At 71.0% G+C, this 111,681-nt stretch carries 107 protein-coding genes, 1 pseudogene and 1 riboswitch (2 of these 109 running past the window's edge); of the genes and pseudogenes, 46 read left to right on the forward strand and 62 right to left on the reverse strand.

Going from position 1 to position 111,681, the window contains the following annotated elements; translation table 11 throughout:
* Window positions 1–1,553, reverse strand: partial view of an ATP-binding cassette domain-containing protein gene (locus H4W80_RS26840; protein WP_192787618.1) — the 5' portion only. 700 nt of this gene lie to the left of the window's left edge; 1,553 of the gene's 2,253 nt are visible here — the first part of the coding sequence; the start codon lies at window positions 1,551–1,553; its stop codon lies off the left edge, out of view.
* Between the two features lie 59 nt (window positions 1,554–1,612).
* On the opposite strand from H4W80_RS26840, the gene H4W80_RS26845 reads away from it, so the two are divergent.
* The 4 genes from H4W80_RS26845 to H4W80_RS64925 all read left to right on the forward strand — a co-directional run bounded on the left by H4W80_RS26845 (window position 1,613) and on the right by H4W80_RS64925 (window position 3,586).
* The gene (locus H4W80_RS26845) at window positions 1,613–2,590 is read left to right on the forward strand and encodes a helix-turn-helix transcriptional regulator (protein WP_192787619.1); all 978 of its coding nucleotides are present in this window, start codon (window positions 1,613–1,615) and stop codon (window positions 2,588–2,590) included.
* A gap of 37 nt (window positions 2,591–2,627) precedes the next feature.
* Entirely contained in the window at window positions 2,628–2,798 is a 171-nt protein-coding gene (locus H4W80_RS61115) for a S26 family signal peptidase (protein ID WP_225963679.1), read from the forward strand.
* A 155-nt stretch (window positions 2,799–2,953) separates the two neighbouring features.
* The gene (locus tag H4W80_RS61120) at window positions 2,954–3,082 is read left to right on the forward strand and encodes a S26 family signal peptidase (RefSeq protein ID WP_225963680.1); all 129 of its coding nucleotides are present in this window, start codon (window positions 2,954–2,956) and stop codon (window positions 3,080–3,082) included.
* Between the two features lie 84 nt (window positions 3,083–3,166).
* The gene (locus H4W80_RS64925; protein WP_465263716.1) at window positions 3,167–3,586 is read left to right on the forward strand and encodes a BTAD domain-containing putative transcriptional regulator; all 420 of its coding nucleotides are present in this window, start codon (window positions 3,167–3,169) and stop codon (window positions 3,584–3,586) included.
* Here H4W80_RS64925 and H4W80_RS64660 read toward each other — a convergent pair.
* From H4W80_RS64660 to H4W80_RS26870, 3 genes and pseudogenes are all read right to left on the reverse strand, one after another.
* Window positions 3,479–3,871, reverse strand: a pseudogene (locus H4W80_RS64660) (transposase); the annotation flags it as partial. The gene H4W80_RS64925 and the pseudogene H4W80_RS64660 overlap by 108 nt on opposite strands.
* A 364-nt stretch (window positions 3,872–4,235) precedes the next feature.
* On the reverse strand, window positions 4,236–5,813 hold the full coding sequence (gene cimA, locus H4W80_RS26865) for a citramalate synthase (RefSeq protein WP_192787620.1): 1,578 nt from the start codon (window positions 5,811–5,813) through the stop codon (window positions 4,236–4,238).
* A 193-nt stretch (window positions 5,814–6,006) separates the two neighbouring features.
* Entirely contained in the window at window positions 6,007–6,651 is a 645-nt protein-coding gene (locus H4W80_RS26870) for a DsbA family protein (protein WP_192787621.1), read from the reverse strand.
* Window positions 6,652–6,710: 59 nt separating this feature from the next.
* Here H4W80_RS26870 and H4W80_RS26875 point away from each other — a divergent pair, with 59 nt between their 5' ends.
* Window positions 6,711–7,355, forward strand: coding sequence for an O-methyltransferase (locus H4W80_RS26875; protein ID WP_192787622.1), 645 nt, complete (start codon window positions 6,711–6,713; stop codon window positions 7,353–7,355).
* Window positions 7,356–7,393: 38 nt separating this feature from the next.
* Here the strand turns inward: H4W80_RS26875 and H4W80_RS26880 are convergent, their stop codons facing one another.
* Together H4W80_RS26880 and H4W80_RS26885 are read right to left on the reverse strand one after the other, a co-directional pair.
* On the reverse strand, window positions 7,394–8,491 hold the full coding sequence (locus H4W80_RS26880; RefSeq protein ID WP_192787623.1) for a branched-chain amino acid aminotransferase: 1,098 nt from the start codon (window positions 8,489–8,491) through the stop codon (window positions 7,394–7,396).
* A gap of 214 nt (window positions 8,492–8,705) precedes the next feature.
* Entirely contained in the window at window positions 8,706–9,752 is a 1,047-nt protein-coding gene (locus H4W80_RS26885) for a 3-isopropylmalate dehydrogenase (RefSeq protein WP_192787624.1), read from the reverse strand.
* Window positions 9,753–9,851: 99 nt separating this feature from the next.
* Window positions 9,852–9,994: riboswitch (cyclic di-AMP (ydaO/yuaA leader) on the forward strand.
* Window positions 9,995–10,171: 177 nt separating this feature from the next.
* Here H4W80_RS26885 and H4W80_RS26890 point away from each other — a divergent pair.
* A complete protein-coding gene (locus H4W80_RS26890) occupies window positions 10,172–10,573 on the forward strand; it encodes a C40 family peptidase (RefSeq protein WP_192787625.1) in 402 nt (133 codons plus the stop codon).
* 33 nt (window positions 10,574–10,606) lie between these two features.
* Here H4W80_RS26890 and H4W80_RS26895 read toward each other — a convergent pair whose 3' ends face one another.
* Window positions 10,607–11,773, reverse strand: a complete 1,167-nt coding sequence (locus H4W80_RS26895) for an ROK family transcriptional regulator (RefSeq protein WP_225963681.1) — start codon at window positions 11,771–11,773, stop codon at window positions 10,607–10,609.
* A 101-nt stretch (window positions 11,774–11,874) separates the two neighbouring features.
* Here H4W80_RS26895 and H4W80_RS26900 point away from each other — a divergent pair, with 101 nt between their 5' ends.
* From H4W80_RS26900 to H4W80_RS26920, 5 genes are read left to right on the forward strand one after another with little or no spacing between them, the layout of a single operon-like run.
* Window positions 11,875–12,966, forward strand: coding sequence for a sugar ABC transporter substrate-binding protein (locus H4W80_RS26900; protein WP_192787626.1), 1,092 nt, complete (start codon window positions 11,875–11,877; stop codon window positions 12,964–12,966).
* Window positions 12,967–13,686 (forward strand): ATP-binding cassette domain-containing protein, encoded by a 720-nt coding sequence (locus H4W80_RS26905; protein ID WP_192787627.1) that lies wholly within the window; start codon window positions 12,967–12,969, stop codon window positions 13,684–13,686.
* Window positions 13,683–14,867 (forward strand): sugar ABC transporter permease, encoded by a 1,185-nt coding sequence (locus H4W80_RS26910; RefSeq protein WP_192787628.1) that lies wholly within the window; start codon window positions 13,683–13,685, stop codon window positions 14,865–14,867. The genes H4W80_RS26905 and H4W80_RS26910 overlap by 4 nt, the downstream gene beginning before the upstream one ends.
* The gene (locus tag H4W80_RS26915; protein WP_192787629.1) at window positions 14,864–15,793 is read left to right on the forward strand and encodes an ROK family protein; all 930 of its coding nucleotides are present in this window, start codon (window positions 14,864–14,866) and stop codon (window positions 15,791–15,793) included. Before H4W80_RS26910 ends, H4W80_RS26915 begins: the two co-directional genes overlap by 4 nt.
* A 4-nt stretch (window positions 15,794–15,797) precedes the next feature.
* Window positions 15,798–16,613: a class I SAM-dependent methyltransferase gene (locus H4W80_RS26920; protein WP_192787630.1), complete on the forward strand. Its 816-nt coding sequence runs from the start codon at window positions 15,798–15,800 to the stop codon at window positions 16,611–16,613.
* A gap of 354 nt (window positions 16,614–16,967) precedes the next feature.
* Here H4W80_RS26920 and serA read toward each other — a convergent pair whose 3' ends face one another.
* On the reverse strand, window positions 16,968–18,557 hold the full coding sequence (gene serA / locus H4W80_RS26925) for a phosphoglycerate dehydrogenase (RefSeq protein ID WP_192787631.1): 1,590 nt from the start codon (window positions 18,555–18,557) through the stop codon (window positions 16,968–16,970).
* A gap of 240 nt (window positions 18,558–18,797) precedes the next feature.
* Here serA and H4W80_RS26930 point away from each other — a divergent pair, with 240 nt between their 5' ends.
* Window positions 18,798–19,652, forward strand: a complete 855-nt coding sequence (locus tag H4W80_RS26930; RefSeq protein WP_192787632.1) for a hypothetical protein — start codon at window positions 18,798–18,800, stop codon at window positions 19,650–19,652.
* 97 nt (window positions 19,653–19,749) lie between these two features.
* Window positions 19,750–21,111 (forward strand): MFS transporter, encoded by a 1,362-nt coding sequence (locus H4W80_RS26935; protein ID WP_192787633.1) that lies wholly within the window; start codon window positions 19,750–19,752, stop codon window positions 21,109–21,111.
* Here the strand turns inward: H4W80_RS26935 and H4W80_RS26940 are convergent.
* Genes H4W80_RS26940 through H4W80_RS26950 form a run of 3 tightly spaced genes read right to left on the reverse strand, consistent with a single transcriptional unit; the run spans window position 21,071 to window position 24,821 of the window.
* Entirely contained in the window at window positions 21,071–23,626 is a 2,556-nt protein-coding gene (locus tag H4W80_RS26940) for an ABC transporter permease (RefSeq protein ID WP_192787634.1), read from the reverse strand. The genes H4W80_RS26935 and H4W80_RS26940 overlap by 41 nt on opposite strands.
* Window positions 23,623–24,303, reverse strand: coding sequence for an ABC transporter ATP-binding protein (locus H4W80_RS26945; RefSeq protein WP_192787635.1), 681 nt, complete (start codon window positions 24,301–24,303; stop codon window positions 23,623–23,625). The genes H4W80_RS26940 and H4W80_RS26945 overlap by 4 nt, the downstream gene beginning before the upstream one ends.
* The gene (locus H4W80_RS26950) at window positions 24,300–24,821 is read right to left on the reverse strand and encodes a PadR family transcriptional regulator (protein WP_192787636.1); all 522 of its coding nucleotides are present in this window, start codon (window positions 24,819–24,821) and stop codon (window positions 24,300–24,302) included. The genes H4W80_RS26945 and H4W80_RS26950 overlap by 4 nt, the downstream gene beginning before the upstream one ends.
* An 88-nt stretch (window positions 24,822–24,909) precedes the next feature.
* Here H4W80_RS26950 and H4W80_RS26955 point away from each other — a divergent pair, with 88 nt between their 5' ends.
* Both H4W80_RS26955 and dacB read left to right on the forward strand, forming a co-directional pair.
* Entirely contained in the window at window positions 24,910–25,461 is a 552-nt protein-coding gene (locus tag H4W80_RS26955) for a DUF1707 and FHA domain-containing protein (protein ID WP_192787637.1), read from the forward strand.
* A 106-nt stretch (window positions 25,462–25,567) separates the two neighbouring features.
* Complete coding sequence (dacB, locus tag H4W80_RS26960) at window positions 25,568–27,112, forward strand: D-alanyl-D-alanine carboxypeptidase/D-alanyl-D-alanine endopeptidase (RefSeq protein WP_192787638.1); 1,545 nt, start codon at window positions 25,568–25,570, stop codon at window positions 27,110–27,112.
* 286 nt (window positions 27,113–27,398) lie between these two features.
* On the opposite strand, the gene H4W80_RS26965 is transcribed toward dacB, so the two are convergent.
* Genes H4W80_RS26965 through H4W80_RS26980 form a run of 4 tightly spaced genes read right to left on the reverse strand, consistent with a single transcriptional unit; the run spans window position 27,399 to window position 30,716 of the window.
* Window positions 27,399–28,172 carry an ABC transporter permease gene (locus tag H4W80_RS26965; RefSeq protein WP_318787075.1) on the reverse strand — a complete coding sequence of 258 codons (774 nt, stop codon included), beginning with the start codon at window positions 28,170–28,172 and terminating at the stop codon, window positions 27,399–27,401.
* Window positions 28,169–28,918, reverse strand: a complete 750-nt coding sequence (locus tag H4W80_RS26970; protein WP_192787639.1) for an ABC transporter permease — start codon at window positions 28,916–28,918, stop codon at window positions 28,169–28,171. The genes H4W80_RS26965 and H4W80_RS26970 overlap by 4 nt, the downstream gene beginning before the upstream one ends.
* Complete coding sequence (locus H4W80_RS26975; RefSeq protein ID WP_192787640.1) at window positions 28,915–29,667, reverse strand: ABC transporter ATP-binding protein; 753 nt, start codon at window positions 29,665–29,667, stop codon at window positions 28,915–28,917. The genes H4W80_RS26970 and H4W80_RS26975 overlap by 4 nt, the downstream gene beginning before the upstream one ends.
* Window positions 29,664–30,716, reverse strand: a complete 1,053-nt coding sequence (locus H4W80_RS26980; protein ID WP_192787641.1) for an ABC transporter substrate-binding protein — start codon at window positions 30,714–30,716, stop codon at window positions 29,664–29,666. The genes H4W80_RS26975 and H4W80_RS26980 overlap by 4 nt, the downstream gene beginning before the upstream one ends.
* Window positions 30,717–30,936: 220 nt before the next feature.
* Here H4W80_RS26980 and H4W80_RS26985 point away from each other — a divergent pair, with 220 nt between their 5' ends.
* Window positions 30,937–32,130: a metal-dependent hydrolase family protein gene (locus H4W80_RS26985; protein WP_192787642.1), complete on the forward strand. Its 1,194-nt coding sequence runs from the start codon at window positions 30,937–30,939 to the stop codon at window positions 32,128–32,130.
* Here the strand turns inward: H4W80_RS26985 and H4W80_RS26990 are convergent.
* Window positions 32,086–33,243, reverse strand: coding sequence for a PucR family transcriptional regulator (locus tag H4W80_RS26990; protein ID WP_192787643.1), 1,158 nt, complete (start codon window positions 33,241–33,243; stop codon window positions 32,086–32,088). The two genes, H4W80_RS26985 and H4W80_RS26990, sit on opposite strands and share 45 nt — an antisense overlap.
* 176 nt (window positions 33,244–33,419) lie before the next feature.
* Here H4W80_RS26990 and H4W80_RS26995 point away from each other — a divergent pair, with 176 nt between their 5' ends.
* A complete protein-coding gene (locus H4W80_RS26995) occupies window positions 33,420–34,346 on the forward strand; it encodes an adenosine deaminase (protein ID WP_192787644.1) in 927 nt (308 codons plus the stop codon).
* 247 nt (window positions 34,347–34,593) lie between these two features.
* On the opposite strand, the gene H4W80_RS27000 is transcribed toward H4W80_RS26995, so the two are convergent.
* From H4W80_RS27000 to H4W80_RS27020, 5 genes are all read right to left on the reverse strand, one after another.
* Entirely contained in the window at window positions 34,594–34,857 is a 264-nt protein-coding gene (locus H4W80_RS27000; protein ID WP_192787645.1) for a hypothetical protein, read from the reverse strand.
* Window positions 34,858–35,058: 201 nt separating this feature from the next.
* Window positions 35,059–35,322, reverse strand: coding sequence for a hypothetical protein (locus tag H4W80_RS27005; RefSeq protein ID WP_192787646.1), 264 nt, complete (start codon window positions 35,320–35,322; stop codon window positions 35,059–35,061).
* A gap of 329 nt (window positions 35,323–35,651) precedes the next feature.
* Entirely contained in the window at window positions 35,652–36,419 is a 768-nt protein-coding gene (gene map / locus H4W80_RS27010; protein WP_192787647.1) for a type I methionyl aminopeptidase, read from the reverse strand.
* Between the two features lie 73 nt (window positions 36,420–36,492).
* On the reverse strand, window positions 36,493–37,215 hold the full coding sequence (locus H4W80_RS27015; protein WP_225963682.1) for a siderophore-interacting protein: 723 nt from the start codon (window positions 37,213–37,215) through the stop codon (window positions 36,493–36,495).
* Window positions 37,212–37,745 carry a PadR family transcriptional regulator gene (locus tag H4W80_RS27020; protein WP_192787649.1) on the reverse strand — a complete coding sequence of 178 codons (534 nt, stop codon included), beginning with the start codon at window positions 37,743–37,745 and terminating at the stop codon, window positions 37,212–37,214. The genes H4W80_RS27015 and H4W80_RS27020 overlap by 4 nt, the downstream gene beginning before the upstream one ends.
* Window positions 37,746–38,147: 402 nt before the next feature.
* Between H4W80_RS27020 and H4W80_RS27025 the strand changes: the two genes are divergently transcribed.
* A complete protein-coding gene (locus tag H4W80_RS27025) occupies window positions 38,148–38,612 on the forward strand; it encodes a hypothetical protein (RefSeq protein ID WP_192787650.1) in 465 nt (154 codons plus the stop codon).
* Between the two features lie 129 nt (window positions 38,613–38,741).
* Here H4W80_RS27025 and H4W80_RS27030 read toward each other — a convergent pair whose 3' ends face one another.
* The 4 genes from H4W80_RS27030 to H4W80_RS27045 are packed head-to-tail and all read right to left on the reverse strand — an operon-like array spanning window position 38,742 to window position 41,330.
* Complete coding sequence (locus tag H4W80_RS27030) at window positions 38,742–39,185, reverse strand: HIT family protein (RefSeq protein ID WP_192787651.1); 444 nt, start codon at window positions 39,183–39,185, stop codon at window positions 38,742–38,744.
* A gap of 42 nt (window positions 39,186–39,227) precedes the next feature.
* On the reverse strand, window positions 39,228–39,674 hold the full coding sequence (locus H4W80_RS27035; RefSeq protein ID WP_192787652.1) for an NUDIX hydrolase: 447 nt from the start codon (window positions 39,672–39,674) through the stop codon (window positions 39,228–39,230).
* A complete protein-coding gene (locus H4W80_RS27040) occupies window positions 39,667–40,314 on the reverse strand; it encodes a class I SAM-dependent methyltransferase (protein WP_192787653.1) in 648 nt (215 codons plus the stop codon). Before H4W80_RS27040 ends, H4W80_RS27035 begins: the two co-directional genes overlap by 8 nt.
* Before the next feature lie 38 nt (window positions 40,315–40,352).
* Window positions 40,353–41,330: an NAD(P)-dependent alcohol dehydrogenase gene (locus H4W80_RS27045; RefSeq protein ID WP_192787654.1), complete on the reverse strand. Its 978-nt coding sequence runs from the start codon at window positions 41,328–41,330 to the stop codon at window positions 40,353–40,355.
* Window positions 41,331–41,455: 125 nt separating this feature from the next.
* Here H4W80_RS27045 and H4W80_RS27050 point away from each other — a divergent pair, with 125 nt between their 5' ends.
* Together H4W80_RS27050 and H4W80_RS27055 are read left to right on the forward strand one after the other, a co-directional pair.
* A complete protein-coding gene (locus H4W80_RS27050; RefSeq protein ID WP_192787655.1) occupies window positions 41,456–41,794 on the forward strand; it encodes a hypothetical protein in 339 nt (112 codons plus the stop codon).
* Window positions 41,772–42,215, forward strand: a complete 444-nt coding sequence (locus H4W80_RS27055; RefSeq protein ID WP_225963683.1) for an acyl-CoA thioesterase — start codon at window positions 41,772–41,774, stop codon at window positions 42,213–42,215. Before H4W80_RS27050 ends, H4W80_RS27055 begins: the two co-directional genes overlap by 23 nt.
* Before the next feature lie 79 nt (window positions 42,216–42,294).
* Here H4W80_RS27055 and H4W80_RS27060 read toward each other — a convergent pair whose 3' ends face one another.
* From H4W80_RS27060 to H4W80_RS27090, 7 genes are all read right to left on the reverse strand, one after another.
* Window positions 42,295–42,693 (reverse strand): hypothetical protein, encoded by a 399-nt coding sequence (locus tag H4W80_RS27060; RefSeq protein ID WP_192787656.1) that lies wholly within the window; start codon window positions 42,691–42,693, stop codon window positions 42,295–42,297.
* On the reverse strand, window positions 42,690–42,965 hold the full coding sequence (locus tag H4W80_RS27065; protein ID WP_192787657.1) for a ribbon-helix-helix domain-containing protein: 276 nt from the start codon (window positions 42,963–42,965) through the stop codon (window positions 42,690–42,692). The genes H4W80_RS27060 and H4W80_RS27065 overlap by 4 nt, the downstream gene beginning before the upstream one ends.
* Window positions 42,966–43,431: 466 nt before the next feature.
* A complete protein-coding gene (ilvC, locus tag H4W80_RS27070; RefSeq protein WP_192793756.1) occupies window positions 43,432–44,415 on the reverse strand; it encodes a ketol-acid reductoisomerase in 984 nt (327 codons plus the stop codon).
* 22 nt (window positions 44,416–44,437) lie between these two features.
* Complete coding sequence (ilvN, locus tag H4W80_RS27075; RefSeq protein WP_192787658.1) at window positions 44,438–44,962, reverse strand: acetolactate synthase small subunit; 525 nt, start codon at window positions 44,960–44,962, stop codon at window positions 44,438–44,440.
* Window positions 44,955–46,694: an acetolactate synthase large subunit gene (locus tag H4W80_RS27080; RefSeq protein ID WP_192787659.1), complete on the reverse strand. Its 1,740-nt coding sequence runs from the start codon at window positions 46,692–46,694 to the stop codon at window positions 44,955–44,957. The genes ilvN and H4W80_RS27080 overlap by 8 nt, the downstream gene beginning before the upstream one ends.
* Before the next feature lie 205 nt (window positions 46,695–46,899).
* Window positions 46,900–49,527, reverse strand: a complete 2,628-nt coding sequence (locus tag H4W80_RS27085; RefSeq protein WP_318787076.1) for a putative bifunctional diguanylate cyclase/phosphodiesterase — start codon at window positions 49,525–49,527, stop codon at window positions 46,900–46,902.
* A 236-nt stretch (window positions 49,528–49,763) separates the two neighbouring features.
* Window positions 49,764–50,582 (reverse strand): 2-hydroxyacid dehydrogenase, encoded by an 819-nt coding sequence (locus H4W80_RS27090; RefSeq protein ID WP_225963684.1) that lies wholly within the window; start codon window positions 50,580–50,582, stop codon window positions 49,764–49,766.
* A 128-nt stretch (window positions 50,583–50,710) separates the two neighbouring features.
* On the opposite strand from H4W80_RS27090, the gene H4W80_RS27095 reads away from it, so the two are divergent.
* Complete coding sequence (locus H4W80_RS27095; protein ID WP_192787661.1) at window positions 50,711–51,769, forward strand: PQQ-dependent sugar dehydrogenase; 1,059 nt, start codon at window positions 50,711–50,713, stop codon at window positions 51,767–51,769.
* Window positions 51,770–51,871: 102 nt separating this feature from the next.
* On the opposite strand, the gene H4W80_RS27100 is transcribed toward H4W80_RS27095, so the two are convergent.
* From H4W80_RS27100 to H4W80_RS27110, 3 genes are all read right to left on the reverse strand, one after another.
* Window positions 51,872–53,857: a VanW family protein gene (locus H4W80_RS27100; RefSeq protein ID WP_192787662.1), complete on the reverse strand. Its 1,986-nt coding sequence runs from the start codon at window positions 53,855–53,857 to the stop codon at window positions 51,872–51,874.
* A gap of 92 nt (window positions 53,858–53,949) precedes the next feature.
* Window positions 53,950–54,612: a response regulator gene (locus H4W80_RS27105; RefSeq protein WP_192787663.1), complete on the reverse strand. Its 663-nt coding sequence runs from the start codon at window positions 54,610–54,612 to the stop codon at window positions 53,950–53,952.
* Window positions 54,609–56,198 (reverse strand): ATP-binding protein, encoded by a 1,590-nt coding sequence (locus tag H4W80_RS27110; RefSeq protein WP_192787664.1) that lies wholly within the window; start codon window positions 56,196–56,198, stop codon window positions 54,609–54,611. Before H4W80_RS27110 ends, H4W80_RS27105 begins: the two co-directional genes overlap by 4 nt.
* A 135-nt stretch (window positions 56,199–56,333) precedes the next feature.
* Here H4W80_RS27110 and H4W80_RS27115 point away from each other — a divergent pair, with 135 nt between their 5' ends.
* From H4W80_RS27115 to H4W80_RS27125, 3 genes are read left to right on the forward strand one after another with little or no spacing between them, the layout of a single operon-like run.
* A complete protein-coding gene (locus H4W80_RS27115) occupies window positions 56,334–57,305 on the forward strand; it encodes a Bug family tripartite tricarboxylate transporter substrate binding protein (RefSeq protein ID WP_192787665.1) in 972 nt (323 codons plus the stop codon).
* Entirely contained in the window at window positions 57,305–57,790 is a 486-nt protein-coding gene (locus tag H4W80_RS27120) for a tripartite tricarboxylate transporter TctB family protein (protein WP_192787666.1), read from the forward strand. The genes H4W80_RS27115 and H4W80_RS27120 overlap by 1 nt, the downstream gene beginning before the upstream one ends.
* Window positions 57,791–59,299, forward strand: a complete 1,509-nt coding sequence (locus tag H4W80_RS27125; protein WP_192787667.1) for a tripartite tricarboxylate transporter permease — start codon at window positions 57,791–57,793, stop codon at window positions 59,297–59,299.
* Here H4W80_RS27125 and H4W80_RS27130 read toward each other — a convergent pair.
* The 4 genes from H4W80_RS27130 to gatC all read right to left on the reverse strand — a co-directional run bounded on the left by H4W80_RS27130 (window position 59,283) and on the right by gatC (window position 64,074).
* On the reverse strand, window positions 59,283–60,659 hold the full coding sequence (locus H4W80_RS27130; protein ID WP_225963685.1) for an MFS transporter: 1,377 nt from the start codon (window positions 60,657–60,659) through the stop codon (window positions 59,283–59,285). The two genes, H4W80_RS27125 and H4W80_RS27130, sit on opposite strands and share 17 nt — an antisense overlap.
* A 138-nt stretch (window positions 60,660–60,797) precedes the next feature.
* Entirely contained in the window at window positions 60,798–62,285 is a 1,488-nt protein-coding gene (gene gatB, locus H4W80_RS27135; RefSeq protein ID WP_192793758.1) for an Asp-tRNA(Asn)/Glu-tRNA(Gln) amidotransferase subunit GatB, read from the reverse strand.
* 2 nt (window positions 62,286–62,287) lie between these two features.
* Complete coding sequence (gene gatA, locus H4W80_RS27140) at window positions 62,288–63,778, reverse strand: Asp-tRNA(Asn)/Glu-tRNA(Gln) amidotransferase subunit GatA (RefSeq protein WP_192787668.1); 1,491 nt, start codon at window positions 63,776–63,778, stop codon at window positions 62,288–62,290.
* Window positions 63,775–64,074, reverse strand: a complete 300-nt coding sequence (gene gatC / locus H4W80_RS27145; RefSeq protein WP_185068184.1) for an Asp-tRNA(Asn)/Glu-tRNA(Gln) amidotransferase subunit GatC — start codon at window positions 64,072–64,074, stop codon at window positions 63,775–63,777. The genes gatA and gatC overlap by 4 nt, the downstream gene beginning before the upstream one ends.
* A 146-nt stretch (window positions 64,075–64,220) precedes the next feature.
* Here gatC and H4W80_RS27150 point away from each other — a divergent pair, with 146 nt between their 5' ends.
* Window positions 64,221–64,676 (forward strand): hypothetical protein, encoded by a 456-nt coding sequence (locus tag H4W80_RS27150; RefSeq protein WP_192787669.1) that lies wholly within the window; start codon window positions 64,221–64,223, stop codon window positions 64,674–64,676.
* A gap of 105 nt (window positions 64,677–64,781) precedes the next feature.
* Here the strand turns inward: H4W80_RS27150 and H4W80_RS27155 are convergent, their stop codons facing one another.
* From H4W80_RS27155 to H4W80_RS27165, 3 genes are all read right to left on the reverse strand, one after another.
* The gene (locus tag H4W80_RS27155) at window positions 64,782–66,854 is read right to left on the reverse strand and encodes a putative bifunctional diguanylate cyclase/phosphodiesterase (RefSeq protein WP_192787670.1); all 2,073 of its coding nucleotides are present in this window, start codon (window positions 66,852–66,854) and stop codon (window positions 64,782–64,784) included.
* A 1,066-nt stretch (window positions 66,855–67,920) separates the two neighbouring features.
* Window positions 67,921–70,110: an NAD-dependent DNA ligase LigA gene (ligA, locus tag H4W80_RS27160; protein WP_192787671.1), complete on the reverse strand. Its 2,190-nt coding sequence runs from the start codon at window positions 70,108–70,110 to the stop codon at window positions 67,921–67,923.
* Window positions 70,111–70,239: 129 nt separating this feature from the next.
* Window positions 70,240–71,232, reverse strand: a complete 993-nt coding sequence (locus H4W80_RS27165; protein WP_192787672.1) for a methionine synthase — start codon at window positions 71,230–71,232, stop codon at window positions 70,240–70,242.
* A 24-nt stretch (window positions 71,233–71,256) separates the two neighbouring features.
* Between H4W80_RS27165 and H4W80_RS27170 the strand changes: the two genes are divergently transcribed.
* Window positions 71,257–71,889 (forward strand): MBL fold metallo-hydrolase, encoded by a 633-nt coding sequence (locus tag H4W80_RS27170; protein ID WP_192787673.1) that lies wholly within the window; start codon window positions 71,257–71,259, stop codon window positions 71,887–71,889.
* Here H4W80_RS27170 and mnmA read toward each other — a convergent pair.
* Window positions 71,882–72,940: a tRNA 2-thiouridine(34) synthase MnmA gene (gene mnmA, locus H4W80_RS27175; protein ID WP_192787674.1), complete on the reverse strand. Its 1,059-nt coding sequence runs from the start codon at window positions 72,938–72,940 to the stop codon at window positions 71,882–71,884. The two genes, H4W80_RS27170 and mnmA, sit on opposite strands and share 8 nt — an antisense overlap.
* 67 nt (window positions 72,941–73,007) lie before the next feature.
* Here mnmA and H4W80_RS27180 point away from each other — a divergent pair, with 67 nt between their 5' ends.
* Window positions 73,008–74,051, forward strand: coding sequence for a DUF695 domain-containing protein (locus H4W80_RS27180; protein ID WP_192787675.1), 1,044 nt, complete (start codon window positions 73,008–73,010; stop codon window positions 74,049–74,051).
* Window positions 74,052–74,129: 78 nt separating this feature from the next.
* Here H4W80_RS27180 and H4W80_RS27185 read toward each other — a convergent pair whose 3' ends face one another.
* Window positions 74,130–75,293 carry a cysteine desulfurase family protein gene (locus H4W80_RS27185; protein ID WP_318787077.1) on the reverse strand — a complete coding sequence of 388 codons (1,164 nt, stop codon included), beginning with the start codon at window positions 75,291–75,293 and terminating at the stop codon, window positions 74,130–74,132.
* 53 nt (window positions 75,294–75,346) lie between these two features.
* On the opposite strand from H4W80_RS27185, the gene H4W80_RS27190 reads away from it, so the two are divergent.
* From H4W80_RS27190 to H4W80_RS27225, 8 genes are all read left to right on the forward strand, one after another.
* Complete coding sequence (locus tag H4W80_RS27190) at window positions 75,347–75,859, forward strand: TetR/AcrR family transcriptional regulator (RefSeq protein WP_192787676.1); 513 nt, start codon at window positions 75,347–75,349, stop codon at window positions 75,857–75,859.
* A gap of 344 nt (window positions 75,860–76,203) precedes the next feature.
* Window positions 76,204–77,400, forward strand: a complete 1,197-nt coding sequence (locus H4W80_RS27195; RefSeq protein ID WP_192787677.1) for an MFS transporter — start codon at window positions 76,204–76,206, stop codon at window positions 77,398–77,400.
* A gap of 151 nt (window positions 77,401–77,551) precedes the next feature.
* Window positions 77,552–78,451 carry an ATP-binding cassette domain-containing protein gene (locus H4W80_RS27200; RefSeq protein WP_192787678.1) on the forward strand — a complete coding sequence of 300 codons (900 nt, stop codon included), beginning with the start codon at window positions 77,552–77,554 and terminating at the stop codon, window positions 78,449–78,451.
* Window positions 78,448–79,212: a hypothetical protein gene (locus H4W80_RS27205; RefSeq protein WP_192787679.1), complete on the forward strand. Its 765-nt coding sequence runs from the start codon at window positions 78,448–78,450 to the stop codon at window positions 79,210–79,212. Before H4W80_RS27200 ends, H4W80_RS27205 begins: the two co-directional genes overlap by 4 nt.
* A 27-nt stretch (window positions 79,213–79,239) precedes the next feature.
* Entirely contained in the window at window positions 79,240–79,941 is a 702-nt protein-coding gene (locus H4W80_RS27210) for a response regulator transcription factor (protein ID WP_192787680.1), read from the forward strand.
* Window positions 79,938–81,506 (forward strand): sensor histidine kinase, encoded by a 1,569-nt coding sequence (locus H4W80_RS27215; RefSeq protein WP_192787681.1) that lies wholly within the window; start codon window positions 79,938–79,940, stop codon window positions 81,504–81,506. Before H4W80_RS27210 ends, H4W80_RS27215 begins: the two co-directional genes overlap by 4 nt.
* A 34-nt stretch (window positions 81,507–81,540) precedes the next feature.
* A complete protein-coding gene (locus H4W80_RS27220) occupies window positions 81,541–82,362 on the forward strand; it encodes a helix-turn-helix domain-containing protein (protein WP_192787682.1) in 822 nt (273 codons plus the stop codon).
* 62 nt (window positions 82,363–82,424) lie between these two features.
* Window positions 82,425–82,784, forward strand: coding sequence for an antibiotic biosynthesis monooxygenase (locus tag H4W80_RS27225; RefSeq protein ID WP_192787683.1), 360 nt, complete (start codon window positions 82,425–82,427; stop codon window positions 82,782–82,784).
* Window positions 82,785–82,910: 126 nt separating this feature from the next.
* On the opposite strand, the gene H4W80_RS27230 is transcribed toward H4W80_RS27225, so the two are convergent.
* On the reverse strand, window positions 82,911–83,225 hold the full coding sequence (locus tag H4W80_RS27230; protein ID WP_225963686.1) for a hypothetical protein: 315 nt from the start codon (window positions 83,223–83,225) through the stop codon (window positions 82,911–82,913).
* 14 nt (window positions 83,226–83,239) lie between these two features.
* On the opposite strand from H4W80_RS27230, the gene H4W80_RS27235 reads away from it, so the two are divergent.
* Window positions 83,240–83,494, forward strand: a complete 255-nt coding sequence (locus H4W80_RS27235) for an antibiotic biosynthesis monooxygenase (protein ID WP_192787684.1) — start codon at window positions 83,240–83,242, stop codon at window positions 83,492–83,494.
* Window positions 83,495–83,620: 126 nt separating this feature from the next.
* Here the strand turns inward: H4W80_RS27235 and H4W80_RS27240 are convergent, their stop codons facing one another.
* The 13 genes from H4W80_RS27240 to H4W80_RS27300 all read right to left on the reverse strand — a co-directional run bounded on the left by H4W80_RS27240 (window position 83,621) and on the right by H4W80_RS27300 (window position 98,199).
* The gene (locus H4W80_RS27240; protein ID WP_225963687.1) at window positions 83,621–84,469 is read right to left on the reverse strand and encodes an RpnC/YadD family protein; all 849 of its coding nucleotides are present in this window, start codon (window positions 84,467–84,469) and stop codon (window positions 83,621–83,623) included.
* A gap of 401 nt (window positions 84,470–84,870) precedes the next feature.
* A complete protein-coding gene (locus H4W80_RS27245; protein ID WP_192787685.1) occupies window positions 84,871–85,824 on the reverse strand; it encodes an electron transfer flavoprotein subunit alpha/FixB family protein in 954 nt (317 codons plus the stop codon).
* 19 nt (window positions 85,825–85,843) lie between these two features.
* On the reverse strand, window positions 85,844–86,623 hold the full coding sequence (locus H4W80_RS27250; protein ID WP_192787686.1) for an electron transfer flavoprotein subunit beta/FixA family protein: 780 nt from the start codon (window positions 86,621–86,623) through the stop codon (window positions 85,844–85,846).
* A gap of 195 nt (window positions 86,624–86,818) precedes the next feature.
* Window positions 86,819–88,024, reverse strand: a complete 1,206-nt coding sequence (locus tag H4W80_RS27255) for a serine/threonine-protein kinase (RefSeq protein ID WP_192787687.1) — start codon at window positions 88,022–88,024, stop codon at window positions 86,819–86,821.
* A 35-nt stretch (window positions 88,025–88,059) separates the two neighbouring features.
* The gene (locus H4W80_RS27260) at window positions 88,060–89,886 is read right to left on the reverse strand and encodes a serine/threonine-protein kinase (protein WP_192787688.1); all 1,827 of its coding nucleotides are present in this window, start codon (window positions 89,884–89,886) and stop codon (window positions 88,060–88,062) included.
* Window positions 89,887–89,902: 16 nt separating this feature from the next.
* The gene (locus tag H4W80_RS27265; protein WP_192787689.1) at window positions 89,903–91,843 is read right to left on the reverse strand and encodes a serine/threonine-protein kinase; all 1,941 of its coding nucleotides are present in this window, start codon (window positions 91,841–91,843) and stop codon (window positions 89,903–89,905) included.
* A 132-nt stretch (window positions 91,844–91,975) separates the two neighbouring features.
* The gene (locus tag H4W80_RS27270; RefSeq protein ID WP_225963688.1) at window positions 91,976–92,494 is read right to left on the reverse strand and encodes a YbaK/EbsC family protein; all 519 of its coding nucleotides are present in this window, start codon (window positions 92,492–92,494) and stop codon (window positions 91,976–91,978) included.
* Between the two features lie 70 nt (window positions 92,495–92,564).
* A complete protein-coding gene (locus H4W80_RS27275) occupies window positions 92,565–94,115 on the reverse strand; it encodes a flavin monoamine oxidase family protein (RefSeq protein ID WP_318787078.1) in 1,551 nt (516 codons plus the stop codon).
* Window positions 94,116–94,214: 99 nt separating this feature from the next.
* The gene (locus H4W80_RS27280) at window positions 94,215–95,057 is read right to left on the reverse strand and encodes a M55 family metallopeptidase (RefSeq protein ID WP_192787691.1); all 843 of its coding nucleotides are present in this window, start codon (window positions 95,055–95,057) and stop codon (window positions 94,215–94,217) included.
* A gap of 16 nt (window positions 95,058–95,073) precedes the next feature.
* On the reverse strand, window positions 95,074–96,279 hold the full coding sequence (locus H4W80_RS27285) for a DUF6395 domain-containing protein (RefSeq protein WP_192787692.1): 1,206 nt from the start codon (window positions 96,277–96,279) through the stop codon (window positions 95,074–95,076).
* Window positions 96,270–96,644: a hypothetical protein gene (locus H4W80_RS27290; protein ID WP_192787693.1), complete on the reverse strand. Its 375-nt coding sequence runs from the start codon at window positions 96,642–96,644 to the stop codon at window positions 96,270–96,272. The genes H4W80_RS27285 and H4W80_RS27290 overlap by 10 nt, the downstream gene beginning before the upstream one ends.
* A gap of 69 nt (window positions 96,645–96,713) precedes the next feature.
* Window positions 96,714–97,487, reverse strand: coding sequence for an enoyl-CoA hydratase/isomerase family protein (locus H4W80_RS27295; RefSeq protein ID WP_192787694.1), 774 nt, complete (start codon window positions 97,485–97,487; stop codon window positions 96,714–96,716).
* A gap of 58 nt (window positions 97,488–97,545) precedes the next feature.
* Window positions 97,546–98,199 (reverse strand): hypothetical protein, encoded by a 654-nt coding sequence (locus H4W80_RS27300; protein WP_192787695.1) that lies wholly within the window; start codon window positions 98,197–98,199, stop codon window positions 97,546–97,548.
* Between the two features lie 94 nt (window positions 98,200–98,293).
* Between H4W80_RS27300 and H4W80_RS27305 the strand changes: the two genes are divergently transcribed.
* Complete coding sequence (locus H4W80_RS27305) at window positions 98,294–98,578, forward strand: hypothetical protein (RefSeq protein ID WP_192787696.1); 285 nt, start codon at window positions 98,294–98,296, stop codon at window positions 98,576–98,578.
* Window positions 98,579–98,584: 6 nt separating this feature from the next.
* On the opposite strand, the gene H4W80_RS27310 is transcribed toward H4W80_RS27305, so the two are convergent.
* Window positions 98,585–99,274: a rhodanese-like domain-containing protein gene (locus H4W80_RS27310; protein WP_192787697.1), complete on the reverse strand. Its 690-nt coding sequence runs from the start codon at window positions 99,272–99,274 to the stop codon at window positions 98,585–98,587.
* A gap of 68 nt (window positions 99,275–99,342) precedes the next feature.
* Between H4W80_RS27310 and H4W80_RS27315 the strand changes: the two genes are divergently transcribed.
* The 4 genes from H4W80_RS27315 to H4W80_RS27330 all read left to right on the forward strand — a co-directional run bounded on the left by H4W80_RS27315 (window position 99,343) and on the right by H4W80_RS27330 (window position 104,370).
* Window positions 99,343–101,349 carry a CehA/McbA family metallohydrolase gene (locus tag H4W80_RS27315; protein ID WP_192787698.1) on the forward strand — a complete coding sequence of 669 codons (2,007 nt, stop codon included), beginning with the start codon at window positions 99,343–99,345 and terminating at the stop codon, window positions 101,347–101,349.
* Between the two features lie 173 nt (window positions 101,350–101,522).
* Window positions 101,523–102,293: a hypothetical protein gene (locus tag H4W80_RS27320; RefSeq protein WP_192787699.1), complete on the forward strand. Its 771-nt coding sequence runs from the start codon at window positions 101,523–101,525 to the stop codon at window positions 102,291–102,293.
* A complete protein-coding gene (locus H4W80_RS63800) occupies window positions 102,286–103,428 on the forward strand; it encodes a helix-turn-helix domain-containing protein (protein ID WP_192787700.1) in 1,143 nt (380 codons plus the stop codon). The genes H4W80_RS27320 and H4W80_RS63800 overlap by 8 nt, the downstream gene beginning before the upstream one ends.
* Before the next feature lie 228 nt (window positions 103,429–103,656).
* On the forward strand, window positions 103,657–104,370 hold the full coding sequence (locus H4W80_RS27330) for a GbsR/MarR family transcriptional regulator (RefSeq protein ID WP_192793764.1): 714 nt from the start codon (window positions 103,657–103,659) through the stop codon (window positions 104,368–104,370).
* A 17-nt stretch (window positions 104,371–104,387) separates the two neighbouring features.
* Here H4W80_RS27330 and H4W80_RS27335 read toward each other — a convergent pair whose 3' ends face one another.
* Window positions 104,388–104,666, reverse strand: coding sequence for a hypothetical protein (locus tag H4W80_RS27335; protein ID WP_192787701.1), 279 nt, complete (start codon window positions 104,664–104,666; stop codon window positions 104,388–104,390).
* Window positions 104,667–104,762: 96 nt separating this feature from the next.
* Complete coding sequence (locus tag H4W80_RS27340) at window positions 104,763–105,011, reverse strand: acyl carrier protein (protein ID WP_318787079.1); 249 nt, start codon at window positions 105,009–105,011, stop codon at window positions 104,763–104,765.
* Window positions 105,012–105,188: 177 nt separating this feature from the next.
* Here H4W80_RS27340 and H4W80_RS27345 point away from each other — a divergent pair, with 177 nt between their 5' ends.
* The 3 genes from H4W80_RS27345 (at window position 105,189) to H4W80_RS27355 (ending at window position 108,698) form a co-directional block, all read left to right on the forward strand.
* Complete coding sequence (locus H4W80_RS27345; RefSeq protein ID WP_192787703.1) at window positions 105,189–106,217, forward strand: 3-oxoacyl-ACP synthase III family protein; 1,029 nt, start codon at window positions 105,189–105,191, stop codon at window positions 106,215–106,217.
* Window positions 106,218–106,323: 106 nt separating this feature from the next.
* Complete coding sequence (locus tag H4W80_RS27350; protein WP_192787704.1) at window positions 106,324–107,577, forward strand: beta-ketoacyl-[acyl-carrier-protein] synthase family protein; 1,254 nt, start codon at window positions 106,324–106,326, stop codon at window positions 107,575–107,577.
* 149 nt (window positions 107,578–107,726) lie between these two features.
* On the forward strand, window positions 107,727–108,698 hold the full coding sequence (locus H4W80_RS27355) for a zinc-binding dehydrogenase (protein ID WP_192787705.1): 972 nt from the start codon (window positions 107,727–107,729) through the stop codon (window positions 108,696–108,698).
* On the opposite strand, the gene H4W80_RS27360 is transcribed toward H4W80_RS27355, so the two are convergent.
* Window positions 108,688–109,455: a class I SAM-dependent methyltransferase gene (locus tag H4W80_RS27360; protein ID WP_192787706.1), complete on the reverse strand. Its 768-nt coding sequence runs from the start codon at window positions 109,453–109,455 to the stop codon at window positions 108,688–108,690. The two genes, H4W80_RS27355 and H4W80_RS27360, sit on opposite strands and share 11 nt — an antisense overlap.
* 55 nt (window positions 109,456–109,510) lie before the next feature.
* On the opposite strand from H4W80_RS27360, the gene H4W80_RS27365 reads away from it, so the two are divergent.
* Window positions 109,511–110,485, forward strand: a complete 975-nt coding sequence (locus tag H4W80_RS27365; RefSeq protein WP_192787707.1) for a S66 peptidase family protein — start codon at window positions 109,511–109,513, stop codon at window positions 110,483–110,485.
* Window positions 110,486–110,590: 105 nt separating this feature from the next.
* Window positions 110,591–111,681, forward strand: the 5' portion of a protein-coding gene (locus tag H4W80_RS27370) for an N-acetylmuramoyl-L-alanine amidase (RefSeq protein ID WP_192787708.1). Its footprint extends 829 nt past the window's final position; 1,091 of the gene's 1,920 nt are visible here — the first part of the coding sequence; its start codon is at window positions 110,591–110,593; the stop codon falls past the right edge of the window.

Here is a 111,681-nt window from a genome sequence, read left to right on the forward strand (position 1 = left end):
CGGCGGGACCCGCGGACCGCGGCCTGGTCGACGAGCACGGCGTCGGGACACGCCTCGGGCAGGAAGCCCCGGATGAGGGTGCTCTTGCCGGACCCCGCGACGCCGGTCACCACGGTCAGCGCCCCGACCGGGATGTCGACGTCGACGCCGTCCAGGTTGTGCCGGGTGGCACCGCGGATCTCGATGAACCCCGCCGGGCCGCGCGTGACCGCCTTCGGCCGCGGCCGGTGCCGGAGGTGCCGCCCCGTGGCCGAGCCGGACTCGGCCAGCCCGGCCACGTCGCCCTGGTAGACGATCTGGCCGCCGTCCAGGCCGGCTCCCGGCCCCAGGTCGATCACGTGGTCCGCCACCGCGATGACGTCGGGGTCGTGCTCGACGACGATGACCGTGTTCCCCTTGTCACGCAGCTCACGCAGGAGCGCGGTCAGCTGGGCCACGTCGTGCGGGTGCAGTCCGACGCTCGGCTCGTCGAAGAGGTACGTCATGTCGATGAGACTGCTGCCCAGGTGGCGTACCATCTTGACCCTTTGTGACTCACCGCCGGACAGCGTCGAGGTCGGCCGGTCCATGGTGAGGTAGCCGAGCCCGACCGAGATCAGGCGCTCCAGCTGGGTGATGACGGCGGCGGCCACCGGCCGCGCCTCCGGGGCGTCGAGTGCCCTGATCACCTCGACCAGCTCGCCGGCCTCCATGGCCGCGCACTCGGCGATGTTACGGCCGCCGACCCGGCTGGACAGCGCGGCCTCGGAGAGGCGGGCGCCGTGACAGGTGGGGCAGGGTCCCGCGGTGACCACCCGTTCGTAGGCCTCCCGGGTCCTGCCCCTGAGCGACTCGACGTCCTTGGGCAGCCAGATCCGCTCGAAGCGCGGCAGCAGCCCCTCGAAGTTGGCGGCCGGCCCGCTCCGGCCGCGCGGGCTCGCGGGCACGCCCTCGCCGTGCAGGAAGGCCTGCCACTCCCGCGGCGTGTAGCCGGACAGCGGCTTGTCGAGGTCGAACAGGCCGGATTCGGCGAACGTCCGCCACATCCAGCTTCCGACCTGGAAGGTGGGGAAGCGGATGGCGCCCTCGTTGAGCGACAGCCGGCGGTCGACGAGCCGGTCGACGTCGACGGTACGCGTCGTGCCCAGGCCCTCGCACCGCGGGCACATGCCTTGCGGATCGTTGAAGGAGAAGGCGTTCGAGTACCCGGCGAACGGGCGGCCCGCCCGCGACCAGAGCAGCCGCATGAGCGCGTAGATGTCGGTGATCGTGCCGACCGTCGAGCGGGCGTTGCCGCCGAGGCGCCGCTGGTCCACGACGATGGCGGCGGACAGGTTCTCGATCTCGTCCACGTCCGGCCGGCCGTAGCGGGGGAGCCGGTTGCGGACGAACGCGGTGAAGGTCTCGTTGAGCTGGCGCTGGGCCTCGGCCGCGATGGTGTCGAAGACCAGCGACGACTTGCCGGACCCGGAGACGCCGGTGACGACCGTGAGCCGACCCTTCGGAACGGCCACGGTGACGTCCTTCAGGTTGTGCTCCCGTGCTCCGGCGATGCGGATGTGATCGCGTGCCATGCGGTGAAGCTAGGCCGGGTTGTGGTCAGATCATGGCCACAATGTGCGAACCTGGCAGAATGCCCGATCCGAGCAAGCGGCTGCTGGAGCTCCTGTCGCTCCTGCGGGACGGCCGGGCCTGGCAGGCCGCCGAGCTAGCCGAGGCGCTGCGTACCTCTCCGCGTACGCTGCGGCGCGACATCGAGCGACTGCGCGACCTCGGCTATCCGGTCTCCTCGCTCCGAGGTCCGGGCGGCGGCTACCAGCTCCTGGCGGGCCGCGCCATGCCGCCGCTGGTGCTCACCGACGACGAGGCCGTGGCGACCGTGGTCGGACTGCGCTTCGCCGCGCTCTCCAGCGCCGACGGCGCCGTCGCCGCGGCGGACAGCGCGCTGCGCAAGCTCGGCCAGGCACTCCCGCCGCGGCTGCGCCATCGGATCGAGGCGCTGTCGGCCTCCACCGAGGCCGTGTCGCGGGTGGCCCGGCCGTTGGACCTGCGGACCGTGCAGCTGCTGGGCACCGCCGCGCACGCGCACCAGGACGTCCGTTTCCACTACACCAGCCGCGCCGGGCGCAGTACGGAACGCCGGGTCCAGCCGTACCGGCAGGTGCTGTTCGGCGGCCACTGGTACCTGCTCGGCTGGGACGCCGACCGCCAGGACTGGCGCACGTTCCGCCTCGACCGGATCGATCGCCTCGCCGTTCCCGGCACCACGTTCATTCCGCACGAGCCGCCCTCCGGCGAGGCCGTGGTCTTCCCGCAGGGCAGCCCCTGCCATGGCGTGGTGCGGTTCGCCGCCCCGCTGGCCCACGTCTCCGGACGGCTGATGGCCCAGGCCGGGTCGCTGGAGGCGATCGACGACGACACGTGCCGCTACGTCACCGCCGCCGACTCCTGGGAGTGGCTGGCCGTCATGCTGGCCGCGGTGGGCGTGCCGTACACGATCGAGGGGCCGCCCGAGCTGGTCGCGTGCTCGCGGCAGCTGGCCGAACGCATCGCCGCCGCCACGCGACAGAGCCCCGGTGTTGGCAGTTCGGAGAGTCGGCGGCGATCTTAACCACACGAAGATCAATAGGGCCGAGCGGAAGTGAGCGATGAAGCTGATCAGCCTGGGGTTGCTCGCCGGTGTTCTCGTGACGGTGACCGCCGCCCTGGTGGCCCGCCGGCGCTATGTGGTGGTCACCGTCAACGGGACGAGCATGGCCCCGACACTCAGCGACGGCGACCGCGTCCCGGTCCGGCGGCGCCGGCTCGACCAGGTGTAAAAGGGCGACGTGGTGGTGCTCGAGCCCCCGCTCGATCCCACCGGGAAGATCCTGCCGGCCATCCCGGTACGGACGGCCGGCACTGGAACATCAAGCGCGCCGTCGCCCTCCCGGGAGACCCCGTGCCGCCGGGGATCGACGGCAGTGTGGACCGCATGCCCGCAGGCTCGCTGGTGGTCTACGGCGACAACCCCCATAGCGTCGACTCGCGGCAGCGCGGCTTCTTCGCGGGCGATCGCCTGCTCGGGGTCGCGCTGCGAAGGCTGGACGGATCCGCCCTGTAGGCGGCGTAAGGTGAAGTTCCGGCTTTTCGGGCCGCTGCGGACGCCGGATACCTGTTACGGGTCGAGCCGGAGGAGTTCGACCTGTTGCAGTTCGAGGCGCTGCCCGCGCGCGGCCGCCAGGCGCTGGCCAGGCGGGATCCCAGCGGCGCCCTGGACGCGTACACCCGGGCCCTCGCGCTGTGGCAGGGGATGGCGGCCGAGGACGTGCCGCTGGGGCCGACCCTGCGGGAGGTGGTCGCGCGCCTCACCGACCACTACTTGTGCGTCGTGGAGGAGCACGCGGAGATCCAGCGCCCGTCGCGTCCGGCCCGCCAGTACCCCGGTCTGTTCCACCACGGTGCGGACGGCCTGGAAGATCCGGTCCGGGGCCGGCGAGCGGGCCAGCCGACGCCGGAAGTAGGTCAGCAGCGACGGATCGAAGCCCTGGTCATACAGGCCCAGCCCGCAGGTGGCCTTCCACCGCAGATCGAACCGCAGCGCGGCCACCGCCTCCTCATCGGATAACCCATGCAGCGCCTGCAGCACCACCACCGTCGCCAGCAGGCTGGGCGGCACCGACGGACGCCCGTTGACCGGCGCGTACATGTCCGCGAACGCCTCCGGCGGGAACAACGCCCGCCGGTGTTCGGCCAGGAATGCGAACACGCTCCCGGCCGGAATCATGTCCTCGCATACGGCCCATACCTCGGGCCCGGCCGGCGCCCTCCGACGGCCCACCATGACCCGAGTCTGAATCCCGAAACTCAGATCTTCAGGACATCCCTCTAGGGCTGCTCGACTGTTAACCATCCGGTCAGCAAACTGCCCAAAGGCCGGCAGGCAGCTGGTAAGCCCCTCGCTCGGGGTGGGCTCCAGCAGGCCCACCGCGTAACCAGGCAACGGGCGGGCTCAGGCGAGCGAAGCGAGCCGGGGGTGCGCCGTCAGGCGCCCGAATAAGAGCGCCTGAGCTCCCGAGCGCGAAGCGCCCCTTGCGAAGACCTTTGGCCTCGGGGTGGGCTCCAGCAGGCCCACCGCGTAACCAGGCAACGGGCGGGCTCAGGCGAGCGGAGCGAGCGGGGGTTTTGGGGGGGCGAAGGGGGGCGGGAGCCCCCCTGGGAGGCGCTGCCTGCAGCGGCATCGCGCGCAGCGCCTCGTTGCGGAGGACCGTGCGGTTTCAGGCGGTTTTGTGGCCGGCTCGGAGGAGGCCGTAGGTGACTGCCTGCTCCAGGGCCTGCCACGACGCGTCGATGATGTTCTCCGCCACCCCGACCGTGGCCCACTCGGACGTGTCGTCGCTGGAGGTGATGAGGACGCGGGTGATGGCGCCCGTACCGTGGGTGCCCTCGAGGATGCGGACCTTGTAGTCCACCAGTTCCAGCTTCGCCAGCTCGGGGTACAGCTGCTCCAGCCCCAGCCGTACGGCCTTGTCCAGGGCGTTGACGGGGCCGTTGCCCTCGCCGGTGGCGACGATGCGCTCGCCCTTGGCGTGGAGCTTGACGGTGGCCTCGCTGACCAGCTCGCCGCCCTTCGTGCGCTCCACGATCACGCGCCAGGACTCGACCTCGAAGTGGCGCTTGCGCTCCCCGGCCACGGTGTCGCGCAGCAGCAGCTCGAACGACGCGTCCGCGGCCTCGAAGGTGAATCCGCGCGACTCCAGGTCCTTGACGCGTTCGACCAGGGTCTTGGTGTGTTCGGGGGTGAGGTCGTAGCCGAGTTCGCGGCCCTTGAGCTCGACCGAGGCGCGGCCGGCCATGTCGGAGACGAGCATGCGCATGTCGTTGCCGACGGCGGCGGGGTCGATGTGCTGGTAGAGGTTGGGGTCGACCTTGATGGCGCTGGCGTGCAGGCCGGCCTTGTGGGCGAAGGCGGAGGTGCCGACGTAGGGGGCGTGGGAGTTGGGGGTGACGTTGGTGACCTCGGTGATCGCGTGGGCGATGCGGGTCATGTCGGCGAGGGCGGCCGTGGGGACGAGGTCGAAGCCGCGCTTGAGCTGGAGGTTGGCCACGACCGTGAAGAGGTTGGCGTTGCCGGAGCGCTCGCCGTAGCCGTTCGCGCAGCCCTGTACGTGCGTGGCCCCGGCCTTGACGGCGGCCAGGGTGTTGGCGACGGCGCAGCCGGTGTCGTCGTGGCAGTGGATGCCGACGCGGGCGCTGGTCTGGACGGCCTCGTGGACGATCTCGGCCAGCTCGTCGGGCAGCATGCCGCCGTTGGTGTCGCACAGGGCGATGACGTCGGCCCCGGCCTCGGCGGCGGTCCTGAGGACTTCGAGCGCGTAGGCTGGGTTGGACTTGTAGCCGTCGAAGAAGTGCTCGGCGTCGAGGAAGACTCGCTGTCCCTCCGCACGAAGGTGAGAGACCGTGTCGCGGATCATCGCGAGGTTCTCCTGGAGAGTCGTGCGGAGGGCCAGCTCCACGTGCCGGTCGTGGCTCTTGGCGACAAGGGTCACGACCGGCGCGCCGGATTCGCGCAATGCGGCCACCAATGGGTCGTCGGCTGCCTTCACACCGGCCCGGCGGGTCGCACCGAACGCGGCGAGCTGCGCGTGCTTCAGGTCCAGCTCTGTTCGAGCACGCCTGAAGAACTCTGTGTCCTTGGGGTTGGCGCCCGGCCAGCCCCCTTCGATGAAACCGACGCCCAGCCCGTCCAAGTGACGCGCGACAGCGAGCTTGTCGGCGACGGTGAGGTTGAGCCCCTCCTGCTGGGCGCCGTCACGCAGCGTCGTGTCGTATACGTGGAAGCGGTCGTCGGCCATGAGTCTCTCTTCTCTGGAAGTCCTCTGGAAAGCAAAAAGACCCCTCACGGACGTGAGAGGTCTGCGCGCTGGCGGTGTCCTTTGTCAGCCAGCGCGCCTGCCGATAATGAGCAGACCGTAGAACATGGTGCCGCCAAGTCTGCCACACGCATTCAGCATCTGGCACATCGATCTCAGCTTCTGGGACAAGCCTTTACACGGTGACGCCGTCGCCACCTGTGATGACGCGCTCGAGCGCGGCCGGGTCGAACGCCTCATTCCCCAGCAGCTGCCCGTCGAGCAGCACCGTGGGCGTGCCCTGGAGGCGCACCTTCGCCGTCTCCGCGAGGTGGGCCTGCGCGTACGACTGCGACCTGACGCACTCGTCCACCGACGCCCCCGCCTGCCTGGCGGCCTTGATCAGGTCCTCGACGGCGAATCCGGACGCCTCGCCGTGCGGCGCGGGCTGCATGGCGTACAGCTCGTCCCTGAAGGCGAACCAGTTCTCCTCGGGGACGCAGCGGGCGGCCGCGGCGGCGCGGATGGAGTTGGAGCGCATGGGCTCGTCCTGGAAGATCGTCACCGGATGGAAGACGACCTTGACCTTGCCCTCCATGGCGAGTTTCCTGATGGTGCCGTCCACCTTGGCGTGCATGTCCTTGCAGACCGGGCAGTCGAAGTCCTCGTACACGTCCAGCACGGGGGCGTCCCCGCCCCTATCGGCCAGGACCATCGTCCCGTCCACCTGCCGGGTCAGCCGCACCCCCTCGGACGACCGGCCCGGCTCCGAGAACGACAGCACCCCGAGTACGGCGATGGCCACGCACGCGAGCGCCACCGCCAGCAACCGCTTCATCATCAGCCCACTCTCACCTCATTGATCGCGCAGACCCTACCGGATGTCGAGAGAATGGACATATGAAGGCATACCTCCTGGACCCCGCCGTAGCACAGTACGTCCTCGCGCACACGACGCCGCCCGATCCCCTGCTGGACGAGCTGGCGAAGGAGACGCTCAGGGCCACCGGGGACGCCGCCGGCATGCAGATCTCCCCTGACCAGGGCACCTTTCTGACCATGATCACCCAGCTCGTGGCGCCCCAGGTCGTCGTCGAGGTCGGGACGTTCACCGGTTACTCGTCCGTGTGCATCGCCAGGGGCCTGTCCGGCGGGCGGCTGCACTGCTTCGACGTGAGCGACAAGTGGACCTCCATCGCCCGCCGCTACTGGCGCGAGGCCGGGGTGGAGGACCGCGTGACGCTCACGCTCGGGCCCGCGCTGGAGACGCTCGCGGCCTTCGACCAGACCGTAGACCTGGCCTTCCTCGACGCGGACAAGGGCAACTACCCCGGCTACTACGAGCTGCTCATGCAGCGCCTGCGGCCCGGCGGGCTGATCGTGGCGGACAACACGCTGCGCCGGGGCCACGTGGCGGACCCGGCGCACGAGGAGCAGACCACGGTGGAGATCCGGCAGTTCAACGACCTGGTGATGGAGGATCCGCGGGTGACGGTCCTCCTGCTGCCGGTCGCGGACGGAATGACCCTGATCAGGAAGAACTAGCCGCGGCGGCCGGGCCCTCGCGGACCCGGCCGTCGCCACTAGACGATCTTGTGGATCCAGTTGTGGGCGTCGGGGCGGACGCCGTACTGGATGCCCACCAGCTCCTCGCGCACCCGCATCGTCACCGGGCCGGGGTTGCCGTCGGCGACGCTCCAGGAGCGGTCGGCGCCCTTCACCGTGCCCACCGGCGTGACGACGGCCGCCGTCCCGCACGCGAACACCTCGGTGAGCTCCCCGGACTCGCACCCGGCCTGCCACTCGTCGATCGAGATGAGGCGCTCCTCGGTCTCCAGGCCCAGGTCGCCGGCCAGCTCCAGGATCGACTCCCTGGTGATGCCGGGCAGCAGGGTGCCGGTCAGCGCGGGGGTGACGAGCTTGTTCCCGAAGACGAAGAACAGGTTCATCCCGCCCATCTCCTCGACGTACTTGTGCTCGTGGGCGTCCAGCCACACCACCTGGTCGCAGCCTTTCTCCACGGCCTGCCGCTGCGCGACGAACGCGGCCGCGTAGTTGCCGCCGCACTTCGCGAAGCCCGTGCCGCCGGGGGCGGCCCGCGTGTACTCGGTGGACAGCCAGACGGAGACGGGCTTGAGCCCGCCCGTGAAGTACGAGGCCGCCGGGGAGGCGATGACCATGTACTTGTACGACTTCGACGGGTAGTTGACGCCGAGCCCCGCCTGGGTGGCGATCATGAAGGGGCGCAGGTAGAGGCTGTGACCCTCGGTCGTGGGCACCCATTCCTTGTCGGTCTGGACGAGGAGCTCGAGCGACTCCACGAACGCCTCCTCCGGGAGCTCCGGCATGGCCATCCGGAGCGCGGAGCGGTTGAAGCGGGCGGCGTTCGCGTACGGGCGGAAGGCGACGATCGAGCCGTTGGCCTGGCGGTAGGCCTTGAGCCCCTCGAACAGCTCCTGCGCGTAGTGGAAGACCGAGGTGGCCGGGTCGAGCGAGAGCGGGCCGTACGGCAGGAGCCTGGCGTCGTGCCAGCCCTCCCCCTCGGTGTAGTCGATCGAGACCATGTGATCCGTGAAGGTCTGCCCGAAGCCGGGGTTCGCCAGTACCTGCTCCCGCTCGGCCGCGGTGCGAGCGTGGTCGGATAGCTGCACGTCGAAGCTGAGCTTCTGAGCGATGGTCATGACGTCGGTCCTTCTCTCTGCGAATCTGCCCAAATCTACAGAAATCTGCGGATCGGTGCTGATGGGCGGGCGCTGCCCGGAAGGCAGCCCCGTACTTCCTATTGTCTCGCTATATGGGATGGCAAGCGGCCAATGGGGCGATCAGCCCTTTTGGACGCAAAAAAGCGCCTGGCGGCCCTCTCCGGACCACCAGGCGCGTTGGGGCTAGGCGGTCCTAGCCGGATACTCGCGCGGTGATGTCGTCACCGATCTCGTGCGTGGTGCGACCCGCCCAGCCGGCCAGCCGCTCGAGGATGTCATCGGCGACCGCCTGCTCGACCTTGGCCGCCTCGGCGTGCAGGCCGAGGTGCTCGAGGAGCATGGCGACGGACAGGATGGTCGCGGTCGGGTCGGCCTTGCCCTGGCCGGCGATGTCGGGGGCGCTGCCGTGGACCGGCTCGAACATGCTCGGCGCGGACCGCTCGGGGTTGATGTTGCCGCTGGCGGCCAGGCCGATGCCGCCCGCGATGGCGGCGCCCAGGTCGGTGATGATGTCGCCGAACAGGTTGTCGGTGACGACCACGTCGAACCGCTCCGGCTGCGTCACGAAGAACATCGAGGCCGCGTCGATGTGGCAGTAGTCGGTCGTGACGTCGGGGTATTCCGCCGCCAGGCGGTTGACCGTGCGCTGCCACAGGTCACCGGCGAAGGTGAGGACGTTGGTCTTGTGGACGAGCGTCAGCTTCTTGCGCGGCCGCGTGGCGGCCTTCTCGAACGCGTAGCGCACCACGCGCTCGACACCGTAGGCGGTGTTGAGCGACTCCTGGGTGGCGATCTCGTGCGGGGTGCCGCGCCGCATGGCGCCACCGGTGCCCGCGTAGAGGCCCTCGGTGCCCTCGCGGACGACGATCATGTCGATGTTCTCCGGCGGCGTGTCGGCCAGCGGGGTCGCCACGCCGGGGAACAGCTTGACCGGGCGCAGGTTGACGTAGTGGTCGAACTCGAAGCGCAGCCGCAGCAGCAGATCGCGCTCGAGGATGCCCGGCGGCACGCTGGGGTCGCCCACGGCGCCGAGCAGGATCGCGTCGTAGCCGCGCAGCTCTTCGAGCACGGCGTCGGGCAGCGTCTCGCCGGTACGGTGATAGCGTGCGGCTCCCAGGTCGTAGTGCGTGGGCTCGATCTTCGTGCCCACTGCCTCCAGGACCTTGAGCCCCTCGGCCACGACCTCGGTGCCGATCCCATCGCCGGGGATGACGGCCAGACGGATGTTACGCGACTCCATGGGCGGTACCTTACCGCGTCGTCTCGACTGACGAACACTTCATCTCATTTTCCGGACGCCCTCTTTGTCCGTATTGCGGTTCTTTGACCGTTTCGTTAAAGTCCCGACCAGCCTAATCCGCGCAGCCGCTGCGTGGAGTCGGGGACCCACTTCCCTCTGGGGCGAATCGGCATCCCATGTCGTAGGGCTACTTCCAGGCCCGAGCCCGTCAGCTAACCCGGCCGGCCGTATGGAAGGACAGACCCCTGTCTCGAATCGCCATTGTCCTGGCGGCGGGCGCCGCCGGGCTCCTCCTGGCCTCCCCAGCCCATGCCTCCACCAAGATCGACGACCTCACCACTCTGACCGGCGCCCAGATCAAGAAGATCCAGGCGAAACAGGCCCCGAAGCCCGCCTGGAAGATCGCCCTCAAGTTCGCCATGAGCAAGCGCGGCACCCCGTACGTGTGGGGCGGCGCCAGCCCGAGCGGATACGACTGCTCCGGGCTCATGCTCAGGGCGTACGAGCACGCCGGGATCGAACTCCCCCGCGTCGCGGCCGACCAGTACGCCGCGTTCGACAAGAAGATCGCCTGGAAGGACCTCAAACCCGGCGATCTCGTCTTCTTCCACGGCCTCGGGCACGTCGGGATGATCTCCCGGCCCGGCTACATGGTCCACGCTCCGCGCACGGGTGACGTGGTCAAGGAAGAGCGCCTGAGCTCCTGGCGCAGAGACTCCTTCGTGGGTGGCGTCCGCCCCGACCCCAAGGGCGTACGACTCTGGTCCAAGCTCAAGGAACAGCGCCTCAGCACGCCCACCACCCTCACCGCCACCCTGTAGGGACCCTCCGGCGTCCGCCTCCCCGCGCGACGGTCAGGGGAGGCGGGCGTCGAAGATGAGGTCCCAGGCGCGGGTCCTGGCGTGAGCCACCGCGCCCAGCAGGACGCCGCTGTCGCCCAGCGTGCTGGCCACCACCGACGGCCGCAGCGGGCCCAACTCGGCGATGCGGGCCTCGATGGCCTCCCCCAGGAGGTCCAGGTTGCGGCCCACGCCGCCGCCGAGCACGATCACCTCCGGATCCAGCACGGCCGCCACCGCCACCAGCAGCTCGCCGATGCGGCGGCCCTCGGACTCCACCACCGAGCGGGCGACGGCGTCGCCCTCGGCCGCCGCGTCGAAGATCTTCTTGGCCGTCTCCAGGCGCAGCCCGGCGGCGCGGGCCCTGCGGACCACCCCGGGGGCGGCGGTCACCGCCTCCGTGGCGCCGTGGGCCAGGGCGTCACCGGCCGATGGCGCCGGGTCCTCGGCCGCGGGCACGTACGAGACCTCCCCCGCCGCTCCCCGGGCGCCCACGTACAGCTCGCCGTTGATCACGATGCCCATCCCGACGCCGGTGCCGATGGACACCAGCGCGAAGTTGGACTTGCCGCGTCCCGCCCCGTGCACGTGCTCGCCGACGGTGGCCAGGTTGATGTCGTTCTCGATGACGAGGTCGGCCCCCATCGCGGCGCGCAGGCGCTCGGCCAGGTCGGGGCCGGGCAGGTTGGGGGCGAACTCAAGGCGGCCGAGCTCCGGGTCGTACACGCCGGGCGAGCCGACGACGGCGCAGGCGACGGCGTCCCAGTCGACGACCGCCTCGTCGGCGGCGAGCCGGCACAACTCTCCGACCAGGACGGCCAGCTCGGCGGAGGTGAGGGCGGTGTTGCGCCCGTCCCTGCGGCCGACGAGGGTCCCGCGCAGGTCGGCGATGGCGACCCTGATCCAGTCCCGCCCGATGTCGACGCCGGCGACGTGGCTGGCGGCGGCGTTGACGTCGTACAGGGACGTGACCGGCCCCGGGCGGCCGGAGACCTCGCCGACGACGTGAACGAGCCCGTCCTCCTCCAGCCCGGCCAGGGCCGCGGACACCGTGGGCTTCGACAGGCCGGTGATCTTGGCCAGGTCGGTACGTCCGGCGGGGCCGTGCTCCTGAAGATGGTCGAGCAGGCGGCGCTCGTTCAGCACGCGCAGCAGGCGCGGATTACCCAGGTCTCCCCGCATCTCACCCTCCCTTGAGGAAGCAGAGCCTAGCCAACTCGGCTGATAGTAAATTACCTTTCTTACCAAGCACAGGGGCGGCACATCCGGAAGGACGAAGTGCGATGCACCGAGCATGGCGATCAATCCCTGTCGCGGCGGTCCTCCTGGCCGCCGCCTGCGGAAACGCCGGGAACAGCACCGGCGCCACCACCACGACCACGCAGGGCCAGGGCGGCAGGACGATCGCGCTCTTCCTGCCCGAGTCCAAGACCACCCGGTACGAGGCATTCGACCGCCCGCTGTTCGAGGCGAAGGTCAAGTCGCTCTGCCCCGACTGCAAGATCCTCTACAGCAACGCCGAGCAGGACGCTCCCAAGCAGCAGCAACAGGTCGAGGCCGCGCTCACCCAGCAGGCCGACGTGCTCGTGCTCGACGCCGTGGACGCCAACGCCGTGGCTCCCCTGGTGAACCAGGCCAAGCAGAAGAAGGTCCCGGTCATCGCCTACGACCGGCTGATCTCCGGCATCGACTACGCGTACTACGTCTCGTTCAACAACGTACGGGTGGGCGAGATGCAGGGCCAGGCCCTGCTCGACGCCATGACCGCCAGGGGCACGGCGGCGAAGGGCCAGATCGTGATGATCCACGGCTCCCCCACCGACCCCAGCTCGGCCGACTACAAGAAGGGCGCCAAGAGCGTGCTGGACGGGAAGGTGAAGGTCGGCAGGGAGTTCGACACGCCGGACTGGAGCCCCGACAAGGCGCAGCAGGAGATGGAGCAGGCCATCACCGCGCTGGGCAAGGACACCGTCACGGGCGTGCTGTCCGCGAACGACGGCATGGCGGGCGGCGCGATCGCGGCCATGAAGCGCGCGGGCTACAAGCAGCTCCCGCCGATTACCGGCCAGGACGCCGAGCTGGCCGCCGTCCAGCGCATCCTCACCGGCGAGCAGTACATGACCATATATCTGGACATCAGGGCGGAGGCGGAGAAGTCCGCCGAGCTCGCCGTCGCCCTCGCCAAGGGCGAGCAGCCCGTCGCCCCCGCCAAGGTCAACAACGGCGCGGCCGACATCCCGGCCTTCCTCCTCGACCCCATCCCCGTCACGGCCGACAAGGTCAAGGACACGATCGTCAAGGACGGCTTCTACACCGCCGCCCAGCTCTGCACGGGCGAGGTCAAGGCCGCCTGCGAGAAGCAGGGCATCGAGTAGATGCTCTCGGCGACAGGCATCTCCAAACGGTACGGAGCGGTCCAGGCGCTCGACGGGGCCCGCCTGGACCTGCGCCCCGGCGAGGTCGTGGCCCTCATGGGCGACAACGGCGCGGGCAAGTCCACGCTGGTCAAGGCCATCTCGGGGGTCGTGACGCCGGACAGCGGCACGATCACCGTGGACGGCTCGCCGGTCAGGATCGCCAACCCGCACGACGCGCAGGCCCTCGGCGTCTCGACCGTCTACCAGGACCTCGCGCTCTGCGAGAACCTCGACGTCGTGGCCAACCTCTTCCTGGGCACCGAGCGCCGCCGCGGCTCGCTGCTGCGCCACATCGCCATGGAACGCGCGACCCGCGACCTCCTCGGCCAGCTCGACGTGCGCATCAGGGACATCAGGGTGCCGGTCGCCATGCTGTCGGGCGGCCAGCGGCAGTCGGTGGCCATCGCCAGGGCGCTCATCGGCGAGCCGCGGCTGGTCATCCTCGACGAGCCCACGGCGGCCCTGGGGGTCGAGCAGACGGCGCAGGTGCTGGCGCTGATCGGGCGGCTGCGCGAGCGCGGGCTCGCGGTGCTGGTCATCTCGCACAACCTCGCCGACGTGCGCGCGGTGAGCGACCGCGTCGTGGTGCTGCGGCTGGGCCGCAACGCCGGTGAGTTCACCACCGCCACCGCCTCCCAGGAGGAGATCGTGGCCGCGATCACGGGGGCAGGGGCATGACCGACACGCTGGTCCGCAGGCCGTACACGCCGAAGGTCGCCGTCGAGCGGCTGCGCCAGGGGGACGTCGGCGCGTGGCCGGTGGTCGGCGGGCTGATCGCCATCGCGATCGTGTTCAGCACGCTCAACGACCGCTTCCTGTCCCCCGAGAACCTCACCAACCTCGTGCTCCAGATGGCCGCCACCGGCACGATCGCGCTCGGCATCATCATGGTGCTGCTGCTCGGCGAGATCGACCTTTCGGCGGGCTCGGTCAGCGGCCTGTGCGCCACGATCATGACGATCGTCCACGTCAAGCAGGGCTGGAACCCGCTGCTCGCCATCCTCCTGGCGCTCGCCGTCGGTGCGGCGATCGGGTTCCTGCACGGCCTGATGCTGACCAAGCTGCGCATGCCGTCGTTCGTCGTGACGCTGGCCGGGCTGATGGGCTGGCTCGGCCTGCTGCTCTACCTGCTGCGGCAGGGCGGGACGATCAACCTGCCGTTCACCGGGTTCATCTCCAAGCTGAGCGACACCTGGCTGCCGGGCTGGCTCGCGTGGACGCTCGCGGCGGCCCTGGTGGCCGGGTCGGCGGGCGCGTCGCTCGTGGTCAGGAGGCTGCGGCTGGTGGCGGGGCTGCCGGTGACGCCGCTGTGGTGGTCACTGGCCAAGGCGGGCGGGCTGGCGGTGCTGCTCGCCGCGGCGGTGATCGTCATGTCGGCGGACCGCGGCGTGCCGCTCCTGCTGATCATCTTCGGGACGCTGGTGGTGCTGCTTGACCTCATGCTGAGGCACACCACGTTCGGGCGGCACCTGTACGCCGTCGGCGGCAACGCCGAGGCCGCCAGGCGCGCCGGCATCAACGTCACCAGGATCAGGATCCTCGCGTTCATGCTGGCCTCCACGCTGGCGGCGGCCGGGGGCATCCTCGCCGCCAGCCGCCTGTCGGCCGTCAACCAGGGCTCGGGCGGCAGCGACATCCTGCTCATGGCGATCGCCACCGCGGTCATCGGCGGCACCTCGCTGTTCGGCGGGCGCGGGCGGGCCTACGACGCGCTGCTCGGCGTCCTGGTCATCCAGGCCATCTCCAACGGCATGTACCTGCTCAGCGTGGACTCCTCGGTGCGGTTCATGGTGACCGCCGCGGTGCTGGCGCTGGCCGTGGCCATCGACTCGCTCGCCCGCAGGGGCGCCGCCCGGTGACGCGGGTCCTGGGCATCGACGTGGGCGGGACGAAGGTGGCCATCGGGGTGTCGGCGGCCGACGGCCCCGCGCTGTCCGCCCACGTCCGCCTGGACACCGGGCCTGACACGCTCGCGCGGGCGCTCGCGGCGGCCAGGGCCCTGGACGGCGCGCCCGCCGCCGTGGGCTTCTCGACGTGCGGGGTGATCCGCGATGGCGTGGTACGGCTCGCCCCGAACGTCCCCGGCTGGGAGGGCCTCGAACTGCCGAGACTGCTCCAGGAGGCGTACGGCGCCACCCCGGTGGCCATCGACAACGACGTGAACGCGGCGGCCGCCGCGGAGCTGCGCTGGGGCGCCCTGCGCGGGGTCTCCACCGGCGTCTACCTGAACCTGGGCACCGGCCTGGCGGCGGCCCTGGTGGTGGACGGCCGGGTGGTGCCGGGCGCCCACGGCGCGGCGGGCGAGATCGGCTACCTCCAGGTGACGCCGGGCGAGCCCGCCTTCGCCGACGGCCGGGTGCCCCTGGAGGAGCGCGTCTCGGGCGGCGCGCTGGCCACCCGCGGCGCCGCCCTCCTCGGCCGCCCCATCACGGCGGCCGAGCTCCTGGGCGGGGGCCGGGCGCGGGCGCCGGTGGACGAGACGCCGGGCGGGGGCCAGGCGCGGGCGCTGGTGGACGAGACGCCGGGCGGGGAGCAGGCGCGGGCGCTGGTGGACGAGACGCTGCGGACGCTGGCCATGAGCGTGGCGAACCTGTGCGTGGTCCTCGACCCCGAGCGCCTGGTGATCGGCGGCGGCATGATGGGCGCGGCGGAGCTGATCCTGCCGAGGCTGACGGCCGAGATCGGCCGGGCGGTGCCGTTCCCGCCGGAGGTCCGCCCGGCCCGCTTCGCGGACGACGCGCCGTTACTGGGCGCGCTTGCGCTGGCCCGCGCGGCGGTAGCGTAGGGATATGGCACCCGAAAAGGTGCAACTCACCGGGGAGAGGGCCACGCTGCTCGCCACCCTGTACGGGCGGGCGCTGGACGCGCGCTCCCCCGATCCGATCCTCGGCGACGACCTGGCCGCCGACGTGGTCGAGCGCATCGACCACGACTTCACCCGGACCGGGATGAACGCCGGCCTCGCCGCCTCGGTCGCGATCAGGGCGCGGTTCATCGACCGGTGGGCGGCCGAGTTCCTGGCCACCCATCCCGAGGCCACCGTGCTCCACCTGGGCTGCGGCCTCGACACCCGCGTCCACCGGCTGGACCCGCCGTCCACCGTCCGCTGGTACGACGTGGACTACCCCGACGTGATCGAGCTGCGGCGGCGCCTGTTCCCCGAGCGGGCCGGCTACCGCCTGATCGGCTCGTCGGTCACCGAGCTGAAGTGGCTGGAGCAGGTCCCGGACCGCGCCCCCGTGCTGGTCGTGGCCGAGGGCCTGCTCTACTACCTCGATCCCGGCGAGGGCCGGGCCCTCATCAGGGCGATCGTCGACCGCTTCCCCGGCGGCCAGTTCGTCTTCGACGCGGTGAGCCCGCTCGGGCTCAGGACGCAGAAGCTCAACAGGCCGGTACGCAAGGCGGAGGCTCACCTGGTCTGGGGCATCGACGGGCCGGGCGAGCTGCTGGCGATCCATCCGAGGTTGCGGTGCCTGAACGCGGTGAGCGCGTTCGACATCGAGGGGTTCGACCGCCTGCCGACGCCGCAACGCGTCGCGGCCCGGATCGCCGGGCTGCTGCCGGGGGTGAAGCGGGCGGCGGTGTTCTACCGGCTCGGGTTCTGAGGGGCGCCGCCGTTGTCCCTGCGGTCCAGGGCGGTCTGCAGGGCCTGCGCGGCCTCGTCCTCATGCTCCTCGGCACGGTTCCAGGCATACATGTCGTACATGTGACTCATCTCATTTCGCGAGCCGTTCGGCGGACGAATGGGACTTATTGGCCGACGCACCACGACGCACCGCGGCGAGTCGTCGACCTGCCCTAACAGGCCCCGCCGCGGCAGGTAATAAGTACGAGCACCTGGCGCATTACCAGCAACAGTACCTCAGCAATCTCATTGGATGTCCTACTATCTTGCATGCTGAGACAGCAGAAGGCCGCCACCCGGAACCGGGTGGCGGCCTTCAGGCCGGGAAGGAGGCTCAGCCCTCCAGGTCCACGGAACGGCCGCTCTCGGCGCCGATCTCGCTCCCGATCTGGTCGATGATGTCGGCCGGGATCGCCGAGTCGACGGTCAGCGCGATGAGCGCGTTGCCGCCCTTGGTGGAGCGGGCCACCTGCATCGAGGCGATGTTGACGCCGTGCTCGCCGAGCAGGCGGCCGACCACGCCGACGATGCCGGGACGGTCGGTGTAGGTGAAGAACGCCAGGTGGGCCGTCGGCTCGATCTCCATCTCGTAGCCGTTGACCTCGACGATCTTCGTGATCTGGCGCGGGCCGGAGAGCGTGCCGGATACCGAGACCTGGCGGCCGTCGGCGAGCACGCCGCGCACGGTCACCACGTTGCGCCAGTCGGGGCTCTCCGAGCTGGTCACCAGCTCCACGGTGAGACCGCGGTCCTTGGCCAGCAGCGGCGCGTTGACGTACGTGACCTGCTCCTCGATCACGTCGGTGAACACGCCCTTGAGGGCGGCCAGCTCGATCACCCGCACGTCCTCGGAGGCGATCTCGCCGCGCACCTCGACGTCGAGCTTGGTGGCCACCTCGCCGGCCAGCGCGGTGAAGACGCGGCCGAGCTTCTCGGCCAGCGGCAGGCCCGGCTTGACGTCCTCGGCCACCACGCCGCCCTGGACGTTGACCGCGTCCGGCACGAACTCGCCCGCGAGCGCCAGCTTCACGCTCCGCGCGACCTGGGTGCCGGCCTTCTCCTGGGCCTCGTGCGTGGAGGCGCCCAGGTGCGGCGTGGCGACGACCTGGTCGAGCTCGAACAGCGGGCTGTCGGTGCACGGCTCCTTGGAGAACACGTCGAGGCCCGCTCCCGCGACGCGCCCCTCCTTGATCGCCGAGTAGAGGGCGCCCTCGTCCACGATGCCGCCGCGGGCGACGTTGATGATGCGCACCGACGGCTTGACCTGGTGCAGCTCCCTGTCACCGATGAGACCGAGGGTCTCCTTGGACTTGGGCAGGTGGACGGTGATGAAGTCGGCCTGCTTGAGCACCTCTTCGAGGCTGAGGAGCTTGACGCCCATCTGCGCGGCGCGAGCCGGCGGCAGGTAGGGGTCGTAGGCGATCAGCTCGACGCCGAACGGCTGCAGCCGCTGGGCCACGAGCTGCCCGATCTTGCCCAGGCCGAGGATGCCGATGACCTTCTCGTCGAGCTCCACACCGGTGTACTTGGAGCGCTTCCACTCCCCGTTCTTCAGCGCGGCGTGGGCCTGGGCCGTGTTGCGCGCGCTGGCCAGGATGAGCGCGATGGTCTGCTCGGCGGCGCTGGTGATGTTGGAGGTCGGCGCGTTGACGACCATGACACCGGCCTTGGTGGCGGCTTCGACGTCGACGTTGTCGAGGCCGACGCCGGCGCGGGCGACCACGCGCAGCTTCGGCGCGGCGGCGATGGCCTCGGCGTCGACCTGCGTGGCGGAGCGCACGATCAGGGCGTCCACCCCGGCGAGGGCGGGCAGCAGTTGGGAACGGTCGGCGCCGTCGGTGTGGCGGACCTCGAAATCAGCGCCGAGTACGGCGAGGCCAGCCTCGGACAGCTCCTCTGCGACCAGAACGACGGGCTTGTTCACTGGTGTGGATCCTTAACGGCACGGCGGGCATTCGGGGGACACGTCCACGGATCCCCCGACGGTCCCACAGAGTCTATCCGGGGCTTGTGAACGCGTTCACGAGACACCCACGATGTGAGACAGCTCCGCTCTACCCCCGGAGGAAGAAACTCATCCACTCCGCTCACATCTTTGTCTTGATCGGGAGATTTATTCGCCATTAGCCTGATAAGCCGTGGCCGAGTACCTAGGGTTCGTCTTATGAGCATCGGGAATCCTGCGCTTGCCGACGTGCTCGCTCAGCATGGCACCCCGCATCGCCTGCTGAGCGCTCTCGCCGACGGTGGAGTCCTGGTGGCAGTGCGGCCAGACCGCTCGGTCGTCCTCGGGACGACCCAGGCCGGAGACCGGGTGTTGCTCGGTTACACCGGCCCTGCCACCTATGCCAGGCACCGCGGCAGTCATTCCCTATCGGCGTGCGACGCCGACACCATCCTGGACATCCAGCGCGTCACCGGCGTGCGGGAGATCGTCATCGACGCGGCCGGACCAGCCGCCGCGGCCGTGCCCATCGACGACCTCCAGCGCTTCATGTCCTCGACGCGCACGGGGCCGACGCCCGTCCTCTCGGGGGCGGCGCCGGCAGCGTACGCGACCGGGGCGATGGCGACCGTGTCACGCGGTGCCGCGCTGGCCCAGGTGGCACCTCCGAGTCCGCAGGCGCCGACGCTGCCGTGGGTGCCCGCGCCCCGGCCGCACCTGTCGGGGCCCATGCAGCAGGTGGACCCCGGCTACCGGCGGTGCGCCCATCCGATCCTGCCCGCGCTGCGACAGGCCATCGGGCTGCTGCTCATGGACTTCCCGCTCGTGCACCACGTCTGGATCTCCGAGGCGCGCACGGCGTCCGGGGCTCCGGGGATCATGCTGCACGTGAAGGTGCACATGTCGGCCGCCGAGGACGTCGTACGCGACCTGCACCGCCTGGTACGCGCCCGCCTGCCGCAGTTCGCGGCCTCCGGGGCGCCGATCCTCATGGCGAGGGTCGCCGACGCGCGCAGCGAGCGCCGGATGATCGAGATCGGCGCGCACGTGGTGTGCGCCAACGTCATCGACTGACGCGACCCAGATGCCGCGGAGCCCGGGTGACCGGGCCCCGCGGCATGGGGAAAAGTGGGCCCTCCCGAACAAGCTCTCGCTCGGCTTCAATGAGGGAATGATCACACCGGCGGTCGGCACGTCCACGGTCTCCAGGGGCGTGCGCCTCGGCTACGGCGTGGGGTCCTTCTGCACGGCCACGGTCACCACCGTGCCCGGCCTGCTCCTGCTGTACTACATGACCAACTTCCTGGCCGTGCCCGCCTGGCTGGCCGGGGTCGTGGTGACCGCGCCCAAGATCTGGGATCTGATCATCAACCCGATGATCGGCCGCTGGTCGGACCGGACCCGGTCGCGGCTGGGCCCCCGGCGGCCCTGGCTGCTGGCGGGCGCCTGCACGCTGCCGATCGCGTTCTTCCTGGTGTTCGCGGGGCCGCCGCTGACGGGCGTGCCCGCCGCGCTCTACGTGGGGGTGTGCTTCCTCGCGACGGCGACGGCGTACGCGCTGTTCGAGGTGCCGTACAAGGCGATGCCCGGCGAGATGACCCACGACTACCACGAGCGCACCTCGCTGCTGCAGTGGCGCATGATCTTCATCGGCGCGGCCACCGCGGTCAGCGGCGTGCTCGCCCCGGCCCTCGTCACGAGCCAGGGCGAGCACGGCACGCTGGACAGCTACCGGCTGATGGCCACGGTGATCGCGGTCATCCTGCTCCTCGCCATGCTGGGTTCCTTCTTCGGCACCGCCCGCGCGCCCATGACCGGCGCGCCGGAGGCGGACCGGGGAGGGTGGCGCGAGCAGTTCGCCGCGATCAAGGGCAACCGGCCGTTCCTGTGGCTGACCATGCTGGCCTGCACGCAGATGCTCGCCGTGAGCATGATGCTGGCCGCCGCGCCGTACTTCGCCGCCTACACGCTCGGCTCGCCGAAGGCCACGCAGACGCTCTTCGCCGCGCTGGTCGGCCCGATCCTGCTGACGATGCCGCTGTGGGTGCGCCTGGCCAAGCGCTTCGACAAGCGGGGCGCGATGATCCTGGCGGCGCTCCTGTACGGGGGCGGCACGACGGCGGCCCTGGCCACGCCGGTCCTCGGCATCGTGTGGGCGCACGTGACGATCCTGGTGGTCGGCGTCGGCTACGCCGGGGTGCAGTTGTTGCAGTTCTCGATGCTGGCGGACGTGATCGCGGCGGACGCCGCCGAGACCGGCAAGCGGCGGGCGGGCGTGCTGACCGGGCTGTGGACGGCCATCGAGAGCGGCGTCAGCGCGTTCGGCGCGCTGATCTTCGGGCTGATCCTGTCGATCGGCGGTTTCATCGAGTCCGAGCCGAGCAGGCCGGTCGAGCAGCCGGACAGCGCGGTGACCGCGGTCCTGATCGGGCAGACCGCGGTCCCGGCGCTGATCATCTTCCTGTCGGTGCTGATGACGCTGAAGTACCGGCTCACGCCACCCGGCGCGCCAGCACCAGACGCGTCCGCGTGAACAACCCCGCCGTCAGCGCCGCCAGCAGGGGCAGCCCCACCACGACCCCGGCCAGGAAGAGCCAGGGGACGGCGATCGTCGTGGCTCCCGGGTTGAAGAGCTCCATGGTCCTGTAACCCCCCCGGGTCAGCGGCCAGGTCAGCGCGATGCCGCTGACGGTGCCCGCCACCAGGCCCACCAGGGCGCCGAGTCCGGAGATGTAGGCCGCCTGGGCCGCCACCACGAGCCTGCGCACCCGCGCCGTCCCGCCGACGGCGGACAGGGTGTCCAGGTCCTGGCGCATGTCGGCGGCGGCCAGCCCCGTGGCCGCGAACGTACCGCCGAGCACCAGGACCAGCGCGGCCGCGAGCAGGATCAGCAGGGTCACGAAGCGGTCCTCGGCGGTGCCCCTCTCCACGAAGACGGAGGCCTGATCGCCGATCGCAGCCGTGAGCTCGGTGGTCAGACGCTGATCGTCGACGTCCGTGTACGCCGCGTAGAGAGCCCGCTGCTGGACTTTCAACCCCGCCGAGGCCAGTGCGGACGGCGGGATCACCACGCCCCCTTGGCCGGGCTCGGCTGCTGCCGCCGCCACGGCGGGAACCCGGAAGGTCTTGGCCGACGTCTCCCCCCAGGCTTCGGTCTGCAGCGTGACCATGCCGTCGCGCACGATGCGAGGCTCGAATGCCACGGCCTTGCCGGCCGCCAGTGCCGCGGCCGCCTGCGGATCCCTGCGTTTCTGAAGGAAGGCGAGCACCCCTTCGTCCGCAGCGGCCACTGAGTGGAAAACGTAGTCAGGAGGGTTGCACCTGCGCTTGCAGTCCTCCGGCCAGGCGAATCTCAGAGTGACGGGGTCACCCTGCGCGTCCGTCACCTCCAACCCGTTGATCAGGCTCGCCCCTGGCAGCTTCTGCTGGACGAGCGCCCGCACCCGCGCCCACTTCTGATCGTCGGTCTTGTAGGCCCTGATCACCGTGGTGCCCGCTGGGACGGTCGAACCGCGTCTCTCGTCCCGGCTGACGTAGGTGCTGTTGACGCCGATGCCGAGCGCGACGGCCGCCATGGTGGCCGCCATGACCGCGGCGGTGGCGGAGGCCGTACGGACGCGGTGGCGGGAGGCGTCGCGCACGGACAGACGCAACGGGAGCGGCAACCGCCCGGCGAGCCGCCCCGTGGCCTGGACCAGCCACGGCATCAGCGCGACCAGCCCGAACACCACCAGCGTCGAGGCCAGCACGACCGACAGCATGCCCCGGTGCAGGGCGAACCCCAGCGCGACCAGCCCGAGCAGCACCAGCACGGCCCCGAGCACGGGGCGGCCCGCGCGGCCGGGCGTGTCCACGGCGGCGCGCCCGGCCAGCACGTGTACGGGGCTCTGCCGGCTCGCCTGGATCGCGGGCACGATCGCCGCGGTCAGCGCGCTCACCACGCCCAGCGCGGCCACGCCGAGCACCTGCGCCCAGGGCACGTCCGCCGGACCGTGCGTCCAGTCCAGCCAGCGGGCGGCGAACCACTCCGCCACCAGTCCGGCGCCGATGCCCAGGGCGGCGCCCAGCAGGGCCGCCACGCCGCCGAGCACCAGGCCGTCGGCCAGCACGATGGTCTTGAGGTGCCGCCCGGAGCCGCCCTGCGCGGCGATCACGGCGAGCTCCCTGCGCCTGCGGCGCAGGCCGACCGCGAAGGCGGGGCCCGCGAGCAGGACGGTCTCGGTCACGATGAGCACGACGGCGACACCCAGCTCGACCAGCCCGTGCAGGTCCCGGGGACCGGAGTCGCCGGCGTCGGAGCGCTCGATCAGGAACCGGGACTTGACGCTCAGGCCCACCTTGTTGAGCCGCCGCACGTCCGGCCGCTGGACGGGGGCGGCGGTGTCGATGAGCCAGCCGCTGTCGTTGCCGTCGTTCTGGTGCGGGAGCAGCCCTTCCGGCAGGGCGAGCATCTCGCGCAGGCCGGGCCGGTTCGGGTGCTCGGCAATCCCGACCACCCGCACGGTGCGGTCCGGCCGCCACGTCTTGATCGTGTCGCCCATCCGGACACCGCTGTCGATCAACGCGGGGGACACGGCGACCTCACCGGGCGCGGTGGCGAACCTCCCTTCGACCAGGCGGCGCATCCCCCTGGTCAAGGGGTCGCGCAGGTCCACCTCGAACACGTCGGTCCGGGTGTAGCCGTCCGCCAGGCGGGCCTCCACGACGTTCGCCTGGTAACGGAGCAGGCGGCCCTGGAGCAGCGCGCCGATCTCGGCGGGGGTCCATGGCCGCCCGGGACGATCCGATGGGCGCATATTGGTGATCTCCCCGTCCGAGTTCTGCTCGACCGGGGTGCGGGACGGACTGGTGGCGATGCGGGCGTCGGCCGCTCCCAACGTCGAGTCCAGCTTGTCGCGGCCGGTGATGCTCGTGGTGGCGGCGCCGGTGAGCACCGCCGTGATGACCAGGACGGGCAGGCCGATCATCACCATGATCAGCGCGGTGCGGCCCTTGAAGCGCAGGGCGTCCCTGCGGGAGATGCGCAGCGCGGCGCGGAAGGCGCTCATCGGGCGCTCTCCAGCCGCACGGCGCTCGACTCCACGATCGCGCCGTCACGCAGGTAGACCACCCGGTCGGCCCAGCCCGCGTACCGCGGTTCGTGGGTGACCAGCAGGACCGCCGCGCCGGCGTCGCAACGGGTGCGCAGCAGCTGCAGGATCTCGTCCCCGGTGGCGGTGTCGAGCGCGCCGGTCGGCTCGTCGGCCAGCAGCAGCCGCCGCTCGCCGACCAGCGCCCTGGCGATGGCCACGCGCTGGCGCTGCCCGCCGGACAGCTCCTCGGGGAACCGGCCGGCGACCTCCCCGGCCCCCACCTCGGCGAGCACGGCCAGCGCCTCCTCGCGGGCGGTCGCGGAGCGCACGCCGTCGAGCTCCCTCGGCAACATCACGTTCTCGGCGGCCGTCAGGGACGGGATCAGGTTGAGGTCCTGGAAGACGTACCCGACGCTGGTGCGCCTGAGCGCGGCCAGGTCCTTCACCCTGGCCAGGTCCTCGCCCTCGATGGTCACGGTCCCCGAGGTGGGCCGGTCGAGACCGCCCGCCACGTTGAGCAAGGTCGACTTGCCCGAGCCCGACGGGCCCATGACCGCGACCAGCTCCCCCGGCGCCACCTCCAGGCTCACGCCCTTCAGGGCCTGCACCTGGCCGTGCTCACGGGTCACGTCCCGCAAACTCACCACAGTCATCGTTGTTGCTCCTTGGACATCTGCTTGGAAACGGCCTCGCAGTGGTCCAGCCAGCGCTGCTCCGCCTCTGCCTTGAAAATCAGCGAGTCGAGGACCAGCCGCTGCGCGAACCCATCTGTCGCGGCCCGCTTGGCCCGGGTCAGCTCCTGCAGCCCGAGCATGGTGGCCACGCGCTGGGTCTGGATGACCTCGGCCACGTCCAGGCCACCGGCCACCGCCATCGCGATCTTGATGGCCAGCTCGTCCCGAGGCCGGTCGGACGGGGCGACGGGGGTGCTGAACCATCGCTCCAGCTCCTCCCGACCGGCCTCGGTGATCGTGTAGACCGCGCGGCCCTGCTCGTCGGCTCCCCCTGGGGCCACCAGGCCATCGCGCTCGAGCCGGGAGAGCGTCGTGTAGACCTGGCCGATGTTCAACGGCCAGGTCGCCCCTGTGGACGTCTCGAACTCGACCCTGAGCTGATAGCCGTAACGCGGTCCGCTGCTCAGCAACGCGAGCAGTCCGTGTCTGATCGACATGAATACTGAGTATGCATACCGAGTATGTCCATGGCAAGCGATCCGCGTTTTCTGGACAGCGAGCGCCTTTCAGTCCGATACTCGCTACATGAGCTCGACGCAGCCGCCTTTTCGCGCATCAGACGGGGAACGGGACCGCGCGATCGGCGAGCTGAGGGACCAGGCCGTGGAGGGCCGGATCTCCCACGACACGTTTGTGGGACGGGTCGACCAGGCGCTGCGCGCGCAGAGCCGGCACGAGCTCGACAAGCTGGTCGCGGACCTGCCGCGCAAGCCGACGGTCAGGCAGCGGCTGACCGACGCCGTCGCGTCGGTCTCCGAGTTCACCACCCGGCTGCAGTCCGCGTGGCGGCGTCCCCGGCTGCCCAAGCTGGCGCTGCCCGACGACGACAGGCTGCGTTACGTGGTGGGGCGCGGGTCGGCCTGCGACCTCGTCCTGTCCGACTTAACCGTCTCCCGGGTCCACGCGGAGCTGCGGCGCGAGGACGACGGCGAGTGGATGCTGGTGGACCTGGGATCGCTCAACGGCACCCGGCTCAACGGGTGGCGGCTGGTGGGGCCGGCGCGGGTGCGGTCGGGTGACGAGATCTCGTTCGGCGACTGCGGTTTCATGGTGACCTCGGGCCAGCCGTCCTTCTGACGCGCCCGCCCAGAACCGCCCGATAAATACGGATATTTGCGGATTGCAGCGGGCTTGTGGTGATCCATGCTGGCAGGGCGATTTCCCATTCATCTGGAGACCCCCCATGCGGCGCACCTCAGCATCCCTCGTCGCGGGCACGCTCGTCGCGGCCCTCGCGTGGGCGTCCAGCCCCTCCTCCCCGGCCATCGCCCTGGAGCCCTCCGCCGGCGTGGCGGACCTCACCCAGGACATCAACCAGATCCTCAGCGACTCCCGGCTCACGATCGCCAGGGCGGGCGTGGTCGTCAAGAGCGCCGCCACCGGCGAGGAACTGTACGCCACGGACGCGGGCAAGCTCCTGACCCCCGCCTCCAACACCAAGCTCTTCACCTCCGCCGCGGCCGCCGAGACCCTCGGCCTCGACTACCGCTTCCCCACCACCGTGCTCTCCTCGGGCCGCAAGGCCGGGTCGGTGCTGGCCGGCGACCTGGTGCTGCGCGGGACCGGCGACCCGACCATGCTGGCCGAGGACTACGACGCCCTGGCCGCCAAGATCGCCGCCGCGGGCGTCAAGGTCGTGACGGGCAAGCTGGTGACCGACGACACCTGGTTCGACTCGCAGCGCCTCGGCAACGACTGGTCGTGGGACGACGAGAGCGCCTACTACGCGGCGCCCATCTCCGCCCTGACGGCCTCGCCCGACAGGGACTACGACGCCGGCTCCGTGATCGTCTCCGTGGCCGCAGACGGTGACAAGGTCAAGGTGTCCACCACCCCGGAGACCGGCTACCTGAAGATCGTCAATAAGGCCACGGTCGGCTCGGAGACCGACGTGCTCATCGAGCGGCAGCACAACAGCCGCACCGTCGTGATCACCGGCACGGTCAAGGACCCGTACCAGGAGTGGGTGGCCGTGGACGACCCCACGGCGTACGTCGCGTCGCTGTTCCGCACGTCGCTGGCCAAGCACGGCGTCAAGGTGCTCGGGGCGACCGTCACGGGCCCGGCCCCGGCCGAGGCCAAGGAGCTGGCCAGGCACGAGTCGATGACGCTGGGCGAGCTGCTGGTCCCGTTCCTCAAGCTGAGCAACAACATCCACGCCGAGATCCTCACCAAGGCCATGGGCCGCAAGGTCGCGAACCAGGGCACGTGGTCGGCCGGGCTCAAGGTCAGCACCGACTTCGCCAAGGCCAACGGGGTGCAGGTGATCAACATGCGGGACGGCTCCGGCCTGTCGCGCCGTGACGGCTTCTCGCCGGGCTCGATCGTTCAGCTGCTGACGGCGGTGCGGAGCAAGCCCTGGTTCAAGACCTGGTACGAGTCCCTGCCCATCGCGGGCAACGCCGAGCGCTTCGTGGGCGGCACCCTGCGCAGCCGGATGCGGAACACGCCGGCCGCCGGCAACGTCCACGCCAAGACGGGCTCGCTGACCGGGGTGACCTCGCTGTCCGGGTACGTCACGAGCGCCGAGGGCGAGCCGCTGATCTTCTCGATCATGCTGAACCAGTACCTGTCCGGCTCCCCCAAGGACATCGAGGACAAGATCGCCATCCGGCTCGCCCAGTTCACGCGCGCCACCGCGACCGCCGACGCCACCCAGCTCCGCGCCACGGAGCAGGGGGAGGCGGGCGACCTCGAATGCTCCTGGCTGAAGCCGGTGCAGTGCTAGCCATCGCCTGAAACCACAGCGGCCCTCTGACGCTCAGAGGGCCGCTGTGGTTTACCGGGATCTAGTTGGAGCTCCAGGCTAGGTCTGAAATTTCCGTACATAGGCGACTTAGGAGCGCCAGAATGAGCCGACCCGCTGAGCCGGAGCCACTGAGCCAAGGGAGCGTCGGGCCTCCACCGGCCACACCCGCCGGTATCCCACCGCACGCCCACGCGCTCCCTTCCGAGCGGGCCCGGCCGCGCCTCCCCCGCACACAGGACCGCGGCCGGGCCCGCGAACTCCCCGCTTACGAGCGGTCGGAGAAGCGGGCCAGGACCAACGACTCGACCACGCCGACGACCGCGTACGCCAGGATCGACACGGCGGTGACCACCACGATGTCCGCCCACACCTCGTCGTAGCGGAAGCCGCCGATCGCCCGCAGGATCTCGGCGCCGATCCCCCGCCCCGTGGCCAGCCACTCCGCGATGAGCGCCCCGATGATCGAGGCGGGCACGGAGATCCGGGCTGAGGCGAAGACGGAGGGCATCGCCGTCGGCACGGCCACCTTGCGCAGGACGGTCAGGCGCGTGCCGCCGTACGCCATGATCAGGTCGGTGGCCTGCGGCGAGGCGGAGCGCAGGCCGAAGGCGATGTTCACCAGGGCGGGGAAGAAGACCACGATGCCGCCGATCACGGCCACGCCCAGCAGGTCCCGGCCGAAGATCAGGGTGATCAGCGGCGTCATCACCACGAGGGGCACCGAGCGCAGCAGCATCGCGACCGGCATGAACGTCTGCTCGACGGTCCTGAACAGCACGAACGCGACCGCCACGACCATGGCGGCGATCATCCCGCTGGCGAACCCGATGGCCGCGTCCCTGATCGTGATGCCCAGCGCGCCGAACACGGCCTCGCGGTGGGCGGCCGACGAGGTCAGGTACTCCCAGACCTGCGGCGGGCGCTTGCCCACGAGCGGGCTGATGCCGAACGCCTCCAGGGCCACCCACCACGCGGCCACGACGATGACCACGGACGGAACCAGCGGCCCGACGATCCTCAGCACGGTGCGGCCGATCACTGTGACTCGCCTCTCGACCAGGGGGTGACCACGCGGGCGACGAGGGCGACGATCGCGTACCCGAGCCCGGCGATCAGCCCGGACACGAGCGCGAGCCCCCACGTGCGCGGCACCTGGAACTGCTGCTGGGAGATCATCAGGGAGACGCCCAGCCCGGCGTCGTTGCTGCCCAGATACTCGCCGATGATCGCGCCGAGCAGCGCGGAGGGCGCGGAGATCTTCAGGCCCGCGAACGTGCTGGGCAGGGCGGAGATGATCTGCACGTAGCGGAGCCTGGCCAGCCGGCCGCCGCCGTAGACGGTGACGACGTCCAGGCTCGCCTGGTCGGCGGAGCGCAGCCCGAGCAGGGCGCCGATGAGCGTGGTGAAGAAGACGGAGATGGCGGCGAGGAAGACCACGGTGGCGTCGCCGCCGAAGACCACCAGCACGATGGGGCCGATGGCGAGCAGCGGGATGCAGTAGCTGATGACGGCGAGCTGGGTGGCGACGGCCTCCAGCCGGGGCACGAGCAGCACCAGCAGCGCCACGCCGACGGCCAGCCCGTTGCCCCACAGGAAGCCCTGGACCGCCGCGCCGAGCGTGGCCGAGACGTTCGGGCCGTAGAAGGCCCAGCCGTCGGCGCCCATGGCGGCCAGCACCGCCCACGGGGTGGGCACCGCGCCGCCGTCGGCGAACACGGTCGCCGCGAGCAGCCACCACAGCGCGACGAGCGCGACGACGCCGGCCAGCCCCTGGACGCGCCTCATGCGCCGTGCCCGAACAGCAGGTCGCTGAGGTGGTCGTGGATCGCGTGGAACTCGGGCGTGCGCATCATCTCGGGGGTGCGGGGCCGGGGCAGCCCGATCTCCACCATCTCGATGACCCGCCCCGGGCGCGGGCTCATGACGGCGACCACGTCCGACAGGAAGACGGCCTCGCCGATGCCGTGGGTGACCATGAGCGTCGTGGCGGGCTTCTCGGTCCAGATGCGCAGCAGCTCCAGGTTGAGCCGCTGCCTGGTCATGTCGTCCAGCGCGCCGAACGGCTCGTCGAGCAGCAGCACGCTGGGCTTGACCACCAGCGCGCGGGCGATGGACACGCGCTGGCGCATGCCGCCGGACAGCTCGGCCGGCCGGGCCTTCTCGAACCCCTCCAGCCCGACCAGCTTGATCAGGTCCTCGATCACGCCGGGCTCCGGCTTGAGCCCGGCGACCTCCAGCGGCAGCCGGATGTTGGCCGCGACGCTGCGCCAGGGCAGCAGCGCGGAGTCCTGGAAGGCGATGCCGAGGTGGTGGCTCCTGCGCAGTTCCTCGGGGGTCTCGCCGTTCACCCGGATCTCGCCCGACGTGGGCTCCTCCAGCCCGGCGAGGATGCGCAGCACCGTGGACTTGCCGCAGCCGGAGGGGCCGAGCAGCGACAGGAACGAGCCCTTCGGCGTCTGGATGTCGACGCCCTGGAGCGCGGTCACTCCCTTGCCGAAGGACTTGCTCAGCCCCGCGATGCTGATGCCCGTCATGACAGCTTCAGGCTCGGGTCGGCCTTGTAGATCTCGTCCAGGATCGTCAGGTCGAAGAGCTGCTCGGCCTTGATGTTCACGCCGGCCTTGGCGAGGGAGGCGATGTTCTGCTCGATCAGCTCCGGCGTGATCGTGAACAGGCCGTTGGCCTTGACGTCGGGGGTGACCACGAGCTCGTTCTGCATCTTGGCCTCCTCGGTCTGCTCCTTGACGTCGAGGTTCTGGTCCTTGCCGTAGACGGTGGCGGCCAGCTCGGCGGACTTGGCCGGGTCGGCGACGGCGTCCTTCCAGCCCTTGATCTCGGCGGTCAGGAACGCCTTGAGCTTGTCGCGCTCCTTGTCGATGGTCTCCTGCGTCACCGTGAACGTCTCGGCGACCAGCGGCAGGCCGGCGTCGGCGAACAGCAGGTAGGCGGGGTCGTGGCCCTGCATCCGCAGCCGTACGGGACCGCTGGTGACGTAGCCGACGTAACCGTCGAGCTGCCCGGAGGTCAGCATCGAGGGGTCCGACTGGAACGGCACGCGGGTCACGCTCGACGGGTCGAGGTTGTTGGCCTTGAGCAGCGCGTTCCAGACCAGCTCGTTGGAGTCCTGGACGCCGATCTTCTTGCCGACGAGGTCCTTGGCGTCCTTGATCGGGTTCTTGTTGAGCGAGACGATCGCGAACGGGTTCTTCTGGAAGGTCGCGCCGACGATCTTCAGCTGGGCACCCTGCAGGACGGCCGGCGCGGTGATCGTGGGCGCGGACAGGCCCGCCCAGCAGCGGCCGGTGGCCAGGCCCGACTCGACCGAGGTGCCGGAGCCGCCCCCCGACAGCAGCTCGACCTGCGAGAATCCGGCGGCCTTGAAGTAGCCCTTGGTGTCCGCGAAGTACTCGCCGGCGAACTCGACGTTCTTCTTCCAGGAGAGCTGGAGCTTGACCGAGCCCAGCCCGCTCGCTCCTCCTCCGCCGCCGGCGGCCGTGGTCTCGCCACAGGCGGCCAGACCGAGCGCCAGACCGGCCAGACCTGTTGTCCGCAGGAACGCGCGGCGGTCGAGAGAAATAGCCATAATTCTTCCTTGAGCGGCGGTGAAGGTGCAGGTCAGGAACGGTATCCCTTGATTATTACCATCGTGTGACGGTGGTTTTGGACAACCGGGCACCGGAAGCCGTCGCTCGGAGGGAATGCGGGAAAACCGCTGGCGAGCCCTGTAGGTCCCTACGAGAGCGCGATCCGAGGACCGTAGATCCCTCCAGCCACCCGGCGGCTCGGGTAGCGTCGGGCCTGAAATGAGACTCGACGGAATCCCCCTTTGGGACGGTACCGAATATCGCGGCCCAGTCGATCTGAGCTGGGAGCCGGACCGGATCATCAGCGTGCAGCCGGACACTCTGCCCGGCTATGACGGTCTATGCGTGCTTCCCGGCCTGGTGGACACGCACGTGCACCTGGTCGGCTACGCGGGCCCCGGCGACCCGCCGGACTTCGCGACCTGGCCGCTGGTGACCACCCGGGACGAGCAGGTGCTGCACGGCGCCGCCCACGCCCAGCGGGCCATGCGGCACGGCGTGACGACCCTGCGCGACCTGGCGGGCGACGAGGCTCAGATCGCGCTGCGCCGGGTGTTCGACGCCGGGGTGCTGCCCGGGCCGCGCGTCCAGGTGCACGGCGTGGTGGGGATGACGGCCGGGCACAACGACCTGTTCGTGCCGCCCGCCTTCCCCGTGCGCAAGCCCACGGCGGACGGCCCCGACGAGTGCCGCAAGCTCGTACGCGCCTGGGCCCGCGCCGGCATGGACGGCATCAAGCTCACGACCAGCGGCGGCGTGCTGTCGATCGGCGACAAGAACGCCTGGCGCAACTACACCCGCGACGAGATCAGGGCGGTCGTGGACGAGGCGCACGCGCTCGGCATGCTGGTGGCCTCGCACGCCCACTCCGAGGACGGCATCCGCGTGGCCGTCGAGGAGGGCGTCGACTCGATCGAGCACGGCACGCTCATGAGCAAGGACCTGGCCGAGACGCTGGCCGCCCGGGGCACGCCGGTCGCGCCCACGCTGCTGATCAACGAGGCCATCGCCGAGGGCCGCGTCCCCGTCACGCCCGAGGCCAGCGCCAAGGCCGCCGAGCTGATCGCCCGGCGCGACGTGCTGCTGGCCCAGGCCGCCGCGCTGGGCGTGCGGTTCGTGCTCGGCACCGACGCGAACGGCCACCACGTGCAGTTCGGCGACCAGTTCGCCGAGGTCGTCCACATGACGCGGGTGCTCGGCATGGACGCCGAGTCCGCGCTGCGCGCGGCCACCTCCGACGCGGCCGACTCGATCGGCATGCCCGTGGGGCGGATCGCGCCGGGGCTGGGCGCCGACTTCGTCGTGCTGCGCGGCCGCCCGTGGGAGCGCATCGAGGACCTGGCCACGGAGAACATCGTGGCCGTGGTCTCACGGGGCCGCGTCGTCGCGGGCCGCCTGCCCGTCTCTCCCTGACCGCAGCGCCAGGTAGAGGTCGGTACGGTCGCGCATCGACGACATGCGCCGCCCGGTCAGCTCCTCGATCCGCTGCATGCGGTAGCGCAACGTGTTGACGTGCACGTACAGCTCGTCGGCGGTGCGCTGCCAGGAGCCGCACGTCTCCAGGAAGATGTCGAGCGTGCGCAGCAGCTCGGAGCCGTGCCGCGCGTCGTACTCCTCCACCGGCCCCAGCAGGTGGTCGCGGAAGGACCGGCGCACGCTGGCCGGCAGCGCGGCCATCAGCAGGTCGAAGCTGTCGATGTCGGCCACCGACATGATCGACACCGGCCCCGGCCCGCTCCGCGCGGACTCCATGCCGCGCCTGGCCGTCTCCAGCGCCTCCCCGAGCTGCGACACGCTGGCCGCCATCTCGCTGATCCCGGCGGCGATGCTCAGGCCGGGGCGCTCCGCCACCAGGCCGCGCAGCTCGTCGGCCAGGCTCTTGCGCGACGCCCGGCCGTTGACCAGCACGATCGCCTCGTGCGGGGTGCCGCCGACGATCAGGTGCCGGCCCCTCCTGGCCAGGCCCTCGTGCAGGACCTCGGGCAGGTCGTACTCGTCGTTCGCCGGTCCCGTCCACGTGACCGCCATGGCGGCCGTCGGCAGGCCCGGGTCGGCGCCGAGCAGCCGCAGGTGCGCGGAGACCTCGCCCGGCGGGATGTGGCCCAGCACGTCGAGCAGCGTCTGGGCCCTCACCCGTTCGGCCCTGCGCTGCTCGGCCGCGAACCCCTCGGCCGTCACGACCTGGGTGATCACGCCGAACGACTGGTCGGGAGCGGCCAGGAGCAGCGGCAGCCGGCGCCGTTCGCACGCCTTGACCAGCTCCTCGGGCAACTCTCCCAGCACGAGCAGCCCCACGACCAGGCCGGCGGCGTCGGTGGCCCACAGCGCGTCGGCGAAGCGCTCGCAGTCGGCCGGCTCGCCGTACCAGACGCCGCTGGTGAGCACGAGGTCGCCGGACTGCAGGTAGCGCCGGGGGTCGGGCAGGTCCGTCGGGTACGCGCGCCGGATCTCGCGGTCGACCCCCTCGTGACCCGTCACCAGCGTCAGCCGCAGGTCGTCGCGCGCGAGCAGGTCCGACAGCCTCATGACCTCCGATGTTATGCCAGACGATGAGAAACCTCCGAGGCGGACTGCCGCTACGGTCGCACCCCGGCGCTGCGGTGGAGCGGCAGTCTGATTAGGAGGTTTCTCATCGGAGAAGCCCGCGAGTTCAGAGGTTCGCACGATACGTCCCCGTGACCGGGTCGGGTTTACTCGTGGTCATGCGTCCCAAAGCAGAGCTCCATCTGCACATCGAAGGCACCCTCGAGCCCGAGCTCGTCGTCGAGCTGGCCCGGCGGAACCGGATCGACCTGCCGACCTTCGACGTGGACGCCATCCGCTCCCGCTACTCCTTCACCGACCTGCAGTCGTTCCTGGACCTCTACTACGAGCACATGGCGGTCCTGCGCACCGAGGAGGACTTCTACGACCTCGCCGCCGCCTACCTGCGGCGGGCCACGGAGCAGGGCGTGCGGCACGCGGAGATCTTCTTCGACCCGCAGGCGCACCTGAGCCGGGGCGTGCCGCTGGAGGTGGTGTTCGGCGGGCTGTCGGCGGCTCTGAAGGACGGCGACGTGTCGGCCGCGCTGATCCTGTGTTTCCTGCGTGACCGGGGGGCGGAGGAGGCCGAGCAGGTGCTGCGGGCGGCGCTGCCGTACCGGGAGTCGTTCATCGGGGTGGGGCTGGACTCGGCGGAGGTGGGCTACCCGCCGTCGCTGTTCAGGCGGGTCTTCGAGATCGCGGCCGCCGAGGGGCTGCGCCGGGTGGCGCACGCGGGCGAGGAGGGCGGGCCCGACTACGTATGGGAGGCGCTGGACATCCTGCGCGTCGAGCGGGTGGACCACGGGATCAGGGCCATGGAGGACCCGCAGCTCGTGGCCAGGCTCAGGGACGAGCGGATCCCGCTGACGGTGTGCCCGCTGTCGAACGTACGGCTGCGCGCCGTGCCGTCCCTGCGTGACCACATCCTGCCCGCGATGCTGGACGAAGGGCTGGTCGTGACCGTCAACTCGGACGATCCCGCGTACTTCGGCGGTTACGTCGAGGACAACTACGCGGCGCTCCAGCGGGAGCTGGGGATGACGGACGAGCAGCTCGACCGGATCGCCCGCAACTCCTTCGAGGCTTCGTTCGCGTACGAAGGGTGAGACCACGAGGACCTGCCCCCCGGCATCGGCCGCCGAGGAGCAGGTCCGGTAGCGGCATCGCTGCTTCTGGCGAGGTGTTCGAGACCGTCGCCTCCGAGTGGCCTGCGTAGGGTGGCGGACGCGGATTCGAAGTGCGGCCGACCACCGCGCGAGACCTCTCTCACAGACGAGACTGGGCGAGACCGTGAGGCCCGGCCCTGCGGGCGGGCCCCGTGGTCACGTTTTCTCAGCCGCCGAAAAGGCTACGTCAGACGAGCGAGCACTTACGGTTGTCGTTCTCGTCGTGGCGGCTGAGGATGTTGAGGATGTCGCCGGTCTTGACGCTCAGCAGGCTGTTCTCGTTGGTGTTGATGTCGCCGCCGGCGATGTTGTTGTCATCGCCACAGACGAACAGGATCTTCCTGTTGTCGTCGTGGTCCTTCGGGAAGCCGGTGGTGGCCGCGAACGCGGTGCCGCCGAACACGGTCATCCCGGCGACGAGACCGGCCAGAACGAGTCCATGTCTGTACATGTCGATACCTCTCTGATACATGTCAACTACTCTCCGTAGCTGTCGGAGGGAATTTCCCCGGGCCTCAACTTCGACAAACACCACGTTTTTCACTTTTGGCCCCGCGAACGACCTCTCGCAGACGAGGTCGAGCAAGGCCAAGGGGCCCGACTTCGCAGGCGGGCCCCGTGGTCACGTTTCTCAACCGCTGAGGAGACCGCCTTAGGCGAGCGTGCACTTCCGGTTGTCGTCCTCGCTGTGGGCGCTGAGGATGCCGAGGATGTCGCCGGTCTCGATGTTCAGCAGCTTGTTCTCGTTCTTGTTGATGTCGCCACCGGCGATGTAGTTGTCGTCGCCACAGACGAACAGGATCTTCCTGTTGTCGTCGTGGTCCTTCGGAAAGCCGGTGGTGGCCGCGAACGCGGAGCCGCCGAACACAGCCATCCCGGCGACGAGGCCGGCCAGAACGAGCCCATGTCTGTACATATCGATTCCTCTCTGGTACATGTCCACTACTCTCCGTAGCTGCCGAGAGAGAATGTCCCCGGCCCCCAACTTCGACAAACGCCCACAATTTTGCTCTTGACCTGGCGAAATGGCGCGCATGGCCGAACCGATATGTAGATCGCCGATCTTGACGTGGGAGTGCTTCCCCGTGGTGACTCCTGTACCTTTTCCCACCTCGCCACAGACCATGGCGCGAGCGCTTTCGGGGCCTCAGAATGGTACATACGGGAGGTGATCATGACCATGCGTAACGACCTGCACCTTCCGGCAGCCCCCGAACGGCGCCAAGGGCTCTCGGTGCGCGGTGTCTACGGCAAGGTGAGGATGACCGGGCCGTCCGCGGTGATGGCGACCGTGTGCTCGACGTGCACGCTCCTGCTGTCGTCTCCCGAGCACACCGACCAGCCGTCCTCGGCCATGTAGTAGTCGTCGTCGCCCCCGGCCATCAGGCTCGGCTCGATCGCTATCACCAGGCCGGGGCGCAGCCGCATCCCGCGTCCCGCGCGGGCCTCGTTGGGCACGAACGGCGACTCGTGCATGGCCCGCCCGATCCCATGACCGCCGAAGTCGTTCTGCATGCCGTATCCCGCGCCGCGCCCGACCGTGGACATGGCGTGGCCGATGTCTCCCATCCGGCCGCCGGGCACGGCCGCCTTGATGCCGGCGGCCAGCGTCTCCTCGGCGACCCTGATGAGCTTGAGGTCCTCCGCGCGCGGCTCGCCGACCGCGAAGCTGACCGTGCCGTCGGCGTGCCACCCGTCCACGATCGCGCCACAGTCGATGCTGATCAGGTCGCCGTCCCGCAGCCGGTACGGGGACGGCAGGCCGTGCAGCATGACCCCGTTCACGGACGTGCAGATCACCCCCGGGTACGGGGTCGCGCCGAACGACGGGTGGTAGCCGAGGAACGACGCTCCCGCCTTCGCCTCCTCGATGACCGTCCGGGCCACCTCGTCGAGCTTCTTCAGCGAGACGCCGACGGCGGCCCGCTCGCGCACCGCGGCGTGGACGGCGGCGACGACCCGCCCCGCCTCCCGCATCGCGTCGATCTCTCCGGCACTCTTCAGCTCGATCACAAGCCCTCCTCGCAGGCGTTACCAATAACTATACCGGTATTATTATCACGCTACGAGGACCGGTCGCATCGCCCTAGTCGAGCCCCTTTCTCCCGGGGGCCCAGAAGGGCTTCGTACGGACATCCCTGCGCTGCCAGCCGCGCTCGTTGACCAGGTGGGCACGGATGGCCTGGATCGTGCGCGCCTCCCCGGCCAGGTAGGCCACGCCGGGCCCGTCCGGCAGGTCCAGCTCCCGGACGGCGTCGACCAGGGCCTCCGACCTGGCCGCCGGCCTGCCCGCCCGGCACACCTTGACCAGCTCCTTGGGCAGCTCCAGATGGTCGCCCGGCCCCTCGGCCTCCACCGCGCCGTATGCCGCCGCGCCTTCCGGGAGCGCCCGCAACATCGCGCCGAACGCCACCGAGGCCGTCTCCTCACCCGCGAACAGGTGGTAGCGGGCCTCTCGCGTGACGAAACCGCCGTCCGGCCTGGTGAAGGAGATCTCCATGCCGGGCTCGGCGGTCCTGATCCAGGAGGCGCCCGGCGAGTCGCCGCCGTGGTCGTAGCCGATCAGGTCGAGGGCCTCCCAGTCCGGGTCGTGCCGCCAGATCGAGTACGTGCGAAAGACGCCGCCCAGCAGGCCGCCGCCGTCGCCGATGAAGAGGCGTACGTGCTGGCCGGGCGTCCAGTCCAGGCGGGCGAGCGCCTCTCCCCCGATCCTGACCCGCCGCATGCGGGGGGCCACCTCCTCGACCTCGACCACCTCACCGGTGAGGAACATCCGGTCGAGTAACCGCCGTGCGACGCTCCGCCTCATGGCGCCTCCTTCCATGGCCGTCTCATGGTGTCCAGCTCCTCGATCCTGCGGCGGGCCTCCACGAAGACCTCCTGGATGCGCTCGACCACGGCCGGGTCGCCGTGCGCGTGGGCCAGCGCCTTCACGGCGGCTTTGACCAGGCGCAACGCCGGCCCGACGATCTCGGCGGCCTCGGGCTCGCGGAACATCCCCCACTCGCCCCTGCTGGCCGCCCGCCCCCACAGCCGCTCGATCGCCTCGGCCTGCTCCCCGGCCGCCCGCCGGCCGTCCTCGGTGACGTGGTAGACCTTGCGGCCGTCCGTCTGCTCGACGCGTACGAGTCCTTCGTCCTCGAGCAGTTGGAGGGTGGGGTAGATGGAGCCGGCGCTGGGCTCGTAGGTGCCGTTGAAGCGGTCGGCGAGGCGCCCCATGACCTCGTAACCGTGGCCGGGCCGCTCGACGATCAGGGCCAGGATGGCCAGGCGAAGCTCGCCAGGACCGAAGAAGCGCCCGGTAGGGCCCCGCTCGGGGCCGCGACGCGCGTTCATCATGGCTCGAATGCTATATCGAACGATATAGCTAAGCAACTGTCGATCGAGCCCCTCGCGACCCGGCCACGCGGTAAAGCCGCAGGACAGGGCTCTTCCTCGGGGACGAGGGCGGCGGTTGGTGAGGCCACTGTCGGGGGTATGGAGGCTAACGGTGCTGTTGTGGAAGGTGTGGAGTCGTTTGTGCCGGAGGGCGTGTGCGCACCGTACGCCCCTCTTCCGTCCACGCTCGCTATGACGGACGCCTGAAGACAAGGCCATGGCCTGTCCTGTGCCCGGCTCCTCGGCGAACACGGCAAAACCACAGAACGTGTCCCCGCTTCGACACAAGCGTGACCGTCGTGGCGCCGTACTCATCCAAGGTCCCGGACCCGCGGGGCGCGCCATCCAACACAGGGGGAATTGATGAGTACACGGGGGAACGGCAGGCGGCCGCGGATCGGCGCTCTGCGCGGGCACGGCGTGCGGGCGCTGGCCGTGGGAGGGACGCTGGCCGCCTCGCTGCTGGCCGTCGCCGGGCCGGCGCACGCCACGACCGACGTGAGCGTGTCCGGTTCGGAGCTGAACGTCTACGGGGGCGACGCGTCCGACAACATCGACCTGTCCCTGTCCGGCCGCTGGGTGATCGTTTCGAACGCCGGCGACAGGATCGACGCGTCCGCGCCGTGCAGGCAGGAGAGCGCCAACCGGGTGGCCTGCCCGGCCGACGAGATCGAGTCGATCGTGGCGATCACCGGGCCGGGCGACGACACGCTGCGCAACCGTACGGGCCTGCCGATGCGGGCGAACCTGGCGCCGGGGCGGGACAACCTCATCTCGGGGAACGGGGCGGCCACCATCGGCGGCTCCGGCAACGTGATCCAGATGTAGTCGGGCGGCGACGTGCTTTCCGGCAACGCGGGCACCGACCTGGCCGGCGTGGGCGATGGCACCGGCAGGTGCGACGCCGGGTCCGGGAAGTTCGGCGAAGACTGATCGCCGGGTGAGCGCCCCGCCGCTTCAGAGGAGGTGGCGGGGCGCTGGCCGGAACCGGCGGATCTCCGCCCCCAACCCCCGCAGCGACTCGACCGGCACCTCGATCTCCGTCCACGGAGGCGTGAGATCCGTGTCCGTGTAGCGCGGCACCACGTGAACGTGGAAGTGGAAGACGCTCTGCCACGCGGTCTCGCCGCTCGCGTGCCACAGATTGACGCCCCTCGCCCCCAGCGCGCCCGCGAGGCGGCGCGACACCTCCACGGTGGCCCGCATGACGTGGGCCGCCTCGTCGGGCGGGATGTCCGCCAGATCCCGGTGATGCGCTCTCGGCACGACGAGCGTGTGCCCTCTGGTGGCCGGGGCGAGGTTGAGGAAGGCGATCGTGTGGTCGTCCTCGTGGATCGTCTGCGAGGGCTCGACGCCTTCGACGATCCGGCAGAAGACGCACGCGGCCTCGGTGTCCGTCACGGATCACGATGCTCGCAGCCCGCCCGAACCCCGCTCAACCGGTTATCCGGCCTCGCGCTCGAACAGGCGGTGGAGGAGCGCGCCCTGGCCGGACTGGAGCACGTGGCCGTGCTCGAGCGGGATCCAGAAGCACTCGAAGCGCGTGGGCGGCCCGTTTCCGTCATGGTCCTCGCTGCTCGCCCACCGATCCGGGGTCTCTTCGTGCAGGGCCAGCTGGAAGACGTGGCGGCGTTGCAGCTCGGCGCGGTAGGGGGTGAGGTCGTACTCGGCCATCCCGAGTTTCCGCACGACGGTGAAGTCGTGGAGCCCGGTCTCCTCCCGCGCCTCCCTGAGCGCGGCGTCCCGAGGGTCCTCCCCTTCCTTGACCGTCCCCGCGGGGACCTGGACGCCCACTTCCTCGGGGCTGTAGTCGACGTGGCGGAACACGAGCAGCTCGGCATCGCGGACGATGTAGCACAGGACCTTGTCGCGGATCGTTCTGTCAGGCATATGCGATGATCGCATAGCGCTCGTCGCGCACGGGACCGCCCCAGAGGTCGGCGTCGTCGCTGAGCGGCTCCACGCGCAGGTCGGACACCAGCGGGCGGACGGCCGCGGCCAGGTCGGCGGCGCCGAGGCCACCGTTCCAGGGCAGCGATCCGGCGCCCTCCACATAGGGCTGCCCGGTCTCCCGCCAGCGTCCCTCCACCAGCACGAGCCTGCCGGACGGGCGCAGGCGGCAGGTCCACTCGCGCAGCGCCGCCTCGGGGTCGGGCAGGGTCCACACCAGGTGCCGGCAGAGCACCACGTCGAAGCGGTCGTCGCCGGTGGGCGGGGTGGCGGCGTCGCCGACCAGGAAACGCCCCGCGAGCCCGGCGGACGACAGCTTGGCGCGGGCCTGCTCGATCATCCGCGGCGCCACGTCCACGCCGGTCACCCGGTGCCCGGCCGCGGCCAGCAGCATGGACAGGGACCCGGTGCCGCAGCCGACGTCGAGCACGTCGGCCGGCTGGGCCGGGGTCCAGGCGCGCAGGCGGCGGTCCCAGGCGGCACGCGTGCGGTCGGCCCGCAGGCCGTGGTCCGGCTCCTCGTCGAAGGTGGGCGCCGCGGCGTCCCAGTAGCCGGTGATCGCGGAGGTGAGATCGGACATGGGCCCGATCCTCTCAAGCGCCACCGACAATCCCGCCGTCATGCCACGGTGATGACGACCTTGCCCCGGGCGTGGCCCCGCTCGACGTAGCCGATCGCCTCGGGGACCTCGCTCAGCGGGTGGGTCCGGTCGATGACCGGCCTGATCTTCCCCGCTTCGAGCAGGTCGCGCAGGGCGACGAGGTCGTCCGTGCTCTCGTCGACCACGTATCCGGCGAGCAGGCTCTGCCGTACGAAGAGGGAGGACAGCATCACGTGGACGATGCGGGTCATGACCCCCACCCAGCGCCCGCCCTTGTCTCCGCTGTTGTGCAGATAGATCCCCTGAGGGGCGAGCGCGCGCCTGCAGTCCGCCAAGGAGCGGTTGGCCACGTTGTCGAGGATGACGTCGTAGCGCTCGCCGCCGCGCGTGAAGTCCTCCTTGGTGTAGTCGACGACGTGATCGGCCCCGATCGAGCGTACGATCTCCACGTTGCCCGGCCCGCACACGCCGGTCACCTCGGCGCCCAGAGCCTTGGCGATCTGCACCGCGAACGGCCCCACCCCGCCCCCGGCACCGTTGACCAGCACCTTCTGCCCGGCCCTGACCCGGCCTTTGTCGCGGAGGGCCTGTAACGCGGTGACGGCCGCCACCGGCACGGCCGCCGCCTCCTCGAACGTCAGCCCGGCGGGTTTCCGCACCACGAACCCCTCCGCCGGCACGGCCACGTACTCGGCGAACGCGCCGCGGCAGAAGCCGTACACCTCGTCTCCGGGCCGCAGCGCGGTGACGCTCCTGCCCGCGGCCACGACCTCCCCGGCCAGGTCGGCGCCCAGCAGGTGGGACTTGGGGCGGGTCAGCCCCGCCTGCGCCCTGAAGATGTAGGGCAGGCCGCGCAGGAGGTGCCAGTCCCCCGCGTTGACGGAGGCCGCCCGGACGCGGACCAGCACGTCGTCGTCGCCGATCTCGGGCTTGTCGACGTCCTGGAGCTCGATGACGTCGGGCGAGCCGTAGGAGTGGTAGCGGATGGCCTTCATGGCGATGCTCCCTCGTCAGAGACTTAGGTCATGTGTAAGATTCTTCTTACACATGAAAGACGGTAACACTCACCGATCGCCATCGACAATGCTCACCAATCGGTAGCAATTGCTAACCTATGGACATGGAGCCATGGCCGCAGAAAGATCAGATAGCCGCGGCGCTACGCCAGATCAGCGCCGGGTTCGCGGCGCTGGCCGATGCGATCTCGGCCGATCCGGCTCGACCCCCAGCAGACAGCCGGCATCGGGCGCTCATCGCCGAATGGGGGCGCGCCGGCCTGACCAGGGCTGAAGCCAGCGCGTTGTTCCGCAAGCACGGCTTCTCCCCCCAGGCCGCCGGCGGCTGGGCCCGCGGCGACTGGCTGGAGGTCCGCGACGACGGCCGCCGCTATCTCACCGACCGTTCGCTGCACTGGCTGGCCGAACAAGGAGCCCCCGATGACCCACAGCCCCGTGACTGAGCCCTTCAGCGTCCGCCTCGAGGTCCGCGTTTACGAGATCGACCCACAGCTCCACCTCAACGGCGGCTTCTACATCCAGTACGCCGACCACGCCCGCTTCGCCTGCGTCCGCGCCGCCGGGGTGTCGGTCGAGGACCTGCTCGCCGGCGGCCTCGGCCCCGTCAACCTCGAGAGCGTCATCAAATACCACCGCGAGCTGCGCGGCGGGGACGAGGTGGACGTCACCTGCGAGTGGGAGTGGAGCGGCGGGAAGACCTACCGGGTGCGCCATCTCCTGCGGCGCGCGGACGGCACCGTGGCGGCCGAGGTGAGCCACGTGAGCGGCCTGCTGGATCTGAAGGCCCGCCGGCTGATCGCCGACCCCGAGCGCGAGTGGCGCAGGAGGGCCACCAAACCCGAACTCCTGGGCCTCATGCCCTAGAACGGCCGCCCTTCTTGCCGAAGTCGAATCTGCGCCACCATTCCGGTCACAGGTCAAGGTTCGGCCCCAGATCTACGCGCTATACCTGGAAGAACTCCAGATGACCGTATCCCTTCCAGGAGCCCGCGTCGCCTGTCAGGACAGGCCAACCCCGATCCATCGCGAGATAAGCAGTGTGGGCGTGGTGAACGGGCACTTCAAAGGGTCGCACGGCATGGCGGGCCTGCCGCGTGACGCGGAAGATTTCTTGGCCGGCGAAATCCTGAACCACACATGATCGGAACCCGTACAGCCACATGAGCTTCTCCGGCTCCGGGTCGCCGAGGATGGCGGCTTGGGCGAGCGCGGTCACAGGCAGGAGCAGAGTGTGACCGTCCTCGGTGAGCACTTCGAGTGCCGTTCGCGCGTCTGCCCCGTCTTGGTCGTCGGCGAGAAGGCGGAGGATGGCCGTGAGGTCAGCCACGTATCCCGCGATCACGCGACGTCGGCCTTCTTCGCTGCGGCGGCCTGCTGAGCGGCGTGCATCCGCCGCCGGATGTCGTCCTTGCGCTGGTCGTAACCTTCGGGGTCAACGGCCCGATCCTTTGCGATGAGGCGGGCGAGACGTTCGCGTGACGCGCGGTCGGCGTCGGCGCGCTGCTGGGCCAGATCTGCGAGGAACCCGGATACGGTGGTGCCGGATTGCTCGGCCATGACCTTGACTTCTTCGTACAGATCGTCCGGCAGGCTGATCGAAAACTTCTGAGTCACACCAAGACCATACCTTGGTACGACCACGGCCGTCCCGTCAATCGCAGGGGGTGTGACCCGTCCCCAAGCTCCGATTCGAGGCGTCGTTCGAGCTGTCCGTGGTCGAGAGAACCACCTTCTGACGTGCGAGCTTGCGGGCTACCTTCTCAGCTCCCACACCATCAGCGCGAATATCGGTGCTCCCGGCAGGGGTTGCGTTTCTCGCCCACTCGCCGCCACCCCCACTTGCGGTGGGCGGCCACAGCCGGGGCCGCCGCGGGCAGCACGGTCAAGGTGGCCCGTTCCCCGGGCCGCGCGGATCAACAGTTCATGGGTGGTTTGGGCCACCTGGCTTCGCCGCCACGGGGTGCGCACCACAACCGCCATCAAGCACGTGCCCGCCGGCTCCATCACCGAGTAACAGGGCAACGGGTGGGTGCGCCCGGCTCACCTACGCCGACGCCCCACCCGTACCCCGAAAAACTGGCTACGCCTTCAGCCAGCTCATCATCGGACGCAGCTTGGCGCCCGTCTTCTCGATCGGGTTCTCGGCCAGCTCGTCGCGGTAGCGCTGGAACTCCTTCTGGCCGCCGTCGAACTCCTCGACGAGCTGCCGGGCGAAGGTGCCGTCCTGGATCTCGCCCAGGATCCGGCGCATCTCCTGACGGGTCTCGTCGGTGATGACGCGCGGGCCGCGGGTGTAGCCGCCGTACTCGGCCGTGTCGGAGACCGACCAGTACATCTTCGAGATGCCGCCCTCGTACATGAGGTCGACGATCAGCTTCATCTCGTGCAGGCACTCGAAGTAGGCGACCTCGGGCTGGTAGCCCGCCTCGATCAGGGTCTCGAAACCGGCCTTGATCAGCTCGGACACGCCGCCGCACAGCACGGCCTGCTCGCCGAACAGGTCGGTCTCCGTCTCCTCGGTGAACGTCGTGCGCAGCGCGCCGGCGCGGGTGCCGCCGATGCCCTTGGCGTACGACAGCGCCAGGTCCAGCGCCTTGCCCGAGGCGTCCTTCTCGACGGCCACGAGACACGGCACGCCGCGCCCGGCCTCGAACTGGCGGCGCACGAGGTGGCCGGGGCCCTTGGGGGCGACCATGCACACGTCGACGCCCTCGGGCGCCTCGATGAGGCCGTAGCGGATGTTCAGGCCGTGGCCGAAGAAGAGCGCGTCGCCCTCGACCAGGTTGGGGGCGACGTGCTCGGCGTACAGGTGGCGCTGGATGTGGTCCGGCGCGAGGATCATGGTGAGGTTGGCCTCCTCCACCGCCTCGGCCGGGGTGACGACCCGAAGCCCGTCGTTCTCCGCCTTCTCGCGGCTCTTGGAGCCCTCCGGCAGGCCGACGCGCACGTCCACGCCGGAGTCACGCAGGGAGAGCGCGTGGGCGTGGCCCTGGCTGCCGTACCCCAGCACGGCCACGTGGCGCCCCTGGATGATCGACAGGTCGGCCTGGTCGTCGTAGTAGATCTCGGTCACTTGCTAAAACCTTTCAGGCGGTACGGTCCAGTGCCCTGAGGGACCGGTCGGTGATGGAACGGGCGCCGCGGCCGATGGCCACCATGCCCGACTGGACGAGTTCTTTGATCCCGAACGGCTCGAGGACCTTGACGAACGCCTCGAGCTTGTCGGGGGTGCCGGTGACCTCGATGGTCACGGCGTCGGCGGCCACGTCGACGCAGCGCGCGCGGAAGAGGTTGACCAGCTCCAGCACGTGGGAACGGCTGTCGGCGTCGGCCTTGACCTTGATCAGCATCAGCTCGCGCTGGACCGACTGCGACGGGTCGAGCTCGACGATCTTCAGGACGTTCACCAGCTTGTTGAGCTGCTTGGTGACCTGCTCAAGCGGCAGCTCCTCGACGCTGACCACGATGGTGATGCGCGAGATGTCGTCGTGTTCGGTCTGCCCCACTGCCAGCGAGTCTATGTTGAAGCCCCTTCGGCTGAACAACGCGGACACGCGTGCCAGTACGCCCGGCTTGTTCTCGACAAGCACCGACAGAGTATGCCTACTCATCCTCGTTCTCCCACTTGGGCGCCATGTCACGGGCGATCTTGATGTCGTCGTTGCTGGTGCCTGCCGCGACCATGGGCCAGACCATCGCGTCCTGGTGGACGACGAAGTCGACCACGACGGGCACGTCGTTGATCTCCATGGCCTTCTTGATCACGGCGTCCACGTCCTCGGCACGCTCGCACCGCAGGCCCACACAACCATAGGCCTCGGCCAGCTTGACGAAGTCGGGGATGCGGCGGACCGTCTGCAGGTCGGTGTTGGAGTAGCGCTGGTCGTAGAAGAGCGTCTGCCACTGGCGGACCATGCCGAGGTTGCCGTTGTTGATGATGGCGATCTTGACCGGCACGCCCTCCAGGGCGCAGGTGGCCAGCTCCTGGTTGGTCATCTGGAAGCAGCCGTCGCCGTCGATGGCCCACACCGTGGATTCGGGGCGGCCCATCTTGGCGCCCATCGCGGCCGGGACGGCGAAGCCCATCGTGCCGAGGCCGCCGGAGTTGATGAACGTGCCGGGGTTCTCGTAGTCGATGAACTGCGCGGCCCACATCTGGTGCTGCCCGACCCCGGCCACGTAGTACGTGTCGGGCCCGGCGATCGCGCTCAGCCGCTCCATGACGTACTGGGGCGCCAGCGTGCCGTCCTCGTACGTCTCGTAGCCCAGCGGGTACGTCTGCTTGTAGCCGTTGAGCGTCGTCCACCACTCGGTGTAGTCGCCCTTCTGGCCGGACGCCTCGATCACGGCGACCAGGTCGCCGATGACCTCCTTGCAGTCACCCACGATCGGCACGTCGGCGTGGCGGTTCTTGGAGATCTCCGCCGGGTCGATGTCGGCGTGCACGACCTTGGCGTACGGGGCGAACGACCCCAGGTCGCCGGTCACCCGGTCGTCGAAGCGCACGCCCAGCCCGATGAGCAGGTCGGCCTTCTGCAGCGCGCCCACGGCCGACACGCTGCCGTGCATGCCCGGCATGCCCATGTGCTGCGGGTGGCTGTCGGGGAACGTGCCGCGCGCCATCAGGGTGGTGACGACCGGGATGCCGGTCAGCTCGGCCAGCTGCAGCAGCTCGGCGGAGGCATGCGCCTTGTGGACGCCGCCGCCGACGTACAGGACCGGCCGCTTGGACTCGGCGATCAGCTTGGCGGCCTCGCGGATCTGCTTGGAGTGCGGCCTGGTGACCGGGCGGTAGCCCGGGAGCTGCATGGTCGGCGGCCAACTGAAGGTGGTGTCGGCCTGCAGCGCGTCCTTGGAGATGTCCACGAGCACCGGGCCGGGACGGCCGGTGGAGGCGATGTGGAAGGCCTCCATGATCGTGCGGGGGATGTCCGCTGGGTCCGTGATCAGGAAGTTGTGCTTCGTGATCGGCATGGTGATGCCGGAGATGTCGGCTTCCTGGAACGCGTCCGTGCCGATGGCCGCGCTGGCCACCTGGCCGGTGATCGCCACGATCGGCACCGAGTCCATGTACGCGTCGGCAATCGGCGTCACCAGGTTGGTGGCACCGGGGCCGCTGGTGGCCATGCACACCCCGACCTTGCCGGTCGCCTGCGCGTAGCCCTCGGCCGCGTGACCGGCGCCCTGCTCGTGGCGTACGAGCACGTGCCGGACCTTGGTCGAGTCGTAGAGAGGATCGTAGGCCGGCAGAATGGCACCGCCCGGGATCCCGAACACTGTGTCGACTCCAACGTGCTCCAGCGCCCTCACCAGGGCCTGTGCACCTGTCATCCGTTCGGTCATCGGCTCGTTCCTTGCGTGGCTACTCGCTTAAGGACATAAAAAATGCCCCTTCCCACCGGGACGGCGGGACTGGGGCGGCGCGCAGGTCGTCGTGCTTCGCTATCGGCCTGCGCGCCGGCGAAGTACTACGAGAATCTCACTGCGAAGCATGACCTACACCATAGCCGCACTGAATGCCCTGGTGCCAACTTCGTGGACACATGTCTCAAACAGTGAGACTCGTACGCATCAAGGAGTCGACCCCGCGCGCCGCCATCGGCCGTGCGACCAGGAAGCCCTGGCCCTTCGTGCACCCCATCCGCTTGAGCAGATCGAGCTGTTCGGGACGCTCTATCCCCTCTGCGACCACGATAAGCCCGAGGTCGTGACCGAGCCGCACGATCGTACGGGTGAGCAGCGTCAGCGTGTCGTCGTTGCCCAGCCCCGACACGAACGACGGATCGATCTTGATCATGTCGACCGGGAGCTGCCGCAGGAACGCGAGCGAGGCGTAACCCGTGCCGAAGTCGTCGATGGCCAGCCGCACCCCGAGCGCCCGCAGCTCCGACAGCCGCTTGATCGTCTCCTCGGCGTCCTCGACCAGCATCTCCTCGATCACCTCAAGGGTGAGCGCGGAGGCCGGCAGCCCGCTCTCGGCCAGCGCCTCCTCGACCGTCTCGACGAAGCGCGGCGCGGTGATCTGGCGGGCCGACAGGTTGAGCGACAGCCCGATGTCCCAGGACGAGGCCCGCCAGGCGGCCACCTCGCGGCACGCCTCGCGCAGGATCCACTCCCCCAGCGGCACGATCAGCCCGGTGTCCTCGGCCGGGCCCAGGAACTGCTCGGGCGGCACGAACACCGACCCGCGCCACCACCGCACCAGCGCCTCCACCGAGGTCACCCGCGACGTGGCCAGATCGACGATCGGCTGGTACTCGATCGCGAACTGCTGCTCGATCAGCGCCCGCTGCAGGTCGGCCGCCAGCTCCAGCCGGCGCACCACGTCGGCGTGCATCTGCGCGGCGAACACCTCCACCCGCCGCCCGCCCAGCTCTTTGGAGCGCGCCATCGCGACATCCGCGTTACGGATGAGGTCGCCGGCCGGCATGTCGTCCTCGGTGAAGGCCACGCCCACGCTCGCGGTCAGCGCCACGTCGCGGTCGGCGACGCGGAAGGGCTCCTGCGAGACCGCGCGTACGAGCCGCTCGGCCAGATCGACCGCGACCTGCGCCTCGCCGCCCGTCTCCACGAGCACCGCGAACTCGTCGCCGCCCCACCGGGCGAGCGTGTCGTCGGCGCGTACGGCGCCGCGCAGCCTGCGCGCGGCCTGCCCGAGCAGGTAGTCGCCGCTGGCGTGGCCCACCGAGTCGTTGACCGAGGTGAACCCGTCGAGGTCGAGGAAGATGACCGCGACGTTGGCCGCCCCGGTGCCGGCGGTGCGCCCCGAGAGCACCTCGCGGGTGCGCTCCTCGAAGTAGGAGCGGTTGGGCAGCCCGGTGACGCCGTCGTGGAAGGTCAGGTGGGCGACCTGGTTGCGCAGCGCCTCCTCGTCGCTGACGTCCCTGGTGGTCACCAGCAGCAGCTCGTCGCCGCCGACGTGGCGGGTGGCGACCGACTCGGTGGGCCGCCACGTGCCGTCGGCCGCGCGCACCCGGCAGGCGATCAGGCAGGCCCCGGGCGCGGCGTTGTCCTCGTCGAGGTGCATGGCGCGCAGCGCGACCTGGATGCCGGGGACGTCCTCCGGGTGGATGTAGTCGAAGATCGACCCGCCGACCACGTCTTCGGGGCAGTAGCCGTACGTGACCTCGACCCCGGCGTCGATCTCGCGCACCACGCCCTCGTAGTCGCACAGGAAGACCACGTCGCCGGTGCTCTGGGCGAGCTCCCTGAGCTGCCGCTCACCGAGCTTGACCAGGCCGCGCAGGCGCATGTTGGTCGCCGAGACGAAGAACAGGCGGACCAGCAGGAGCAGCACCACGGAGACCGCGACCACCACGACGCCGGTCACGGGCCGCTCGGCCCCGCCGCCCACCATGTGGGCGAGCAGCGTGCAGGCGGCCACGGCGACCAGCCCCAGCGGCACCAGCGCGACCACACCGCCGACGGCGGACCTGCCCGCCGCGCCCGGATGCGGACCCCACGGGATGGCGGCGAGCAGCAGGAACGCGACGGGCGCGAGCATGACGGTCCAGATCTGCGGATCGCCGCCGTCGAGCCGGGCGACCCCGGCCGCCAGGCCCGCCACGGTCATGGTGGCCAGCACGCCGACGCCCGCCAGGCCGAGCGGCCAGGAGGAGGCCCGGCTCGTCAGCACCGACGGGATCACGGCGCACGTCACCAGCAGCGCGATCATCGGCGGCAGCATGACCAGCGTGAACGCCGCCGGGTCCGCCGCGTCGTCGTAGACGTGCCGCAGCGCGGCCACCCAGCCGATCAGGAAGAGTGAGGCGGCGCACAGGTAGGCGTCGGTGACATGCCGTAAAACGACCCTGGCCGGGAATCTGCGGTCGGCGGCGATCAGCGCGCCTCCCGCCGTCACCACGGTGCCGAGCAGCACGCACAGGTCGGCGAAGCTGACCAGGAAGCTCTCGGCGAACGGGCGCAGCGCCACGCCGGCGGCCCAGATGACGGCTCCGCCGCCCATCCAGCGCGCGCCCAGCGCGGTCGGCCGGTGCCCGGCCGACTTCACCGAGGCGAACAGCAGCGAACCGGCCGCGATCAGCGCCGCGAGCCCGCCGGCGACAGCGCCGGTGAGCAAGGCCTCACCGCGTATGCCGAGCGCGGCGGCGAAGGCCACCGCGCCTGCCGCCGCCGCGGCGGTCAGCGGCACCCGTGGGTCACGCCAGCGGATCACAGTCGTTGCCCATCCCGTCTCGAACCCTGCACCTGCGACCGCCGAAGCCCGGTCGATCACTTCGCCAGTGTGTGCGCTCGTGGGTGCGCGGGTGGTGACAACGCCGATGTCGTCACCGATCTGATAACCACACAGACCAATTTCCGCCAAGAGATCCTTGACAGCGAGTCAGGACCTCCCCGCAAAGGCAACCGTACGCACCGAAGGTCACGGACCAGCCACTTTCCGGGATCCTCTCAGTACGAGTCGGTGATGACGTTGACCAGCGGTTCGCCTGCGAGATAGCGCAGCAGCTGGGCGCGGATCAGGCGCAGCATGCGCCGCCCCGACGCGGGGGTGCTGCCCGCGACGTGCGGAGTGATCAACAGGCCCGGAGCGCTCCAGAGGGGGTGGCCCTCGGGCAGCGGCTCGGGCGCGGTCACATCCAGCGCGGCGCGTAGCCTACCGTTTTTGAGCTCCGCGATCAGCGCGTCCGTGTCGACGATCCCGCCCCTGGCGGCGTTGACCAGCACGGCGCCGTCCTTCATCCGCGCCAGGAAGGCCGCGTCGACCATGCCCGCGGTGTCGGCCGTGGCGGGCACGAGCAGCACCACGACGTCCGCCTCCGGCAGCAGGGCGGGCAGCTCGCCCATGGCGTGCACGCCGTCGCGGGCGCTCCTGGCCACGCGTACGACCTCGACCTCGAACCCCTCCAGCCGCCTCTCCAGCGCGGCGCCGATGGAGCCGTGGCCGACGATGAGCACGGTCGAGTCGGCCAGCACGTCGGTGTGGTGGTAGGTCCACTCGCCCCTGCGCTGCGCGTCCACGAACCCGGGGAACTCCCGCAGCACCGCGATCATCGCCCCGACGGCCCACTCGGCGGTCCCGGCGTCGTGCACGCCGCGGGCGTTGCACAGCACCGCGCCGTCCGGCAGGTGCGGCCGGTACGGCTCCACACCCGCGGTGACGGTCTGCACCAGCCGCAGGGAGCTCATCCTGGCCAGCGTGCCCGGCACGTCCGGCACGGTGACGAGCGGCGGGATCCAGACCTCCACCTCCTCGATCCCTTCCGGCATCGGGGCCGTGCCATCGTAAACGGCACATTCAACCCCAGGCAGGTCGGACAGAACATCAGCCACCGAATCGGACGGAACCCAGGTCTTCATGCCGAGAACCTTATGACTGCAAGGGAAGTATGGAACACATGAGGAAGCTCTGGACGATCATGCTCATGGCCGCTCTCACCGCCTGTTCCAGCGGTCTGGCCGGCGGCGGGGAGGTGACGCCGACCGCCACCGCGCCGGCCGGGTCCGGGCCGGGAGAGCCGAGAGACGTGGTGACGGGGCTGGCGGTGCCGTGGGCGATCACGTTCCTGCCCGGAGGCGACGCGCTGGTCACGGAGCGTGACACGGCCAGGCTGCTCCGCGTGACCCGGGACGGGAAGGTGACCTCGCTGGGCACGGTCCCGGGGGTGAGCCCGGCCGGCGAGGGCGGGCTGATGGGGGTGGCGGCAAAGGATCAGCAAATATTCCTTTACTACACCGCGGAACAGGACAACCGGATCGTCCGCTACCGGCTCACCGGCGACCGCCTCGGCGACGAGCGGGTCCTGGTGCGGGGCATCCCCAAGGGCGCGATCCACAACGGGGGGAGGCTCGCGTTCGGACCCGACGGGTTCCTGTACGCCTCCACGGGCGAGACCGGCGAGGACCAGCTCGCCCAGCAGCGGGACTCACTGGGCGGCAAGATCCTCCGCATGACCGTGGACGGGACCCCCGCGCCCGGCAACCCGTTCGGCACGCTCGTCTACAGCTACGGCCACCGCAACGTCCAGGGCCTCGCCTGGGACCCGTCCGGCCGCCTGTACGCGTCGGAGTTCGGCCAGAACACCTATGACGAGATCAACCTCATCAAGGCGGGGGGCAACTACGGATGGCCTGAGGTCGAGGGGCGCAGCGACGACTCGCGCTACGTGAACCCCATCGTCACCTGGTCCACCGACGAGGCCTCGCCGTCGGGGATGGCGTACGCTAACGGCTCGCTGTGGGTGGGGGCGCTGCGCGGGACCCGGCTGTGGCAGGTCCCGCTGGCGGCGGACGGGTCGGCGGGCAGGCCCGTCGCCCACTTCACCGGCCGCTACGGCCGCCTGCGCGCCGTCACCGCGGCCCCGGACGGCACGCTGTGGGTCGGCACCAGCAACAAGGACGGGCGCGGCTCCCCACGGCCGGGCGACGACCGCATCCTCTCGGTCCCGCTCTCCTGACGCCGCCTCAGAGGCCCCCAGACCCGAGCACAGGCCCTGGGGGCTCCGAAGTGCCAGTGACGGGGCCCGGCACCGCCCAGGGCGGCCCTGGGACGGTGAGCGTCAGCTGCAGGTGATCTGCGTCTGGGGCCGGTACTTGGTGGTCAGCTTCTTGTCCTTCTTGACCACCTTGCCGTCCTGGTGGAACACGCGGGTCACGTCGATCGTGAACCCCTGCTCCCCCACCGTCGGCAGGCACCCGGGCGCCGAACTGGTCTCGGTCCGGAACGGCCGGACGTCCCGCTTCTCGGACGTCACCGCCTCCACCTCGTCGTACCGCTTGGTGCTCCACAAGGTGACCGTCACCGACGTCTCCGTGAAGGCCGTCTTGATCAGCACGCCGAAATCGGAGTCGTTGCGCCACTTCAGGTCCGTGTCCGGATAGAGCAGCGCCACGTCCCGCCCCGGCGGGTAACGGGGGGCGTAGTAGTCCATCGGCTGGTGCTCGACCAGGTCGAACCCGCCGAAGAAGGCGGCGTTGTACATGGTCGTGGCGAACTGGGAGACCCCGCCGCCGACGATGCTCACCATCCGCCCGCCGACGATCTGCCCCGCCTCGACGTACCCGTCCTCGACGGTGCGCTCGCCCACGACATCGTTGATCGAGAACGTCTCCCCGGGCTTCACCAGGCGCCCGTCGAGCTCCTGCGCCATGCGCTGGATGTTCTTGACGCGAGGCTGGCCGGCGTCGAACGACGTGGTGAACGCGCCCACGGTCTCCTTGACCCCGAGGTCGCGTACCTGCTCGGTCGCGACGGTGGGGGCGACGGCGCCCAGCCTGACCGGGATCGTCCGGCTGCCGCCCTCGTCGAACAGCCGCTCGGCGTCCCTGGCCAGCAGCTTGTCGTTGACGCCCCGCCCCGTGCGGGCGGGCACCAGGACCGGCTTGCCGTTCACGATGTCGTACGTGGCGTCACGCGGCTGCTGGGCCGCGTCCACCAGGCTGCTCTCCAGGGCGGCCAGCACCGCCTTGACGTCGAACTGGGGCGCGAGCCCGCCGGCGCCGTCGGATGTGTAGGTCAGGTTGGCGGCGATCATGGCCGGGGGGATCTGCGCCTGCTTGCCGCCGACGGTCAGCGTGACGGGCGCGGAGACGGCCTGCTTCGCCTTGGTGAGGGCGGTCTCGACGGCCTCGGCGGTGGTGACGGGCTTGGCCGGCCTGAGGGTGAGCACGACGTTGCCGCCGCCCTGAAGGAAGGCGTCGCCGATCCGGCGCACCGCGTCCTCCCGGTCGAGCAGCACGCCGTCCTCGGGCTGGCGGGCCTTCGGCTCCAGCCCGGTGAAGCTCACCCGGCCCTCGCGGGGCTTCTTGTCGGCGGCCTCGGCCAGGCCCTCGACGGTCCTGGACAGCTGCGAGGAGTCGAGGTTCACCTTGGGCTGGAGCTCGGTCCTGCCGGTGAGGCCCCGCCACACCTCCAGCGGACTCGGGAACCCGCTGGGCGCCTGGCCGATCGTGCCGACCACGTCGAGTTCGAGGCCGGCCTCGTCGGACTGGATGGTCTCCTTGCGGCCGGCGATGTCGACCACGACCGGGCGGCTCAGCCGGGTGGCGAGCTGGTTGCGGAGCTTGTCGGCCGCCTGCGTGACGGTCAGCCCGCCGATGTCGACGCCGGAGACGTGGGTGCCGCGCAGGACGGAGCCCGACATGAGCACGGCGGGCACCACGTACGCCAGCGCCGCGAGCACCACGACGCACACCAGCAGCGCCGGCAGGAGGCGGCGCTTGCGCGGCGGCTCGGGCTCGTACGAGGTCGGCCGCTCCGAAGGGGAGCCGAACACGGGCGCGGGCGGGGTCGGCGGTTGCCTGCCGTTCACCGGCCATGGCTGCGCCGGCGGCGCCACAGGGGGCAGCGCACCGCCCGAGGGACCGCCCGGGGCGCTCGGGCCTTGGGCCGGCCGGGGTTCCTGCCTGTCCGTGGGGCCGAAGATGTCCCGGGAGACCCCCGGGGGCAGTCCTTCGATCCGCGGCTTCTTGGAGACGCCCTGGGCGGGTAACGGCACCGAGGCGAACGGGTCGGTCGGTGATTCGATCGGTCCGGCGTTACGCACGCCTCAATCTCCTCCCGGTCCGCAGCCAAGTCTCAGGCAACAGTAAGGCACGCGGATCCGCATATGTCACGGGAAATGGCTACGGAAGTGTGTCAACCTAGCCACCGGTAGCGATGCTCCGGTCGGCCGGCGGTGCCGTAACGGGGCCGGAACTCGGCCTGCCCGGCCACGCAGAGGTATTCGAGATAGCGGCGCACGCTCACCCTCGACAGGCCCGTGAGCTCGGCCGTCTCGGTCGCCGACAGGTCGCGGCCCGCCTCGCGGAGGGTCTCCGCGACCAGCTCGCACGTGGCCGCCGACAGCCCCTTCGGCATGGGCGCGGACGTCTTGGGGCTCCCGAAGAGCCGGTCCACGTCGTCCTGCCGCGCCTCGGGACCGATGGCGGTCAGGCGCCTGCGGGTGTCGGCGTACTGCTGGAGCCGGTCGGTCAGCGCGGCGGCGGTGAAGGGCTTGATGAGGTAGTTGACGGCGCCGCCGCGCATGGCCTCCCTGACCGTGGGCACGTCGCGGGCGGCGCTGATCATGAGGACGTCCACGCCGTGGAGCTGCTTGAGCACCTCAAGTCCCGACATATCGGGCAGGTAGATGTCGAGCAGCACGAGGTCCGGGCGCAGCTCGGCCGCCGCGGCGAGCGCGTCGGCCCCGCTGTGCGCGACCGACACCACCCGGAATCCGGGTACGCGCGCCACGTAGCCGCTGTGGATGCGGGCGACCATGAAGTCGTCGTCCACCACCATCACCCGGATGTCACTCATGACCGCACCTCATCATGCGCGGGCCTCGCCGGGAGCAGGGCCGTGAAGACCGCGCCGCCCGAGTTCCGTACCCGTACCCAGCCGCCCCGGCGCAGACACGCCTGCCGGGTCAGCGCCAGCCCGAGCCCGCGCTGCCCCGACCGGGCGGCCTTGGTGGTGAACCCCTCCCTGAACACCTCTTCCACCAGGTCGGGCGCGATGCCCGGCCCGGAGTCGCCCACCCGCACGCGCAGCCCGTCGGCGTCGGCCTGCACTGACACCTCGATCGTGCCCTCGGCGCCGTCGAGCGCGTCGATGGCGTTGGCGACCAGGTTGCCGACCACGAGGACCGCGTCCTGCGGGTCGCCGAGCAGGCCCTCGGGGACGGCGGAGTCCTCCGACAGCACGAGCCGGGCGCCCCGCTCGGCCGCCTCGGCGGACTTGGCCAGCAGCAGGGCGGCCAGGGTGGGGTCCTGGACGCGTTCGCGCAGGTCGGTGGCGTAGGTGCCGCGGGTGGTGCGGGTGATGAAGGTGATGGCCGCCTCGTGCTCGCCCAGCTCCAGCAGGCCGACGACGGTGTGCATGCGGTTGGCGAACTCGTGCGCCTGAGCCCGCAGCGCCTCCGTCGCGCTGCTGGTGTCGTGGAGCTCACGGGCCAGCCGGGTCAGCTCGGTGCGGTCGCGCAGGGTGACGACCCAGCCGCGGTGCTGGCCGCGTACCGAGACCGGGGTGCGGTTGAGCACCAGCACGCGCTCGCCGTGCAGCACGACGCGGTCCTCGCCGGGGTCGGCGCCCCCGAGCACGTCGCGCATGCGCTCGGAGACCGGCATCTGCGTCAGGTCCTCGCCGACGTTGCCCAGGAGCTCGCGGGCGGCGTCGTTGACCAGCGTGACGCGGCCGTTGAGGTCGAGCGCGAGCACGCCCTCCTTGACGCCGTGCAGCACGCCCTCGCGCTGCTCCAGCAGCGCGGCGATCTCGCGCGGCTCCAGCCCGAACGTCTGCCTGCGCACCCGCGCGGTGATCACCGCGGCTAGCGTGAGGCCCGCCAGCAGCACGGCCAGCGCCGTCCAGACCAGCGGCGGGAGCGCGGCGCCGAGCTGGCCGACGACCGTGGTCTCCAGCACGCCGACCGAGACCAGTCCGATCACGCTGCCGTATTCGTCGCGGATGGGGGCCTTGCCCCTGACCGTGGTGCCGATCGTGCCGGTCTCGGTGCCGACCCAGCTCCTGCCCGTCTTGAGGACGGTGGTGCCGTCGGTGGACAGCTGCTTGCCGATCAGCAGGGTGTTGGGGTGGGCGTAGCGCTTCTGCTCGGCGTTGGCGATCACGACGTAGTCGGCGCCGGTCTCGTGCTGCACGCTCATGGCCAGCGGCTGCAGGACCGACTCCGGATTCTTCAGCTTGAACGCTTCCCGAACCTGTGGGAGCCCGGCCACGGACTGCGCGATGGCCAGCGCCCGCTGCTGGTGCAGCGAGTCGAGCTGGTCGCGCGTGTGTTCGGCCCACACCCCTGCGGTGCTCCCGACGGCGAGGATCACGATCACCATCTGGAGCACGAACAGCTGGGTCCCGAGGGAGGCGTCACGGACGCGTCTCACGCTGCACATGGAAACAAACGCAGGTCACGGCCAGGTTGCGACCAATACGACCACTATGACGGCAAGCGTGCAAAGCCTCGACGCGGGCGGGACGGGGCTTCACGATCCCAGTTTTACAACCGTGAAACACCCCCTGGAGTGATCATGCGCTTGCGCGTATTCGCCGCCCTCGCGGCATTCTCCCTCACCGCGCTGACCGGCTGCGGCGAGTCAGGCACCGGCACGTCCGCCAGCGGCTCCCTGCGGATCATGGCTCCGGCCTCCCCCGGCGGCGGCTGGGACCAGACCTCCCGCATCGCGGAGCAGGCGATCAAGGCCGCCGACTCCAAGCGGAAGGTCGAGGTCTACAACGTGCCCGGCGCGGGCGGGACGATCGGCCTGGCGCAGCTCGCGGGCGAGAAGGGCAACGGCAACCTGCTGATGACCATGGGCCTGGTCATGGTGGGCGCCATCGAGCAGAACAAGTCCAAGGTCACCCTGGCCGAGACCACTCCGATCGCCAAGCTGACCGAGGAGTACGAGATCGTCGTCGTCCCGGCCGAGTCGCCGTACAAGTCGCTCGCCGACATGGTGGCGGCCTGGAAGGCCGACCCGAAGAAGGTGTCGATCTCGGGCGGGTCCGCGGGCGGCACCGACCACATCGTGGCCGGCCTGATGGCCAAGGCCGCGGGGGTCGACCCCAAGCAGGTCAACTACATCGCCCACTCCGGCGGCGGCGAGGCGCTCAACGAGCTGCTCGGCAACAAGGTCAGCGCGGGCATCTCGGGCGTGGCAGAGTTCGCGGAGCACGTGAAGTCCGGCAAGCTGCGCGCCCTCGGCGTGACCTCCGCCGAGCGGATCCCCGGCCTGGACGCGCCCACGCTGAAGGAGGGCGGCCTGGACGTCTCGCTGGCCAACTGGCGCGGCTTCGTCGCCCCCGGCGGTCTGTCCGACGCCGACAAGAAGGCGCTGACCGACCTGGTCACCAAGATGCACGACTCGCAGCCGTGGAAGGACGCGGTGACCAAGAACGGCTGGATCGACTCGTTCCAGACCGGGCAGCAGTTCACCGACTTCCTGAACTCCGAGCAGACCCGGGTCAAGGGCATCATCGCCGAGATGGGGCTCGTTTCCTGATGGCTCGCTGGTGGCGGCCCGAGCTCGGGCTGGCGGTCGTGGTGCTGGGCCTGGGCGTGCTCGTCGTGATCGGGACGCTGGACGTCTCCGCGGCGGCCTCCCAGCTCGGCATCGGGCCCCGTTTCTTCCCCATGCTGGTGGGCGGCGCCATGGTGCTCATCGGCCTGTTCTACGTGGCCGACGTCCTCCGCGGCGGCCACGGCGACCCTGAGGAGAGCGAGGACGTGGACGTGGAGGCGCCCACGGACTGGCGCAGCGTCGGACTGGTCAGCGGGATCTTCCTGGCGTTCACGGCGCTCCTCAACGTGCTCGGCTGGATCATCGGCGCGAGCCTGCTGTTCTTCGGGCTGTCGCTGGCGCTCGGGGCCGAGCACAAGGCGCGCTCGGCCGTGATCTCGGTGGTCGTGGGGCTCGCCACGTACCTGCTGTTCGTCAAGGGCCTCGGCGTGTCGCTGCCCGGCGGGCTGCTGGCGGGGGTGATCTAGGTGGAGTCGCTCCAGCTCCTGCTCGACGGCTTCGCCGCCGCGCTCACCCCCGTCAACCTCCTGTACGCGCTCGTCGGCGTCACGCTCGGCACCCTGGTCGGCGTGCTGCCCGGCATCGGGCCCGCGATGACCGTGGCGCTGCTCCTGCCGATCACGTTCACCGTGCCGCCGGCCAGCGCGTTCATCATGTTCGCGGGCATCTACTACGGCGGCATGTACGGCGGTTCGACCACCTCCATCCTGCTCAACACGCCCGGCGAGTCCTCGTCGATGATCACGGCGCTGGAGGGCAACAAGATGGCCCGGCGCGGCCGGGCGGCGCAGGCGCTGGCCACGGCGGCCATCGGCTCGTTCGTGGCCGGGACGATCGCCACGGCGCTGCTGGTCGTGGCCGCGCCCGCCGTGGTGAGCTTCGCGATCTCGTTCGGCCCCGAGGACTACTTCGCGCTGGCGATCCTGGCCTTCACCGCCGTGTCGTCCGTGCTGTCCCGCTCGATCGTGCGCGGCCTGGCCTCCCTGGGCCTCGGGCTGGTGATCGGGCTCGTCGGCATCGACCAGCAGACCGGCCAGGCCCGGCTCACCATGGGCATCCCGCAGCTGCTCGACGGCATCGACGTCGTGATCGTCGCGGTCGGGCTCTTCGCGCTCGGCGAGGCCCTCTACGTGGCCTCGCGGCTGCGCCACGATACGCCCGAGGTGGTGCCCGTCGGCCGGGCGTGGATGGGGCGCGCGGACTGGCGGCGCTCCTGGTTCCCGTGGCTGCGCGGCACGGCGCTGGGCTTCCCGTTCGGCGCGCTGCCCGGCGGCGGGGCGGAGATCCCCACCTTCCTGTCGTACGCGGCCGAGAAGCGGCTGGCGCGCGGGGCCGCCCGCGAGGAGTTCGGCAAGGGGGCCATCGAGGGGGTGGCCGGGCCCGAGGCGGCCAACAACGCCTCCGCCGCGGGCACCCTGGTCCCGCTGCTGACCCTGGGCCTGCCCACGTCGGCGACGGCCGCGATCCTGCTGGCCGCCTTCCAGCAGTACGGGCTCCAGCCCGGGCCGCAGCTGTTCGACCACAACCCGGCGCTGGTGTGGGGCATGATCGCGTCGCTGTTCATCGGCAACACGATGCTGCTGGTGCTCAACCTGCCCCTGGCGCCCCTGTGGGCCCGCGTCCTGCGGATCCCCCGCCCGTACCTGTACGCCGGGATCGTCCTGTTCGCCGCCCTCGGCGTCTACGCCCTGAACGGCACCGTCGTGGACCTCGTGGTCCTGTACGTCCTGGGTCTCCTGGGCTACGCCATGCGCCGCTTCGGCCTGCCGGTCGCCCCCGCGGTGATCGGCATGATCCTGGGCCCGATGGCGGAGATCCAGCTCCGCCGGGCCCTGGCGATCGGGGCGGGCGACGTGACGGTCCTCGTCCACAGCCCGGTCGCCGTGGTGCTGCTGGTCCTGGCCGCCCTGGCGCTGCTCACGCCGGTGTTCAGGTCGCTGTCGGCCCGGCGGCGTCAGGTCACGCCGGTCGATTGACGGGCTCACGAGCTGGTTCCGCCGGTGCGACCGGATCGGCGGAACCGCTCGCGGCCCGGCGCCCGAAAGACCGGGTCGCGAAAGACCGGGGCGCGACCGCCAGCCCGGCCAGCGCCATGACCAGGGTGGCCGCGAACACCGTCCAGTAGCCCGAGTGGGCCGCCGTGAACAGCGCGCTGGTGACGGCCACCGCCACCACCGAGAACACCGACTCGCCCACCTGCAGCGCCGAGCTGTTCCTGCCCTGCTCACCGGGCGCCGACAGCTCCAGCGTCAGCACCGACAGCGTCGGGTAGAGCAGGCCGATCCCGAAGCCGGTGACGATCCACGCCGGGTAGGCCAGCGCCACCGGCACCGCGGTGAACGTCACCGTGCCCATGAGCGCGATGCCCAGCGCCAGCATGGCCGAGCCCAGCCGCAGGTTCGTCACCTGGCTGAAGGTCTCGCGGCCCTGCAGCCACGAGGCGAACGACCAGGTCAGAGAGCCTCCCATGAGCACGAGGCCGGCCGCCAGCGTCGACAGGCCGCGCGCCTGGATCAGCATGAGCGGCACGATCACCTCGGCCGCGAAGAACGCGCCGGAGGCCAGGCCGCGCAGCCCCACCACGGCCGGCAGCCCGCGGGCGGCGCGGAGCGTGCCGGCGGGAAGCAGCCTGGGCAGCGCCACGAGCAGCACCGCCAGGCCCGCGACCAGCAGCACGAGCCGGCCGTCGCTGCCGTACTGCATGAGCCCGGCGCCCACGGCCGTCACGACCGCCCAGCCGATCTTGCCCGCCAGGCCGGGCTCGGCCTCGCTCTGCCCACCGGCCAGGGGCTGGCCGGCCAGTCCGCGCAGCAGGACTAGGCCGCCCGCCACCGTCATGATCGGCACCAGCAGGAACACCCAGCGCCACCCGAGCGTCTCGGTCACCACCCCCACGATCGCCGGCCCCGCCATCGAGGGCACCACCCACGCGGTCGCGAAGAGGGAGAAGATCCGCGGATGCAGCTCCTCGGGGTAGACCCGGGCCACCACGACATAGAGCGCCACGCTGACCAGCGCGCCACCGAACCCCTGCAGGAACCGGCCCGCGATCAGCATCTCCATGCTCGGCGCCAGCCCCGCCACCGTCAGCCCGCCGACAAAGCCCGCCACCCCGGTCCACAGGGGCGCCAGAGGGCCGCGTACGTCCGCCCACCGGCCGCCGAGCACGGTGCCCACCACACTGGCCGCCATCGCCCCGCTGAAGGCCAGACCGTAGAGCTCCAGCCCGCCGAGCTCCTTGGCCACGACCGGCATGGCGATCGCGACCGCCATGTACTCGAAGGCCACGAGCGACACCATCGCCACCAGGCCCGCCGTCAATGCTTTTCTCTTCATGCCCCGAACGCTATGAAACCCCGCCTCCCGGCGCCTCCAGCGCCGGTCCTAGCCGGGCCCGGCAATTGGACCTAGGACCCGGCGCCAAGGCTGAGGGCCTCGCCGTCGGAACGGCGAGGCCCTCCTTGTCTGCCCGTGTTACTCGGAGACGCCCAGCTTCTCCAGGATCAGCTGGCGGGCGCGGGCCGCGTCGGCCTTGCCCCTGCTCGCCTTCATCACGCCGCCCACCAGGGCGCCGGCCGCGGCGATCTTGCCGGACCTGACCTTCTCGGCCGCGTCGGCGTTGCCGGCCAGCACCTGGTCGATGATGGCCAGCAGCTCGCCCTCGTCGCTGACGATCTGCAGGCCGCGCTTGTCGACCACCTCGTCCGGCGTGCCCTCACCGGCCAGCACGCCTTCGAGCACCTCGCGCGCCAGCTTGTCGTTGAGCGCGCCGGAGGCCACCAGCTCGGTCACCCTGGCGATCTGCGCCGGGCTGATCGGCAGGTCGGCCAGCGCGGCGCCGGTCTCGTTGGCGCGTCTGGCCAGCTCGCCCATCCACCACTTGCGCGCGTCCGCCGCCGGGGCGCCCGCCGCGACCGTGGCCTCGACCAGGTCGATCGCGTCGGCGTTGTGCATGGCCTGCATGTCGAGGTCGGACAGCCCCCACTCGGCCTGCAGCCGCTTGCGCCTGACCGACGGCAGCTCGGGCAGGGCCGCCTTCAGCTCCGCCACCCAGGCGGTGTCGGGCGCGATCGGCACCAGGTCGGGCTCGGGGAAGTAGCGGTAGTCCTGCGCCTCCTCCTTGGACCGGCCGGACGTGGTGGTGCCGGTGTCCTCGTGGAAGTGCCGGGTCTCCTGAATGATCTTCCCGCCGTCGGCCAGCACGGCCGCCTGACGCTCGATCTCGCTCCGCACGGCCCGCTCGACGCTGCGCAGCGAGTTGACGTTCTTGGTCTCCGTACGGGTGCCCCACTCGGAGGAGCCGCGCGGCATGAGCGACACGTTGACGTCGCACCGCAGCGAGCCCTCCTCCATGCGCACGTCGGAGACGCCGAGGGAGCGCATGATCTCGCGCAGCTCGGTGACGTACGCCTTGGCCACCTCGGGCGCGAGCCGGTCGGTGCCCGGGATGGGCTTGGTCACGATCTCGACCAGCGGGATGCCGGCGCGGTTGTAGTCGACGATCGAGTAGTCGGCCCCGTGGATGCGCCCGGTCGCGCCGCCCACGTGGGTGGACTTGCCGGTGTCCTCCTCCAGGTGCACCCGCTCGATCTCGATCCGCACGGTCTGCCCCTCGACCTCGACGTCGACATAGCCGTCGAAGCAGAGCGGCTCGTCGTACTGCGAGATCTGGTAGTTCTTCGGCATGTCCGGATAGAAGTAGTTCTTCCGGGCGAAGCGGCACCACTCGGCGATCGAGCAGTTGAGCGCCAGGCCGATGCGGATGGTCGACTCGATGGCCGCGGCGTTGGCCACCGGCAGCGACCCGGGGAACGCCAGGCAGGTCGGGCAGACCTGCGTGTTGGGCGGAGCGCCGAAGGTGGTCTTGCAGCCGCAGAACATCTTCGACCTGGTGCCCAGCTCGACGTGCGTCTCCAGGCCCAGCACCGGCTCGAACCGGTCGAGCGCTTCGTCATAGACCATGGTCATAGCGACGGGGCCTCCTTCAGCAGCGGGCCGCCCCAGCGGCTCTCCAGGGCCTTCTCGACGGCCGCGCCGACGCGGTAGCAGCGGTCGTCGGCCAGGACCGGCGCCATGATCTGCAGGCCGACCGGCAGGTTGTCCTCGTCGGCCAGGCCGACCGGCACCGACATGGCCGCGTTGCCCGCCAGGTTGGACGGGATGGTGCACAGGTCGGCGAGGTACATCGCGATCGGGTCGTCGGCGCGCTCGCCGATCCCGAACGCCGTGGTCGGCGTGGTCGGCGACACCAGCACGTCAACCTGCTGGTAGGCGGCCTCGAACTCGCGGGAGATGACCGTGCGCACCTTCTGCGCCTGGCCGTAGTAGGCGTCGTAGTAGCCGCTCGACAGCGCGTACGTGCCGAGCATGATGCGCCGCTTGACCTCGGCGCCGAACCCGGCGGCCCTGGTCAGCGCCATGACCTCCTCGGCGCTGCGGGTGCCGTCGTCGCCGACGCGCAGGCCGTAGCGCATGGCGTCGAAGCGCGCCAGGTTGGACGAGCACTCCGACGGCGCGATCAGGTAGTAGGCGGGCAGCGCGGTCGTGAACGACGGGCAGGAGACCTCGACGACCTTGGCCCCGAGCGACTCCAGGAGCTGCACGGCCTCGTGGTAGCGGGCCAGCACGCCGGCCTGGTAGCCCTCGCCGGCGAACTCCTTGACGACGCCGATCCGCATGCCGGCGATGTCGGGGTTCTTCGCGGCCTCGACCACGCTCGGCACGGGCGCGTCGATCGAGGTGGAGTCCATCGGGTCGTGCCCGGAGAACGCCTCGTGCAGCAGCGCCGCGTCGAGCACGTTGCGGGCGAACGGGCCCGGCGTGTCGAGCGAGCTGGCGAACGCGATGAGCCCGTAACGGGACGAGCCACCATAGGTGGGCTTCATGCCCACGATGCCGGTCACCGAGGCCGGCTGCCGGATGGAGCCGCCCGTGTCGGTGCCCGTGGACAGCGGCGCCTCGTACGCGGCCACGGCGGCGCTGGAGCCGCCCGACGAACCACCCGGGATCTTCGTCAGGTCCCACGGGTTGCGGGTGACCTGGTACGCCGAGTTTTCCGTGGAGGAGCCCATGGCGAACTCGTCCAGGTTGGTCTTGCCCAGGAAGACCAGCCCCGCCTCGCGCAGCCGCGCGGTGACGGTCGCGTCGTACGGCGGGCGCCAGCCCTCGAGGATCTTGGACGCGGCCGTGGTCGGCATGTCGCGCGTGGTGAAGATGTCCTTGTGCGCGATCGGCACGCCGGCCAGCGGGCCGAGCTTCTCGCCCGCCCTCAGCCTGGCGTCGACGGCCCGCGCCTGCTCCAGCGTCGTCTCGCGATCGATGTGGAGGAACGCCTGGACCTTGGGCTCGACCTCGGCCATGCGGTCGAGATGCGCCTCGGCCACCTCGACGGCCGACACCTCGCCGCCGGCGATCATCGATCCCAGCTCGGCGGCGGTCTTTCTGATCAGACTCATGCCTCCTCCCCAAGGATGCGCGGCACCCGGAAGCGGTCGTCCTCGACGGCGGGCGCGCCGGAGAGCGCCTGCTCGGGCGTCAGGCACTGTCGTACCTCGTCGGCACGGAAGACATTGGTCAGCGGAAGCGCGTGCGACGATGGCGGCACGTCCTCGGCGGCGACCTCGGCCACCTTCGCAACCGCTTCGATGATGGCATCGAGCTGGGTGGCGTAGTGGTCGAGTTCGTCGTCGGTGAGCGCCAGCCTGGACAACCGGGCCAGGTGTGCGACCTCGTCGCGGGTTATGGCGGACATGAGTCGTGTAACCCGTTTCGTGGATGGAGTCTTTGGACAATGCCATCCTAGGGGGCTTGACGTGGCAGCCCCGAACCGATTAACCGCCCCGAAACGAACCTCACCCTGCTCCCGCTCGTTATCCCCTCGGGGACAGGGGGTCGGCTGTGGAGCGCAACGGCTGCGGCACGGGATGCCTGGTGGTGCTCACCGTGGTGACGATGCCCTTGGTGCTCATCGTCGGAGTGTTGCTGTCGGCCGCCACCGTGTCCGCTGCCGAGCTGGAGTACCGCGCCGCACACGGCGAGGGCACGACGGGCACCTTCACGGCGACGGACCTGGACTGCTCGGGCCGCGGCCCCTGCCGCTGGGAGGGCGTCTTCGAGTCCTCCGCGCGAACCCGGCAGGACGCCTGGATCTACGGGTACGGGCCCCTCGACCTGTCCGAGGGCGACCGCGTGCCCGCCCTGGACGCGGGCCACGACGTCAAGGTGTTCCGCCCGGGCGCCTACGACTGGCCCGGCGTGCTGCTGCTGTCCGCCCTCTCGCTCGCCACCCTGCTCTTGCCCGCCTACGTGCTCCTGCGCGTCCTGCGCAAGCGACCGGCGGCCGGCTCAGGCTGACCTCGGGCTGGTGGCCACGAAAGCGCTCGCCGTCGCCGTCCGGATCAGGCTGACCGGCTGACCTCGGGCTGGTAGCCACGAAAGCGCTCGCCGTCGCCGTCCGGCTCAGGCTGACCGGCTGACCTCGGGCTGGTAGCCGTACTCGATCCCGGGCCCCGCGCCGGTGTGCTCCCTGAGCCACACCGTGGCGTCGGCGGCGGGCATGGGCCGCCCGAACAGCCACCCCTGCCCCATGTCACACCCCATCTCGTCCAGCCGCATCGCCACCTCGTCCGACTCCACGCCCTCGGCGACCGAACGCAGGCCGAGCGAGCGGACCAGGTCCACGATCGAGCGGACGATCCGGTAGTCGTCCTCCGACTCGGCGATCCGGCGCACGAACGAGGCGTCGATCTTGACCTCGGACACCGCCAGGCGCTGGAGCCGGATCAGCGACGAGTAACCCGTGCCGAAGTCGTCGAGCGCCAGCGGCACGCCCAGCGCGGCTAGCGCCTTGATCGTCTCCTGGGTGTAGGCCTGGTCGCCCGTCAGGATGCGCTCGGTCACCTCCAGCTGGATGGCCCCCGGCGGGAGCCCGGAGGCGGCCAGGCCGACCTCCAGCTGCTCCGGCAGGGCCGAGTCGAGCAGGTCGCGGGCCGAGATGTTGACGGAGATCTGCACCTGCAGCCCCGTGTGCCACCAGCGGGCCGCCTGCTCCAGCGCCGCCTCGATGACGTACGCCGTGAGGGGCCGCATCAGGTACGACTGCTCCGCCAGCGGCACGAACTCCGACGGCGGGATCATCCCGTGGACCGGATGGCGCCACCGCAGCAGCGCCTCGACGCCCTGGACGGCGCCGGTGCCGAGGCTGACCTTGGGCTGGAAGTGCAGGCGCAGCTCGCGGCTGTCGATGGCACGGCGCAGGTCGCCGAGGAGGTTGAGGCGTTCGGGAGAGTTGCGGTCCTTGTCGGGCTGGTAGAGCTCCACCCCGCTGCGCCCCTCCTTCGCCAGGTACATGGCCACGTCGGCCCGCTGCAGCAGCAGCTCGAAGTCGGGGGCGTGGTCCGGATAAAGCGCGATCCCGACCGAACCGTCCACGTCGAAGGTCATGCCCTCCAGCCGCACCGGCTCCGTCAGCGCCGCCCGCAGCCGGGCCGCGACCTCCCTGGCCGCGTGGGCGTCCCTGATCGAGGGCAGCAGCACGGCGAACTCGTCACCGCCCAGCCGCGCCACGACGTCGCCGGGGCGTACGGAATGGGTGAGCCGGTGCGCCACCATCTGCAGCAGCCGGTCGCCCACCGGATGCCCCATCGTGTCGTTGACCTCCTTGAACCGGTCGAGGTCGAGGAGGAACAGGCCGACCCGCTCGTCCTGCCGGGCCTCGGCCAGCGCCTCCTCCGTGCTGACGATGAGCATCTTGCGGTTGGGCAGGCCGGTCAGCTCGTCGTGCAGGGCCTGATGGTCCCGGCGCATCGAGAGCGTGGCGGTGAAGTAGACGGCGGCCAGCGGGGCGACGAAGAGGGGCACCATGCCGGGCGAGTGCTCCATGGCCACGACGACCAGGGGCGCCAGGCCGAGCAGCCCGACGTACACGAGGCTCTGCGGGACGACCGTGACCCTGAACACCCGCATGATCGAGCGCCGCTCGTGCAACGCGACCGCGCCGCACACGAGAGCGGCCCTGGTGGCGAAGTACGCGACCCCGGCCAGCGCGATCGCCGGCAGGTCCGACCCGTCCGGCACCCAGGGCGCGGCCGGACTCGGCGCGATCCCGAACACCCCCATCACCACGGCCGCCGCGGTGAGCGCGAGCGTCGACTGCGCGATGTTGAACATGACCCGATGCCACGCCTTACGCGTCACCACCCCGTTCATGGCGACCGCGACGGCCTGCATGAGCACCGCGACAGGCAGCCCGAAGTGCAGGAGCACGGCGAAGGTGAACATGGTGGAGGGGTACGTGCCACCCACCGAGGCGGCGGACGACACCATCACGGGCCTCAGCTCGCCCAGGATCACCAGCACCGACAGCGCCCAGAACAGCGGCGTGCGGGCGAGCTCCACCAATCCGGCGGCGTCCAGCCTCAGCATGGCCACCACGAGCGCGGTGAAGCCGATCACGGTTACGCCCGCGAGGAACGCCCAGAGCGGCGTGCCGACGCGTGGTCCGGTGTCGCGGGTGTCGGTTGGGTCAGTCATCGGTAACAGAACCCCCATTAGGTCACTATGGGAGGGTACGACCTTCACCCCACTTCGCGAAACCAAGCGCGTACGTTCCGTCACTTCTCCTTTCCGACATATACCCAAAAACCACCCTCGGTAGCAAACCGCCTACCCTCCCCACACAACCACCGGCGGACCCCACCCCGACCGCCGCACAGCCGAGCCCGTACCACCACCCACCCACCATCACCGCACCCCGCACCAGCGGGACACCTCACACCAACACCGCACCCGCGCACAGCCGGGCCCCGCACACCAGGCGCGGCACCCGCGCACAACCGGGCCCCGCACACCAGGCGCGGCACCCGCGCACGGCCGATCACCGCGCACCAGCGCCGAGCACCACCGCACCACGTCCCGCCGACGCGGCGCCAAGAACGTCCCGCCGAGAGCGGCCACACCACCGCCATGCCACCGCCTCTAATCCGCGCCCCCCACGCGACCACCGCATAGCCACGCCGCGCCATGCCGCACGCCGCCCATGCCGCATCCGGCACCACTCCACCCGACGCCGCACCCCGCACCAGCCGGGCACCGCACACCCGCGCCGCAATCCACGCACGGCCGGCCACCGCGCACCAGCGCCGAGCCCCGACGCACCACACTCCGCCGACGCGGCGCCCAATGCCACGCGGTGCCGCACCGCCAAGATGCGACGCGCCAAGGCCACCGCAATGCCGCGCATCACGGCGCGACGCCACCCCCGCGGCCTCGCCTGCTCTTGCAGCGCAGTGACACCGCCCTATAGGCGGCCCTCCTACCCCACCTGCCACCTCGGCCACGCCGCCGAGCCCCAACGCCGTATAGCCCGCACCGCCCACCCGACGCCGTATACCGCACCGGCCAGGCATCGCACACCAGCGCCGAGCCCGCCGCACCACGTCCCGCCGACGCGCCGCCAAGAACGCCCCCGCCGAGAGCCGCGACACCGCCGACGCGCCGCCGCCAAGCACCGACCCGCCCGAGCACGCCAACCACCCGGCGCCGTATCCCGCGCAGCGGCCGGGCGCCGCCCATTCCGGCGCCCGGCCGCGAGAAGGTGCTAAGCCTCCGTGGGCACCGCGGCCGCCGCGGCCGCCTCCGGGCCGTCCTTCAGGAGGACCTCGAACCCGGCCCCGTCCAGGATCGGCACCCCGAGGCTCACCGCCTTGTCGTACTTCGACCCCGCGTTCTCCCCCACCACCAGGAACGACGTCTTCTTCGACACCGACCCCGACACCTTCCCGCCCCGGGAGGTGATCGCGTCGGCCGCCGAGTCGCGGGTGTAGCCCTCCAGCGTCCCCGTCACCACGAACGTCAGCCCCTCGAGCGTCTGCGGGCCCTTGTCCGGCGCGGGCTCGTCCTCCATCCGCACCCCCGCGGCCCGCCACCGGTCGATGATCTCCCGGTGCCAGTCGACCGAGAACCACTCGCGGATCGTGGCCGCCACCCGGGGCCCGATGCCCTCGACGGCGGCCAGCTCCTCCTCCGAGGCGTTCATGATGCGGTCGATCGAGCGCATCTCGTCGGCCAGCGCGCGGGCGGTCGGCGGGCCGATGTGCCGGATCGACAGGGCGACCAGCACGTTGGCGAGCGGCGCCTGCTTGGCCTGCTGCAGCTCCTCGATGAGCTGCAGCGCGTTCTGGCTGGCCCCGCCGTCGATGTTGGAGAAGAAGGTGACGACCTTCTCCTCTCCGGTCTTGGGGTCGATCTTGGCCAGGCCGGTGTTCTGGTCGCGGACGATCGACTTGATGGGCAGCAGCTGCTCCAGCGTCAGGTCGAACAGGTCGGCCTCGGTGCGCACCACGGGCTCCTGCGGCGGCAGCGGCTGGGTGAGCGCGGTGGCCGCGACGTAGCCGAGCCCGTCGATGTCGAGCGCGCGCCGCCCGCCCGCGAAGAAGATGCGCTCGCGGATCTGGGCGGGGCAGCCGCGGGTGTTGGGGCAGCGCAGGTCGGCGTCGCCCTCCTTCTCGTACGCCAGCTCGGTGCCGCACTCCGGGCAGTGGGTCGGCATGACGAACTCGCGCTCCGACCCGTCGCGCAGCGCCGTCACCGGCCCGACGATCTCGGGGATGACGTCGCCCGCCTTGCGCAGCACCACGGTGTCGCCGATGAGCACGCCCTTCTTGACCACGATGGCGGCGTTGTGGAGGGTGGCCCGCTCGACGGTCGAGCCCGCCACCGACACGGGCTCCATCACCGCGTACGGCGTGACCCGCCCCGTGCGGCCGACGCCCACCTCGATGCCGAGCAGCTTGGTGTTGACCTCCTCCGGCGGGTATTTGTACGCGATCGCCCACCGCGGCGCCCGTGACGTGGAGCCCAGCTCCCGCTGCGTGCGGAAGTCGTCGACCTTCACGACCACCCCGTCGATCTCGTACGGGGGATCGTGCCGGTGCACGCGGTAATTCTCGATGAACTCGTTGACCTCGGTGAGCCCCGGCACCACCTGGTAGAGATCGCTGACCGGCAGCCCGAACGCCCGCAGCCGCTCGTACACGTCCGACTGCGCCTTCGGCACGGCCGAGCCCTCCCAGATGCCGATGCCGTGCACCAGCATCCGCAGCGGCCGCTGGGCCGTGACGCGCGGGTCCTTCTGCCGCAGCGTGCCGGCCGCGGAGTTGCGCGGGTTGGCGAACGGCGTCTTGCCCTGCTCGACGAGCTGCTCGTTGAGCTTCTTGAAGTCCTCGACCGGGATGTAGACCTCGCCGCGCACCTCGACCAGGCTGGGGACGTCGTCGCCGGTGAGCCGGTGGGGGACGCCCTTGATCGTGCGGACGTTGGCCGTCACGTCGTCGCCCGTGCGCCCGTCGCCGCGGGTCGCCCCGCGCTCCAGCTTGCCGTCGCGGTAGACCAGCGCGATCGCCAGCCCGTCGATCTTGAGCTCGCAGAGGTAGGGCCCCGGATCGCCCTCGGCCAGCCGCTCGGCCCGCTGCATCCAGGCGGCCATGTCGGCCTCGTTGAAGGCGTTGTCGAGGCTCTCCATCCGGTTGAGGTGCTGCACCTTGGCGAAGTCGCCCGAAACGGGGGCGCCGACCTTCTGCGTCGGCGACTCGGGCGTCTGGAGCGACGGATGCGACTCCTCCAGCGCGAGCAGCTCCCTGAACCACTCGTCGAACTGGGAGTCGCTGACCGTCGGCTGGTCGAGCACGTAGTAGCGCCAGCGAGCTTCGTCGACCAGCTCGCTCAGCTCGGCATGCCGCTTGAGCGCGGCCACGGGCACACCCGCGACCTCGGCGCCTGGCTCACTCACCGTATGCTCCCCTTCCGAACCAAACCCGAACCGGGACTCGAACCGGGACTCGAACCCGGGCCCGGACCCGAGCCCGTGCCCGTACGTCAACCTGTGCAAACGCTACCGCTGAGCACCGACAACCAGTGCTCACCCTCCCTGCGACCCGGCCTCGGGGTCCTCCCTGAGCACCTGGGCCGCCTTCCGGCAGGCCGCCAGGGCCGCGCGGGCGTACGCGGGTGACGCCCCGGCCAGCCCGCACGCCGGGGTCAGGACGACCTGCCCCGCCAGCCGGTCGGGCGCGAACCCGAGCCGCCGCCAAAGCTCCAGCGCCGGTTTGGCGATCACCCCGACGTCCGGCAGCCGGGTGTCCCGGCCGGGCACGACCCCCAGCAGGAACCGCAGGCCCGCCTCGACGGCCTCCCCGACGGAGTCCTCGTCCCTGCGCCGCAGCAGCGCGGCGTCCACCGACACCCCGCGCACCCCGGCCCTGCGCAGCACGTCGAAAGGCACGGACGGCGCGCAGCAGTGCACGATCGGGGCGTCGAAGGAGCGCATGGACTCCTCCACCCGCCACTCCTCGACGGCCGCCAGCCGCCCGAACCCCGACGCCGTCGGCACCGTACCCGCCAGCACGCCGGGCAGGCCCGGCTCGTCGAGCTGCAGCACGATCTCCGTCACCCCGGGCAGCCGCCGCCGCACGTCGGCGCAGTGGTCGGCGACCCCCTGGGCCAGCGAGGCGGTCAGATCGCGTACGGCCCCCGCGTCGGAGAGCATCTTGTCGCCGTGCTTCAGCTCGATCGACCCCGCCAGCGTCCACGGGCCGCAGACCTGCAGCTTGAGCGGCCCGGCGTAGTCGTGGCCGATCTCCTCCAGCCCGTCGAGATCCCGCCGCAGATGATCGACGGCCCGCTGGTGGTCGCGCCCCGGCCGATCGGTCAGCCGCCACCCGGAGGGCTGCACCTCGACGGGCAGATCGACGAGCAGCCCGGCCGTCCTGCCGATCATGTCGGCGCCGACGCCCCTGGCCGGCAGCTCGGGCAGATAGGGCAGTCCGGGCACCTCACCGAACACGACTTTGATCGCCTCGAGATGGTCCTCGCCCGGGTGTGAACCGACTCCGGTGGCTTCCCACGTTGACATGGGCACAAGCGTAGGCTCTGTCGAATGGAGCTGACGAAACACGAGCACGCCTGTGTACGCGTGGAGAAGAACGGCAAGGTCCTGGTCATCGACCCCGGGACGTTCAGCAAGGGACCGGTGCTCGACGGCGCCGACGCGGTCCTGTTCACCCATGAGCACTTCGACCACGTGGACGTCGACAAGCTGAAGGCCGCACCCCCCAGCCTGGAGATCTACACCTGCGAGGGCGTCGCCGCGGATCTGACGGACGTTCCGCAGAAGGTCCAGGTGGTACGGCACGGCGACGCGTTCGAGGCGGCCGGTTTCCACGTGCGGGCCTTCGGCGAGTGGCACGCCAAGAACCATCCTGACGTGCCCGTCGTGCAGAATGTCGGGTTCCTCGTCGACGACGAGCTGTTCTACCCGGGTGACGCCCTGACGGTCCCGGGGGTGGACGTGCCCACCCTGCTGGTGCCGACCGGCGGGCCGTGGCTGAAGCTCGGGGACATGATCGGATATCTCCGCGAGATCCGCCCCCGGAGGGCGTTCTCCACCCATGACGGCCTTTACAACGACATCGGCTTCGGCCTGGTGGACAACTGGCTGAAGATGGAGTCGGAGCACCAGAGCGCCGACATCCGCCGCCTGAAGGTCGGCGAGTCGGTCACGCTCAGCTAGCGGAGACGATCGTCGCCGAGCCGATCACGGTGTCGCCGGAGTAGAGGACCGCCGCCTGGCCCGCCGCCACCCCGGTGGCCGGGCGGTCGAGGTCGACGCGCAGGCCGCCGCCGGCCTCCTCGAAGCGGCACGCGTACACCTCTCCGTGCGCGCGCAGCTGCACGGTCAGGTCCTCGAACGTGGACGGGCCGTTCCACACCGGGCTGCCGCACGTGATCGAGGTGACCTCGAGCGCGGAACGCGGGCCGACGGTGACCGTGTTGGACACCGGCTCGATCGACAGCACGTAGCGGGGCCGGCCGTCGGCCGCCGGGCGGTCGATGTGCAGGCCCTTGCGCTGCCCGATCGTGAAGCCGTGGGCGCCCTGGTGACTGCCGACGACCTCGCCGCCCTGGTCGACGATGGGGCCCTCGGCCGCGCCGAGCCGCTCGGCCAGGAAGCCGCGGGTGTCGCCGTCGGCGATGAAGCAGATGTCGTGACTGTCGGGCTTGTCGGCGACGGTCAGGCCGCGCCTGGCGGCCTCCTCGCGCACCTGGGCCTTGGTCGAGTCGCCCAGCGGGAAGATCGCGTGGCTGAGCTGCTCGCGGGTGAGCACCCCGAGCACGTACGACTGGTCCTTGCCCTGGTCGGGGCTCCTGGACAGGACGCCGTCGACCAGCTTGGCGTGGTGGCCGGTGGCGACCGCGTCGAAGCCCAGCGCCAGCGCCCGGTCGAGCACCGCCGAGAACTTGATCTTCTCGTTGCACCGCAGGCACGGGTTGGGCGTGCGGCCCGCGGCGTATTCGGACACGAAGTCCTCCACCACGTCGCGCTGGAAGCGCTCGGCCATGTCCCAGATGTAGAAGGGGATGCCGATCACGTCGGCGGCGCGTCGCGCGTCGCGCGAGTCCTCGATCGTGCAGCAGCCCCTGGCACCCGTGCGGTGGGATTGGGGGTTGGCCGACAGAGCGAGGTGCACGCCAGTGACATCGTGACCGGCCTCGGCGATCCGAGCGGCGGCCACGGCGGAGTCGACGCCGCCCGACATGGCGGCAAGCACACGCAGTCCCATGACCGTTCCAGCGTACTGTCCGCGCGGGAGTGCGCGACCATGGCCGGGGTCTGCGAGTATTCAGGCCATGCGACTGTTCGGGCGCAAGGGCGCAGACGAAGAGGCCGGCGACGGGATCGCCGAGTTCTGGGCGTGGTGGCAGGAGTCCAGGCCGGGGCTCGACTCCCTGGTCGCGAACGGCGAGGTCGAGGGGCTCGAGGAGCGGCTGGCCCCGGCGGTCGCCGCGATCCACCCGGGCCTGGTCTGGGAGGTGGCCCCGGGCAAGGAGGCCGCGCACGCCCTGGTCGTGACCGCGGCGGGCGACGCCGAGCTGCGCTCGCTCGCGCACCGCTGGGTCAAGGCGGCGCCGCCGTCCGACATGCTGTGGGAGTTCCACCCGTCGCGGCAGGCCAATCCGCAGGCCATGGAGCTGACGCTCGACGTCGGCGGCTTCGAGTTCGCGCTCGACAAGCTGATGCTGGGGCTGCGGGTGCCGAGGGACCAGCCGCGGGTCGACGTGTCCGCGTACCACCCGATCTTCGGCGAGCTCGACGAGGACACCAGGATGGAGGCCACCCTGCTGGCCCTCGACTGGCTGCTCGGCGAGGACGACGTGGCCCGGTGGGTCGGGGAGATCACGCCCGCCACGTTCCAGCCGATCGACTCCGTGGCCGCCGTCCACCTGCCCGCCGTGGTCGCCGACCTGGCCTCGGGCTACGCCGAGGAGGAGTGGGTGCTGCTCGAAGGGCAGACCGGCAGCGGCGCCCCGCTGGTCGCCACAGCCCGCCACCCGCTGCGGCCGGTGGACTATCCGCTGTTCGACCAGCACATCGAGATCACACTGCCCTACACCCACCGCGACGAGAACGGCCTGCCGGTCGGCGACTCGCTGACGGCGCTGCGCGACTTCGAGGAGCGGCTGGCCGCGCGGCTGCTCAAGCTGCGCGACGACGCGGTGCTGGCGGCGCACCTGAGCGCCGAGGGGCATCGGATCATCCACGTGTACGCCGACCCGACCGGCGACGCGGCGATCCACGCGAAGGAGCTGATCGTGAGCTGGGAGGAGGGCGAGCCGCGGGTGGACGTGGCCGCCGATCCGTCCTGGTCGGCCGTGGTGGCCTTCCTGACCTGACGCCCGCTGAGGCACCTGACGCCCGCTGAAGCACCTTACGCCGGCTGAGGCACTTGGCGTCAGGTCAGGCAGCTGGCGTCAGCTGAGGCCGGCTCGGCGGGCGCGTTCGACGGCGGCGGGAAGCACCTCGATCAGGCGGTCGACGTCGTCGCGGGTCGAGGTGTGGCCCAGCGTGAACCTGAGCGAACCCCGCGCCGCCGCCGCCTCGGCCCCCATGGCCAGCAGCACGTGGGACGGCTGCGCCACGCCCGCCGAACACGCCGAGCCCGTCGAGCACTCCACGCCCTTGGCGTCGAGCAGCATGAGCAGCGCATCTCCCTCGCAGCCGGGGAAGGAGAAGTGGGCGTTGCCGGGCAACCGGTCGGTGGGGTCGCCGTTGAGCACCACGTCGGGGACGGCCTGGCGTACGCGCTGGATGAGCTCGTCGCGCAGCGACGTCAGGCGGCGGGCCAGGGCCTCCTGCTCCTTGACCGCGGTGCTGACGGCGGCGGCCAGCCCGGCGATGGCGGGCGCGTCGAGCGTGCCCGAGCGCACGTCGCGCTCCTGGCCTCCGCCGTGCTGCACGGAGACCGGCGTCAGCCCTCTGGCCAGCAGCAGCGCGCCGGCCCCCATCGGGCCGCCGACCTTGTGACCGGTCAGCGTGAGCGCGTCGACCCCCGAGGCCGAGAACGACACGGGCAGCTGCCCCACCGCCTGGACCGCGTCGGTGTGGAACGGGATGCCGTGGTCATGGGCGATGGCCGCCAGCACGTGGACGGGCTGGACCGTGCCGACCTCGTTGTTGGCCCACATGACGCTGATCATGGCCACGTCGTCGGGGTCGCGCTCGATGGCCGCGCGCAGCGTCTCGGGGCGGACCCGGCCGTACGCGTCCACGTCGAGCAGCTCGACCTCGGCGCCCTGGCTGTCGGCCAGCCAGTGGGCGGGGTCGAGCGCGGCGTGGTGCTCCACCGAGCTGATCAGCACGCGCCGCTTCGGACGGCGCGACCAGTAGAGCCCCTTGATCGCGAGGTTGTCGGCCTCGGTGCCGCCCGAGGTGAACACAACCTCGCTGGGCCGGGCGCCGAGCGCGTCGGCGATCGTCTCGCGCGCCTCCTCGACCACCCTGCGCGTCCGGCGTCCCGCGGCGTGCAGCGAGGAGGCGTTGCCGACGCAGGTGAGCTGCTCCGTCATGGCCTCGATCGCCTCGGGCAGCATGGGCGTGGTAGCCGCATGATCAAGATAGGCCGACGGTCTGGTCACCCGATCAGCGTATCTCGTTTGCTACTGTACCGTCCGGACGGTACAGTAGCGGCATGCGAAGAGACGAGCTTTTGGATGCGGCAGAGGACCTGCTCTGCGACCAGGGCTCGTCCGCACTCACCCTGGCCGCCGTGGCGGACCGGGCAGGGGTCAGCAAGGGCGGCCTCCTCTATCACTATGGCACCAAAGAAGCCCTGATCAAGGGCATGGTGGAGCGCCTGATCGAGGACTTCGACCAGCTCATGGCCGCGCAGTCCGGGGAGACCTACACCGAGCGCTACCTGCACGCCACGCTGGCCGCCGTCCGCTCCGGACGGCTACGACGATGGGCCGTGGTCACGGGCGCCTCGGGCAACCTCTTCCTGCTCGCGCCGCTACGCGAGGCGATGGCCCGCTGGCATCGCGAGGGGTTGGGCGAGGAGCCGGATCCGCGGGCGTCGCAGATCGTACGACTGGCGTGTGAAGGGCTCTGGGACGTGGCCAGCCACGACCCGGAGCTCAACACGGAGGACGATCTCCAGGCGCTCGAGACCCGGATGAAAGCGCTGCTCAAACCCCCTTCCTGAGCCCTGACCCGCCCGCCTCCCCGCCGTGGGGACGCGGGTCCGCCGACGCCTTCCCCGCTGCCCGCTGAGACGACAGCCGCTCCGATCCGGAGCGCCGCCCGCCTGGAGCGCGGCCTGCCCGAGGCCGAGGCCACGATCGAGCCGACCCCCGGACCGGCCCCCGACCCGGGTGCTCGGCCCATGACGGTGCTCGGTTGCCGAGTACGAGCGGGTCGGCGGAACCCGTCGGGGTCACAACCGTCCAGCCGAACCCCCCTCCCCCACCCCGCCATGCCGCGCACGTCGGGGCGGCATGGCGACCTAAATATGGCGAAATAGTGCGAATTCTTATGAGGTGTTAAACGATGACCCGTTCCCTGAGGAATGCCCGTTACGGGGCGGTTCTGACGTTTGTGCTGGGCGGACTGATGGTGGGCACCATGACGGTGCGCATCCCGGCGTTGACCGACAAGCTCGGCCTGTCCGAGGCGACGGTCGGCGCCGTCCTCCTCGTGTGGGGCCTGGGCGCGCTGGTGACGATGCAGTCCATGCGCCGGATCATGGCCCGCGCGGGCAGCCGGGCGGTGCTGCGGATCGGCGGCCCGCTCACCGCGCTGGGACTCGTCGCCGTGGCGTTCGCCCCGAACCTCCCCTCGCTCATGGTGGCCGTGGCGTTCTTCGGCATGGCGTTCGGCACCGTGGACGTGGCCATGAACGCCCAGGGCTCCACGGTCGAGCAGGCGTACGGACGGCCGCTGATGAACGGCATGCACGCGGGCTGGTGCGTGGGCGCCATCTCGGCGGGCGCGCTGGGCAGCCTGGCGATCGCCGTGGGGCTGCCGTTCACCGCCAACGTCGCGCTGATCGGCCTGGTCTCGCTGCCCGTCATGGTCCTGATCGGCCGTACGTACCTGCCCGAGCCCCCGGCGGCCGGAACCGCGACGGCGGCCCGCCGGCGCATGCCGCCGATCGTCTACCTGCTGGGCGCGATCATGTTCTTCGCGTTCATGGTCGAGGGCACGGTCGCCGACTGGAACGGCCTCTACATGCGCGACGAGCTGGGCGCCCCCGAGGCGCTGGCCGCCCTCGGCTACCCGGTCTTCGAGATGGGCATGCTGATCGCCAGGCTCACCGGTGACCGGCTGCGGACCAGGTTCGGCGTGCGGGGCATGCTGACCGTCTCCGGGGTGGCGACGGCCGGGTTCTTCGCGGTGGTGCTGATGGCGCCGGCGGCGCTGGTGGCGGTGTTCGCGATGTTCTTCGTCGGGCTCGGCGTGGCGACGATCTCGCCGCTCACCCTGTCGCTGGCGGGCACCGCGACCGACTCCCCAGGACCGGCGATCGCCCAGGCGGGCGCCATGGGGTACGCCGGCCTGCTGCTCGGGCCCGTCGTGATCGGCTTCATCTCGGACGCCACGACGCTGCGTACCGCGCTCGGCATCGGCGTCGTCCTGGGCGTGCTGATCGCGGCCGCCTCCCGCCTCCTCCCCCGCAGGGAGCCCGCCGCGATGGCCCCGGCCGTCACGCTCCCGGACCGCGAACCCGTCGAGGTCGCGGCCTGACCTCCGCCGCCGTGATCACGGCGCTCTCCTAAGAGTTCTCTGTGGACCGGCGGCGGGCGGCACCGCGCACGCCCACGTGGGAGCGCCCCGGCTCACAGACAACTCACAGACTCCTCAGAACTCCCCCAACCGCCGCCCGCACGCTGGACCCATGATCCAGCTCGACGGACTGACCAAACGCCACGGCGACGTGCTCGCCGTGGACGATCTCACCTTCACGGTGCGCCCGGGACTCGTCACCGGCTTCCTGGGCCCGAACGGCGCGGGCAAGACCACCACGATGCGCATGATCCTCGGACTCGACCTGCCCACCTCCGGCACCGCCACGATCAACGGCCGTGCCCACCACGAGCTCCGCCACCCGCTGCGCGAGGTCGGCTCGATGCTGGAGGCGCAGGCCGTGCACCCGAGGCGCAGCGCGTACAAGCACCTGCTCTACCTCGCCCAGACGAACGCCATCCCCGACCTCCGCGTCGCCGAGGTGCTGGACCTGGTCGGGCTCACGGCGGTGGCGGGCAGGAAAGCGGGCGGGTTCTCGCTGGGCATGGGGCAGCGGCTGGGCATCGCCGCGGCGCTGCTCGGGGATCCGCCGGTGCTGATGCTCGACGAGCCGGTCAACGGCCTGGACCCCGAAGGCGTCCTGTGGATCCGCACGCTCGTCCGCGGGCTGGCCGCGGAGGGGCGCACGGTGCTGGTGTCCAGCCACCTGATGAGCGAGATGGCGCTGACGGCGGACCGCCTCGTCGTGATCGGCAAGGGCCGGCTCATCGCGGAGGGGGACATCGGCGACTTCACCGAGGGCGGGGCGGCGGTGTTCGTACGCACGCCCGACGCCGCCTCCTTCGCCCGACGCCTGGAGCTGTCCGGCGCCCACGTCCAGCCCGGCGGCCCCGACGAGCTGCTGGTCACCGGCATGACGGCACCCGACGTCGGGCGGCTGGCGGCGGTCGAGGGCGTGCCGCTGTTCGAGCTGGCCCCGCGCCGCGCGTCACTGGAGGAGACGTTCATGGAGCTCACCCGGGAGAGCGTCGAGTACGGGATGGCACGATGATCGACACGGGGATGCTGAAAGCGGAGTGGACCAAGTTCAGCAGCATCAGGTCCACCATGGTGCTGTCGGCGGCGACCGCCGCCGTCGCGGGGCTGCTGGGGTGGCTGTTCAGCAGCACGGCGGCCAAGGAGTACGCCACGGCCACGGCGCAGGAGCGGCTCGACTTCCAGCCGCTGGACCTGGGCATGCGCGGCGTGTTCATCGTGCAGTTGCTGGTGGCGGCGCTGGGCGTGCTGGTGGCCTCCTCCGAATACGGCTCCGGCACGATGCGGGCCAGCCTGGCCGCCGTCAGCAGTCGCGGCCGGCTGCTGGCGGCCAAGTGCGGGATCACCGTGCTGACCGCGCTGCCGGTGAGCGTGGCCGCGGTGTGGCTGATGTTCACGACGAGCCAGCTGACGCTGTCCGCGGGCGGAGCGCCGTCCGTCCTGCCCGGCGATCCTGTCGCGCTGCGGCTGCTGCTGTTCGGGCCGCTCGTGCTGACGCTCCTGGCGCTGTTCGGCCTGGCGCTGGGCGTCCTGCTGCGCGGCACGGCCGCCGCCGCGAACGCCAGCACCGCCTTCCTCCTGCTCCCCGTCATGGCCGGGGCGTCGCCGGGCTTCCTGCGCGATCTCATCGGCGTCTACTGGCCGAGCGTGGCCGCCCTCCAGGCCGTCACCGGGAAGTCCGAGCTGCCGGGGGCGGTGGGGTTCGGGCTGCTGGTCGGGTTCGTGGCGGTCATGCTGGTCGCCGCGTACGTCCAGCTCAAGAATCGCGACGCCTGACTACGCTGGACCGGGGAGGTGCCTCTCGTGGGAGAACGGCTGCTCGTGGTCGACGACGAGCCCACCGTCAAGGAGCTGCTCTCCGCGACGCTACGGTTCGCCGGCTTCACGGTGAGCTCGGCGGACAACGGCGCGCAGGCGCTGGAGTCGGCCCGGCGCGACCCGCCGGACCTGGTCCTGCTCGATGTCATGCTGCCCGATCTCGATGGGTTCGAGGTGATCCGCCGGCTGCGGAGCCTGCCCAGGGGCGGCGGGCGGCCCGGCCCCGTGCCCGTGCTGTTCCTCACGGCCCGGGACGCCACGGCCGACAAGATCAACGGGCTGCGGCTGGGCGGCGACGACTACGTGACCAAGCCGTTCGACCTGGAGGAGCTGCTGGCCCGCATCAGGGCCATTCTCCGCCGCACGGGCGCGGCCCCCGGCGATTCCACGCTGGTGGTCGGGGACCTCGAGGTCGATCCCGACGGCCACCAGGTCACCCGGGCGGGACGTCCGGTACGGCTGTCGCCCACCGAGTTCCGGCTCCTGCTCCACCTGGTGCTCAACGCCGGGCGGGTGCTGCCCAAGTCCCAGATCCTGGAGCACGTGTGGCGCTACGACTTCGCCGGCGACACGAGCATCGTGGACACGTACGTGAGCTACCTGCGGCGCAAGCTCGACGTCGGCGAGCCCAAGCTGATCCACACCGTCCACGGCGTCGGCTACGTCCTGCGCAATCCCAAGCGATGATCGGCCGGCTCTCGCTCGCCGCCCGGCTGCTGGCCATCGCGGTCGCGCTGCTGGTGGTCGGCCTGGTGGTGATCAGCTCGGTGGTGCTGCGTCAGCTCGAGACCCAGCTCATGGCGCGCGTGGACGCCCAGCTGGAGCCGATGGGCAAGGCGGCGTCCGCGATCCCGCCGGACCTGGTCGCCAAGCTGTCGCGCAGCCCGCTTCCGGCCGGGCAGTTCGACCTGATGGGGAAGGGGTTCGTGGCCTACCTGGCGGCGGACGGGTCCGTGCTCCGCGAGCTCGGCGACCTCGCCGGGCCCGCGCTGCCCCGGCTCGACAGCGCCGCGGTGGCGGCCCGCGCCGGGCAGCCGTTCACGGTGAACGGCACGGACGGCGAGGAGTGGCGGGCGGTGGCGCTGCCCCGCGCCGGCACGAACGGCCCGCGCCCCGCCTCTGGCGGCACGAGCCTCGGCCCCAGCGGTACTGGACCCGGCTCCGGCGGCACGAGCCTCGGCCCCGGCGGCACGGAACCTGGCCCCGGCGGCACGGAACCTGGCTCTGGCGGCACGAGCCTCGGCCCGGCCGGTCACACCGCGGTGGTGGCCGCGGTCTCGCTCGCCGAGCTGCACACCACGGTCGACCGACTCCGGGTGGCCTGCCTCCTCACCGGCGCCGTCCTGCTCGGCGTGCTCGCGCTCGTCGGCGGGGTCGCCATCAGGGCCGGGCTGGCTCCGCTGCGCCGGGTGGAGGAGACGGCGGCGGCCATCGCGGACGGCGACCTGACCAGGCGCGTGCCCGAGCCGGCCGGTCTGTCCACCGAGGTGGGCCGGCTGGCCCGCTCGCTCAACAAGATGCTGGCCCAGATCGAGCAGGGCGTCGCGGCGAAGGTGGAGTCGGAGGCCAGGATGCGCAGGTTCGTGGCGGACGTCAGCCACGAGCTGCGCACCCCGCTGTTCGGCATCAAGGGCTTCTCGGAGCTCTACCGCATGGGCGGCACCGAGGCGGGGCCCGCGCTGGCCCGCATCGAGAGCGAGTCGGGCCGCCTGGCCCGGCTGGTGGAGGATCTGCTGCTGCTCGCCGGCCTCGACGAGAGCGACGGGCCGGGGCTCGACCTCACCCCCATGGACCTCCGTACACTGGCCGCCGACGCCCGCCACGACTTCACCGCGCTCGCCCCGTCCAGGCCCATCGCCTTCACCGGCCCGTCCGGCGGCCCGGCGGCGTCCGCGCCCGTGCTGGGGGACGAGGCCCGCCTGCGGCAGGTGGTCAGCAACCTCGTCGGCAACGCGATCACCCACACACCCGCCGGCACTCCGGTGCGGATCGGCGTCGGGACGGACGGCGGGGAGTCGGTCCTGGTCATCGAGGACGAGGGACCCGGGCTGAGCCCCGAGGAGGAGGCCCGCGTCTTCGACCGCTTCTACCGCGCGGACGCCTCCCGCGCCCGGGCGACGGGGGGCGCGGGGCTCGGGCTGGCGATCGTCCGCTCCATCGTCACGGCCCACGGGGGGCGGGTGGAGGTCCGCTCCGCGCCGGGCAAGGGCGCGACCTTCCAGGTACGCCTCCCGACCGCCGACCCGCACTGACTCCTTCGGGCCGATCCACGAGTAGCGTTGTGGAATGTGGACGGTGACGCACCTCGCGGCCGGAGACGGGTTCTCACTGGAGCGGGTCAGGATCCGGGCCGAGAGCGAGGCGTGGTCGCCGCCCGAGGTGACGGCAACGTACCGGGTGGTGCTGGTACGAAGCGGCGCCTTCCGCGCCCGGGTGGACGATCAGGTCCTGCTGGCCGATCCCGCGCTGGCCTACCTCGGCGGGGCGGGCCAGGAGCTGAGCATCGCCCACCGTCCCGGGATCGAGGACATCTGCACGGCCGTGACCTGCTCACCTGGCCTGATGCGCGAACTGGCAGGTGACGAGCCACCGTCCGCCGTGGCGTTGCCGGTCAACGGCAGGCTCGCCCTCGCACATCGGCTGCTGGCGTCACGGGCTGGGAAGGGTGCGGATTCCCCGGAACTCGCCGAGATGGTGATCGGCCTGGTGGGCGACCTGCTCACGGCGCAGGCCGGCACGCGTCAGGCCCTGACCCGCGGCCGGGCCGCCACACTGGCGCGACGGCGGTCCTTGGTGGAGTCGGTACGCACGCTCATCGCCGACGATCTGAGCGCTTCCCTACGCGATCTGGCCCGGCGCGTCGGCTGGTCGCCCTACCACCTGAGCCGCGCCTTCCGCCAGGAGACCGGGGTGACCCTGACGGCGTACCGCAATCGCATCCGCACCATGCGCGCGCTCGAGGCCATCGAGGCGGGCCACGATGATCTGGCCTCTCTCGCCGCCGACCTGGGCTTCGCCGATCACGCCCATCTGACGCGCACGATCCGTGGGGAGTGCGGGCTCACACCAGTGGCCGTGCGCCGCCTGCTGGCGGTCCCGCCGTCCTGACGATGCGGCCTCATCCGAGCAAGGTTCTTCAAGCGGCAGCCGTACTGCGGGGACGAGACTCGGTGACGTCCGATCCCCGTACGGTGAAGGAGAAAGAGCCGATCATGATCGCCCGAGTATGGCGCGCCAGGACCACAGGCACCGCGGCGACCAGCAGATATCAGCAGGTGTTCGAGTCAGAGGTGATGCACGACCTGCGCGGCCTGCCCGGCTTCCGCGGCGCCTACCTCCTGGCCCGCCACGGCGCCGAGGCCATGGAGTTGACTACCGTCACGCTGTTCGACTCCCTGGACACCATCAAGGCGTTCACGGGCGCGGACCACACCCGCGAACGCGTCACCCCGCCGGCCCGCGCGACGCTGCTGGACTCGGACCCGCACGTCCTGCACTTCGACGTGCTGGTTCACACCCTTGTTCGTTGATCGCGTCGCGGCCCGACGAGCGCAAGGGCGGCACGTTCGAGGGTGTCGAGCCCGCCGGGCGGCAGAGCGGGATGCGTGATGAGGGCGGAGCGGAATGAGACGGCAGAGCTCCGCGCCCTTGCCGTCCTAGGAGTGCTGTCCGCCTGTCTCGTCGAACAGGTCCTCAAGGGACTGGGCCGTCACCGCACGAGTGGCCCATGATTCCAACTGGGCCAGATCAGCGCAGGTGGAGAACCGGGTGCGCATGTCATCCGAGATGTCGAAGCCGCGGGCGCCCAGCACCAGCAGAAGCATCCTGACCGCCTCCTCCGCTTTGCCCTCCGCTTTGCCTTCCGCTTGGCCGCGGCCATAGTGCTCACGAGCGAAGGGACTGTAGACGGGCCAGGTGGCGGACGTCATGATGATCTCCTCCAGGAGGCGCCGCACGTCGGGCGCGGACATGCTGTTATCAGCAGGTGTTCGAGTCAGAGGTGATGCACGACCTGCGCGGCCTGCCCGGCTTCCGCGGCGCCTACCTCCTGGCCCGCCACGGCGCCGAGGCCACGGAGCTGACGACCGTCACGCTGTTCGACTCCCTGGACACGATCAAGGCCTTCGCGGGCGCGGACCACACCCGCGAACGCGTCACCCCGCCGGCCCGCGCGACGCTACTGGACTCGGACCCGCACGTCCTGCACTTCGACGTGCTGGTTCACACCCTTGTTCGTTGATCGCGTCGCGGCTCGACGAGCGCAAGGGCGGCACGTTCGAGGGTGTCGAGCCCGCCGGGCGGCAGAGCGGGATGCGTGATGAGGGCGGAGCGGAATGAGACGGCAGAGCTCCGCGCCCTTGCCGTCCTAGGAGTGCTGTCCGCCTGTCTCGTCGAACAGGTCCTCAAGGGACTGGGCCGTCACCGCACGAGTGGCCCATGATTCCAACTGGGCCAGATCAGCGCAGGTGGAGAACCGGGTGCGCATGTCATCCGAGATGTCGAAGCCGCGGGCGCCCAGCACCAGCAGAAGCATCCTGACCGCCTCCTCCGCTTTGCCTTCCGCTTGGCCGCGGCCATAGTGCTCACGAGCGAAGGGACTGTAGACGGGCCAGGTGGCGGACGTCATGATGATCTCCTCCAGGAGGCGCCGCACGTCGGGCGCGGACATGCTGTAAGCGTATTCATAGTACTTCGTAGCGTGTTCATCGCGCAGCTCTGCCAGCGCCATGGCGAAAGCCTCCACCACCTTGCGGTCACGACCGTGGGCCATGACCGCCATGATCGCCAGCGCCGGGCGAGCCACAGCCTCCTGAGGATCAGTGATGACCGGAATGTCATCCGGCCCCAACACCTGCGCCTGCAGGCGGTAGCCGGTCAATCCGGACTCGACGGGCGGCGCGTAATGGTCGGCAACACCGCGATCGGGGCAGACGAGCAAGACCGTGACATCACAGCGCAACATGAGCCACAGGGCGGCAGCGTAGCGGGCCAATTGCTTAGGGTCCTTGGACTTGTCCTGCTGGACCTCCACGATGATGGCGTGTGCGGGGGCCTGCGGCGGTCCCAGGACAACGACCACGTCGGACTCTATGTCGTCGGAGCGGCGAGTGTTGAAGGTGGTCTTCTCCAGCCGGACCAGCGGGGTGGCGGGCAACTCGACTCCCAGAAGATCACGCAAGACCTCCACCACCAGTTGGGGACGTTCATTGAACATCTGAACGAGGGCGTCATGTCGGGGGGACGGCATGACACTTATTGTCACATGTCCAGCACCCAAAGTTACGAGAATGACCGAGAAACCGCCTTCCCTGCGCGACTGGCTACGCGTAGCGACGACTTCTCCCTCTTCGCACGCCTCTCGGGAACGCGATCGGCCGGCGAAGCGGCTTGAAGCGGGGGTTTGGGGGGCCGCGCCCCCCAATGTCACAGTCTGAGCCCTCAGGCGCGAAGCGCCCCCCCAATGTCACAGCCCGAGCCCTCAGGCGCGAAGCGCCCCCCACTGCGAGGACCGCGCCTGTAAAGCCGGGGGTTTGGGGGGCTGCGCCCCCCAATGTCACAGCCTGAACTCCCGAGCGCGAAGCGCTATTGAGCGAAGACCGTGCTTCTCCCCTGCGGCTACTTGCGCTTGTTGATTTCCTCGGTGAGCTGGGGCACGACCTGGTGGAGGTCGCCCACCACGCCGTAGTCGGCCAGCTCGAAGATCGGGGCCTCCGGGTCCTTGTTGATCGCGACGATCGTCTTCGCCGTCTGCATGCCGGCCCGGTGCTGGATGGCGCCCGAGATGCCCGCCGCGATGTACAGCTGCGGCGAGACCGTCTTGCCCGTCTGTCCCACCTGGAACTGGTGCGGGTACCAGCCCGCGTCCGTGGCGGCGCGGGAGGCGCCGACGGCGGCGCCGAGCGAGTCGGCCAGGCCCTCGATGATCGAGAAGTTGTCGGCGGAGCCGACGCCGCGCCCGCCCGAGACCACGATCGCGGCCTCCGTCAGCTCCGGCCGGGCGCCCTTCTCCTGCTTGACCCGCTCGACGATGCGGGCCGCCTTGGCGGCGTCGGACAGGGTGACCGACACCTCCTCCTCGGCGCCCGCGGCGGGGGCGGCCTCGGGGGCGGTGGAGTTGGGGCGTACGGCGACGATCGGCGTGCCCTTGCTCACCTTGGACTGCACGTTGATGCCGCCGCCGAAGATCGACTGGTCGGCGACGAAGCCCTCGCCCAGGCCCACGGCGTCGGTGATGACGCCGGAGTCGGTCTTGACGGCCAGGCGACCGGCGACCTCCTTGCCCTCGGACGTGGCGGCCACGAGCACGGCGGCCGGGGAGGTGGCGGCGACGAGCTGGGCGAGCAGCTCGGCCTTGGGCGCGACCACGTAGTCGACGATGTCGCTCGACGCGGCGACGTAGATCTTGTCAGCGCCGTACTCGGCGAGCCTGGCCTTGGCCTCGGCGGTGAGGCCGGGGCCCGCCCAGACGGCGGAGGGGGTGCCGAGCGAGCGGGCCAGGGTCAGCAGCTCCAGCGTGACCTTCTTGACCTCGCCTTCGACCTGCTCGACGAGAACGAGAATCTCCGACATATCAGCAAAACTCCCGTTCTCAGATGAACTTCTTGGACGCGAGGTAGTCGGCGGCCTTCGCGCCACCGTCGCCCTCGTCCTTGACGATCGTGCCGGCCACGCGCGGCGGGGCGGCGGCGAAGTCGACGACCGAGGACCACGCGGCGGCCAGGCCCACCTGGGCGGCGTCGATGGAGGCGTCGCCGATGGCCAGCGTCTCGACCGGCTTCTTCTTGGCGGCCATGATGCCCTTGAACGACGGGTAGCGCGGCTCGTTGATCTTCTCGACCACGGAGACGACGGCCGGCAGCGTGGCCTCGACCTTGTCGAAGCCGTAGTCGGTGATGCGCTGGATCGCGATCGAGGAGCCCTCGACGTCGACCTTGTTGGCCAGCGTGAGCTGCGGGGTGCCGAGGCGCTCGGCCAGCATCGCGGCCAGCACGCCGGTGCGCGCGTCAGTGGACTCGGAGCCCAGGATGACCAGGTCGAACCCGATCTTCTTGAGCACCTGCGCCATCGCGTACGAGGTGGACAGCGCGTCGGAGCCGTGCAGCGCGTCGTCGCTGAGGTGGACGGCCTTGTCGGCGCCCATGGCCAGCGCCTTGCGGATGGTCTCGGTGGCCTTGCCGGGGCCCATGGTGAGCACGGTCACCTCACCACCGTGGGCCTCCTTGAGCCGCAGCGCCTCCTCGACCGCGTACTCGTCAAGCTCGTTGACCACGCCGTCGACGGCGTCGCGGTCGAGCGTCTTGTCATCGGACCGCAGCTTGCGCTCGGTCGCAGTGTCGGGGACCTGCTTCACGCAGACGACGATGTTCATGGCCGGTGGCCGACCTCCCGTGTTCGCGTGCGCGACCGCCTCGTTGCGGCCGGCGCCGAATGCAATGCTGTCCAGACTGCCAGGTGCCCACCGGGCCACTGACAGAGGGTCTGCCCAAGCTTTCGGGAGTTATGTTACCCGTCAGTAGCTTCACTGCAAACCCGCAGCTACCCACTATACAGAACTTTGTTCGGTCTAGGCCGAGAGCAGGAACACGACCCCCACCACGAGTGCCGTACCCGCGAACAGCGCCAGCGTGAACGTGCTGAACACCGCCGCCAGCCCGAAACACAGTCCCACGGCCCCCGCCACGCTGACCAGGTCCGTGATCATGCGGCTGCGCCGGAACAGGCTCTTCGAGAACAACGCCACGCCCGCGTCGGCCACCACAGCCAGCGCGTACGCCGCCAGCATGAACAACGCCACCTCGGGCAGCGGCTCACGCGCGGCGGCGGCCAGCAGCGACACGAACAGTCCCGAGCCGATCAGCCAGCGCCTGCGCACCTTCTCCCGGTGCCTGGCCCTGGACTCCTCCACCGACCTGCGCGGCCCTCCCTTGCCCGGCCGCCACTCCCTCGTTTCCAGGTCGTCGGCGAGGCTCATCGCCCGGGGCGGGACGTGGCGTACGTGGGAGACCGGCTCGACCCCCAGCCTGGCGCAGAGCTGCGCGGCCGTCGGCCGCGCGGCGGGGTCGGTGGACAGGCACTCGCGTAACAGCGGCGCCAGCCACTCGGGCACGCCCTCCAGGTCGGGCGAATGGTGCACCACCCGGTACGCCACCGCGGAGGCGGGCCCCTGCCCGTACGGCTGCCGCCCGGTCGCCGCGTACGCCAGCGTCGCCCCGAAGGAGAACACGTCGGCCTCCATGCCCGCGCTCTTGCCCTCCAGCACCTCGGGGGCCAGGTAGCCGGGCGTGCCCACCACGGCGCCGGAGGCCGTGACCGACAGCGAGTCGAGCGCGCTGGCGATGCCGAAGTCGATGACGACGGGCTCGCCCTCGGCCATCATCACGTTAGCCGGTTTGAGATCGCGGTGCACCACGCCGGACTCGTGCATGGCGAGCAGCGCGTCGGCCAGCCCGGCGGCCAGCCGGCGCAGGTCGGCCACGGGCACGGGCACGGCGCTGAGCGGGCGGCCCTGGACGTAGCGGGTCACGAGGTAGGGCCGGCCGCCATCGAGCGAGGCGTCGAGCACTTCGGCCACGTGCGGCCCGCCGACCCGGCGCATGGTCTCCACCTCGCGCGCCAGCCGGGCCAGCGCCCCGCCGTCGGCGGTGACGTGGGGGTGGAGCACCTTGACCGCGACCGTCCGGCCCTCGGCGTCGAGGGCGAGATGCACCTCGCCGAACCCGCCCGCCCCGAGCTTGGAAAGAAGCTCATACGGGCCGAGGTGCTCGCTCATACCTCATCTCTCCCCCCGAGATCCCATGGGGACACTCAGGACCAGGGAGTCAGGAACCCCAGCCCGAGGTCGCTGAGCAGGCTGTCGATCAGCCCGGTGATCAGCCCGATCGTGCTCTGCCTGGCGTTGCCCGCCAGCTCGTCGATGACCGACTCCGGCGCCTGCCACGGATACCACACCGCGTCCTGCCCCAGCGCGAACATCACCGCGAACAGCGCCGCCGTGCCCACCAGCACGACCGCGACCAGCGCCGCACCGGGGCTGCGCAGCACGCCGGTCAGCGTACGGGTGACGGCCTGGCGCGGCGCGCCGCCGCCCGGCAGCACGAACAGGCCGCCCGCGAAGGCGCCCGCCGCGAACGAGGCGGCCACGTTGACGCTCATCCCGCCCACCCAGTGGAGCAGGCCCCAGACGCACAGCCCGAACAGCAGCGCCAGCGGCACGTGCACCGCCGTCACGAGCGCGGACTTGACCAGCGCCCAGGGCGTGCCGACGACCGCCAGCAGCGGGTCGGCCGAGCTGCTGCCGCGCATCTGGCGCCGCTTGACCAGGTCGCCGAAGAGGTATTCGCCGAGCCTCAGCACCAGCGCGAGCGCGACGGCGATCGCGCCCACCATGACCGGCATCATGACGGTCAGCGCGACCAGCGTGACCAGCAGGAGCAGGCCCACGACCTGGCTGCCGAACAGGTATCTCTTCCGCTCGGACGGCGGGGTGTACTGAGGCGGCGGGGTGTAGGGCCTGACCTGCGACGGCGAGGTGGGCGGCGGCGCCGGGTAGCCCGCGACCCGCTGGTCGGTGCGGGCCACCGGCGGCCTGGCCGCGACCGGCGCGGGCACGTAGGGCGGCGGCCTTTCCTCCTGGTACGGCCGCTCCTCCCTGCGCGGTGGCGGCCGTTCCTCCCTGCGCGTCGGTGGCCGATCCTCCCGCTGCGGGGGCGGCGCGGTCTTGCCGTACTCGACCGGCGGCAGCAGGTCGGAGTACGAGTCCATGACCCGCGTGCCGCTGCCCATGCGCTTGGTGCCGGTCGGCCCGTCGAAGGACGTCTCGTTGAAGGTGGTCACGGCCGGGTCGAGCGCCCTGGCCATCCGCAGCAGCTCGTGCGCGCTGGGCCGGGAGGCGGGGTCGACCTGCAGCGCCCTGCCGAGCCAGCCGCGCAGCCACGCGGGCGCCTTGTCGATCTGCGCCCGCCCTTCCATGATGTTGAAGCAGACCGCCTCGAACGTCCCCGTGCCGAACGGCGGCGCCCCCGTCGCGGCGAAGAACACCGTCGAGGCCAGCGCGTGCACGTCGGCCGCCTGGGTGATCTCGGAGTCACGGATGATCTCGGGCGCCAGATAGCCCGGCGTGCCGACGAACATGCCCGTCTGGGTCAGCCTGGTCGCGTTGACCAGGTGGGCGATGCCGAAGTCGATGACCAGCGGCTCGCCGTTGACCAGCATGACGTTGGACGGCTTGAAGTCGCGGTGGATCACGTCGGCCGTGTGGATGGCCACCAGCGCCTGGCAGAGGCCCTGGGTGAGCCTGATGACCTCGCGCGCCTCCAGCGGGCCGTCGGCCAGGACGGTGTCCTCCAGCGTGCGCCCGGGGGCGAAGCGGGTCACGACGTACGGCTGGCCGCCCACGAGCTCGGCGTCGATCACCTCGGCGACGTGCGGGCTGCGCACCCGGCGCATGGTCTCGACCTCGCGGGTCAGCCGGTCGCGCGCCTTGAGGTCGGCGGCAACGTGCGGGTGGAGCACCTTGATGGCGACCTCGCGGCCCTCGCCGTCGAGACCGAGGTGGACGACCCCCATGCCACCTTCGCCGATCTTCCTGACCAGCCGGTACGGGCCCAGGCGTTCTGGTGCTTGGGTGCTCATCGCCACCTTCCCCGCATCATCCCCCGGGATTCCCCCTCAGCCCGTCTAGCTGTCTGACCACTGGATTGACGTTCAGCGGAGTCCATACGGCCCCCTTTGGCTTGTCCCCGAACGTGCCGGCGGCGAGGATCAGCGAGAGCGCGGCGGCCACCGCCAGAGCCCCCGCCATCACCATCGCCGCTGCCCTCGAGGGTACGAGCGATGAGAGCGTTCTGCGCATCTGTTTGCCAGGACCCTCCACTCCAGGGCCCGCGCAGACGGTCCACAACGCGACCGCGGCGCCCCAGGCCAGGGCGTTGGACGGGTCCATCCGAGCCACCACGGTGAGCAGCAGCGTCACCGGCAGGCCCAGGATGAGCGCGTAGAGCACGAGCGCCAGCGTGATGCCCACCGACTTGGCCAGCGCCTGGGGAAAGGCGAACACCCTGACCACGTCGAGCGCCGCGGCCCCCGCGGCCCTGCGGGCGGTCAGCTGCGGCTGGGCCAGGTCGGCCGCGCGCAGCAGGATCGCGGCCGGGATCGCCACGACCGCGACCAGCACGGGAGCGAGCACGGCCGCCACGATCATCACGATGAGCAGCATCGCGCCGGCCACGCCGTACGCCTTCGACCGCTGCAGCATCTTGCCCGGCGGGACCGACGGGATGTACGGCTCCCGCTTGGTGCTCGGGTCGGGCTGCGGGTACTGCGGCGGGATGTACGGGGGCGGCTGGAGCGGGCTCGGCGCGGGCCGCGCGTAGTCGGGCACGTCGGGACCCGCGCTCGGCACCTGGGCGTTCGGGACCGGCGTGTGGATGCGCCCGTAGTCGGGCGAGTCGGGGCGGACCCGCCGGGTGGGCACGTCGCCCTCACCTGGCGGGGCCACGAGGCCGTGGTTGTTGACCGGCTGCTGCGGCTGCCAGGGCGGCGGGGTCAGGCCGCTCTCGCGCTGGATGCGCCGCAGCTCCTCCGGCGTCACCCTGCGGGTCGGCCACGGGTCCGGCTGGTTGGGCAGGAGCGAGACGTACTGCTGGTCCTGGGGCGGCGCGGCGGCCTGCTCCTGGGACTCCAGCAGGCTCCTGGGCGTCACCGGCGGCGTGGAGATGTCGTACGACGGCTTGTCCTGCACGCGCGGGGGCTCGGTCGGCCGCGGAACGGTCGAGATCTCGTCGGGCACGGTGCTCGGCGTCTTCGGGAGCATCCGGGCGGTCTGCTCGGCCAGCTCGGCCGCCTTGGGGCGCTTGTTCGGGTTGCGCTGGAACGCGGCCTTCAGCAGCGGCTGCAACGTCGCCGGGGCGGCGCTCACGTCGGCCTTGCCGGCGGTGATGTTGTAGAAGATCATCTCCAGCGTGCCCTTGCCGAAGGGCGGCTGGCCGGTGGAGGCGAACAGCAGCGTGCCCGCCCACGCGTGCACGTCGACCTCCGGCCCCGCCTCCTGGCCCTCGATGATCTCGGGCGCGAGGTAGCCGGGCGTGCCGATGAACATGCCGGTCTGCGTCAGCCGGGTCGCGTCGACCGCCTGGGCGATGCCGAAGTCGATCAGGACGGGCTCGCCGTCGAGGATCAGCACGTTTCCGGGCTTGAGGTCGCGGTGGATCACGCCCACCGAGTGCACGGAGGACAGCGCGGCGGCCACCCCGTGCGCGAGCTTGACCAGCGAGGGCAGGTCGAGGGGCCCGTCGTCCTTGACGATCTCGTCGAGGGGACGGCCGGGGACGTAACGGGTGACGATGTACGGGCGATGACCGGTGACATCGGCGTCGAGCACCTCGGCGATGTATTTGCTCCGCACGCGCCGCATCGTCTCGACCTCGCGCGAAAGCCGCCGCCTGGCGACCTCGTCGCCGGCGACCTCGCCGCGCAGGACCTTGACCGCCACCTGCCGACCCTGCGGGTCGACAGCGAGGTGGACAACGCCCATCCCGCCTTCACCGAGCCGCCTGAGCAGCCGGTAAGGGCCTAGTCGGTCATCGTTCATGGCATGAAGCACCATACCGGCTTAATCCCCGCCCACGAGATGAACCATGAGGCCACATTCCCACTCGTACAACGTCCAGAAAGGGGCCATCGGTTTCCCATCCAACGGTCTCGAATCGGCTTCAGTTTCCCCTCAACCGGCCAGCGGCAGAACCTCGGCGCTCTTCAGCCCGGCCAGCGTGGCACCGGACACGGCCAGTTTCGACCTGCGCACGCCGCTCCCGATCACCACTCTGGGATGCTCGGCGACGTGCGTGTCCACCAGGACGGGCCAGTCGGCGGGCAGGCCCAGCGGGGTGATGCCGCCGTACTCCATCCCGGTCAGCTCGACCGCGTCGGCCATCGGCGCGAAGCTCGCCTTGCGGGCGTCGAGGTGGCGGCGGACGACTCCGTTGACGTCCACCCGCATCGTCGCGAGCACCATGCAGGCGACGTAGCGCGTCTCGCCGCCGCGCTTGGCCGCGACGACCACGCAGTTGGCCGACTCGTCGAGCGTCACGCCATACCGCTCGCAGAACGCCGCCGTGTCGGCCAGCTCAGGGTCGATCTCGGCCACTTCGACGCCCTCCAGCTCCGGCACGGCGAGCGCGACCGGGTCGGCCAGCAGGTCGGTCCGGTCGTTGGCGGGCACCCAGTGCAACGCCATCCCCATCTCCTCGATTTTATCTCCGCAGATCGCTTCTCCCAGGAGCCTACGGTGGCCGCGGGGGTGGCGAGCGGCGTCAGGCGGACTGCAGCACTCGCTGGTGCAGCTGGGTGACGACACTGCGGGCGGACTCCATGGCCCCCGCCTGCCATGCGATCAGATGGGTGAGCCAGTCGCCCGCGAAGTAAACCCTTCCGGCGGGGCGTTGCAGAAAAGTGAAGGACGAATCAAAGTCGGGCCAGCGCACCCAGCCTCCCTGGATGTGCGGCTGGCGGTCCCAGGCGATGGAGACGCTGGACAGAAGGTTCTGTCGGTATTTGTCGCCGTGGATCTTCTTGCCCTGGGTGAGCGCCCTGCGCCTTCTGTCCTCGGGGGCGAGGGCCGCGTACAACTCGGCGTTCCGCTCGGTGTTGTAGTAGCCGACGAGGACGCCGCGCTCGGAGTGGTAGCCGTGGGAGGGGTACCAGATGTGGGTGATGTCCAGGTCGGTCTCGGTCACGCCGCCGTAGATGCGGTCCTCCAGCTCCCACCAGCGGCGGCCGTACTCCAGGCCGATCTTGCCGGCGGCGACCGGGATCGGGGTGCCGAGCGCGGTGGTGACCTGGGCGCCGAGGTTGTGCGGGATCTTGGCGAGGATGTGGGGCGGCAGGGCGGCGATGCAGTAGTCGGCCTTGAGGCCGCCGCCCTCCCAGGCGACCTCCACGCCGTCCGCCAGGTTGGTGATCTTGGTGACCTTGGCGCCGGTCCTGATCCGGTCGCGGCCGACCGCCTCCGTCAGCTTGGTGACGATGGCGTCCATGCCGCCGACGGGCTGGAACATGGGGGTGGCCTGTTCGTAGCCGAAGTCGTTGGTGATGGCGCGGCCGGTGCCGGCGGCGAGGACCTGGTGGAGGGTGCCCGGGGCGTCGAGGGGAGTGCCGGTGTCGATTGCCGGATATTTCGTGAAACCGCGGCGCTCGGAGCCTTCGTATCGGTGCTTCGGGCCCAGGTCACCGAATCTCCGGAGGAATTCGAGCAGCGTCTCCTGGTCGGCCTTGCTGATGGCCCGGTCCAGCGCGCCGACATTTGTCGCTTTCGCCAATAATTCCGCGATATAGCCGTACATGTCGGCTCGGGCGGTGCGCGCCCGCACCGTCCGGCCGTTGGTGTTCACGTAGGCGGCGGCGTTGTTGTTGACGAAGGTCTCGATGGGGATGCCCAGCTCGCGGCAGTAGTCGAGGGTGACCATCCAGGGGGCGATCCGGCCGGGGCCCGCGTTGAAGTAGACGCCCTCGCCGAACCTCACGTCCTGGGCGGGCCCGTTCAGCTCGGCCAGGCGGTCGCCGCCGCGCAACGTGAGGTTCCGCCCGCCGGCCTTCTCCCTGGCCTCCAGGAGCGTGCAGTCGTATCCGGCCTTGCCCAGCTCGTACGCGGCCGTCAGCCCCGCCACCCCGGCGCCGAGGATCACGACCTTCGCCGCCCCCTTGCCGCTCAGGCTGAAGTCGCCCGGCCTGGGGGCGGCGAACTGCTTGTCCTGCTCGGACGGCGCCAGGCCGAGGGCGCCCATGGCGGCGTACATGGCGCCCGCGCCGCCCACCGCCCCGATCCCGACGAGCAGCCCCCGCCGGGTCAGCGCCGCACCCTCCACGCCGCCGTCTCCCTCCGCGCTCCACAAAACCGCTCCGCACCGTACACCCGGCCGCAGATCACCGCATTCCAGACGCCGGAGATCCGTGGAACGCCAGGGTCAGCCGTACGGGCCGCTGCCGCAGGCGATCTGGCCGCCGATGGTGGCGAAGATGCCGAACAGGGCCATGACCTGCGCGAAGTCGTCCGTCGTGAACTCGATGTGCCGCGGCCCCACCGACTTCACGCCCGGGATCAGCGCCACGGCCGCCGCGATGGCGGTGGAGTTCCACTCCACCCCGAGCGTGTACGGCGCAGCCACCGCATAAGGCGTGAAGTCGCTCAACCGGTTGAGCGCACGGACCGTCGCCTCACGGATCCTGGCCTGCGCGACGCTCGGCGGCAGCAACTCGGCGGAGAACTTGTCGATCCCCTTCTTCACCGCGACCGTCTCGACGTCGCCGAGCACCTCGCGCGCCTCTTCCCCGACGGCCTCGTCCCCGGCCACCAGCACGACCGGCACCCCGTGGAACCCGGCGCACGCCGCCACGAGCCGGGTCTCGCCGCACAGCTCGCCGTTGAGGTAGACGTTCTGGATCTCCTTGCCCATCCAGGTGTGGTTGAGCACGCCGTGCGGCACGCCGGCGCGGGCGTGGTAGCCGACGAAGCACGCCGCCTGGAACGAGCTGTCGAGCCCCTGGGCCATCCGCTGCGCCTTGCCCGGGCCGCGGATGAGGCTGGCGCGCGGGTCGAGCAGGTCGATCCGGAGGTTCTTGGTGGAGCCGTGGGCGTCGTTGACCAGCACGCTGGCCGCCCCGGCGGCGAAGGCCCCCTCGATGGCGGCGTTCGCGTCGGCCGTCATCAGCTCGCAGCCGCGCTCGTACCCGCGTTTGCCGGCGTGCATCTCCTCGGGGTCGGTCAGCCCCGTCACGCCCTCCATGTCGACGGACAGATAAACCTTCACGCGTTCCCACTCCTCATCAGGCGCCCCATGTCTCCACCCGGCGGACCTCGTCCTCCGTCATGAGCCCCACGTGCTTCTCGACGAACGCCGTGGCCTCCTCGCGCCACTGTGCCGGGATCTCGGCCAGGGCCCGCGGGTAGCAGTGGTCCAGCCAGGCCGTCGACTCCTCCGAGACGTCGAAGTAGTCGAGGGCCTTGGCGAAGAGCGTGTTCTCGATGCCGGGGACGCGGGCGAACCCGTACTCGATCATCTCCTGCCCCCCGTACGGCGGCTTCTTGAGGTACTTCTGCGCGACGGGGCGGTCGGCGGTGATGGGGGTGTCGAGGGGGCGGCGCTCGACGGCCGCCTGGATGAGCTCCTTGTAGAGGCACTTGCCGCAGGTACGGCACGGGCCGTCGGTGCCGCGCAGGCACCAGCGCACGTAGTCCTTGAGGTCGGACCCCAGGGCCAGGCGCATCGTGGTGGCCTCGCTCACCCCGCCGACGGGGAGCACGATGTGCACGCCGGCGGCCGCGAACAGCCGGCCCCACCTGCCGTGCGGCGACCACATGGGGTTGTCGGGCGTGTAGCGCCACAGGTAGCGGCCTCCGCCGAGCCAGCGCGAGCCGAGCTCGTAGCCGAAGCCCAGCCCGCCGAGGTCGAGCTGGTCGGCGAGCAGCAGCGCGCCGGCCGCGACCGCGTGGTGCTCCGGGTAGCCGGGGCGCGGCTCGGCCAGGGTGAACTCGAGGTCGGAGGTGACCGTGCTCAGCTCGCGCCCTGTCTTGGCGGCGAGCTTGGCCAGGACGTCCGACCGGTAGTGGGACCAGCGGTTGGGGACGCGCGGGTGCGGCACCCGGCGGAAGTGCACGAACGGCGCCTGCGGGTAGACGGTGGCCGCCGCCACGGAGTCCGCGCCGCCGCTGTAGGAGATCGCGAGCCGGGCCCCCGGACGGCGCGGCTCGGCCCCCACCGGCCCGGCCTCGACGCCCCACCCGGAGTGCAGGGCTTCGGCGAGGTCCGCCGAGATGGCGCGGTCGAAGGAGATGCGCTTCCTCGTCCACGGCGCCACGACCGTCCAGGCGGCGACGGCGAAGAGGTCCGGGTGGGCGTCGCCGGGGACGCCGCCGACGGAGCAGGAGTTGATGGCCAGCTTGATGGGGTGCTCGTCGGAGGCCTTGCCCGTGATCTCGTCCTCCGCGTCGAGGCGGAAGGTCAGGCTCGTGCCGGTCCAGGTCACGCGCACGGCTGCTCCCCCGGTTGCCCGGAGGCGCGGCCGGCGCGGAGGTCGTCGATGGCCTGCCAGACCAGGACCTCGTTCTGGAGCACGCCGTCCAGGGCCTTCGCCGTCTCCTGGGCGAGCCGGTGGGTGTCGTCGAGCTTCGCCTTGTCGGCCTTGCCGATCCCGGAGCCGGTCCCGGTCACTGTCGGGCGGGCGTTCCTGAGCCGCTCCACCTCGCTCTGGAGGGTGGCCATTTCCCGCCGGAGCGTCTGGACCTCCCAGAGCGCGTCCCTGATGTCCTGACGGTGGTCGGAAATGGAGATGTAGCGGGAGTCGAACCACGTACGCACGGCCTTCCGGAGCCGCGCAGGGACCAGGACGCGCATCATGAAACGCCACCATACTGGCAAACCCGCGCGCGATAGGACGAGCCGTTCGAATGGGTCGACTTTCCCTTTTCAGCGGCCGGTGAACTTGGGCTTGGCCTTTTCCGTGAAGGCCCGCATCCCGAGCTTGGCGTCGTCCGTGGCGAACAGCCCGGAGAACTGCAGGCGCTCGATCTCGAGCCCCGTGTCGAGGTCGGCCTCCAGACCTCGATCGACCGCTTGCTTGGCGGCGCGGAGCGCGACCGACGGGCCGCCGACGAACGTGGCGGCCCACTCCAGCGCGGCCGTGTAGACCTGCTCGTCGGGCACCACCCGGTCCACCAGGCCCAGGTCGAGGGCCTCGGCGGCGGGCACGTGGCGGCCCGTGAAGATCAGGTCCTTGGCCCGCGCCGGGCCGATCAGGCGGGGCAGGCGCTGGGTGCCGCCCGCGCCGGGGATGAGGCCGAGCAGGATCTCCGGCTGGCCCAGCTTGGCCGACTCGCCCGCGACCCTGAAGTCGGCGCAGAGGGCGAGCTCGCAGCCGCCGCCCAGCGCGTAGCCGGTGATCGCGGCGATGACCGGCTTGCCGATCCGCGCGACCTCGGTGAAGCAGGCCTGGAGCGTACGGGAGTGGGCGGCCATGTCGGCGTAGGACATGTCGGCCATTTCCTTGATGTCCACGCCCGCGGCGAAGACCTTCTCACCGCCGTAGACGATCACGGCCTGCACCTGCGGGTCGGCGTCCACCTCGCGGGCCGCCTCGACGATCTCCCGCTGGACCTGCATGTTGAGGGCGTTCATCTTCGGACGGTCAAGACGGATCGTGGCGATCTGGTCGGCCACCTCGACGCTCACAAACTCACCCATGAGCCGAACCTAACAGAGTGATCGCGATCGTCCATGGCAGCCACGGTGGCGGACACGGTCAGCGGGCGGCGGAGATCACCTCGTCCACCGTCTTCCTGCTCCGGGAGGCGCGGACGAGCGCCGCCGACAGCCGGGCCAGCTCGTCGCCGGAGTGGGCCAGCTCGGCCAGCGGGCGCGCCTGGCGGGGCAGCCCGAGCTTGCCCGCGCCCTCCAGCACCCGCTGGTCCAGGTGCGGCGCGACCTGGGGCCACACGGCCTGGACCTCGCGCAGGAAGATGTCGGCCCCCGTCGGGCCGATGCCCGGGAACTCCGTCAGCAGCGCCGCGATCCTGCGGTCGTCGCCGCCGGCCTCCTCGCGCAGGCGGCGCAGGTCGCCCTTCCAGCGGTCGAGGAGCAGGTCGGCGCCCCTGCCCAGCATCGTCGAGGTGCGTTCGTCGTAGCGGACGTAGTGGCCGCGGTCCAGCGCGTCCACCCGGTCCTGCCAGCTCGCCTCCCGCATGGCCTTCGGCGTGCCGTACCCCGCCTCGAACAGCTCCCTGGCGCCCGCGACGGCGACCTCGGCCGAGATGCGCGCGCTGAGCAACGTGGCCAGGACGAGCAGCTGGTAGAGGGGCTTGGGCCGGTCGGCGAGTCTGATGCCGGCCTCGCGGGCGAAGGTCCGGCCGTACCGGTCGAGCAGCACGTCCACGACGGCCTTCTCGGTCTTACCCATGCCCGCCCGCTACCCGGGGCGTGTCGTGACATGCCGGGTTTGGGGTGGGGGTCGCTGGGGAGGCGGAGGGTTGGCGACTGCGAAGGAGCTAGCCGTGCTGACCTTGACTGACAACGCCGTCGAGGCGATCCGCGATCTGATGGTCGGAGAGGACGTGCCCGCCGAGGCGGGCCTGCGCATCTCCCCGAAGCCCGACGAGGCGGGAACGCTGGAGCTCTCGCTGACGAGCACGCCGGAAGCGGGTGACCAGGTCGTCGAGAAGGAGAACGTCCGCGTCTTCGTCGCCGAGGACGTGGTCGAGATCCTCGACGACAAGGCGCTCGACGCGCAGCCGGGCGCGCCGGGGCAGCCGATGTTCCGGCTGGGTCGGCGGGCCTGACGGGGCCTAGCCGAAATCGGGTCCGGTCTCGGGCGGGCGCACGTCGCCCAGCCCGAACAGGCCCACCAGCGTCCCGTCCACCCGGGTGACGACGACGTGGTCCACCTTGGCCCGGTCCATGCGCCGGACCAGCGGTTCGAGCTCCTCGCTCGGCCGTACGGTGGTCACGCCCGGCCGCATGGCCCGCTCGGCGACGCCGTCCAGATCGGCGCCCTTGAGCTCGCGCGAGCCGATGACGCCCTGGACCACGTCGTCGTCGTCCACGACGACCGCCAGCCCGGCCGGGTCGGCGATGATGCGCTCGGTGATCTCGTCCAGCGGGTCGCCGAGGGCGGCCCGCACGGGGTCGCGGCGCAGGTACCGCGACACCAGCGTGGCCGTGCCCTCGTAGGGCAGGTCCGCGGAGAGCCAGTCCATCTTGCCCTGCCGGTAGTCGTACACGTCCTCGAACCCGAGGTGGTCGAGCCGGTGGGCGGCCCGCGGGCTCAGGTCGCAGAGCCAGTCGTGGCAGTAGACGACGACCGGCCGCCCCGGATCCAGCTCGCCGGCGGACGTGCGCATGGCGGCGAGCGGCAGGTGCACGGCCTCGGGCAGGTGCGCCCACGTGTACTCCTTCTCCGGCAGCACCTCCACGAGCTGGGCCCGCCGGTCGGCGACCAGGTCCCGCACGGCTTCGCGATCGATGATGTTCGTCATGAGGTCCTCCTGCCCCCAGACGGTGATTTGTGTCACTATGACGGGGCGTCCTATTCAGGGAGTGCCCGATGTGTGACGATCCGCTGTTGCCCGCCCCCGTGGCCCGCGCGCTCGCCGACTATCGCGAGCTTCGTGACACGCACGGCCCCTGCTGGGGCGAACCGCCCATCACGTACGTCGTCCAGGCCTGGGCCACCGTCTTCCTCGACCGTCGCCACAGCTACTGGGAGGCGGCGCTACGGCAGCTCGCCGGGCGCTATCCCCCGGAGGAGGCCGAGGACCACCTCGACGAGACGGACCCCGAGCTGGCACTGCGCGACGCGCTGGCGGGCGACGTGCTGGACAACCTGGCCGCGCTGCGCCTCACCCCCGAGGGCTTCGCGCTGGAGGCCGTCACCCGGGTCGTGCTGGACGACGGGCCCTTCCGTACGTCGCTGCTCCTCGACTCCAGCGCGGACGAGCCGGTCACGGTCGTCGTGGACGGCACGCCGTACGAGGTGCCGCCCCATGGCGCCCGCGTGGCCGGCCTGGAGCGGGAGGTCAGCGTCGGCGGGGAGCCCGTGGACCTGTCGCCGCTGCGCAGGCGGGCGGAGGCGGCCACGATCAGGGTGCGGGCGGGGTTCCCGTGCCGGTGGAGCGTGATGGGCGCGAACGGGCAGGGCTGGTACCCCGAGGGCGCCCCACCCAAGATGGACGTCCACCGCAGGCCGTTCTTCCACGGCGACGACCTCGTGATCGCGGTGCCCGCCGAGCCGGTCACGGTGGCGGTGGCCAGGGGCATGGAGTACACCACGTCCGAGGTCGTGATCATCCCGGAGGCGGGCGCGGAGACGCTGGTCGAGCTGGCCCCTGAGCGCCTGTACGACGCGGCGGCCCGCGGCTGGTACGGCGGCGACCTGCACGTTCACCTCAACTGGATGGGCGAGGAGCCCGCCGCGCCCGAGCTGGCCGCGGCGGCGCAGCACGGCGAGGACCTGCACGTGCTCAACCTCGTGGCGGGCAACGTCGCGAGCGGGCGCGTCTACGACGTCGAGGCGCTGGAGCACTGGGTGGGCAAGGACCTGCCCTGGTCCGACGAGCGGCACCTGGCCAGGCTCGGCGTCGAGTACCGCAACGACGTCGTCGGCCACCTGACCGCGTTCGGCCTGCGGGAGCCGCCGCGGCGCTACCACGCGGGGTTCGAGGGCACGGTCGACTGGCCGCCCAACGCGGTCGCGCTGGAGGAGCTGCGCGGGCTCGGCGGGGTGACGGGGTACGGACACCCGTTCCACACGGCGTTCTCCGACGACGACCCGCCCGACGTGGTGCTCAACAGCGGGCGCAACTGCTCGGCCAGGGAGATCGTCGCCGACGCCGCGCTCGGCCTGATCGACACGCTCGACGTGCTCAACCACTCCTCGATCGCCGCCACCGCCGCCGTCTACCGCCGCCTGATCGGCGCGGGCAACCGGCTCACGGTCACCGCGGGCACCGACGCCGTGCTGTCCTTCTGCCGCCGCGGCACCGCGTCCAGCCCGCCGGGGTGGGAGCGGGTCTACGCGAACGTCGCCGGCCCGCTCACCGCCGAGTCCTACGCCGAGGCGATCCTGCTCGGCCGCACGTTCGCCACCACCGGGCCGTGGCTGGAGCTGACCGTGAACGGCCACGGGCCGGGCGACACGCTGGAGCTGGCGCCCGGGCAGCGGGTGGAGATCGTGGTCTCCTCGATCGGGCCCGAGGTGGAGTCGCTGGAGATCCGCACCGCCGACGGCGTCCTGGCGCAGGGGCCGCCCGGGCGGCTGGTCGCGTCGATGACGGCGGGCGAGCCGACGTACGTGGTCGCGGTGGCCTCGGGCGGGCCTCACCCGCGCACCACGCACCGGTCGGGGGCGTACGCGCACACCAGCCCCGTGTACGTGGACGTCGCCGGTGGGCACGTGGCCAGGGAGGCGGACGTGCGCTGGTGCCTGGCGTGGCTGGACCGGCTGGAGGTCCTGCTGCGGCGGTACGGCACGTTCGAGACGCCCGCCCAGCTCGACGACCACCTGGAGCTGTACGAGCGCGCCAGGGCCGTCTACCGCGGGCGACTCCCCTAAGAGCTGTTCTTACTCTTCCCGTCGTTGTCCCGCGAGAGCACAGCAGTCACAGGAGCGGGCGACACGCGTGCCGGTGGAGTGGCTTCGTGAAGTCATGGCGGGTCTATGATGTTGGAAACTGAAGCGGCTCCGGTCCCCGGTCGCCGCCGGGCGAGGCGTTCGGAGGTCGGCGCATGCTGGAGTCGCAGTGGGCCCGCGACACGTTCGGGCAGCGGGTGCCGGCGATCAGACAGGCGATCGCCGAGGCGCTGTCGGTCGCGCTCGACAACGCCCGCGACGCCCAGACGGCCGCGCAGACCGAGCACACGCATCCGTTCGGCTTCACGCTCATGTCGCGCAAGTTCGAGGCGCTGGCCGAGGCGTTCGAGGACATGGGCGACGTGCGCATCATCAAGCCCGCCGGGTCTCCCCACGAGCTGGTGGTGCTCGACGGCAAGCTGCTGTTCCCGTTCCGCTATGCCAAGGACCGCTCGATCAGCGTGATGAGCGCGCGCGTCGGCGAGGGCCGGCCGTCGGCGCTGGTGCAGGCGCTGTTCAACCGGTTCGGGCCCGAGCCGCGGATGCGGCAGCTCGCGCTGCACGACCTCGCGCCGCAGGCGGTGCCGGTGGCCGAGGCGCTGTCCGGCCTGCCCGACGACACGAGCCTGGTGCTGATCGCCTACGCCTGCAACGCGCACGCGGGGCTGCTCGACGTCTGGTGGGGCGAGGCCGAGCTGCTCGACCGCACCGGCAGCCTGCGCTGGCACGTGTGCGAGCCGATCCCCCTGGCCCAGGACGCGGCGGCGGCCGGGCAGGCCGGGCAGGCCGGGGCGCAGCAGCCCGCGTTCGACCAGGGCGCCCTGCCCACCCCGGCGCTCAACCCCCGCACCGGGGCCGGGCGGCTCACGGCGCCCGTCAGCGAAGCCGTACCGATCACCAGGGCAGAAGCCGCCGGCGGTGAGTGAGTTCAAGACCGGCGCGCCGACCCCCCAGGCCGTCGCCGACGCGTTCGACGCCACCCGCCTCACCCAGGCCCGCCACCTGGCCGCGCTCACCAAGAAGGAGGTGGCCGAGCTCCTCGGCGTCTCCCCCGCCGCGGTCGGACAGTACGAGTCGGGCGTCACCCGGCCGCGCCCCGACCTGGTCCCGCTGCTGGCCGAGGCGCTGGCCGTGCCGATGGCGTTCTTCCTGCCCGGACGGCCGCACGGCAAGCTCGACGGCTCCATGGCCCACTTCCGCAGCCTGCGCTCCACCCGGGCCTACCAGCGGGCCAAGGCCGTGGCCTTCGTCGAGCAGGTGTGGGAGCTGACGTACGCGCTGGAGAAGCGGGTCCAGCTGCCGGCCGTCGATCTGCCCGGGTTCGCGGGCGGGGAGATGCACTCCTCGCTGCCGCGCGACCCGGCGGGCGCGGCCCGCGCGCTGCGCGCCCACTGGGGGCTGGGCACCGGCCCGGTCAGCCACCTCGTCCGCCACATGGAGTCCCACGGCATCGTCGTCGCCTTCCCCCGCCACGACCCCGACGCGGTCACCGTCGACGCGTTCTCCACCTCCAGCCTGCCGCGGCCGATCGTCGTGCTGACCCCCAACCGGTTCGACGACATCTACCGCCACCGCTTCACCGCCGCCCACGAGCTGGGCCACCTCGTCCTGCACGGCGACACGGCGGCCGGCGACAGCCACCAGGAGCGCGAGGCCGACGCGTTCGCGGCCGAGTTCCTCACGCCGCGCGACAGCATCCTGCCGCAGCTGCCCCAGCGGGCCGACCTGCGCAAGCTCGCCGAGCTGCGGCGGACGTGGGGGGTGTCGGTCGACTCGCTGCTCTACCGGTGCCGCGAGACCGGGCAGATCTCCGACTCCGCCGCCGGCCGCGCCTACCAGCGCCTGGCCGCCCTGCGCGACCAGCCGGGCTTCACCAACGAGCCCGTCTCCGGCTACCCCGGCGAGCAGCCGGTCCTGCTGGCCCACGCCTTCGACCTGGCCACCCGCGAGAGCGACCTGACCGCCGCCACCCTCGCCCGGGAGCTGGCCTGGCCCATCACCCGCGTACGCGAGCTGATCGGCCTGCCCGACCAGCGGCCCTCGCTGAAGCTCGTCCTCTAGCGGCGAGTTCTCGTTCAGCGTCAACCAAAAGCTACGTTGCGTTCAAATGCCCGCCAATCAGCCAGGTGCCGCGTCTTCTCTGTTTATGCAGGCAGATAGAGCAATGAATTGCAATGGGTCTATAACTGAATGCAACTCTCGGGCTTGCCGCGATTGCAATGGGATGCGATCGAAGGCACTATTGGGCCATCAGATGGCGGGGGCAGGAGCGCCAGGAGGCGGGTGACGATGCCGGGAGGCAGGCTGACCCAGCAGGACCGTCGGGACATCGCCGCAGGTCTGGCGAAAGGGCTCGGCTACGCCGAGATCGCCCGGCGCCTGTCCAGGCCGACCTCCACCGTCAGCCGGGAGGTCAGCCGCAACGGCGGCCCGGGCGCGTACCGGGCCGAACGGGCGCACCAGGCGACCGAACGACGCGCCCGCCGCCGCAAGCAGACCGCGCCATCGGCGCCCCTGGCCGCCGACACGGCGTACGGCCGCGACCCCGAGGAGATGCGCGACTTCGCGGAGCGGCTCGTCGAGACCCTGGTGCAGACGGGTGTGCAGCGGATGGCATCAAGGGTCCTGGCCTGCCTCTACACCACCGACACCGGCACGCTCACGGCCAAGGATCTCGCCCAGCGCCTGCAGGTCAGCCCGGCCTCGATCTCCACCGCCGTCACCTACCTGGAGGAGCAGGAGCTGATCAGGCGCGACCGCGACCCGCGGACGCGTCGCGAGCTGTACAGCGTCGACAACGCCCTTTGGTTCCGGTCGTTTCTGGCGAGCGCCCAGCGAAACTTCATGCTGGCCGAGACCGCCCGCGACGGGGCACGCATCCTGGGCGCCGCGACACCCGCCGGCGCGCGCTGCGAATTCGTGGGCGAATTCCTTCGACGTACCGGCGAGGACATCCTCCGGACAGCCGAACGCTGGCAGCACCTTCTGATCCCACATGAGTAACCGAGGTGCCTGGGACGTCAACAGCGTGTTCTTTCCAGGACGGTCACGTCCTTCGGCGAGTTGCCGCGGAAGAAGTCAGCAAAGGAAATCTGGTCTCCCCTCGCGATCTTCTCCATGGGAATGGTCAGTTCGCCCGAGGTGACGAAGTCCATGAAGGACTCAGCGATGGCCGTCACCGGGATGTTCACGCAGGCTCTCCCCTCCTGGCCGACGATCGGCGGGGTGTCGGCGGTGGCGGACGGGCCCGAGAGCAGGGCGGCGGCGATGGTGGTCGCGGTCAGAGCGTGCTTGTACATCTTGTTTCCTTCGTGGCTGGCGAGAAGGTCGAAGTCGCGCTGTCTCCGCTGAGGCGACGGCGCTCGGCCAGGAGGCGGGGCAGTGGGAAGGTGCCTTCACGCACGCGTTCCGGCCAGGAGGCGGGCTCGCGCGAGTACGTCGGCGATCGTGCGTACGCCGGCGAGGGCTTCGCGGGGCAGCGGGCCCCACGTGTCCTCCATGGCGACGTGGAGTTCGGCGAGGTCCAGGCTGTCGGCCTCCAGGTCCTCGCGAAGCCGCGCGTCCAGCGTGACCCGGCTCGGGTGGACCTTCAGGATGCCGGCGCAGCGGTCGCGCACCACCGTCAAGATCTCCTCGTCGCTCACCCCGGGCCCCTTCCTCATAGCGGTCTTGTCACTTAGCGTGACCGGCCGCCCGATAAATGGGCACTCGTGACGCGGAACCCGCCGTTAAGGAGTTGATCAAGTTTCGAGGGTCGCGGCGGGTGGCCGCGGGGCCGCGTACCTATCCTGAGCAGCACCTGATCTTGAGGGGGGATGGGCGTGGCCGCGCAGTCCGAGCCGAACCCGAGGCGGTACGCCCACGTGGCCGGGGTGGCGGTGCACCTGCCTGAGGAGAGCCTGACCACACCGGAGCTGGAGGCGCTGCTGGCCGCCCGCAATCCGGGCACGCGCATCCCCCGCGGCGTCATCGAGCAGGCCAGCGGCGTGGAGCGGCGGCACGTGGCCGCTCCCGAACAGACGGCCGCCGGGTTGGCCGCGACCGCCGCCCGTACCCTGCTCGAGCAGACCGGGCACGTCCCGCCCGTCATAGACCTGATCATCTACGCCGGGGTGAGCGTCGACGCCGTCGAGCCCGCCACCGCGCACATGGTGGCCGCCGAGCTGGGGGCGAGCTGCCCGGTATTCGATGTACGCAATGCATGCAACAGCGTTCTGAACGCGGTCGAGCTGGCCGACACGCTCATCACGGCGGGCCGCTACCGCACGGTCCTCATCGTGTGCGGGGAGGTCGCCACCCCGGTCATCCGCTGGCAGGTCGAGTCGGACGCGGACTTCGCCGCCGCCGGACCCTCCTACACCGTCTCCGACTCGGGGACGGCCATGCTGCTGGAGGCCAGTGCGGTGCCCGGGGTACTCGGGCACCGGTTCTGCGCCGGCTCGGCGTACTGGGACGCCGCCATCCTGCCGGTCACGCGTTCCCTCTCGGCCGGTTACCAGGTGGGCGCGTTCACCGTGGATCCCGTGGGGCTGGCCGCCGGGGTTCACAAGCTCGACCGGTCCGTGCTGCGGGCTCCGCTGGCCGAGCGCGGGCTCGACTGGGAGGACATGGCGGCGATCTGCGTGCATCAGGCGTCCCTGTCGTCCTTGCACACCTTCTGCGAGGCCGTCGGGATCCCGCTGGAGAAGGTGGTGGTGACCATCGCCGAGCACGGCAATCTCGTCGCCTCCACGATCCCCGTGCAGTTGCATCAGGCGGTCCAGTCGGGCCGGGTGCAGCGGGGGGACCTGGTCGCGCTGGTGGGGGTGGCCAGTGGGGTCAGCGCAGGCACCGTGCTGCTGCGTTGGTGAGGCGAGGAGTGGGTGCTGGTGGCGCCGAGGTGAACGGCTGCGACACTACGGAGTTGTAGCGCTACTCTTCGTGACTATGCGTGCGATGATCGCTTCCATGTGGGACATGCGATCCAGCGGAGCTCCGGTGCGCGCCCGGGTGGCCGTCACCGGCATGGGTGTGCGCACCCCCGCCGGCGCCCATCCCAAGGAGCTGTGGGCCGCCCTGCTGGCCGGCCGGTCGACGGCGCGTACGATCACCTCGTTCGACGCCGAGGGCCTGCCCGTGGACTTCGCCTGCCAGGTGCCCGACCTCGACCTGGACGGCTACGTGAAGCCCAGGGACGCCCGCCGGATGGACCGGGTCACGCGGATGGCGTTCTGTGCCGCGACCGATGCCCTGGCCGATGCGGGCCGGACGGCGGCGGCGCCCGAGCGGCGGGCCGTCGTGACCGGGACCGGGTACGGCGGTGTCGCCACCCAGGCGCTCGCCTTCGGCACCCTGGACGAGCGCGGACGCGCCTGGCCGGGCCCCCTGCACATCCCCATGAGCATGCACAACGCCGCCGCCGCGGAGCTCAGCATCCGGCACGCGTTCCTCGGCCCGAGCATGTCGGTGGCCACCGCGTGCGCCTCCGGCAGCCACGCCATCGGTGAGGGCATGCGGCTGGTCCGCGACGGGACGGCGGACGTGGTGCTGGCGGGCGGCATGGAGGCGGCGGTGCAGGCCGGCGCGCTGGTGGGGTTCGGGCGGGTGGGGGCGCTGTCGCGCCGCGCGTCGGAGCCCGAGCGCGCCAGCCGGCCCTTCGACGCCGACCGTGACGGGTTCGTGCTGGGTGAGGGCGCCGCGTTCCTCGTGCTGGAACGGCTGGAGGACGCGCTGCGCCGGGGCGCCCACGTGTACGCCGAGCTGAGCGGGTACGGCCGGACCTCCGACGGCCATCACCTCACGGCCCCCGACCCCGAGGGCGGCGGCGCGTACCGATGCATGCGTGATGCGCTGGCCGACGCCGGGATCGCGGCGGCCGACGTCGTCCACGTCAACGCGCACGCCACCTCCACCCGCCTCAACGACGAGATCGAGGCGCGGGCCATCGCGCGGCTGTTCGGCGAGTACGCGGTGCCCGTCACGGGGAGCAAGAGCGTGATCGGCCACGGCCTGGGGGCCTCGGGCGCCATCGAGGCGGTGATCAGCGTGCTGACCCTGAGCGAGCGCACCGTCCACCCCACCGCGAACCTCGACCGCCGCGACCCGGCCTGCCCCGTCGACGTCGTGACCGCGCCGCGCCCCATCGTTCCCGGGCCGGTGCTGTCCAACTCCTTCGCCTTCGGAGGGCACAACGCGACCCTCGTCTTCACCCCGCTCCTGGCGGACCGATGAAACTGGCGGGCACGACCGCCCTGGTCACGGGCGCCCGCGGCGGCATCGGCCAGGCCGCGGAGCGGTCGACATCAAGCGCGGTTGACATCAAGCAAGGTTGAGGTTGCAGGCTCGGAGGACGAGTTGACCGCTGTCCCCGGGAGTAACCCATGCATGCCGTCGTCCTGCACACCTTCGGCCCCGCCGAGAACCTCCGCTACGAGAGCGTGCCCGACCCCGAGCCGGGGCCCGGCCAGGTTCGCATCGCCGTCAAGGCGGCCGGAGTCCACCTGATCGAGACGACCCTGCGGTCAGGGGCGACCGGCGGCATCATGCCGCCGCTGCCCGAGCTGCCGGCGATCTTCGGCGGCGAGGTGGCCGGACGCGTGGACCAGGTGGGCCCCGGGGTGGATCCGTCCTGGATCGGGCGCGATGTGGTGACCGCGTACGGCCGGCCCGGCGGCTACGCGGAGCTGGCGGTCGCGGACGTGACGTCCGTGCACCCGATCGCCGCCGGCTACGAGAGCGCCGTGGCCATGGTCGTCACCGGGGTGACGGCGCTGCAGTTTCTCGACGTGGCCAAGCTGACGCCTGACGACGTCGTGCTGGTGACCTCGGCGGCCGGCGGCATCGGGCGCCTGATCGTCCAGTACGCGCGCGGCCTCGGCGCCAGGGTCGTCGGCGCGGCGGGCGGGGCCGCGAAGGTGGCGGCCGTACGCGACCTCGGGGCGGACCTGGCCGTCGACTACGACCAGCCGGGCTGGGAGGAGAGCGTCGCCAAGGAGCTGGGCGGCCGCACGGTCACGGCCCTGCTCGACGGGGTCGGCGGCGACAAGGCGCGGGCCGCGTTCGGGCTGCTGGCCGACGGCGGCCGCTACGTCACGATCGGCAGCGCCTCCCGGCAGGAGTTCCAGCCAGACCCCCAGACCGTGGAGGAGCGCGGCCTCACCGTGACCGACGCCCTGATGCTGCTGCTCAGCGGGCCGAACACGCGCCCGGACTACGAGGTCAGGGCGCTGGCGGCGCTCGCCGACGGCACGCTGACCCCCGCCGTGCAGACGTTCCCGCTCGCGCAGGCGGCGGCCGCCCACGCCGCGCTCGAAAGCAGGCGTACGACGGGCAAGGTCGTGCTCATCCCTTAGCCGCGATGGCGTACTGCGGGTTTTCGGGCCGGTAGGACGAGCCGACGACGGTGAACCCGGCCTCGGCGAGCCGGGCCTCCAGGTCGGCGGGGGTGAACGGCTGGAAGTCGATGGTGTGCCGGTGGTGGCTGAGCGTGCCGTCGGGGTGCTCCAGGATGAACAGGATCTCGGCCAGGCACGGCTCGTCGAAGCTCTCGGGGAAGGTCCAGACGTAGACGCAGGTGGACCGTACGCCGTCGCGCTCGCGCACCCGGTCGCCGACCACGATCCGCCGGCGCTCGCGATAGAGCAGCTCCCAGTTGCGGGAGTCGACGATCAGCGTGCCGGTCGGGGACAGCACCTGCCGCATCCCCGACAGCGCCGCCACCATGGCCTCGCGCGACCCCGTGTGGACGAGGGAGTTGCCCAGGCACAGCACCAGCTCGTACGGCCCGGTCACGGCGGCCGGCAGGTCCTCCCACCGCGAGGTGCGCAGCTCGACGCCGGCGGGCACGCGACGGCGCGCCTCCGCGACCATCTGCGGGCTGCCGTCGGTGGCGGTCACCCGGAACCCGGCGTGCGCCAGCGCCATGGCGTCCGCCCCGATGCCGCAGGCGCAGTCGAGCACGGGGGCGCCCGGCGGCAGGGCGTCGACCACTGCCCGGATGAACTCCCGGCGGGAGACGGACGTGCCGCCGATCACGCCCGGCGGGTTGACGACCTCGTCGGCGAGGATCCAGTGGTAGTCGACGGCCAGGTCACGGTAGTAGTCCGACACACAGCGAGCCTCGCACGATCACCACAGGCGGTCCACCCAATAAAGTGGCCAGGCGATGGACACCTTACGAGCTCCCCGCCTGATGCCCGGTGATCGCGTCCGGGTCGTCTCCCCCGCCTCCCCGCCCAACGCCGCCCTGGTCGCCGCCGGAGTCGAGCTCCTCACCTCGTGGGGCCTGCGGGTCGAGCTGGGCGAGCACGTCTTCGACCAGTGGGGCTACATGGCCGGCCGCGACGAGGAGCGCGCCGCCGACCTGAACGACGCCTTCCGGGACCCGGGCGTACGGGCCGTGTTCGCGACGAGGGGCGGCAAGGGGGCGTACCGGATCGTGGACGACCTGGACTTCGGCGCGCTCGCGCGGGACCCCAAACCCGTGATCGGCTTCAGCGACATCACCCACCTCCACCTGGCCGTGTGGCGGCACTGCCGCCTGGCCGGCCTGCACGGCCCCTTCGTCAACTGGAACGCGTCCGTCACGGGACCGGCGTCGGCCGAGGCGCTGCGCCGCGCCCTGATGACCACCGACCCCGTCACCGTCCACCGCGACCCGTCCGAGGTCACCGCGCAGGTCGGCGCGGCGGGCACCCTGGCGGGCACCGCCACGGGCACGCCGGTCGGCACCGCCACGGGCACGCTCATCGGCGGCAACCTGAGCGCGGTCCGCACGCAGGTCGGCGCCGGGCTGCCCAGCCTGGAGGGGGCGATCCTCTTCCTGGAGGACAACCGCGGCACCGGTCTGGGCGAGGTCGACCGCGCCCTGACGCAGCTGTCCCGCTCGGGAGCGCTCGACGGCGTGCGGGGCATCGCGCTGGGGCAGTTCCTGGGATTCGAGGAGGATGACGGGGACCCGACGCTGGGCGGCTGGGGCGTCGTGGACGTGCTGCGCGACCACCTCCACCGGCTCGGCGTCCCGATCCTCGGCGGCCTGCCGGCCGGGCACGGCGACGACCCGCCGACCATCCCCATCGGCACCGAGGCCACGATCGACACGGCCGCGGGCACCCTGACCGTGCAGGCCGCCGTGAGCTGATCCCGCGGCAAGCGATGAAGAATCTCTTCGCAAAGATCTCGCGCACGAAGGAAAATGTTGAGACGCTGATCTGCACCAGGTGCCCCCAGCCCCAAGGAGTGGTTCATGCGCCGCCTATTGGCGATCTCCGCGGTCGTCGCGCTGCCCTTAACTTCAGGCGTCGTCCCAGCTCACGCTCAGGATTCCGGCGACCGGCAGCAGGCCTTCGCGGCCGCCGCGCAGGAGTTCAAGGTCCCTGAGAGCGTGCTGCTCGGCGTGTCCTATCTGGAGTCGCGGTGGGAGGCCCATGCCGGCCAGCCGTCCAACGACGCCGGGTTCGGGCCCATGCATCTCACCGACGCCGCCGCGTACACCACCTCCAACCATCACAGCGACGGCGAGGAGGACGCCCGCGGCGACGAGGCCCGGCCCCTGCCCGCCCCCGAACCCCAGCAGTCCGCCGTCGCGATCCCCGCCTCCCTCCGCACCATGGAGAAGGCCGCGCAGCTCACCGGCGAGACCCACGAGCGGCTGCGCACGGACGACGCCGCCAACATCCGGGGCGGCGCCGCGCTGCTCGCCGACTACCAGAAGGCGCTCGGCGCGCCGCTGAGCGACAACCCCGGCGAGTGGTACGGCGCCGTCGCCAAGTACTCCGGAGCCCAGGAGGACGGGGCGGCGAAGTTCTTCGCCGACGAGGTGTTCGCGACGATCAAGGACGGCGAGGCGCGCACCACGGACGACGGGCAGCGCGTCGCGCTCCCGGCCGTGCCGAACCTGGAGAAGATCGAGAAGTGGCTGGAGAAGCTCGGCCTGCGCCCGTCCAGGAAGGACGGCGTGGAGTGCCCGGTCACCGTCTCCTGCGAGTGGATCCCGTCCGCCTACCAGGAGCTGCCGCCGAACAACTACGGGCACTACGACCTGGCGAACCGGCCGTTCAGCCAGAAGATCGAGTACATCATCATCCATGACATGGAGGGATACTTCGACTCCTCCATCCGCCTGAACCAGGACCCGAAGTACGGCGCGAGCTGGCAGTACTCCGTGCGCTCCAGCGACGGCCACATCGCCCAGCACATCAAGGGCAAGGACGTCGCCTGGCAGGCCGGCAACTGGTACGTCAACGCCAAGTCCATCGGCATCGAGCACGAGGGCTTCCTGGCCGAGGGCAGCACCTGGTACACCGAGGCGATGTACCGTTCGAGCGCCCGCCTGGT

It is taken from the genome of Nonomuraea angiospora (assembly GCF_014873145.1).
Taxonomy (GTDB): Bacteria; Actinomycetota; Actinomycetes; order Streptosporangiales; family Streptosporangiaceae; genus Nonomuraea; species Nonomuraea angiospora.

Excerpts from the sequence above, each read along its gene's own strand:
- H4W80_RS27255 (WP_192787687.1), bottom strand. The coding sequence starts at position 88,024 with ATGAGCGAGCACCTCGGCCCGTATGAGCTTCTTTCCAAGCTCGGGGCG.
- H4W80_RS26905 (WP_192787627.1), top strand. The coding sequence starts at position 12,967 with ATGCTCTCGGCGACAGGCATCTCCAAACGGTACGGAGCGGTCCAGGCG.
- H4W80_RS27320 (WP_192787699.1), top strand. The coding sequence starts at position 101,523 with ATGCTGGAGTCGCAGTGGGCCCGCGACACGTTCGGGCAGCGGGTGCCG.
- H4W80_RS27300 (WP_192787695.1), bottom strand. The coding sequence starts at position 98,199 with ATGGGTAAGACCGAGAAGGCCGTCGTGGACGTGCTGCTCGACCGGTAC.
- H4W80_RS26895 (WP_225963681.1), bottom strand. The coding sequence starts at position 11,773 with ATGCGGGGAGACCTGGGTAATCCGCGCCTGCTGCGCGTGCTGAACGAG.
- H4W80_RS27035 (WP_192787652.1), bottom strand. The coding sequence starts at position 39,674 with ATGCCTGACAGAACGATCCGCGACAAGGTCCTGTGCTACATCGTCCGC.
- H4W80_RS27040 (WP_192787653.1), bottom strand. The coding sequence starts at position 40,314 with ATGTCCGATCTCACCTCCGCGATCACCGGCTACTGGGACGCCGCGGCG.
- H4W80_RS26950 (WP_192787636.1), bottom strand. The coding sequence starts at position 24,821 with ATGTCGATCAGACACGGACTGCTCGCGTTGCTGAGCAGCGGACCGCGT.
- H4W80_RS27055 (WP_225963683.1), top strand. The coding sequence starts at position 41,772 with ATGACCCACAGCCCCGTGACTGAGCCCTTCAGCGTCCGCCTCGAGGTC.
- H4W80_RS27315 (WP_192787698.1), top strand. The coding sequence starts at position 99,343 with ATGTGTGACGATCCGCTGTTGCCCGCCCCCGTGGCCCGCGCGCTCGCC.
- H4W80_RS27110 (WP_192787664.1), bottom strand. The coding sequence starts at position 56,198 with ATGTGCAGCGTGAGACGCGTCCGTGACGCCTCCCTCGGGACCCAGCTG.
- H4W80_RS27165 (WP_192787672.1), bottom strand. The coding sequence starts at position 71,232 with ATGTCAACGTGGGAAGCCACCGGAGTCGGTTCACACCCGGGCGAGGAC.
- H4W80_RS27350 (WP_192787704.1), top strand. The coding sequence starts at position 106,324 with ATGCGATCCAGCGGAGCTCCGGTGCGCGCCCGGGTGGCCGTCACCGGC.
- H4W80_RS26985 (WP_192787642.1), top strand. The coding sequence starts at position 30,937 with ATGAGACTCGACGGAATCCCCCTTTGGGACGGTACCGAATATCGCGGC.
- H4W80_RS26870 (WP_192787621.1), bottom strand. The coding sequence starts at position 6,651 with ATGATGAAGCGGTTGCTGGCGGTGGCGCTCGCGTGCGTGGCCATCGCC.
- H4W80_RS26890 (WP_192787625.1), top strand. The coding sequence starts at position 10,172 with ATGAGCAAGCGCGGCACCCCGTACGTGTGGGGCGGCGCCAGCCCGAGC.
- H4W80_RS61115 (WP_225963679.1), top strand. The coding sequence starts at position 2,628 with ATGAAGCTGATCAGCCTGGGGTTGCTCGCCGGTGTTCTCGTGACGGTG.
- H4W80_RS27005 (WP_192787646.1), bottom strand. The coding sequence starts at position 35,322 with ATGTACAGACATGGGCTCGTTCTGGCCGGCCTCGTCGCCGGGATGGCT.
- H4W80_RS26935 (WP_192787633.1), top strand. The coding sequence starts at position 19,750 with ATGATCACACCGGCGGTCGGCACGTCCACGGTCTCCAGGGGCGTGCGC.
- H4W80_RS26880 (WP_192787623.1), bottom strand. The coding sequence starts at position 8,491 with ATGACCATCGCTCAGAAGCTCAGCTTCGACGTGCAGCTATCCGACCAC.
- H4W80_RS27195 (WP_192787677.1), top strand. The coding sequence starts at position 76,204 with ATGACCCGTTCCCTGAGGAATGCCCGTTACGGGGCGGTTCTGACGTTT.
- H4W80_RS26910 (WP_192787628.1), top strand. The coding sequence starts at position 13,683 with ATGACCGACACGCTGGTCCGCAGGCCGTACACGCCGAAGGTCGCCGTC.
- gatA (WP_192787668.1), bottom strand. The coding sequence starts at position 63,778 with ATGAGTCTGATCAGAAAGACCGCCGCCGAGCTGGGATCGATGATCGCC.
- H4W80_RS27095 (WP_192787661.1), top strand. The coding sequence starts at position 50,711 with ATGAGGAAGCTCTGGACGATCATGCTCATGGCCGCTCTCACCGCCTGT.
- H4W80_RS61120 (WP_225963680.1), top strand. The coding sequence starts at position 2,954 with ATGCCCGCAGGCTCGCTGGTGGTCTACGGCGACAACCCCCATAGCGTC.
- H4W80_RS27265 (WP_192787689.1), bottom strand. The coding sequence starts at position 91,843 with ATGAACGATGACCGACTAGGCCCTTACCGGCTGCTCAGGCGGCTCGGT.
- H4W80_RS27230 (WP_225963686.1), bottom strand. The coding sequence starts at position 83,225 with ATGTCCGCGCCCGACGTGCGGCGCCTCCTGGAGGAGATCATCATGACG.
- H4W80_RS27090 (WP_225963684.1), bottom strand. The coding sequence starts at position 50,582 with ATGCCGGAAGGGATCGAGGAGGTGGAGGTCTGGATCCCGCCGCTCGTC.
- H4W80_RS27000 (WP_192787645.1), bottom strand. The coding sequence starts at position 34,857 with ATGTACAGACATGGACTCGTTCTGGCCGGTCTCGTCGCCGGGATGACC.
- H4W80_RS27080 (WP_192787659.1), bottom strand. The coding sequence starts at position 46,694 with ATGACCGAACGGATGACAGGTGCACAGGCCCTGGTGAGGGCGCTGGAG.
- dacB (WP_192787638.1), top strand. The coding sequence starts at position 25,568 with ATGCGGCGCACCTCAGCATCCCTCGTCGCGGGCACGCTCGTCGCGGCC.
- H4W80_RS26995 (WP_192787644.1), top strand. The coding sequence starts at position 33,420 with ATGCGTCCCAAAGCAGAGCTCCATCTGCACATCGAAGGCACCCTCGAG.
- H4W80_RS26980 (WP_192787641.1), bottom strand. The coding sequence starts at position 30,716 with ATGGCTATTTCTCTCGACCGCCGCGCGTTCCTGCGGACAACAGGTCTG.
- H4W80_RS26930 (WP_192787632.1), top strand. The coding sequence starts at position 18,798 with ATGAGCATCGGGAATCCTGCGCTTGCCGACGTGCTCGCTCAGCATGGC.
- H4W80_RS26940 (WP_192787634.1), bottom strand. The coding sequence starts at position 23,626 with ATGAGCGCCTTCCGCGCCGCGCTGCGCATCTCCCGCAGGGACGCCCTG.
- mnmA (WP_192787674.1), bottom strand. The coding sequence starts at position 72,940 with ATGGGACTGCGTGTGCTTGCCGCCATGTCGGGCGGCGTCGACTCCGCC.
- H4W80_RS26845 (WP_192787619.1), top strand. The coding sequence starts at position 1,613 with ATGCCCGATCCGAGCAAGCGGCTGCTGGAGCTCCTGTCGCTCCTGCGG.
- H4W80_RS26920 (WP_192787630.1), top strand. The coding sequence starts at position 15,798 with ATGGCACCCGAAAAGGTGCAACTCACCGGGGAGAGGGCCACGCTGCTC.
- H4W80_RS27245 (WP_192787685.1), bottom strand. The coding sequence starts at position 85,824 with ATGTCGGAGATTCTCGTTCTCGTCGAGCAGGTCGAAGGCGAGGTCAAG.
- H4W80_RS27045 (WP_192787654.1), bottom strand. The coding sequence starts at position 41,330 with ATGAAGGCCATCCGCTACCACTCCTACGGCTCGCCCGACGTCATCGAG.
- H4W80_RS27215 (WP_192787681.1), top strand. The coding sequence starts at position 79,938 with ATGATCGGCCGGCTCTCGCTCGCCGCCCGGCTGCTGGCCATCGCGGTC.
- gatB (WP_192793758.1), bottom strand. The coding sequence starts at position 62,285 with ATGGTCTATGACGAAGCGCTCGACCGGTTCGAGCCGGTGCTGGGCCTG.
- H4W80_RS27170 (WP_192787673.1), top strand. The coding sequence starts at position 71,257 with ATGGAGCTGACGAAACACGAGCACGCCTGTGTACGCGTGGAGAAGAAC.
- H4W80_RS27240 (WP_225963687.1), bottom strand. The coding sequence starts at position 84,469 with ATGTTCAATGAACGTCCCCAACTGGTGGTGGAGGTCTTGCGTGATCTT.
- H4W80_RS27365 (WP_192787707.1), top strand. The coding sequence starts at position 109,511 with ATGGACACCTTACGAGCTCCCCGCCTGATGCCCGGTGATCGCGTCCGG.
- H4W80_RS26970 (WP_192787639.1), bottom strand. The coding sequence starts at position 28,918 with ATGAGGCGCGTCCAGGGGCTGGCCGGCGTCGTCGCGCTCGTCGCGCTG.
- cimA (WP_192787620.1), bottom strand. The coding sequence starts at position 5,813 with ATGGCCGACGACCGCTTCCACGTATACGACACGACGCTGCGTGACGGC.
- H4W80_RS27020 (WP_192787649.1), bottom strand. The coding sequence starts at position 37,745 with ATGATGAACGCGCGTCGCGGCCCCGAGCGGGGCCCTACCGGGCGCTTC.
- H4W80_RS27120 (WP_192787666.1), top strand. The coding sequence starts at position 57,305 with ATGGCTCGCTGGTGGCGGCCCGAGCTCGGGCTGGCGGTCGTGGTGCTG.
- H4W80_RS27355 (WP_192787705.1), top strand. The coding sequence starts at position 107,727 with ATGCATGCCGTCGTCCTGCACACCTTCGGCCCCGCCGAGAACCTCCGC.
- H4W80_RS27205 (WP_192787679.1), top strand. The coding sequence starts at position 78,448 with ATGATCGACACGGGGATGCTGAAAGCGGAGTGGACCAAGTTCAGCAGC.
- H4W80_RS27250 (WP_192787686.1), bottom strand. The coding sequence starts at position 86,623 with ATGAACATCGTCGTCTGCGTGAAGCAGGTCCCCGACACTGCGACCGAG.
- H4W80_RS27290 (WP_192787693.1), bottom strand. The coding sequence starts at position 96,644 with ATGATGCGCGTCCTGGTCCCTGCGCGGCTCCGGAAGGCCGTGCGTACG.
- H4W80_RS26990 (WP_192787643.1), bottom strand. The coding sequence starts at position 33,243 with ATGAGGCTGTCGGACCTGCTCGCGCGCGACGACCTGCGGCTGACGCTG.
- H4W80_RS27015 (WP_225963682.1), bottom strand. The coding sequence starts at position 37,215 with ATGAGGCGGAGCGTCGCACGGCGGTTACTCGACCGGATGTTCCTCACC.
- H4W80_RS27200 (WP_192787678.1), top strand. The coding sequence starts at position 77,552 with ATGATCCAGCTCGACGGACTGACCAAACGCCACGGCGACGTGCTCGCC.
- H4W80_RS27190 (WP_192787676.1), top strand. The coding sequence starts at position 75,347 with ATGCGAAGAGACGAGCTTTTGGATGCGGCAGAGGACCTGCTCTGCGAC.
- H4W80_RS27295 (WP_192787694.1), bottom strand. The coding sequence starts at position 97,487 with ATGGGTGAGTTTGTGAGCGTCGAGGTGGCCGACCAGATCGCCACGATC.
- H4W80_RS27220 (WP_192787682.1), top strand. The coding sequence starts at position 81,541 with ATGTGGACGGTGACGCACCTCGCGGCCGGAGACGGGTTCTCACTGGAG.
- H4W80_RS27330 (WP_192793764.1), top strand. The coding sequence starts at position 103,657 with ATGCCGGGAGGCAGGCTGACCCAGCAGGACCGTCGGGACATCGCCGCA.
- H4W80_RS27105 (WP_192787663.1), bottom strand. The coding sequence starts at position 54,612 with ATGAGTGACATCCGGGTGATGGTGGTGGACGACGACTTCATGGTCGCC.
- H4W80_RS27270 (WP_225963688.1), bottom strand. The coding sequence starts at position 92,494 with ATGGGGATGGCGTTGCACTGGGTGCCCGCCAACGACCGGACCGACCTG.
- gatC (WP_185068184.1), bottom strand. The coding sequence starts at position 64,074 with ATGTCCGCCATAACCCGCGACGAGGTCGCACACCTGGCCCGGTTGTCC.
- H4W80_RS26900 (WP_192787626.1), top strand. The coding sequence starts at position 11,875 with ATGCACCGAGCATGGCGATCAATCCCTGTCGCGGCGGTCCTCCTGGCC.
- H4W80_RS26975 (WP_192787640.1), bottom strand. The coding sequence starts at position 29,667 with ATGACGGGCATCAGCATCGCGGGGCTGAGCAAGTCCTTCGGCAAGGGA.
- H4W80_RS27180 (WP_192787675.1), top strand. The coding sequence starts at position 73,008 with ATGCGACTGTTCGGGCGCAAGGGCGCAGACGAAGAGGCCGGCGACGGG.
- H4W80_RS27115 (WP_192787665.1), top strand. The coding sequence starts at position 56,334 with ATGCGCTTGCGCGTATTCGCCGCCCTCGCGGCATTCTCCCTCACCGCG.
- H4W80_RS27260 (WP_192787688.1), bottom strand. The coding sequence starts at position 89,886 with ATGAGCACCCAAGCACCAGAACGCCTGGGCCCGTACCGGCTGGTCAGG.
- H4W80_RS27130 (WP_225963685.1), bottom strand. The coding sequence starts at position 60,659 with ATGAAGAGAAAAGCATTGACGGCGGGCCTGGTGGCGATGGTGTCGCTC.
- H4W80_RS27335 (WP_192787701.1), bottom strand. The coding sequence starts at position 104,666 with ATGTACAAGCACGCTCTGACCGCGACCACCATCGCCGCCGCCCTGCTC.
- H4W80_RS27050 (WP_192787655.1), top strand. The coding sequence starts at position 41,456 with ATGGAGCCATGGCCGCAGAAAGATCAGATAGCCGCGGCGCTACGCCAG.
- H4W80_RS26885 (WP_192787624.1), bottom strand. The coding sequence starts at position 9,752 with ATGGAGTCGCGTAACATCCGTCTGGCCGTCATCCCCGGCGATGGGATC.
- H4W80_RS26875 (WP_192787622.1), top strand. The coding sequence starts at position 6,711 with ATGAAGGCATACCTCCTGGACCCCGCCGTAGCACAGTACGTCCTCGCG.
- H4W80_RS26955 (WP_192787637.1), top strand. The coding sequence starts at position 24,910 with ATGAGCTCGACGCAGCCGCCTTTTCGCGCATCAGACGGGGAACGGGAC.
- H4W80_RS27155 (WP_192787670.1), bottom strand. The coding sequence starts at position 66,854 with ATGACTGACCCAACCGACACCCGCGACACCGGACCACGCGTCGGCACG.
- ilvN (WP_192787658.1), bottom strand. The coding sequence starts at position 44,962 with ATGAGTAGGCATACTCTGTCGGTGCTTGTCGAGAACAAGCCGGGCGTA.
- H4W80_RS27025 (WP_192787650.1), top strand. The coding sequence starts at position 38,148 with ATGAGTACACGGGGGAACGGCAGGCGGCCGCGGATCGGCGCTCTGCGC.
- H4W80_RS27310 (WP_192787697.1), bottom strand. The coding sequence starts at position 99,274 with ATGACGAACATCATCGATCGCGAAGCCGTGCGGGACCTGGTCGCCGAC.
- H4W80_RS26945 (WP_192787635.1), bottom strand. The coding sequence starts at position 24,303 with ATGACTGTGGTGAGTTTGCGGGACGTGACCCGTGAGCACGGCCAGGTG.